Genomic DNA, 115,343 nt, shown 5'->3' on the forward strand with positions numbered 1-115,343 from the left:
CATGTTGCCGCCGACCGAGTCACCGGCGACCGCGATCCGGGTGGCGTCCAGGCCCTTGGCGGTGCCCTGCTCGACGATCCACTTCGCGACGGCCCAGTTCTGCTCGATGGCGACCGGGTAGCGGGCTTCGGGGGAGAGGTCGTACTCGGGGAAGACGAGGGCGGCGTTCGCGCCGACGGCGAGTTCGCGGACCAGGCGGTCGTGGGTGTGGGCGTTGCCGAAGACCCAGCCGGCGCCGTGGATGTAGATGATGACCGGCAGGGTGCCGGTGGCGCCGGCCGGCTTGACGACGCGCGCCCGGACGGTACCCGTGGGGCCGCCCTCGACGGTCACCCACTCCTCGTCGATCGCCGGCTTGGCGATCTCGCCGGACTGCACGTCGTCGACGGCCTTGCGGCCGTCCGCCGGGGCGAGGTCGAAGAGGTAGGGCGGGTTGGCGGTGGCCTCGGCGAAGGCCTGGGCGGCGGGCTCCAGCACGGGGCGGGCGGGCGTGGCGTCGGTCATGGCGGTCTCCTCGGTTCGGGTGCCGCGCACAGGGCGGCCGGCGGTCTTCGCCGGGGTGGCGGCACGAGAAGAAGAGTAGCGCGCGATTAAGTCGTGCGCTACTTGTTTTTTGTCGATCTATTTGTGTCCGATATGATCGGGTGCGAAGTGTTTGGGCTCCATAGGGTCGAGAGGACCGGAAAGCTAAGGTGGTGAACGGCTGTGAACACCGCAGGAACCACCGGAACCAGGAGTCGCCCCGTGGACCGCACCGCCGCCGAGCCGGCCGAGGGCTCGCTGCTCCTCGACGACCAGCTCTGCTTCGCGCTGTACGCCGCCTCCCGCGCGGTGACCGCGCGCTACCGGCCGCTCCTGGACGAACTGGGGCTGACCTATCCGCAGTACCTGGTGATGCTCCTCCTCTGGGACCAGGACTCGGTCTCCGTGCGCGAGCTCGGCGCCGCGCTGCAGCTGGAGTCGAGCACGCTCTCCCCGCTGCTGAAACGCCTGGAGGCGAGTGGACTGGTCACCCGGGAACGGCGCCCCGACGACGAACGGTCCGTCGCCGTCCGGCTGACCGAGGACGGCGCCTGGCTCCGGGACCGAGCCCGGTCCGTCCCCGTCGCCATCGGGGACGCCATGGGCCTGACGCCCGAGCAGGACGCCACGGCGAAGCAGTTGCTGCGCCTGCTCACCACGAACGTCTCCGAAGGCTGACTGCCCCTCTCGCCGGGCCCGGCGCCCTACGAGGGCCCGAACCCGTCCCTCGTCCGGCCGCCGTACAGTGCCGGTGATCCTCACCCACCGCACGACGACCAGGAGTCGCGACGATGACGCGAGCGACCGGCAGCCCCGGTGCCCCGATGTACGGCTTCGTCGGGCTCGGGGTGATGGGGCAGCCCATGGCACTCAACCTCGCCCGGTCCGGCACCCCGCTCATCGTGTGGAACCGGACGCCCGGACGTGCGGAGGCGCTGCGGGCGGTCGGGGCGCGGGTGGCGGCGAGCGTCGAGGAGGTCTTCGCCCACGCGCGGGTCGTGATCGTCATGCTGCTCGACGAGACGGTGACGGACACGGTCCTCGGCCGGGGCGGCCCGGAGTTCGCGAAACTGGTCGCCGACCGGGTGGTCCTGTCGATGGGCTCGACGGCACCCGGGTACGCGCGGGGGCTCGCCGCCGACGTCGAGGCCGCCGGCGGCCGCTTCGTCGAGGCGCCGGTCTCCGGGTCGCGCAAGCCGGCCGAGGCGGGCGAACTGGTCGCGATGCTCGGCGGCGCCCCGGACACGGTCGCGGAGGTACGGCCGCTGCTCGCCCCGATGTGCCGGGAGACCGTCTACTGCGGTCCGGCCGGGTCCGGGGTCCTGATGAAGCTGGCCGTCAACCTCTACCTGGACACGACGCTCGCGGCACTGGCCGAGGCCGTGCACTTCGCCCAGCGGCAGGGCCTGGACCTGGAGACCTTCCGCGCCGTCGTCGACTCCGGCCAGCTGGGCAGCGGCATCACCCGGGTCAAGGTCCCGATGCTCGCGGCCCACGACTTCACGGTGCAGGCCGCCACCGCCGACGCCTACGCCAACACCCGGCTCATCGCCGACGCGGCCCGCGCGGCCGGGATCGCCACGCCCATGCTCGACCTCAGCAGCGAGCTCTACGGCGAGAGCGTACGGCTGGGCAACGCCCGCCTCGACATGTCCTCGGTCCTCACCGCCATCGAGGCCCGCACGGACACCGCGCCGCCGACGTCCACCGACTAGGCTCCGGGGCATGCGGATCTCCGTCTCCTCCGACATGGACGAACCCGTCGCCCGCCTCCTCGTCGAGGAGCTGCGCCGCCGCGGCCACGAGGTGCGCACGTACGGCGCGCTGGAACCCGGCGCCGACCCGCAGTGGGCCGTCTCCTCGGAGGCGGCCGCCCGAGACGTCGCCGCCGGCGCCGCGGACCAGGCGGTGGTGTGCTGCTGGACCGGCACCGGCGCCTCGATCGCCGCCAACAAGGTGCCCGGCGTCCGCGCCGCCCTCTGCGCCGACGCCTACACCGCCGACGGCGCCCGCCGCTGGAACGACGCCAACGTCCTCGCCCTCGGCCTGCGCCTGACCTCGCAGCCGGTGCTCAAGGAGATCCTCGACGCCTGGTTCACGGCCACGCCGAGCCAGGACGCCGAGGACCTCGGGAACGTGGCCCACGTCGGGCGGCTCGACGCGGGCCGGGGGTCTGTCCAGGGACTGACCGGAGGGCGGTGCGGTGGGCTGCCCGGGGGTCAGTGAGCGCCGAGCCCGCCACCGCCGAACGAGCCGCTGGAGCCCTGACTCCACCGCGGCCGGTCCTTCGACGCGCTCGGCCTGGTCTGCTGGTTGCTGAGTTCGTACGGGGTGAGCGGACGGCCGCCCTTGGGCATCACCGGGATCTCCTCCGACTCCCGGTTCTCCCGGACCTCGCGCACCGCGCCCTCCGGTGGCAGTTTCGGCTGCTCCTCGGGGCGTGGCCGGGGCGACTCGCGGTACTTGACCCGGTTGCCCAGCCAGAAGCCCCCGGCGAGCATCGCCAGCACGGCCACGGCCACGACGAAGAGCGCGAGACTCAAAAGGCCGCTGGGAGCGGCCAGCTGCATCGGTTCCGTACTCATAGCAAAGGGATACCCCACCCAGAACGGTATGAACCGGACGCACTTGGTGACTGATCGTACACAGCGGGCGACAGCGGGAGGCCGCAGCGAAGGCGGAGGCGGCGGCCGGGGCAGTCGGCCGCGCGTCGTCAGTGCTGATCGTCGCGTACGGAGACCGGGCAGAGGCGGCAGTGCACGTCGACCACGCCCTCCACGGCGCGGGTCAGCCGTTCGGCGACCGGTGCCGGTTCCGGGCTGTCGATCCAGCCGGTCAGGGTGACGACCCCCTCGGTGACCTCGACCCGGATGTGGTCGGCGGAGAGCGGGAACAGGCGGTCGACGACCTGCCGGCGCACCTCCTCGGTCAGTTCCTCGTCCGCACGCAGGAACACCTTCAGCAGGTCCGCCCGGCTGACGATGCCCTTGAGCACGCCCTCGCTGTCGACGACGGGCAGCCGCCTGACCCCGCGCCGGGTCATGATGCGCTCGGCCTCCGCCAGGGTGGCGTCGGCGTGCACGGTCACCGCGGGCGCGTTCATCAGCTCCCCGGCGGTCACCCCGACGGCCTTGGCCACGTCGGCCGGCCGTGCCTGCTCGACGAACCGGCCCGGGGCCCGGTCCCGGAACTCCTCCTTGAACAGCAGGTCGGCCTCGGACACGACGCCGACCACCCTGCCCCCGCCCTCCAGCACGGGGAGGGCACCGACCTTCCACCGGTCCATCAGCGCGACGACGTCCTTGAACGGGGTGTCACGGCCGACGGAGACGGGGTTGCGGGTCATCACGTCGCCGACGGTGTGCGGGCTGCCGTGCATGGTTGCCTCCTCGGATCCCGCCGATCACGAGAGGGCGGGAAGGACGCCATCCACTTCTCGCGGATCCTGATTGCGCGGTGCGCGATCGTGGCCGACCGCTTCTCCGCGTCACTGCGGGTCCTTCCCGTCACCTCCAGCACACCACGGGAACGCCCGCTCCACTAGGGCCGACCGGCCCGGAAATTCACCGGGCCCCGCAAGCGCGGCGGCCGGCGGGCCGTGTCATGCCGCCGGCCGCACTTCTCTGGCGGTGCGGCCGCCGGTCGCGCAGCGTGGAGGAGGGGGCCGGCCGAACGCCCGATGAGAGGTGCAACGCATGGACAGGGATGTCACCGAGCGACGGGTCGTGGTCGGCGTCGACGGGTCGCCGTCCTCCTATGCGGCCCTGCGCTGGGCCCTGCGGTACGCCGGTCTCGTCGACGGCGTGGTGGAGGCGGTCGCCGTGTGGGAGCTGCCGGGGCTGTACGGATGGTCGGGGCCCGCCGTGGACATGGACGTCGACGCGGAGGAGGCCCGGGACCGGATGCGGCAGGAACTGACCGACGTGCTCGGCGCGGACCAGGCGGACTCGGTCCGTTCCCACCTGGTGCACGGCAACACCACCGACGTACTGCTGCGGGCCGCGGAGGGCGCCGAGGCCCTGGTCGTCGGCAGCCGCGGGCGGGGCGGGTTCGCCCGCGCCCTGCTCGGTTCCGTCAGCCAGCAGGTGTCCCAGCACGCCACCTGCCCGGTCGTGATCATCCGCGCGGAACAGGACTGATCCGCGGCCCGTGCGCGCGGTGTTTGCCGGCGCCGCGTGCTGGTTACCCGGGCCGCATGACTTGGACGTCTTCGCAGCAGGACGTGTACCGGTTCCTCGAGGACCGGTTCGCGTGCGCCCAGGCCTGCGCGGAGTGCGCCCGGATGTGCGTGCTGCGGGCCGGCGTGCTGGATCCGGGCGGGACCGCCGCGGCGGAACGGTACCGCCGCACCGGCATCATGTGCGCCGAGGTGTGCGACGCCACCTGCCGGGCGCTGACCGAGGAGACCGGCCAGGACGCGGCCGCTCTGCGCGTCCAGCTGGAGTGGTGCCGTACGGTCTGCCTCGACTGCGCGCGGGCCTTCGACGCCAGGCCCGGCGCCGAGCCGAGCGCGGCCGCCTGCCGGGCGTGCGCCGCGGCCTGCACGGACTTCACGGCGGCGCTCGGCTGACACCGGGGGGCCCGAAAGCTGACACCAGGGGCCCGAAAGCTGACACCGGGAGGCCCGGAACCGGCGATGCCGCCGCCCGGTCCGGCGCGGGCGGCACCGAGGCGCCACCGGCGGTCCCGGACAGCCGATGAGCGACCGGCAGTCCCCGAGCAGCGGACCGGGCCTGCCCCAGGAACGGGGGACTGCCCAGTGATCCACGGCCGGAACTACCGTCGGAGCGCGCGCAGGTGGCCGTTCTCCGGCGGTCGTCGGCCGCCACCTGAGTCGGCCGGGTGCCCGGTGATCACCGCACTCCTTGCCGTGGTCGCGGCGGTGGAGTGGGGAGCCGCGGACCACTGCGGCGCCCGCGCGACCGGCGGGACGATGGTCGCCGACCTCGCGGCATCAGCTGCCGGTCTCCGACGCCCCGCCCACCGGCACCACCCCGTTGAGACGCGCCCTCGCCCAACTCAACCCCGAAGCGGGCGACTTGGCCGGCAACGCGACGGCCCGGTCCGGCGGGAACCGCCGACCCGATGCCTGGCATCGCCGATGCGCATTTCCGCCGCACCGCCGGGCTGCCTAGCGTGACAGCAGTACCGTCCCGTCCCCAGCCTCCCGCGTGCCAGAAAGAGGAGCGCCGCCATGAGCCAGCCGCCCCGCCGGATCGTCACCGGTCACGACGAGACGGGCACCTCCGTGTTCCTCTCCGACGGCGAGCCGCCCGTCATCCGCACCGCTCCGGACGGCGCCGCCTTCTACGAGATGTGGAACACCGACTCCGTACCGGCACCCCTCGCGGCGGACGAGTCCGAGCCCACGGAGCGCGACCTGACCGTGCCGCCGGCCCCCGGCGGTACCAAGATCCGCGTCAACGAGTTCCCGCCGGGCTGCGTCTCCCCGACGCACCGGACCCAGACCGTGGACTACGGCATCGTCCTGGACGGCGAGGTCGTCCTCGTCCTGGACGACTCAGAGCGGGTGCTGCGCGCCGGGGACGTGGTGATCCAGCGCGGCACGGACCACCGCTGGGAGAACCGCACGGACACGGCGGCCCGGATGGCTTTCGTCCTCGTGGACGGTGTCTTCACCGAGCCGTTGCTGAAGGTCCTGGGCCCCGAGGTGCTCGGCTCCCTGCACGGCAGTCCGCTGGCGCCCGGCCTGTCCTGACACCGGTCGCGGTGGGCCGCCGCCATTCCCTATTTCTGGAACACGTTCTACGGTGTGCGCCGTCAGGACCGCCCTTGGGGAGCCTGGAGGCGCCGTGCACCTCGACCACACGCCCGAGCAGCAGCGGCTGCGCACCGAACTGCGCGCCTACTTCGCCGGCCTGGTGCCGGAGAACGCCTACGCCCGCTACGCCGACCCGGCCGCGCAGAAACGCTTCTACCGGGAGACCGTCCGCCGGCTGGGCACCGACGGCTGGCTCGGGGTCGGGTGGCCGAAGGAGTACGGCGGGCGCGGCCTGACCGCGATGGAACAGTTCATCTTCTTCGACGAGGCCGCCCAGGCCGGCGTACCGCTCCCGCTGATGGCGCTGAACACCGTCGGCCCGACGATCATGCGGTACGGCACCGACGAGCAGAAGTCGTACTTCCTGCCCCGCATCCTCTCCGGGGAGATCGACTTCGCCATCGGCTACAGCGAGCCCGACGCCGGCACCGACCTCGCCGCCCTGAAGACGAGGGCCGTGCGGGACGGCGACGAGTACGTCGTCAACGGGCAGAAGATCTGGACCACGAACGGCGACACGGCCGACTGGGTCTGGCTCGCCACCCGCACCGACCCCGGGGCCCCGCCCCACAAGGGCATCACCATGCTCCTGGTGCCGACCACCGACCCCGGCTACTCCTGCACCGTCATCAACACCCTCGCCTCGCACGACACCACGGCCAGCTACTACGAGAACATCCGCGTCCCCGTCTCCCGCCGGGTCGGCGAGGAGAACCACGGCTGGCGGCTGATCACCAACCAGCTCAACCACGAGCGCGTCACCCTCGCCGCCCACGGCACCATGGCCATCCGCGCCCTGCACGACGTGCAGCACTGGGCCATGGAGACCAAGCTCGCCGACGGCCGCCGGGTGATCGACCTGCCCTGGGTCCGCCGCCGCCTCGCGCAGACCCACGCCCGCCTGGACGCCATGAAGCTCCTCAACTGGCAGATGGTGACCGCCGTCCAGGAGGGCACCCTCACCCCGCAGGACGCCTCCGCCGTCAAGGTCTACGGCTCCGAGGCACGCCGCGACGCCTACGCCCGGCTGATGGAGGTCGCCGGCGCGGCCGGACCGCTCAAGGAGGGCTCGGCGGGCGCGGTCCTGCACGGCGACCTGGAACGCGGCTACCGCTCGGCGGTCATCTTCACCTTCGGCGGCGGCAACAACGAGATCCAGCGGGAGATCATCTCGTGGATCGGACTGGGGATGCCACGGGTACGGCGTTAGCCTGCCGGTATGGACGGTGATGCCGGGCTCTTCACCCCCGACTCCGTGACCTGGCACCTGCACGGTGACCCCGTCATGTGGATCGCCGGTATCCGGGCGCTCTACCTCCAGGCACTGCACCCGCGCGCGGTGCGCGGCGTCATGGAGAACTCCGACTTCCGCAGCGACGCCTGGGGCCGCCTGATGCGGACCGCGAAGTACGTGCGCACCACCATCTACGGCACCACCGAGGAGGCCGAGCGGGCCGGGGCCCGGGTGCGGAAGATCCACAGCATGCTGGGCGCCACCGACCCCGACACCGGCGAACGGTACGGCGTGGACGAACCCGGCCTGCTGCTGTGGGTGCACTGCGCCGAGATCGACTCGTACCTGCACGTCGCCCGCCGCTCCGGCATCCCGCTCACCGACGCACAGGCCGACCGGTACATCGCCGAACAACGCGCCCGCGCCCGCCTGGTGGGCCTCGACGCGGACGCGGACGCGGACGCCGACGCCGTACCCGGCGACCGGGCGGCGCTGGCCGCGTACTTCGAGTCCGTACGGCCGGTACTCGCCGTCGGAGCCGACGCACGCGCGGTGGACGAGTTCCTGCTCCGCCCGTCCACGCACCCCCTCCTGATACCGGCGCGCGAGGTGCTGTGGCGGCGCGTGGCCCACCTCGCGTACGCCTCTCTGCCGCCGTACGCCCACGCGCTGTACGGCAGACCGGCCCCGGATCCCGCCGTCGTCACCCGCCGACTGCGCGCCACCGGCACCCTGCTGCGCTGTGTTCCCGCACGTCTGCGCTGGCAACTCCCGCCGAAACACATCCTGGACGCCATCGCGAGGCTCGGCCCGGACGCACGCCCTGCACCGTACAAAGTCGGGCGATAGACAGCCATACTGGGCGAGCAGGGGGGCGTCACGGACCGCGACGGGGGGCGACGGCGCGCGATGGCTGACAGCAGGCTGGTCCAGGGGAGGTACCGGCTGCTCGACCTGATCGGGCGGGGCGGGATGGGCGAGGTGTGGCGGGCCCGCGACGAGTCACTGGGCCGGCAGGTCGCCGTGAAGTGCCTCAAACCGCTCGGCCCGCACCACGACCAGGCGTTCACCCGCGTCCTGCGGGAGCGGTTCCGGCGCGAGGCGAGAATGGCCGCCGGGCTCTCGCACCGCGGGGTCACCGTCGTCCACGACTTCGGCGAGCACGACGGCATCCTCTACCTGGTGATGGAACTGCTGGACGGCCGCAACCTCAGCCAGCTCATGGAAGACAACAAACACCACCCGCTGCCCGTCGGCGACGTCGTCGACATCGCCGAACAGGTCGCCGCCGCCCTCGCCTACACCCACCAGCAGGGCATCGTGCACCGGGACCTGAAACCGGCGAACATCATGCGGCTCACCGACGGCACCGCGAAACTCTGCGACTTCGGCATCGCCCGCCTCGGCCACGACATCGGCTTCACCTCCCGCCTCACCGGCACCGGCATCGCCATGGGCACCCCGCACTACATGTCCCCGGAGCAGATCGGCGGCACCGAGGTGGACCAGCGCAGCGACCTGTACTCACTGGGCTGCGTGCTCTACGAGATCGCCACCGGGGCACCGCCGTTCGACCTCGAGGACGCCTGGGCGATCCTCGTCGGCCACCGCGACACCCCGCCCGCCCCGCCGCGCAGCCACCGCCCCGAGCTTCCCGGCTGGTTCGAGAAGGTCGTCCTCGACCTGCTGGCCAAACGGCCGGAGCAACGACCGTACGACGCCCGGGAGCTGGGCCGCCGGATCACCTCCGGACGGACGACACCCACGTACGTCCCGACCGTCGTCACCGCGCAGCCCCGGTTCCGGCCCCCCGAACCGGCCGCCCGCGAGCCCCGGCTGCCGTCCTGGACCCGGGGCATGACCACCGGACACAAGGCGACCGGCGCCGCCCTGCGCACCACCCCGCCCGACCCCGGGGCCGGACTCACCGGCGAGTGGATCGCCCGCCCGGTCACCGGCGTCGCGGAACCGCTCCCGGCGGTCCCCGCCCCCTCCCCGGAGGCCCTCGCCGCCCTCGCCGGCCGGCACAACGCCGGGCTCAGCCTGGGACGGCTCGGCCGCTGGGCCGAGGCGGGCGAGGTGCACCGCGCCGTCGCCGCCGAACGCACCCACCTCCTCGGCCCCGACCACCCCGACACCCTCGCCAGCCGCTACGAGATCGCCTTCACCCTCAGCCGCACCGGCCGCGCCGCCGACGCGCTGCGCGAGTACACCGAGGTCGCCGCCGCCCGGGAGCGCGTGCTGGGCGCCGACCACCCGGACACCCTCGCCGCCCGCCAGGAAACGGCCTACGTGCTGGGCCAGTTGGGCCGCCACTTCGACGCCCACCAGGTGTACACGGCGGTCCTCGCCGCCCGGCAGCGGCTGACCGGCCCCGACCACCCGGACACCCTGCGCTGCCGCCACAACCTCGCCTTCAACCTCAGCAGGCTGGGCCGCCTCGAGGACTCGTACCGGATGGCCCACGACGTGGCCGCGGCCCGCGCCCGGGTGCTCGGCCCGCAGCACCCCGACACCCTGGTCACCCGCTACGAAGTCGCCTACGCGCTCGGTCAGTTGGGCCGCTGGGAGGAGGCCCTGCAGACCTACCGAGAGGTCGCCGACGCCCGCGCCGGCGCCCTCGGCCCCGACCACCCCGACACCCTCGCCGCCCGCTACGAGGTCGGCATCAGCCTCGGCCGCCTGGGCCGCAGCGCCGACGCGCTCACCCTCTACCGCGCCCTGATCGACGACCGCACCCGCGTCCAGGGTCCCGCCCATCCCGAGACCCTGCGCGCCCGCCACGGACTCGGCGTCAACCTCGGCCGCCTCGGCCGCTGGGAGGAGGCCCTGGCGGAATCACGTGACGTGTGCGCCATCCGCGAGCGGATCCTCGGCGCGGACCACCTCGACACCCTGGTCAGCCGCCGCGAGGTGGCGGTGAGCCTGGGGTGGCTGGGCCGGTGGGCGGACGCGCTGGCCGAGTACCGGCGCGTCGCCGCCGCCAGGGAACGCGTCCTCGGCTCCGACCACCCGGACACCCTGGCCAGCCGCAACGACGAGGCGCACTGTCTGGAGCAGTTGGGGCGGGGAGCCGAGGCGGTGGAGCTGTACCGGAGGGTGGCGGTCCTCCGCCAACAGCGCGCATCGGGCGGACGGCTCTGAAACGCGCCCCACAACGCGCCCCAAAGGGGCGCGGGGAACTGCGCGACCAGCCACACACGACCCGCAGACGCGACCCGCAGACGCCCCGCACACCGAAAGCGGCCCCTCCCCAGCGGAGCGCCCGGCATGGCTCTTACCTACCTAGATCATCATGTGTTACGAAGAACCATGCCCGCTGCCACCGAACCCGCCCGCGCCTACGACGTGATCATCGTCGGCGGCGGCCACAACGGCCTCGTCGCGGCCGCCTACCTCGCCCGGGCCGGCCGCACCGTACTGGTGCTGGAGCGGCTCGGCCGCACCGGCGGCGCCGCCGTCTCCACCCGCCCCTTCGCCGGTGTCGACGCGCGGCTGTCCCGCTACTCCTACCTGGTCAGCCTGCTGCCCAGGAAGATCGTCCGCGACCTCGGCCTGGACTTCCGCGTCCGCGGCCGGACCGTCTCCTCGTACACGCCCGTGGAACGCGACGGGCGGCCGACCGGACTGCTGGTCGGCGGCGGCGAGCGGCGGATCCGCGAGGCGTTCGAGCGGCTGACCGGGGGCAAGACGGAGTACCAGGCCTGGCGGCGGTTCTACGCCATGACCGGCAAGGTCGCCGAACGCGTCTTCCCGACGCTCACCGAACCGCTGCCCGCGCGCGAGGAACTGCGCCGCCGCATCGACGACGAGGCGGCCTGGCGGGCGCTGTTCGAGGAGCCGATCGGGGTGGCGATCGAGGAGAACTTCACGGACGACCTGGTGCGCGGGGTCGTCCTCACGGACGCGCTGATCGGCACCTTCGCCGACGCCCACGACGCCTCGCTGCGCCAGAACCGCTGCTTCCTCTACCACGTCATCGGCGGCGGCACCGGCGCCTGGGACGTGCCGGTCGGCGGCATGGGCGCCCTCACCGACGCGCTGGCCGCCGCCGCGCGCTCGGCGGGCGCGGTCCTCGCCACCGGGCACGAGGCGGTACGGATCGAGACGGACGGCAGGGCCGCCGAGGTCGCCTACCGCACCGCCGACGGGGAGGGCGTCGCCGCCGCCCGGCACGTCCTGGTGGGCGCCTCCCCGCAGGAGCTCGCCGCCCTCACCGGCGACCCGGCCCCGGAGCCCGCCGAGGGCGCCCAGCTCAAGGTCAACATGCTGCTCAAGCGGCTGCCCAGGCTGCGCGACACCGCCGTCGACCCGCGCGAGGCGTTCTCCGGCACCTTCCACATCGCCGAGGGCTACGGGCAACTGGCCACCGCCCACGCCCAGGCGGCGGCCGGCCGGCTCCCCGCCGCCCCGCCCTCGGAGATCTACTGCCACTCCCTGACCGACCCCACCATCCTCGGCCGTGACCTGGCCGAACGCGGCTACCAGACGCTCACCCTCTTCGGTCTGCACACCCCGGCCCGGCTCTTCACCGCCGACAACGACGCCGTACGCGACGAACTCCTCAAGGCCACCCTCGCCCAGCTCGACACCCACCTCGCGGAGCCGATCACCGACTGCCTGGCCCTGGACGCCGACGGCCGCCCCTGCATCGAGGCGAAGACCCCCCTGGACCTCGAACGCGACCTCCGCCTCCCCGGCGGCAACATCTTCCACCGCGACCTCTCCTGGCCCTACGCCCAGGACGGCACCGGCCGCTGGGGCGTGGAGACCCGGCACGCCAACGTCCTGCTGTGCGGGGCGGGCGCGGTGCGCGGCGGAGGGGTGAGCGGGGTGCCGGGGCACAACGCGGCGATGGCGCTGCTGGAACAGCGGGACGACTGACCCCGGGCGTCAGCGCATGTGCACCCCGCCGTTGATGTCGAACGTGGCACCGGTGACGTATCCGGCTTCCGCCACCGCGGGCGTCTCGACGGCCGCGGGCGCGACCGCGTCGACGATCGCCCTGTACGGCGCCAGCTCGTGCTGTCACGTGATCGTCGGAGACATTGCCGGTTGGGGCCGGACGGAGGGCCGAAAGGGTGCGGGCGCCGGACGAGGGCGTGCGGAGAGGACCGGCTGGGAATCGGTCGGGGAATCTGACGGAGCATCAGAAAACCTCTTCCGTCGGCCGCACGACTGCGGCATCCTGCGCCCATGCAGACGGAGCTGAGCAAGACCCTGGGAGTCGAGCACGCCGTCTTCGGCTTCACGCCGTTTCCCGCCGTGGCCGCGGCCATCAGCCGGGCCGGCGGCTTCGGAGTGCTCGGCGCGGTCCGCTACACCGCCCCCGACGACCTCAAACGCGACCTCGACTGGATCGAGGCACATGTCGACGGGAAGCCGTACGGGCTCGATGTCGTCATGCCCGCCAAGAAGGTGGAGGGCGTCACCGAGGCCGAGGTCGAGGCGATGATCCCGGAGGGGCACCGGCAGTTCGTCAAGGACACCCTCGCCAAGTACGGCGTGCCCGAGCTGGCCGAGGGGGAGGCGTCCGGCTGGCGCATCACCGGATGGATGGAACAGGTCGCCCGGACCCAGCTCGACGTCGCCTTCGACTACCCGATCCGGCTGCTGGCCAACGCCCTCGGCTCCCCGCCCGCCGACGTCGTCGACCGCGCCCACGAACAGGACGTGCTCGTCGCCGCGCTCGCCGGCAGCGCCCGGCACGCCGTGAAGCACCGGGACGCGGGCATCGACATCGTCGTGGCCCAGGGCTACGAGGCCGGCGGCCACACCGGCGAGATCGCCACCATGGTGCTCACCCCCGAGGTCGTCGACGCCGTCGCCCCGCTGCCCGTACTGGCGGCCGGCGGAATCGGCAGCGGGCAGCAGGTGGCCGCCGCCCTCAGCCTCGGCGCTCAGGGAGTGTGGCTGGGCTCCATGTGGCTGACCACCACAGAAGCCGACCTCTCCTCTCCCGCCGTGACCCGCAAACTGCTCGCCGCCGGCTCCGGCGACACCGTCCGCTCCCGCGCCCTGACCGGCAAACCGGCCCGCCAGCTGCGCACCGAGTGGACCGACGCCTGGGACGACCCGAGCGGCCCCGGCACCCTGCCCATGCCCCTCCAGGGCCTGCTCGTCGCCGAGGCCCTCACCCGCATCCAGAAGTACGAGGTCGCGCCCCTGCTCGGCACCCCCGTGGGCCAGATCGTCGGCCGGATGACCAGCGAGCGCAGCGTCCAGGCCGTCTTCGACGACCTCACCCGGGGCTTCGAACAGGCCGTCGACCGCATCAACCGCATCGCCGGAAGGAGCGGCACGTGACCAGTACGCCCCCCGCCGGATTCTGGGCCCAGGCCACCCGGGACCCCGACCGCACGGTCCTCGTCGCACCCGACGGAGAGGAATGGACCGCAGGCCGTCTGCACACGGCCACCAACCGGCTCGTCCACGGACTCCGGGCCGCGGGCCTGGAACGCGGGGACGCCTTCGCGGTCGTCCTGCCCAACGGGCCCGAGTTCCTCACCGCCTACCTGGCCGCCACCCAGGCCGGCCTCTACCTCGTCCCGGTCAACCACCACTTCGTCGCCCCGGAGATCGCCTGGATCGTCGCCGACTCCGGCGCCAAGGTGCTCCTCACCCACGAGCGGTTCGCCGGCCCGGCCCGCCATGCCGCCGACGAGGCCGGCCTCCCGGCCACCCACCGGTACGCGGTCGGCGCGGTCGAGGGCTTCCGGCCCTACGCCGAACTCCTCGACGGACAGCCGGAGTCGGCACCCGCGGACCGCGAACTGGGCTGGGTCATGAACTACACCTCGGGTACGACGGGCCGCCCCCGCGGCATCCGCCGCCCGCTGCCCGGCAGACTCCCCGAAGAGGCCTACCTCGGCGGCTTCCTCGGCATCTTCGGCATCCGCCCCTTCGACGACAACGCCCACCTGGTCTGCTCGCCGCTGTACCACACGGCGGTGCTCCAGTTCGCGGGCGCGTCCCTCCACATAGGCCACCGTCTGGTCCTCATGGACAAGTGGACCCCCGAGGAGATGCTCCGCCTGATCGACACACACAGGTGCACCCACACCCATATGGTCCCGACCCAGTTCCACCGCCTGCTCGCCCTCCCCGAGGATGTGCGCGCACGCTATGACGTCTCCTCCATGCGGCACGCCATCCACGGCGCCGCCCCCTGCCCGGACCACGTCAAGCGCGCCATGCTCGACTGGTGGGGCCCGAGCGTGGAGGAGTACTACGCGGCCAGTGAGGGCGGCGGCGCCTTCGCCACCGCCGAGGACTGGCTGAAGAAACCCGGCACGGTCGGCAAGGCCTGGCCCATCAGCGAACTCGCGGTCTTCGACGACGACGGCAACCGGCTGCCGCCCGGCGAACTCGGCACCGTCTACATGAAGATGAACACCGGCGGCTTCGCCTACCACAAGGACGAGGCCAAGACGAAGAAGAACCGCATCGGCGACTTCTTCACCGTCGGCGACCTCGGCTACCTGGACGAGGACGGCTACCTGTTCCTCCGCGACCGCAAGATAGACATGATCATCTCGGGCGGGGTCAACATCTACCCCGCCGAGATCGAGTCCGTGCTCCTCTCCCACCCTGCCGTCGCCGACGCCGCCGCCTTCGGCATCCCGCACGACGACTGGGGGGAGGAGGTCAAGGCCGTCGTCGAACCCGCCCCCGGACAGGAGCCGGGCCCGGAACTCGCCGCCGCCCTGCTCGCCCACTGCGCCGGACAACTCGCCGGCTACAAGTGCCCCAAGACCGTCGACTTCATCGCCGAGATGCCCCGCGACCCCAACGGCAAGCTGTACAAGCGGCGGCTGCGGGACCCGTACTGGGAGGGGCGCACCCGGCCGGTGTGACCAGGGCCCGGTGCCTCAGGGCTTCAGGGCCTCAGGGGCGGGGGCGGTGCCGGGCCTCCAGGAACCCGGCGAGGCCCGCGGCGTCGGTGCCGAGCTTGCGGTAGACGCGGGACAGCAGCTGCCGCACGCCCTGCTCGGTGAGGCGCAGCTCCTTGGCGACCACGGCCACCGGGTGTCCCTGGACGGTCAGTTCGGCGGTGCGCAGTTCCTGCGCGGTCAGCGTGTCCGCCTGCGGGTAGCGCAACGGCAGGGGCCGCATCCCGGCCGCCGAGAGCTCCTCCCTGGCCCGCGCGGCGAGCGCCTCGGCCCCGCAGTGGACGGCTCCTTCCAGCCCCTGGTAGAGCCGGTCGGCGGCCTCCTGGAGCCGGCCGTTGCGGGACAGCGCGGCGCCGTGGCCGATCTGGGCGCGGGCGAGTTCGTAGGCGGCGGGCGACTGCTCCAGGTGGTCGACGGCCTGCGCGTACAGGTCGACCGCCGCCGGCCCGCCGGTCACCTCGGCGAGGGTGTGCAGAGCCTGCCCGACGGCGGAGGCGGCACCGAACTCCCGGGCCCGGCGCACGGCTTCCTCGGCGTGGCCGACCGCCTCCTCGGGGGCGGAGGGGGCGAGCGCGGACGCGAGCCGCAGCTGCCACGGGCACCAGGCCGGATTGCGCCAGCCCCGCGCGTCCAGCCAGTCCCCGACCGTGGACAGCAGCCGCGCCGCCTCGGCGTGCCGCCCCTCGGCGAGGAGCAGTTCGGCGTAGACGGTGCGGGGGTCGGGGTAGATGACGGCGTTGACCGGTGTCTCGCCGAAGTGGTGCCCGTCGGCGATCGCGCGCGCGTCGGAGACGCGCCCGCGGGCCAGCAGGGTCTTGATCAGAATGCTCACGCCGAACCACTGGGCGGCCACGACCCCGTCCACCTTGCCGGCGATCCGCAATCCCTCCCGTACGGTGTTCTCGGCTTCGGCCAGGCAACCGCGCCGGTAGCGGATGTATCCGGCGATGGTCTGGCCGAACGCCAGGTGGGAGCCGTGCCAGCCCTTGGCCAGGCATTCGGCGATCCCCTTGCCGAACAGTTCCTCCGCCCGTCGTGGCTGGTCGCCGTACATGAACACCAGGGCGACGGAGAGGGGTACCTCGAACCCCCGGTTCTCGTCGGTCCAGCTCATGCCGCCGCGCAGGGCCTTGTCCGCGTACGCGAGGGAGGTCTCTCTCGGTTCGCCGCGCATGGCCGCGTCCCAGGCCCGCAGTCCCAGGATGTAGCGTTCCTCCAGGCTGCGGCCGGGCAGTTGCTCGGCCAGGCGCGCCAGTGTCCGGGAGCGGGTGGGTGAGTCACGGTCGTCCGGGCGCACCATGCTCCAGACGAACTGATCGGCCTGCATACGCAGTTTGACGCGCGGATTGGTGGCCTGCCGTGCCTCCTCGGCGGCCACGTTCACGGCCTCGGCCAGCTGATCGGTGTGGGCCATGGCCGTGGTCAGCCGATAGACGATGGAGGCGCGCAGATCGGGGTCGACGTCGGGCTGGGCCAGCGCCTGGCGCAGGTGCCGCACCGTGGCGGTGGGCTCGATCAGGAACGTGGCGCAGGCGAGTTCGTGCAGGACGGCGGCCCGGTCCTCGGGCAGGGGCGGTTCCTGCAGCGCGCGGGTCAACAGGCGCCGGGCCGCCTCGGTGGCTCCGGCGCGGAGGTACTCGCGGGCGGCCTCGCGCAGACACGCGACGGTCTCGGGGCGGTCTTCGCAGGGGACTTCCAGCAGATGTCGGGCGGCTTTGGTGGGGCCGTATCCCGCGGCGAGGACGGCCTGCGCCGCGGTGTTGTGCAGACCGGTTCTGAAGCCCGTGCGGATGGACCGGTAGATCGTCGTGGCGATCAGCGGGTGAACGAACTCGAGCTCGCCCTCGTGGCCGTGGCCGTCGGCCAGGATCCGGGCCGTGCGCAACTTCTCGATCGCCTCGCCGGCGGCCTCGTCGCCGAGCACGGCGATGGTCGCGGCGAGCTCCGGCGAGAAGGGCGAACCCAGTACGGCCGCGGTCTGCGCGAAGCGCATGGTCGTCGTGCCCAGCCGTTCCAGACGTTCGATCAGTCCCGGGCCCTTGATCGCCGCCGCCAGCTCACGCATCGCGGGCAGGTCGTCGTCGGTGCCGCCCAGGTTCCGCTCCGCGAGTCCGATGGCGAGTTCCACCGCCTCGAAGGGACTCCCGCCGGTGGCCGACCAGCACTCCTTGCAGAACCCGTCCTCGGCCGCCTCCCCGACCTCGCTCCTGACGATCTGCGTCACGCCCTCAGGAGTGAGCACCACCAGGTTGTGGGGGCGGTTCCCGTGGTCTCCCACGAGCGTGCGGAGTTCGCCGGCCTCGGCCGGCAGCTCGTCGGGCCGGTAGGCGACGACGATCAGCAGGGGGAGGTCGTCGACCCGTGGCGCGAAGGAGGTGAGCCAGCTCAGCGACTCGGTGTCGGTCCAGTGGAGGTCGTCCAGGAGCAGGACGATGGGAGCCTTCCTGACCGCGAGGCGCGTCATGACCCAGTCGAGACCTTCGCGGACTCCGGTCGGGTCCGGCGCGGGGGCGGGTCCGGTCGCTTCGAGACCGAGTACGGCGGCGACGGTGTCGTACCAGCTGCCCAGGAAGACGCGGAGTTCCGCCTCGTCCATCCTCGCCAGCGAGGGCTGCATCAACTGGCGTACCACCCGGAACGCCGAGCCCTGTTCCGTCTCGCTGCCTCTGCCCGACAGCACGGTGAACTTGTGTGCCATGGCCCGGGCGCGTGCCTCCGTGAGGAGTGCCGTCTTGCCCAGTCCGGCCGGCCCGGTGAAGGCGAGCAGCCCTTTGCGTCGTGCTCGTGGCACACCGCCCGTGGTGCGCCGCAACTCCCGGAACGCCGCGTCGAGGGCCTGAAGTTCCCGTCGGCGTTCGATCAGGTTCTCCTGGTCCGTGACCGGTTGCCGCGGCTCCGTCGCCATATGCCGTACCGCTTTCTTTCGTTCGGCTTCTTTCGTTCGGCCCGGGGAGAGCCGAGCGTACGCCTTGTCGCGGTGGGGGCAGGCCGGACTGAGTACTATCGGGTGAATCATGAACTGCAGAAGGGATAATGTCCGCGCTCCGGGTAGGAGGCCCTGATAGCCACCACCCGGGAGCGCGGTCGCCGGGGTTCATCGAGCGCCTACGGCACGGCGGGAACCGACGCCACGTCCGCATACCGCGGCACGGTTCGGGACCAGTGGTAACACCCGCGGATCCAGCCGATCATGCCCTCCACGTATTCGACGCCCGCGGGGCTCAACTCCGGTTCGACCTCCGCGTGGAGCCGCTGGAACTCGCGGATCGTGCTGTTGATCTGCTGGATGGCCAGGACGACGGCGGCCTGCAGGGAGCAGTGGTGTTCGCGCTGCCGGGCCAGGGCCAGGTTGATCACCTCGCCCGCGCGCTGTTCTTTCACGGCGGAGAACAGGTCGGCTGTCCAGACCGCCGCGTCGGCCGAGAGCCGGCTGAGTTGCCTTACGGCCGGATGATGGAGTTCCGCGGGGGACAGTTCGTCCGATGCCGCGGCCTCGTACAGCGGGTAGAACGGCTCGACGCCCGCGGTCAGCGACCGTATCGAGGTGCAGTCGGCGGTGCGCAGGGTGACGGGGTGCGCCTGGGCCACCGCTTCGTACAACAGTCCGTGCACGTATTCGCGGCTCTGCGAGGCCCATCGTGCGGCCTGTCCGGGTGTGCACCGTTCCCGGACCTGCCGGTAGAGGTCGGTCAGTGCCGCTCCGAGCGGTGTGCTGGGCGCCCGGCCGTCCCGCAGGATCGCGATGCTCTCGCAGAGCATGGGCACGAGCCCGGCCGGGGAGCGTCGGCCGACGACTTCCGCCCGGTCGTCGAAGACGAACTGGTAGGCGATCTGGTGGGCGACGATGCGCAGGAGCCCGGGATCCACGGCGGGGCTGGTGAAGGACGCGAGCTGGGCGGGGCGAGTACGGGCGATCATCGCCGCCACACCCGGTTCGGCGGTCAGCCCCCACGTACTCAGCCATGACTCCACACTGGCCGAGGCCTCGGTTTCATGGGGGTTGCGCCGGAACGGAAAGGGCATGTGCAGACGGATGTCGATGAGGTCCTTGAGACTGGCTGCGGTCTGTCCGCCCGGTACGCCGAACCTGATTTCCTCATGCGTTGTCGACACTGGGGTCACCTGCCGATCGGGATTCCGGTGCCTGTCGGGTGCATACCGCGCGGCGGGGGAGCGGAGCGCGGGACGATGACGCGTCTGACGGCCCGTGCGAACGTGTCTCACAGGCCATGACCAGCGACCGCGGCCCCAGGGTGATCGCGGGGCGCGGTGTCCGTGCGACGTACCCGGGCAGATGGCGCAGGCGCACGCGGCCGGCGATGGTCGCGAGCGCCACGGTGACCTCCACCATGGCGAACTCGTCGCCGAGGCATTTGCGGTTGCCCGCGGAGAACGGCATCATCGCGCGCCGCTGTCCGGCGGAGGGCCGCCCCGGCAGCCAGCGGTCGGGGTCGAAACGTTCGGGGTCGGGGAACGACGACGGGTCGTGGTGCAGGAGGTAGGGGCTGTAGAGCACGGTGGCTCCCGCGGGCAGCCGGCGTCCGGCGAGTTCCGTCTCCCGGGTGGTGACGCGGGTGAAGAGCCAGCCGGGGGACGAGTGGCGCAGCGTCTCGGAGACGACGCACCGGGTCCGGACGAGGTCCGGCAGATCGCCGGGGCCGGGCCGTCGGCCGCCCGGGAGGACGGTGTCGAGCTCGGCGTGCAGGTTCTGCTCGGCCTCCGGATGGCGGGCCAGCAGGCTGAAGGCCGCGGCCAGGGAGAGGGCCGAGGTCTCGGCGCCCGTGAGGAGCAGTGTGATCAGGTGGTCGTGGATCTCCTGGTCGCTGAGGGCCGCCGCCCCGTCGTCGCGGGTGGCCGCCAGCAGACTGCCCAGGACGTCGTCACGGGCGGGGCCCCGGCGGCGCTCCGCGATCACCGTGTCGATGACGGCGTGCAGACGGGCGAGTGCGCGCCGGTAGCGGCGGTTGGCGGGGGCCGGCAGCCGGAACAGGGCGTCGACCGGTACGACCGTGCGGACGAACAGGCCGCGGACCACGTCGGCGAGACAGCCCCGCACCTGGGCGGAGGCCGTGTCGTCCAGTGAGCCGGAGAGCAGGACCCGGCTGATCACGCGGGTCGTGAGGGTCATCGCCGCCTCGGTGACGGGAACCGTCCGACCGGCCTGCCACCCCTCGCACACCGACTCGGCCTCCTCTGCGACGAGTTCCGTGTACGCGGCGGCGTGCGACGGCCGGAAAGCGGGCTGCAGCAGCCTGCGCTTGTCCCGGTGCGCGGGCTGACGGCAGGTCACCAGTCCGTCCCCCATCAGCTTCCCCAGCCGGTCGTAGAGCGGGCCCCCTTTGTCGAAGGTGTGCGGGTCCATGAGCACCTCGTGGGCCAGCTCCGGGTGGCACACCATCCAGGCGCGCTGGGGGCCCAGCCGTATCTCGACCAGATCCCCGTACGCGGGCAAAGAATTCAGAAACGCCAGCGGCCGACGGTATAGGGAGATAGCGTGACCGAGGAGTGGGAATATGCCGGGAGCAGTACCTGTCGTCCACGTTCGTTTTTGTTCAGGCACGGCACCGTTCATGGAAATCTCCTGTCCAGTACGACGCGTGAAATGAGCGAACCTGTCCAGGGTCTGACAACCCGAGACAAGTCCTGCCCAGTTCAACCGTGCCCGGGTTTCCGGAAACCTTTCCCCAAAGGGGCGCACGGGGGCACGCTGAAGCAAAAAGCGCCGGGGATGAACGCCTCTTGATGCATGATGCATCGATTGTGATTCCATTGGTCACTCCAGTGCGCTCCCGCCCCGTCCGGCCGTCGCACCGCGAGCGATGTGAGGGAGGAGGCGGCCGAGCGGACCCATGGGTTTTCGGCGCTCGCCGCCCCGGTCGCTTGACCTGTCCCGGCGACGGGCCGAGGATCATGAGTCATGACGCAGGGACAGGGCAGCACGGTGGACGGGGTGCTGCGGCGCAGCGCCCGGCGCACTCCCGCGCGGGTGGCGGTGCGGTACGGCGAGCGGCGGTGGACGTACGAGGAACTCGACGACGCCGTCTCGCGCGCGGCGAGCGTACTGCTCGGCCAGGGCCTCGACCGCGGTGACCGGGTCGGCACCTACGGAAACAACTCCGACGCCTACCTGATCGCCTTCCTCGCCTGCGCCCGCGCCGGCCTGGTCCACGTCCCGGTCAACCAGAGCCTCACCGGCGACGACCTCGCGTACATCGTCGGCCAGTCGGGCAGCTCCCTGGTCCTCGCCGACCCCGACCTCGCCGGCCGGCTCCCCGACGGCGTACGGGCGCTGCCGCTGCGGGACGCCGACGGCTCGCTGCTCGCCCGGCTCGCGGACGCGGCGCCGTACGACGGGCCCGAACCCCGTACCGAGGACCTGGTGCAGCTGCTGTACACCTCCGGGACCACGGCGCTGCCCAAGGGCGCGATGATGACCCACCGGGCGCTGGTGCACGAGTACCTGAGCGCGATCGCCGCCCTCGACCTGAGCGCCGGGGACCGGCCCGCGCACGCGCTGCCCCTCTACCACTCCGCCCAGATGCACGTGTTCCTGCTGCCCTACCTGGCGGTGGGCGCGACCAACGTCATCCTCGACGGGCCGGACGGCGACACCCTCTTCGACCTGGTCGAGGCCGGGGACGTGGACAGCCTGTTCGCGCCGCCCACCGTGTGGATCGGACTCTCCAACCGGCCCGACTTCGCCACCCGCGACCTCGGCGGACTGCGCAAGGCCTACTACGGCGCGTCGATCATGCCGGTGCCCGTCCTGGAGCGGCTGCGCGAACGGCTGCCGAAACTCGCCCTGTTCAACTGCTTCGGACAGAGCGAGATCGGGCCGCTCGCCACCGTGCTCGCCCCCGAGGAGCACAAGGGGCGGCTGGACTCCTGCGGCCGCACCGTCCTGTTCGTGGAGGCACGCGTGGTCGGCGAGGACGGCAAGGACGTGCCCGACGGCACGCCCGGCGAGATCGTCTACCGCTCACCGCAGCTGTGCGAGGGCTACTGGGAGAAGCCCGAGGAGACCGAAGAGGCCTTCCGGGACGGCTGGTTCCACTCCGGCGACCTCGCGGTGCGCGACGCCGACGGCTACTACACGATCGTCGACCGGGTGAAGGACGTCATCAACTCCGGTGGTGTGCTGGTCGCTTCGCGGCAGGTCGAGGACGCCCTCTACAGTCACGCGGCGGTCGCCGAGGCCGCCGTGATCGGCCTGCCCGACGAGCGGTGGATCGAGGCGGTCACGGCGGTCGTCGTACCGCGCGGCGAGATCGACGAGGCCGGGCTGATCGCCCATGTGAAGGAGAAGCTGCCCGCCTTCAAGGCACCCAAGCGGGTCCTGTTCGTGGACGCGCTGCCCCGCAACGCCAGCGGGAAGATCCTGAAGCGGGAACTGCGGGACCGGTTCGGCCCCGCCACGTGAGGACCCGGGAGGCGGATCTCGCGAGGCCCCGGGACGTGAGCGTCGGCACAACGCCCGCCTAGGACCCAAGAAGTCTGGTTCCATACCGTGTGCGGCTTCCGACACCTCGTCCGCCGTTCACCGCCGGCGTGCACATCACAGACATGTCCTGCTGCCTCCCCGTCCCCCTCGGCCCACTCGCGGGCATCCCCGGCCCCCGCGAGATGCTGCGCTCCGGCCTCCTCCTCGCACCCGCCCTGCTCCGGTCCGCCACCGCACCCCGCCCCCGGCACCCCGGCCCGCTCGCCGCCGTCCACCTGGAACTGGTCACCCTCACCGAGGACCGTGCCGTCATCACCTGGCACACCGCCCTGCCCGGCACCGACGACGGCACCGGCCGGATGCTGCCCGCCGTCACCGAGGGCGAGGTCGTCTACGGCACCCACCCGGCCCGCCTCAACCGCACCGCGGGCGAGGACCGTCCCACCGCACACCACCACGTCGAACTCACCGGCCTGGAACCCGGGCAGACGTACTACTACCAGGCCCGCTCCCAAGGCGTGCCCGCCATCCCCACCGCGCTGCACCTGGTGCGCGGCAACGCGGCCGGCACCTCCCGCCACGGCCTCGGCACACCCGGCGGCCCCTACTCCTTCACCACCCCGCAGCCCCCGCCCGGCCCCCACCTGCTCTCCCTCGCCCTCTGCAACGACCTCCACATCGGCGAGACCGTCGCCGGCCTGGTCGCCGGAGTCCCCTTTCTGCGCGGAGTGGCGCAGCGGACGGGACAGACCCCGTACCCGGAGCTCATGAGCCGGGCCGTGGTGGACGAGGCCCGCCGCCGCGGGGCCCAGCTGCTGCTGGCCGCCGGTGACATCTCCGCCGGCGGCGGACCGCGCGACCTGGCGGAGGCCAGACGGATCCTGGACGGCTTCGGCACCCACCGCCGGGACTACTTCGTGGTCCGGGGCAACCACGACCGCGGCGCGGGCGAGGGCGCGGGCGCCGCCTTCCACCGGGTGTTCGGCGGACCCGACCGGCCCGGCTGGTTCGAGCACGACGTGGGCGGACTGCGGATCATCGGCCTCGACACCTACGACAAGCGCGGGAACGGCGGTGACGCGGGCGGCCTCGGAGCCGAGCAGCTGTCCTGGTTCCGGCGCCGGTTGCGGGCCCACAGGGAACAGCCCACCCTCGTCTTCGGCCACCATCCGCTGACCGTACGGGAGGCCCTCTTCCCGGTGAGCCCGGCGCAGCGCCTCGGCCGCCGCCAGGCCCGCGCGATCCTCCGGGCCTACGCCGCCGCCCCCGGTGTGTTCCTCCACCATGTGGGCCACACCCACCGCAACAAGCGCACCCATGTGCCCCTCGCCCCGCAGGTGACGCTGCAGGAGGTCGGTGCCGCCAAGGAGTACCCCGGCGGATTCTTCCTGCTGAGGATCCACAGCGGCGGCTACGCGCTCAACTTCTTCCGGGCGCGCGCCGCCGAGGCCCTGGAGTGGAACGAGCGCAGCCGCCGGCAGGCCGGGGGACTGTGGCCCCACCACGCGCTCGGCCGTTCGGTCGCCGACCGCAACAGCGTGGCCGTCCGCGACCTGTCCGGCATCGGCCGGCTGCTGCCGCCGTCCGCGCAGCCGCATTCCTCCCAAGGGATGACGGCCGTCCCGAACCCCCGCCCGGATGTGGCCCGGAGAGGGACGCCTCCGTAACGTGGGGACATGTCGACCCTGTGGGAACTCATGCAGGACTGCATCCCTGACGACCACGCTCGCCAGGTCACCTCCCGCTACTACCTCGACGAAGCCATGCGCTCGCCGCGGGCACCGGACCGGGTGGTGGACCTCGGCTGCGGGCGGGGTACGTCGGCCGAGCTCTTCCGCAAGCACGACTCCCGAGTCCGCTGGGTGGGCGTCGACATCCGCGATTCGCCGGAGGCCGCCCAGCGCACGCCGGGTGGTGACAGCGTGGTGTACTTCGACGGCGTCAACCTGCCCTTCCGCTCCGACGCCGTGCCGCTCGTCTACTCGCACCAGGTCTTCGAACACGTCGCCAGGCCGAGGGAACTGCTCGCGGAGGTGAGCAGAGTGCTGCGTCCGGGCGGGCTGTTCATCGGCAGCACCTCCCAGTTCGAGCCGTACCACTCCTTCAGCCTCTGGAACTACACGCCCTACGGATTCCGGGTGCTGGTCGAGGAGGCCGGGCTCGCCCTGGAGGAGATCCGGCCCTCGCTCGACGGCGTGACACTGATCATGCGCACGTACCACGGCTCGCGGAAGAAGGAGTACGGCCGCTTCTGGCAGACGGAGTCGCCGCTCAACACGGAGATCGACGCCTGGGCCCGCAAGAGCAAGCGGGACACGGCCCTGGTGAACCTCCGCAAGCTCACGTTCTGCGGGCAGTTCGCGTTCCGGGTGAGCAAGCCGGCCCAGCGCGTCTGACGCCCCGGATCCTCCCGGTGCGTTCACCGGCTCACTTGCTGACCGGTGCGGGTGGCCCGACCTCGGCCAGTGTGCCGGGAGCGCAGATCACCTCGGACCAGAGTTCGACCGACCTGGTTGAACTGGTGTTCAGGCCTGCGACGTTCCACCCCTGGGTCGTCGGCGAGTTCGTCCTGACCATGATGCTGATACTGCCCGCGTCGAAGCCGTTGTAGCCGCCGCCCGTGGGCACCTGCCCGGCCGGGCACAGCGCCTCGGTGCTGCGGGCCTGGCCGGGCGGCACCACGACATGCGGGCCGTGCACCCACGTGTACACCTCCGCCTGTGCCGCGGCGGACTTCACCACGGGTGGCCGGCCGGTCTTCTTCCCGTCCGGCTGATCGGCTGTGTCGCGAGTGACGGCGATGGCCGTTCCGCTCGCGGCGAGAACCGCCGCGGTGACCAGGACGCCGATCGGGAAACGTTTCATCTCGAACCTTTCGTGCCGCGTGAGGGGGGCATGCAGTCTCTGCATGCCCCCTGCGAGCACAGCGCTTGCTCCCTGCCACACGTTCGGCGCACGCCGGGCCGATGCACGGCGCCGGTCGCGCCGGTCATTTGCGACGCCGCGCCACCGTCCCCGAAGATCAGCGTCATGCCCACGTTCACCGCCGCCGACGGCACCCGTCTCGCCTACCACGTCAGAGGCGAGGGCGAACCCCTCGTCGTGCTCCCGGGCGGCCCCATGCGGGCCTCCGCCTACCTCGGGGACCTGGGCGGGCTGGCCGCCCGCCGCCGGCTGGTCCTGCTCGACCTGCGGGGGACCGGCGACTCCGCCACGCCCGCCGACCCGGCGTCGTACCGCTGCGACCGACTGGTCGACGACGTGGAGATGTTGCGCGCCCACATGGGGCTCGACCACATGGACGTACTGGCGCACTCGGCCGGTGCGAGCCTGGCGATCCTGTACGCGGCGGCCCATCCGCAGCGGGTGCGGCGGCTGGCGCTGATCACCGGCAACCCCGCGGCCCTCGGCCTGCGGGCCACCCCCGAGGACCGGCTGGCGGCGGCCCGGCTGCGGATGGGGGAGCCCTGGTTCGAGGGGGCGTTCCCCGCGCTGGAGGCGTGGCTGACCGGCTCCGGGGACTTCGACGAGGCATTCATGCCGTTCTTCTACGGCCGCTGGGACGACGCCGCCCGCGCGCACGACGCGGCCGCCGAGGAGCAGTCCAACGACGAGGCCGGCGACCGGTACTTCGGCGAGGGCGCCTTCACCCCGGACGCCACCCGGACCGCCCTGCGCGCCCTGGCCGCCCCCGTCCTGGTGTACGCCGGTGAGCTCGACGGCGGCCCCAGCCCGGCCCTGGCCCGGCGCGCCGCCGAGGCCTTCCCGACCGCCGAGGTCGCCGTGCAGCCCGGCGCCGGACACTACCCCTGGCTCGACGACCCCGAGTGGTTCGTCCGCCGTACCGTCGACTTCCTGGACAACTGAGCCGGACTTCGGCCCTGTGGCCCGAACGCCTCCAGGAAACGGTCGCGGAACTGGTTCATCGCCCAGATCGGCGCGTCTGCGGCGGGCTTGAGGCCCGGTGTCCAGCCCCACCCGGCGACCCCGTCCAGGACCGCCGGGTCATGGGCGACGATCGTGACGGGGACGTCCCGGCGCGGGCTGCCGGCGACGACCTCCGGGCGGGGCTGGTGGTCGCCGAGGAAGACCAGGACCGTGTCCTGGCGGGCGTGGCGCCGCATGAACCCGAACAGGCTGCGCAGCGAGTACTCGATCGAGGCGCGGTACTCGGTGCGTACGCTCTCCGTGTCTTTCCACACCTCTGCCGGGTCCTTGCCCGCCTTCTGGATCGGCCCGAACACCGAGCCGTCACCGAGGTCCTTCCAGCCGATCATGCGGGGGAGCGGCGCCCAGGGCTGGTGGCTGGAGGCGAGAACGATCTCCGCCATCAGCGGACGCCGGTTCTTCCTCCCGTACTCCAGGCGGTCGAAGGCCTCCAGCGTGAACTGGTCGGGGACCGGCGTCCAGCTGAAGTACGGGCCGTGGTAGCCGAGGTGCGTGGAGTCGTAGGCGCGGTCGAGGCCGAAGAACCGGGCCTCGGGCCAGGTGCGGCGGACGCCCGGAACGACACCGACCGTGCGCCACGCGCCGGTCCTTCGGAAGTACTGGTTGAGGGTCATCCGGTCACCGGAGACCAGATTGCGGTAACGCTGCTGGTTGTTGATCCACAGTCCGGACAGCAGCGTGGCGTGGCACATCCAGCTGCCCGCTCCGAGGACCGGGGAGCGCAGCCAGCCGCTGCGGGCGTCGAAACCGGCCGCCTTGAGCGAGGCGGTTCCCTCCTGGAGGACCGCGCCGACCTGCCGCGCCATCGCCGGGTCCTCGATCGCCGTACGGCCGTAGCTCTCGACGAACGTGAACAGCACGTCCTTGCCGCGCAGGCCCGTCAGCAGCCGGTCCGGCGGAGTCCTCTCGAAGGCGTCGACGGCGGCCTCCGCCGCGAAGACCCGCGCGTCCGCCAGACCGGCCCGGACCGCCTGCACCCGGTCGTCCACCAACTGGGCGTCGAGCGTGGCGGCGACGGGCGCGCCGCCGGTCCGCAGGCCGAAGGTGGCACAGGTGACCCAGGCGACGGCCAGGACCAGAGCGGCACGCCCCGCGGGCGGACGCCGGCGTGCCATCCGCTCGGCGAGCCGCACCAGCGCGAGAACGGTCACCACGGGCACGGTCACGGCGAGCAGCAGGGCCCCGGCGATCGCGAGCACCTCACTGGTCCGGCCGAACGACTCCCGTACGTAGTCCGCCGCGTCGTCCAGCAGGATCCAGTCGAGCACCAGGTCGAACGGGCGTTGTAACGCCCAGTAGAAGCCCATGTCCAGGCACTTCACCAGCGTCAGCACCCCCAGCGCCGCGCCCGCCAGCACCGCCGTGACCCGCCGCGCCCAGGTGGGCAGCACCAGCAGGACGGCGACGAGCACGATCCCCTCGCCGGGGAGGCGCAGGACCGCCGGCGGCGCGAGCAGGTCGAGCCGGTTGGGCAGCAGCAGCACGGCCAGCAGCAGGGCGGCGGACCCGGCGGTCGTCCCCACCGAGATGCCCCGGGCGGTCCGCGGATGCCTCCGCCGCCAGCCTTCGCCCGTGCCGGGACCGGCCGGTGACGGCACGGTCTCCGGCGGCCGGGCGGGCGTGGGGTGCAACACCGGAGGTCCTTCCGTGCAGCCGTCGTGACTCTGTGTGCATGATCGACGTCAGATCGTGCGCACAGAGTACGACCCCGGGACCGCCCTGCGACGGTGGCACACCCGTGCGTCCTGCCGGTGGGGAGGCGGGAAGAAGGTGATCCCGGTCCCGCCCCGGACACCTGGGCCGAGCTCAGCTCTGCGGCCCGAACGCCTTCATGAAGCGGTTCCGGAACTGGTCCATGGCCCACTCCGGTGCGTTGCCCGCGGGCTTGAGCCCGTCCGTCCAGCCCCACCCGGAGACCCGGTCCAGGACCTTCGGGTCGCGGGCGACGATGGTGACCGGTACGTCCCGGCTGGTGCTGCCGGCTGTGACCGTCGGGACCGGCTGGTGGTCGCCGAGGAAGACGAGGACGGTGTTGTCGTCGCCGTAGCGCTGCATCCACTGGGTCAGGCTGTCCAGGGAGTACTGGATCGCCTTGCGGTACTCGGTCCGCACGCTCTTCGCGCTCTTCCAGACCTCCGTGGGGTTCGTGCCCTCCTTCTTGATCTTGTAGAAGATCTTGCCGTTCCCGAGGTCCTTCCAGTCGATGATGTGAGCGATGGGGGACCAGGGGTTGTGGCTGGAGGCCAGGATGATCTCCGCCATGATCGGGTCGCGGTTCTTCTTCCCGTGCTCCAGCTTCTGGAAGGCCTCCAGGCTGAACTGGTCCGGCACCGGGGTCCAGCTGAAGTACGGACCGTAGTAACCGAGGTGCGTGGAGTCGTAGATGTGGTCGAGGCCGAAGTACTTGCCCTCGGGCCAGGCCTTGCGCACGCCCGGCACGATGCCGACCGTGCGCCAGGCCCCGGTCTTCTGGAAGTAGCTGGTGAGGGTCGCGTGGTCGCCGGTGGTCAGGGTCCGGTACCGCTGCTGGTTGTTGATCCACAGGCCGGACAGGAACGTCGAGTGGGCGAGCCAGCTGCCGGCGCCCGTCACGGGTGACCTGAGCCAGCCGCTCTTCGCCGCGAAACCGGCTGACTTGAGCCGGGCGTTCCCCTCGTTCAGCGTCGCGTCGATCTCCGGAGCCATCGCCGGATCGTCGATCGCCACCCGGCCGTAGCTCTCGATGAAGGTGAACAGCACGTCCTTGCCGCGCAGTCCGGTCAGCAGCTGGTCGGACGGGGTGTTGGCGTAGGCGTCGACGGCGAGTTGCTTCTTGAAGACGTCGGCGTCCCCCAGTCCGTCGCGGACGTACTGCACCCGGTTGGCGAGGAACTGGCTGTAGCCCTTGGCGGCGAACGGGATGCCGGCGAACTGCACGCCCAGCGAGAAACAGGTGATCCACACGGTGCCGAGGACGAGCGTGGTGGTCACGGCCGCGGGGCGGTGCCGGTCCAGGACGTTCGCCAGCCGCACCATCGCGAGCGCGCTCAGCACGAGCACGGCGACGAGCAGCACGATCACCCCGATCACCGCGAGCACCTCGCCCGTGTGACCGAACGAGTCCTTCACCCAGTCCGCCGCGTCGGTCAGCAGAATCCAGTCGAAGACCAGGTCGAACGGTCGGGCCAGGGTCTGGTAGAAGCCCATGTCGAGGCACTTCAGGACGGTGGACAGGCCGAGGAGCGTCCCCGTGACGACGGCCGCGATCCGTCGTGCCTTCGACGGCAGTGCGAGCAGGATGACCGAGAGGTACACCGCTTCGACGGGGAGGCGGAGGAAGGTCTGGAAGGAGAACCGGTCGAGGCGGTCCGGCACGAGGATCGCGCCGAGCACGAACGCACCCGCCAGGACACTCGTCCCCACCCGCACACCGGTTGCGATGCGGGGGTGGCGGCGGAACCGGCCGAACCAGCCGGGGCGGTCGGAGTCGGGGGCCTGGCAGGCGGGTTCGGTCTCGTCCCCGGCCGTGGCGAGGCCGGTGTGCGGCTCGGCGCCCTCGGAAGCGCGTTCGTCGTCGGCGGCGGGAGGGAGCGAGTCAGTGGTCTCCCCGGCCGCTTCGCCGCGCTCCTCGTCGCTGGTTGCTTCGCCGCGCTCCTCGTCGCCGGTTGCCTCGTCCTCCTGCTCCTCCTGCTCCTCCGCTCCGGGGCTCGTGTCCGCGTCGGCCTCTTCGACCGCCTCGGGATCCCCGCCCGGCTCGCTCGCCTCAGCCCGAGTGCCGGCTTCGGCCTCGGCCCCGTCATCCGTCGGGTGTACGCCCGACGGGGCGTCCGGCTCGGCCCCGGCTTCCGCCGGCGCGGCCGGTGTTCCCGCCGCCGGGTCCGGTGCCGACGCGTCCGCGTCCAGCAGTTGGCGAGGGGGCGTGAGGTGCGACACCCGTAAGTCCTTCCGTGCGAAGCCCGGTGATGGCACGGCGGGACCGGGCCCGCAGGTCAGGAACCGCCAACCTCGCGTACGGCCTGACGTAACCCGGTGTTCAAACGTCCGGGTCAACCGCGTGCAAAGAGCGCGCCCGGCGGGTCCTGCCCCGCTGCCCGCACGGCCTACCGGTCGGCGGCCACGGCCACCTCCCGCGCCCACCGGTAGTCCGCCTTGCCGCTCGGCGACCGCTGGATGGCCTCGGCGATCACCAGCTGACGGGGGACCTTGTACCCGGCCAGCCGGTTACGGCAGTGGGTCTGGATGTCCGTGAGGGAGGGCGGCTCGGCGCCCTCGCGCAGCTGCACCACGGCCGCCACATGGTTGCCCCACGTGGTGTCCGGCACCCCGGCGACGAGCGCGTCGTACACGTCCGGATGCGACTTGAGCGCCTGTTCGACCTCCTCCGGATACACCTTCTCGCCCCCGGTGTTGATGCACTGCGAGCCCCGGCCGAGCACGGTGACGACACCGTCCGCGTCGACCGTCGCCATGTCGCCGAGGAGCACCCACCTCCGGCCGTCCTTCTCGAAGAACGTCTCGGCGGTCTTCACCGGGTCGTTGTAGTAGCCGAGCGGCACGTGCCCGCTCTGCGCGACCCGGCCGATCTCGCCGACCGCCACCGGCTCGTGGCCGGCCGGATCGACCACCTGGGTGCGGGAGTTGACACGGACCCGGAAGCCGCTGCCGGCCCCGGAGTCCTCGGTCGCGGTGCCGTTGAAGCCGGACTCGGAGGACCCGAAGTTGTTCAGCAGCATGGCGTTCGGGACGAGTTCGCTGAACTGCCGGCGCACGGTCTCGGAGAGGATCGCGCCGGAGGAGGAGACGCTGAACATGGCGGAGCAGTCGGTGCCCTTCATCGGTCCGTTGAGGGCGTCGATCAGCGGGCGCAGCATCGCGTCGCCGACCAGCGACATGCTGGTGACCTTCTCCTTCTCGACGGTCCGCAGCACCTCCTCGGGCACGAACTTGCGGTGGATCACGACCCGCTGCCCGAAGTTGAAGCCGATGAAGGTGGTGAGCGTGGACGTGCCGTGCATCAGCGGGGGAGTGGGGAAGAAGGTGATGCCCGCCCCGCCCGCCGCGACTCGTTCGGCCAGCTCCTCCGGTCGCTTCACCGGCTCACCGGTCGGCGCTCCGCCGCCCAGCCCGGCGAAGAACAGGTCCTCCTGACGCCACATCACACCCTTGGGCATCCCGGTCGTGCCGCCGGTGTAGATGATGAACTGGTCGTCCGCCGAGCGCGCGGGGAACCCCCGCCCGGGCGACCCGGCGGCCTCGGCCTCCGCGAACGCGAGGGCCTCGAGCCCCGCGTCCACCGGCTCACCCACCCGCATCAGGTGCCGCAGCCTCGGCGTCCGGGGCAGCGCCGCCGCCACCCGGTCGTCGAACTCCGCGTCGAAGACCAGCGCGACGAGATCCGCGTCCCGGTAGAGGTACACCAACTCCTCTTCGACGTACCGGTAGTTGACATTGACCGGTACGACCCGCGCCTTCAGGCAGCCGAGCACCGTCTGCAGGTACTCGACCCCGTTGTAGAGGTGCAGGCCGAGATGCTCGCCGGGGCGGATGCCGCTGTCGATCAGATGGTGGCCGATGCGGTTGGCGGCGGCGTCCAACTCGGCGTAGGTCAGCCGGCGTTCCGCGCCCGTTCCGGGGTGGTCGAGGTACACGAGCGCCTCGCGGTCCGCAGCCACGTCGACGACCGACTCGAACAGATCGGCAAGGTTGTACTCCACCGCTCCTCCTGACCCCGGCGACCGTGACGAAGAAAGGCGCACCTGTCCGTTCGCGGTCATCAGAGCAAAGGGCGCGGCAAGTGTGAAGGGTTCGCGCGAAGAAATCTGACTGTCTGTCAGAAAACCCTTGAAGTGCCTCCCCGGCTACTGCAACCTGTTCTCGTTCTGGTGGAGGGGAGACGATCCTCTCGGAGGGGAGACGGTCCATGGGTGGGACGGAACACCTCACCGTGCGGCGCGAGGGCGCCACACTCGTGCTCACGCTCAACCGGCCCGAGGCGAGGAACGCGCTCTCGATCTCCATGCTCGTCGGCCTGTACGACGGCTGGATCGAGGCCGACGAGGACGACGGCGTCCGCTCGATCGTGCTCACCGGGGCCGGGGGCGCCTTCTGTGCCGGGATGGATCTCAAGGCGCTGGCCGGACAGGGCATGGCCGGGGAGCATCTGCGCGACCGGCTGAAGGCCGACCCCGACCTGCACTGGAAGGCGATGCTCCGCCATCATCGCCCGCGCAAACCGGTGATCGCCGCCGTCGAGGGCCACTGCGTCGCGGGCGGCACCGAGATCCTCCAGGGCACCGACATCCGGGTCGCGGGCGAGTCCGCGACGTTCGGTCTCTTCGAGGTCCGGCGGGGACTCTTTCCGATCGGTGGGTCCACGGTGCGGCTGCAGCGGCAGATTCCGCGCACGCACGCCCTGGAGATGCTGCTCACCGGGCGGCCGTACACCGCCAGGGAGGCGGCCGGCATCGGGCTCGTCGGCCATGTCGTGCCGGACGGCTCGGCACTGGAGAAGGCGCTGGAGATCGCCGAACAGATCAACGCGTGCGGGCCGCTGGCGGTCGAGGCGGTCAAGGCGTCGGTGTACGAGACCGCGGAGCTGACCGAGACCGACGGGCTGGCTGCGGAGCTGAAGCGCGGGTGGCCGATCTTCGACACGGCCGATGCGAAGGAGGGCGCTCGCGCCTTCGCGGAGAAGCGACCGGCCGTCTACAAGCGCGAGTGATGCCTGGGGTGCGTCGGACGCTGCGGGCCGTATGTGGCTGGTCGCGCAGTTCCCCGCGCCCCTAAAAGACGGGGCGTCACCCGCACCGACCTTAAGGAGGCAAGCCCCCGATGCCCGAAGTCCTCAAAGCCCCCCTCGTCGTCGAGTTCCCCTTCACCCGGTCCCTCGGCCCGGTCCAGAGCGCCTTCCTCACCGGCCTGCGGGAACGCGTCGTCCTCGGTGTGAAAACCGGCGACGGCCGCGTCCTCGTGCCGCCCGTCGAGTACGACCCTGTCACCGCCGAGGAGATCCGCGACCTGGTCGAAGTCGCCCCCACCGGTACCGTCACCACCTGGGCCTGGAACCACGAACCCCGCCGCGGCCAGCCCCTCGGCACCCCCTTCGCCTGGGTCCTGGTCCGGCTCGACGGTGCCGACACCGCCCTGCTGCACGCCCTCGACGCCGCCGGCCCCGACGCCGTCCACACCGGCATGCGGGTCCGGGTCCGCTGGGCCGAGGAACGGTCGGGTGCCATCACCGACATCGCCTGCTTCGAGCCGTACGAGGGCGAGGCAGCCGAACTCTCCGGGCACCGCGGTGAGTTCGAGGACGCCATCCACGGCATCGTCGCGCCCGCCCGGCTCGACTACACCTACTCGCCCGGCCGCGCCCAGTCCGCCTACATCGACGCGCTGTCGTCCCGGCGGACCTTCGGCGAGCGCTGTCCCTCCTGCCGGAAGGTGTACGTCCCGCCGAGGGGTGCGTGCCCCACATGTGGGGTGGCCACATCGGAACAGGTCGAGGTAGGTCCCGGCGGCACGGTCACCACCTTCTGCATCGTCAACATCAAGGCGAAGAACCTCGACATCGAGGTGCCGTACGTCTATGCCCACATCGCCCTCGACGGCGCCGGCCTCGCCCTGCACGGCCGGATCGGCGGGATCCCCTACGACCAGGTACGGATGGGACTCAGGGTCGAGCCGGTGTGGACCGAGGGGGCCCGCTTCCCCGACCACTACCGGCCCAACGGCGAACCCGACGCGGACTACGAGACGTACAAGGAGCTGCTGTGATGCGTGACATAGCACTGGTCGCCTTCGCACAGACCGACCACCGCCGCACCAGCGAGGAGCTCTCCGAGGTCGAGATGCTCATGCCGGTGCTGCACGACGTGCTCGGACAGACCGGCCTGAAGACCGCCGACATCGACTTCACCTGCTCCGGCTCCAGTGACTACCTGGCCGGCCGCGCCTTCTCCTTCACCCTCGCCCTCGACGGCGTCGGCGCCTGGCCGCCGATCTCCGAGTCGCACGTCGAGATGGACGGCGCCTGGGCCCTGTACGAGGCCTGGACCAAGCTGCTCACCGGGGACGCGGACACCGCGCTCGTCTACTCGTACGGCAAGTCCTCACCCGGCTCCGTGCGGGACGTGCTGACCCGGCAGCTCGACCCCTACTACGTGGCCCCCCTCTGGCCGGACTCCGTCGCCCTCGCCGCCCTCCAGGCCCAGGCCCTCATCGACGCGGGCGCGACCGACGAGCCCGCGCTGGCTGCCGTCGGCGCCCGTGGCAGGGCGGATGCGGACGCCAACTCCCATGCTCAGCTGCGGGGTTCGGTACCTCAGGGGGAGTACGTCGTACGGCCCCTGCGTACCGGTGACTGTCCGCCCATCGGAGACGGCGCCGCGGCCGTGATCCTCGCGGCGGGGGAGCGGGCCCGGGAGCTGTGTGCCCGGCCCGCCTGGATCCGGGGCATCGACCACCGCATCGAGGCGCACGGCCTGGGCGTCCGTGACCTGACCGACTCGCCGTCCGCGCGGCTCGCCGCCGAGCGGGCCGGTGCCTTCGAACGGCCCGTGGACACCGCCGAGTTGCACGCGCCGTTCAGCTCCCAGGAGGTCGTGCTGCGCAAGGCGCTGCGGCTCGGCGACGACGTACGCGTGAACCCGTCCGGCGGGGCACTCGCCGCCAACCCGATCATGGCCGCCGGACTGATCCGCATCGGTGAGGCCGCCGCCCGCATCCACCGCGGCGAGTCCGACCGCGCCCTCGCCCACGCCACCTCCGGGCCCTGTCTGCAGCAGAACCTGGTCGCCGTACTCGAAGGGGATCCGCGATGAGCAAGGAGCCGGTGGCCGTCGTAGGGATCGGCCAGACCAAGCACGTGGCGGCCCGGCGGGACGTGTCGATCGCCGGGCTGGTCCGGGAGGCCGCGATACGCGCCCTCGACGACGCCGAGTTGGGCTGGGGCGACATCGACGCCGTCGTCATCGGCAAGGCGCCCGACTTCTTCGAGGGCGTGATGATGCCCGAGCTGTACCTGGCGGACGCGCTGGGGGCGGTGGGCAAACCCATGTTGCGGGTCCACACGGCGGGCTCGGTGGGCGGCTCGACCGCGCTCGTCGCGGCCAACCTCGTCGCGGCCCGTGTCCACTCCACCGTGCTGACCCTCGCCTTCGAAAAGCAGTCCGAGTCCAACGCCATGTGGGGGCTGTCCCTGCCGATCCCCTTCCAGCAGCCGCTGCTGGCGGGCGCGGGCGGATTCTTCGCGCCCCATGTGCGGGCGTACATGCGGCGCAGCGGCGCCCCGGACACCGTCGGCTCGCTGGTCGCCTACAAGGACCGGCGCAACGCGCTCAAGAACCCCTACGCCCACCTCCACGAGCACGACATCACCCTGGAGAAGGTCCAGGCGTCCCCCATGTTGTGGGACCCCATCCGCTACTCGGAGACCTGCCCCTCCTCCGACGGTGCCTGCGCCATGGTCCTCACCGACCGCGCCGGAGCCGCCCGTTCCGCCAAGCCGCCGGCCTGGATGCTCGGCGGGGCCATGCGCAGCGAGCCCACCCTGTTCGCCGGCAAGGACGCGGTGTCGCCGCAGGCCGGGAAGGACTGCGCCGCCGACGTCTACCGGCAGGCGGGGATCGCCGACCCGCGCCGGGACATCGACGCCGTCGAGATGTACGTGCCGTTCTCCTGGTACGAGCCCATGTGGCTGGAGAACCTCGGTTTCGCCGAGGAGGGAGAGGGCTGGAAACTCACCGAATCGGGGGTGACCGAACTCGACGGTGACCTTCCCGTCAACATGTCGGGCGGCGTCCTCTCCACCAATCCGATCGGCGCCTCGGGGATGATCCGGTTCGCCGAAGCCGCCCTCCAGGTGCGCGGCCAGGCCGGAGAACACCAGGTGGACGGCGCCCGGAAGGTGCTCGGGCACGCCTACGGCGGCGGTTCCCAGTTCTTCTCCATGTGGCTCGTCGGCGCCGCGGCCCCCGACAGCTGAAAGGACCCGTTCACGTGGCCTGTTGAGTGCCGGAACCGAAAGCTAGGCTGGCCGCGGACGACGAATTCGGGAGGAGCACGGACGTGGCCGAGAGCACCATCCAGCAGCAGCCGGTACTGGGCTGGGACAAGCCGGAGCTGGACCTCAGCGGGGCCGATTGGCAGTCCAGCAGCCGGGGCCTGGGGGATGTCCAGATCGCCTTTGTCGAGGGATTCATCGCGATGCGCAACAGCGGCAGCCCGCAGAGCCCTTCCCTGATCTTCACCCCCGCCGAATGGGGCGCCTTCGTGTCGGGGGCCCGGGAGGGCGAGTTCGACCTCACCTGAGCGCCTCCCCCCGGTTCTGCTGCCGCGGCAGAGAGGTGAACCGGGGGGTGTTCCGCAAGGATTTCCGGACACGTGACCAGCAGCGCCCTTCCGGGGCCGCCGCCTGAGACAGGCTGGCCCCGGACGGGGAAGGTCGTATTCCGGAGGTGAGGAACGATGAGCACTGCGCCGGTCATCGCCGCGGCGGACGGTTCGGACGACAGCCTGCGCGCCCTGGACTGGGCCGTGGAGGCGGCCCGGCAACGGGGCGCACCGCTGCGGGTGGTGCACGTCCGCCAGTACGCCGCCTGGGGGCAGCCCGACGTGCTGGTCGCCGGGGAACCGGACGCGGCCGGCGACCCCGTGCTCGACGAGGTCCGCGACCGGTTGCGCGCCGGCGCCCCGGGACTCAGCGTCGAGTACGTCGCCCTGGAGGGCGCCCCGAGCGCACTGCTGCCCGAACTGGGGTCCGACGCCCAGCTGTTGGTGCTCGGCTCGCGCGGCCGTGGCGGCTTCGCCAGCCTGCTGCTCGGCTCCAACGGCATGGCCGCCGCCCGTGACGCCGAGTGCCCGGTGGTCGTCGTACCCCGGCCGGGGCGCGAGGTGCACGAGGAACTGCCCGCCGAGCCCGGGCCCCGCGTCGTCGTCGGCCTGGACGTGGACAGCCCCGACGACGCCACCCTCGCCTTCGCCTTCGCCGAGGCCGCCTGGCGCGGCGCCCGGCTCCAGGTGATCGCCGCCTACCCGTGGCCGCTGCAGAGCTGGGTCGCGGCCGGGGAGATCGTCCCGCCGGCCGTCGACCAGGACGAGGTCGAACAGGAGACCCGCACCCTCGCCGAGGGCTTCCTCGCCCCGCACCTCAAGGACCGCCCCGGCCTGCGCGCCGACGTCCTCGCGCTGCCCGGCGACGCGGCCGGCCTGCTGGTGTCCGCCTCGAAGGACGCCGCCCTGGTCGTCGTCGGCCGCCACCGCCGGCGGCTGCTCGCCCCGGCCCGGATGATCGGCTCGGTGTCCCAGGCCGTTCTGCTGCACGCGGCCGCCCCGATCGCGGTGGTCCCGCCTTTGCCGCCGCAGGAGTGATGTCAAGTCCCTTCGCTCAGTTACCGTCAGTAGGGAGCGGATCACCGTCGTCGGGCGTACGCTGAGCTGCCTGCAAGCCACGGTGCGCGCCCGCTCCCCGCGCTCGCGTACCACCGTGGCGGGGGGTGGTCATGGGACAGCGGGTCCTGCGCAACCGACGGACGCTCTACGAGCGCGACAGCGAGCTCGCCGCCGTCGACGAGGCGTTGGCCGAACTCACCGGCCTGGGCGCGGCCGGCGGGGCACCGGGTGACCGGCCGCTCGGCGCGCTCCTCGCCTTCGCCGGCCGGGCCGGAATAGGCAAGACCACCCTGCTCGCCGAGGTCCGCCGACGCGCCGCCGCCCAGGGCTGCACGGTGCTTTCCGCGCGTGGCGGCGACCAGGAACAGCGCGTCGCCTTCCACGTCGCCCGTCAGCTCCTGCAACCCCGGCTCGCCGGCGCACCGGAGGCCGAACTCCGCGCCTCGCTGGGCAGTTGGTACGACATCGTCGGCCCCGCCCTCGGCCTGTGCGCCCCGACCGAGGGCGCCCCGCCCGACCAGCAGGGCCTGCGCGACGGCCTCGACTGGGTGCTCACCCATCTCGCCGTGCGCCAGGCCCCGATGGTCCTCGTCCTCGACGACGCGCACTGGGCCGACCCCGAATCCCTGGGCTGGCTCGCCGCGTTCGCGCCGCGCGCCGAGCAACTCCCTCTGCTCGTCGTCGTCGCCTACCGGCCCGACGAACTCCCAGAGCACGCCGACGCGTTCCGCGGCCTGCCCGGACGGGCCGGCGGCCGCCCGCACGGCCTCGAACCGCTCAGTGCCGACGCCGTGGCCGACCTGGTCCGCGAGAGCCTCGGCGACCACGCCGACGACGCCTTCTGCCACGAGTGCTGGGCCGTCACCGCGGGCAACCCCTTCGAGGCCGTCGAACTGACCGCCAAGGTCTCCGACCGGGGCCTCGACCCCACCGAAGCCGGCGCACCCCTGCTGCGCGACCTCGCCGCCGCCGTCAAGGGCAGCGGGCTGATCGCCCGGCTGGAGCGCCTCGGCCCCTCCACCGTCCGGTTCGCCTGGGCCTGCGCCGTCCTCGGCACCGAGATCCATCCCGCGCTCGCCGCCGCCGTCGCCGGCCTCGGCCACGAGGAGGCCGCCGACGCCGCCGACGCCCTGCGCGGCGTCCGGGTCCTCACCGGCGCCGAGACCCTGGAGTTCGTCCACCCGCTGATCGCCACCGCCGTCTACCGGGCCATCCCGCCCGGTGTCCGCGTCGCCCTGCACGGACAGGCCGCCTGGTGCGTGACCGACGACGGCCAGGGCGCCACCGCCGCCGCCCGCCACCTCCTGGAGACCCACCCCGAAGGCGACACCTGGGTCGTCCGGCAACTGCGCGCCGCCGCCGGCGAGACCCTCCGGGCCGGCGCCCCGGACACGGCCCGCGCCTATCTCGCCCGCGCCCTGCGCGAACCCCCGCCCGCCAAGGAGCGCGCCGCCGTCCTCCACGAACTGGGCAGCGCCTCCCTGCTCACCGAACCCGCCACCACCGTCAACCACCTGCGCGCGGCCCTCCAGGAGCCCATCGCCGAGCCCGCCCTGCGCCACCACATCGTCTACCGCCTCTCCCAGGTCCTCGCCCACAGCGACCGCCTCGCCGAAGCCTCCGAGACCCTCGCCCGCGAGATCCCCGTGACCGGCGACGCCCGTGTCCGGCTCCGCATGCTCTCCGAACAGTTCATGTGGGACGCCTTCCGCGCCGACGAACCCGACCACCCCTCGCGCTCCCGCCGCCTGACCCGGCTCGCCGACCGGCTCCAGGGCCGCGACCTCACCGAGCGGTACGTCATCGGGCTGCGCACCTGGGACGCGATCCAGCGCGGCGAACCCGCCGACGTCGCCCTCCACCACGCCGAGCGCGCCCTGGCCGGCGGCCTCGGCTGGGCTGAGGCCGACCGCGGGTTCGAGGTCCCCGTCCTCGTCGCCCTCGCCTTCATGTACGCCGACCGGCCCGACCGCACGGAGGAGCTCTTCGCCGCCGGCATCGCCGACTTCGAACGCCAGGGCTGGCGCGGCGCCCACCTCTCCTTCGCCTACACCCTCCTGGGCTACGTCCGCTACCGGCGAGGCAGGCTCGCCGAGGCGGAGGACCTGGTCCGCTCCGGCCTGCGCCTCGCCGAACGCGTCGGCCCCGGCACCCCGGCCCACTGGTACGCCCTCGGCATCCTCATCCAGACCCTCATCGCCCGCGGCCGCGCCGAGGAGGCCGCCCGTCTCGCCGAGGACCACGCCTTCCGGGAGCCCTTCCCGGCGGCCGTGGTCTTCCCCGACGCCCAGACCGTCTACGGCGAACTGCTCCTCGCCCGCGGCCTCACCAAGGACGCGGCGGCCGAGCTCTCCGCGGCCGGCCGGCGCCTCGAACCCCGCGGCATCCGCAACCCCTCGTGGTGCCCCTGGCAGCTCCATCTGGCCCGCGCCGAAGCCCACGACGCCCCGGAACGCGCCCGTACCACGGCCCTGGACGCGGTCACCCGGGCCCGCCGCTTCGGCGCCCCGTCCGCGATCGGCCAGGCCCTGCGCACGGCGGCGGAGGTCTCGACGGGTGAGTCCCGACTGGCATACCTGCGCGAGTCGGTGGCCCACCTGGACCAATCCCCGGCGGCCTACGAGCTGGCATGCGCACTGGTGGCCCTGGGCACGGAGTGCCGCGACGCCGACCACCTGCGCAGGGGGCTCGCAACCGCCCTGCAGTGCGGGGCGGACGGCTTGGCGGACACGGCACGGGCCGAGTTGGCGGCGACGGAAAGGGCGCCTTTGTAGCGGGCGTCGACACCGACCACCCGGGACAACGGCGGCTTCGCAGCGGGCGTCGACAACGACATACCCAGGGGCGCGGGGAACTGCGCGAGAAGCCACGACGGTGCCGCACCCGCCGAACGACCGCCACTCACCACGGCGAACACCGCCCGGCACGGCACCGCCGAACACCACCGCCGTGGCTGAGCACCGTCGCGGCGGATCAAGGGTGCCGGGAGACCGGCAGTACCGGGAGAGCGAGGGAGTGCGGGGAGAGCCGGAGTGCTGGCCGACCAGGAGTGCCGCCGCATCCAGAGTCCTGGCCGACCAGGCGTGCCGGTAGAGGAGGAACGCCGGTAGAGGAGGAGGGGCGGCAGAGCGGGGCCGGCCGCAGAGCCCAGGCGCGTCGGCACCGCAGGGGTGGCCGGCAGAGCCCAGGCGCGCCGGCACAGCAGGAGTGGCCGTGCAGGAGGCGCGGCTGCGTGAAGGGAGCGGTGACACAGAAGGTACCGGCCCCCTGCAAAAGCGTCGGTCCCGCACCAAGGTCGGCCGACCCGCAGCCGGAACTGGTCCGCGTCCCACAACCCGGGCCCCGTACCATGGACCGCATGTCGTTCCTCCGTCGCCGCAGCGCCACTCCCGCCGGCCCCGACTTCGACGTTCTGGCCATGGACCCGGGCGACTGGCCCGGCAACCTCGGTGCCGGGCTGCTGCCCGCCCCCGACGGCACCTGCCAGGGCGTCTTCCTGCGCTACGACCTCTTCGGCGGCCGCGGCCCCGCGATGATCATCGGCAACCTCCCCGAGGGCTCCCCGGCCCGCGAGGTGGAGGAGGACGAGATCCCCTTCGAGGTCGGCCAGCTCCTCCTCGCACTGGAGAACGACGAGGACGTCACCGTCGTCGGCACCGAGGACATGCCGGTCCTGCAGGGTGACAACCTGCTGATCGTGCGCCGTCTCAAGCTCTCCGAGAGCCGGATCTCCTGTGTCCAGTTCGACCGCAGCGACGGCGTCCTCGTGACGATCGCCGCCTGGGACCGCCCGATCACCGACGACCTGTACGCCCTGCTGAAGCCGCTCCCGGCGGAGCTTTTCCAGCAGGGCTGAGGCAGACCGCCTTCCGTCGGCTACTTCCCGTGGCCGTGGTGCCGTCCGGTCTTCGCGGCCGGCACCACGTCCACGTCGGCCGCGTGGACGAACTCGACCCGGTGGCCGTACTGGATCTCGTAGTACAGGTCCTTGCCCACCACGACCTTGTGCGAGTCGGTGCTGAAGGTGACGGCGTAGTAGTACTCGCCCGGCACCTCGTCACCGGCCACGTACTCCTGGCCCGCAGGGATCGTGTACGGCAGCGGGGAGATCGACTGGGCAGGTACCCCCGAGGGGTACGCGGACGCTTCCGGATAGGCGCGGCCGTACACCGGGATGCTGGTCCGGCCCGCCTTCGGCGTGATCACCAGCCCGGTCGTGCCGACCGCCGTCGGCGCGCCCGGCGGGTTCTTGAACCACGCCTTCTGCCCGAGGTACCAGATCGCCGTCCAGTCGCCCCAGGTGTCCGCCACCGCGTACTGCTGGCCGGTGGCGGCCCGTGAGGAGAGGTCGTTGACGCCGGTCGTCGGTGTGGTGCCGAGGCCGATGTCCTTGATCAGGGCCGAGCTCTCGTCGTGGTCGGAGTACAGCCGTACCGCACTGGAACCGTGCGCGGCGCAGGGCTGGCCCTTGGTGACGCAGCCGGTGTACGTCGGCTGGTTCGTGGCGTAGTCCGGCAGGATCGTCACCACACCACCCGTCACCACCCGGTGCTTCTTGCCCGCCTTCTGCTTGAAGGGGTGGTCGAGGAGCTCGAAGTAGTGCCGCCAGTCCCAGTAGGGACCCGGGTCGGTGTGCATCCCGGGGATCGTGGACGTGGTCGGGCCCGGCACGGTGTCATGGCCGAGGATGTGCTGCCGGTCCAGCGGGATGCCGTACTGCTCGGAGAGGTACTTCACCAGCCGGGCCGAGGAGCGGTACATCGCCTCCGTGTACCAGGCGTCCGGCGAGGCGAGGAAGCCCTCGTGCTCGATGCCGATCGACTTGGCGTTGATGTACCAGTTGCCCGCGTGCCAGGCCACGTCCTTCGCCTTGACGTGCTGGGCGATCAGACCGTCGGTGGAGCGGATGGTGTAGTTCCAGGACACATAGGTCGGGTCCTGGACCAGGTTGATGGTGGTGTCCCAGGAGCCCTCGGTGTCATGGACGACGATGTACTTGATGCTCTGCGAGGCCGGCCGGTCGGCGAGGTCGTGGTTCCCGTAGTCGTTGTCCCCGAACTGTGCGTAGGGCGCCGGGATCCACTCGCACGACACCGTTGTCGGGCACTCCGTCTCGCCGTCCGCCGCCTCCGTGCGCAGCCCGGTCAGCTTCAGCTGCGCGGTGTCGGGCGTCAGGCCCGGCTGGGCGGCGAGGACGACGAACTGTCCCGCGTCGGTGGTGCGCTCCTCGCCCGTGTGGAGGACGTCGAACACGTCGTTGGCGTACGCCGCCGCGGTCGCCGTGTCGTCGGCGCCGGAGAAGCGGGCGATCGCGCCGTACCAGTCCGCCGGATCGGCGCTGAGCGGCTGGTGGAGGTCCTTCTGGGCGGCGGCGAGCAGGCCGGCGCCGCCTGCCACGTTGGCCGCCGCGTCGGTGCGCAGTTCGGCGGCCGGGATCCCGGTCAGCGCGGCGGCCTTCGCCAGGGTCTTGAGACGGGCCGGGAGCGCGGAGTTCTGCGGGACCTGCACGCTGGGGTGCAGGGCGGGGCGGGCGCTGTCGCCGCGGGCGTCCTCGGTGCCGTCGGCGAAGTGCTCGGTGGCCGTCGTCAGCGCGGTGTGCGCGTCGGTGAGGTGCATCGGGCCGTAGCCGCCGGTCACGCTGGGTGCGCCGGCGTGCGTGTCCCAGCGGGACTGGAGATAGGAGACGGCGAGCAGCACGTTCTGCGGCACGTGGTACTCGGCGGCGGCGGACGCGAATGCCCGCTGGAGCAGTCCGGCGGACGACTCGCCGGTGTTCGGTGGGGGTGCCGCGCCCAGCAACGGCAGCAGCAGGGCCGCGGCGGCGACGGCTCCGGCCGTCCTGCGCCTGCGTCTGCCGCTGTTCGGGGGTGTGGGCTCGGTGACTGATCCTCGCAATGCTGCCTCCTGGGGCGATGGGGCGCGACGGGGCGTGCGGGGCTGAGCGTGGCTCAGTGGTACCGGCTTGCCGACGATCCGTCAATCATGCCCAGAGAGGCAGGAATTCCCATGTCATACGATGATCGTGGGAGTTTCGCGGTGGTGGCCCGCAGGCCTGCGGGGCGTCAGTGGCGTACGCCAGTGGGCGTCCCCGATCCGTCCGGAGACACCCCCGGACATGCGAGGATCCGCGGTGCGCAGTTGCCCTGAGCGCACCGCGGATCCTCGTCCCCGTCAGCGAGTGCCGACCGCCGCGCGTACGGCCCGGCGGGCCAGCTGGCAGTCGTCGTGCAGCCGCCGGAGCAGCAGCCGCTGTTCCTCGCCGGTCGGCGCGGCGCCCGGGTGGGCCGTACCCGGTGCCGCCGGGGTCGCGTCGTGCATCGAACGCTGCACGGCGGTCTCGTAGGTCCGGATCTCCCTGGTGAGGACCAGCATCAGGTTCACCAGGAAGGCGTCCCTGGAGGCGGGCCCCGCCGACTGGGCGATCTGGCTGATCTGACGGCGCGCCACCGGGGCGTCGCCGAGGACCGACCAGAGCGTGGCCAGGTCGTACCCCGGCAGATACCAGCCCGCGTGCTCCCAGTCCACCAGCACTGGACCGGCCGGGGACAACAGGATGTTCGAGAGCAGGGCGTCGCCGTGACAGAACTGGCCCATCCCCTGGCGGCCCGCCGCGACCGCGATGCCGTGCAGCAGCTTCTGCAGGTCACCCATGTCCCGGTCGGTGAGCAGCCCCAGCTCGTGGTACCGGGCGATCCGGGCCGGGTAGTCCACCGGGGCGTCGAAGGTGCCCGCCGGGGGCCGCCACGCGTTCAGCCGGCAGATCGCGCCCAGCGCGGCCCGGATGTCCGCCCGGGGCGGAGCCTCCGCCGGGTGGCGCTGGACCGCCGCCACCCGGCCGGGCATCCGCTCGATCACCAGCGTGCAGTTGTCCGGGTCCGCCGCGATCAGCCTCGGCACCCGGATCGGCGGCCGGTGCCGGACGAACGAGCGGTATGCGGCTATTTCGTGGCGACTCCGCTCCGCCCAGGCGGGGGAGTGGTCCAGTAGACACTTCGCCACGGCGGTGCTGCGCCCCGTCGTCCCGACGAGGATCACGGACCGCCCGGAGCGGCGCAGCACCTGCACGGGAGCGAACTCCGGGCAGATCCGGTGCACCGACGCGATCGCGGTGCGCAGTTGCGCGCCCTGGGGGCCGGACAGGTCGAGTCTCCCGCTGAGGGGCTGGGTGCCGAGACCCGGGGCGCGCCGTTGCCGGCCCACGACCGGTACTGCGGCCCCTGGACGCGCGGGGTCGAGATACGGTCCGCCGCCCGCCGGGCGGGGGCGCAGCGACCGGGGCGGAGCGGACACGGAGGACGATGCTGCGTACATGGGCGATACAGATCCCTTCGTGTACCTGCGGTGCCTGCCTGAGAAGTCCTGTGAGGGGTTCTCGCGCCCAACCCGTCCCGGCCGCCCGGGCACACCCTGGGGAGTGTGCCCGTCGAGTGGCGACCGGGTCGGGGTGGCGCGTTCCTACCTGACACCCGATCGCCAGTGGCACACCATCTGGCGCACCCTGGCGCACCCTGGCGAATAGTCGCCCGGCAACCGGCACGGGGCTACTGTCAACTCAGCCGAGAACCTGGGGGCTTGACGTGACCGGAGAACCCAACACCCGCCTCTCGGACCTGTTCGGCCTGGCCGGCTGGTCCAAGGGCGAACTCGCGAGGCTGGTCAACCGGCAGGCGGCGGCCATGGGCCACCCCCAGCTGGCGACCGACACCTCCCGGGTGCGGCGGTGGATCGACACGGGAGAGATCCCGCGCGATCCCGTGCCGCGGGTGCTGGCGGCTCTGTTCACCGAGCGTCTCGGCCGTGTCGTGACCATCGAGGACCTCGGTCTGGTACGGCACGGGCGTACGGGAAAACGGCCGGACGACGGGAACGTGGAACATCCCGACGGCATGCCGTGGGCGCCCGAACGAACCGCCGCGGTCCTCACCGAATTCACGGGAATGGACCTCATGCTCAACCGACGCGGCTTGGTGGGTGCGGGTGCCGCGCTCACCGCGGGATCCGTACTCAGCAGCGCCATGTACGAGTGGCTGCACACCGACCCCACACTCAAGGCCGACGCCCCCGTCCTCGACGATCCTCTGCACGCCGACCCCGCTGGGTTCGACCGCTACGAGGCCGCCCCCATCGGGTCCGAGGAGATCGAGGAACTGGAGCGCTCCGTCGAGGTGTTCCGCGCCTGGGACGCGGCCCGCGGCGGCGGGCTCCAGCGCAAGGCCGTCGTGGGACAGCTCAACGAGGTGGGCGGCATGCTCGCCTACCGCCACCCCGAGCATCTCCAGCGGCGCCTGTGGGGCGTCGCCGCCAACCTCGCCGTCCTCGCGGGCTGGATGTCGCACGACGTCGGCCTGGAGCCCACGGCCCAGAAGTACTTCGTCATCGCCGCCCACGCGGCCCGTGAGGGCGGCGACCGGCCGCGTGCCGGGGAGGCGCTCTCCAGAGCGGCTCGCCAGATGGTGCACCTCGGCCGGCCCGACGACGCGCTCGACCTGATGAAGCTCGCCAAGTCCGGCTCGGGCGACGAGGTGCTGCCGCGCACCCGGGCGATGCTCTACACCATCGAGGCCTGGGCACAGGCGTCGATGGGCAAGGGCCAGGCGATGCGCCGCACCCTCGGCCAGGCGGAGGACCTCTTCGTCTCCGACCGGGGCGACGTGCCGCCGCCGAGCTGGATGCAGATGTTCAGGGAAGAGGACCTGTACGGCATGCAGGCCCTCGCCTACCGCACGCTGGCCGAGCACGACCCGGCCGCGGCCGTGCACGCCCAGCACTACGCGGAGAAGGCCCTGGCCCTGCGGATCGACGGCCGGCAGCGGTCGAAGATCTTCGACTTCCTCTCCATGGCCTCCGCCTGCTTCATCGCGGACGACCCCGAGCAGGCGGACCGGTACGCCCGGCTGGCCCTGATGTCGATGGGATCCAACTCCTCCCACCGCACCTGGGACCGGCTGCGCCAGATGTACCGGCTCACCGCCGAATACTCCAGCTATCCGAAGATCCAGGAACTGCGGGAGGAGATCAAGCTGGTCCTGCCCAGGGCCAGGAGCAAGGGGAACAGCAACAACGCACAGGCGTAGGGAGCCCGTGCGCTCGACAGGAGCCGGCTGATCTCTTCCTGCACGAGCCGGCTGGTCTCCTACTCACTCACCCTGGCGACGAGCACGCAGGCCTCGTCCTCGCGCTCGCTCTCGCCGAACTCCTCGACGACGGCCCTGACACAGTCCTGGGCGGTGCGCGCCGCCCCGAACCGGGGGGCCAGGCCGAGGAGTGCGCCCAGAGAGTCCGTTCCGCTGTGCCCGGGCACCACTCCGTCGGTGTGCAGCAGGAGCAGATCGCCCGGTTCCAGGGTCACTTCGGCCTGCCCGTAACCGGCTCCCGAGGTGACACCCAGCAGCACGCCGTCCGGCGCGCTGAGCGCACACCCCGTCCCGCCGCGGAACAGCAGCGGGGCGGGGTGTCCTGCCTGTGCCCAGGTCAGGGTGCGGGTGGCGGGCCGGTAGCGGCAGCAGACGGCGCTGCCCAGCGCGGGTTGCACGGTGGCGTCGAGTAACTGGTTGAGCAGGGACATGAGCTGCCCCGGCTGGGTGCCGGCCATCGCCATGCCGCGTACGGCGCCCAGCAGCATCGTCATGCCCGAGGCGACGGCGACGCCGTGCCCGGTGAGGTCGCCGACGCTCAGCAGGGTGTCGCCGTCGGACAGCTCCAGCGCGTCGTACCAGTCGCCGCCCAGCAGGGTACTGGCCCCGGACGGCAGGTGGCGGGCGGCGACTTCGAGCGTGCCCGGCCCCCGGCGCGGGAGCCGCAGCGCATCGCGTCCCGACGGCAGCACGGCCTCCTGGAGTTCGACGGCGAGCCGCTGTTCGGTCTCGGCCTGCCGACGGTGCCGCTGCATCGTGTCCCGGGTCTCGCGCACCGTCCGCTGGCTGCGCCGCAGTTCGCTGACGTCCCGCAGCACGACCCACATCGAGGCGGTGCTGCCGCTGCCGTCGAGCACGGGCTCACCCATCATGTGCACGGTCCGGACGTTTCCGTCGGGTCGCAGGACGCGGAACTCGCCGTCGATGGGCCGGGCGTCGACCAGGCAGTCGGTGACCATCGCGGTCAGCCGGGGCCGGTCCTCGTCCAGCACCAGAGAGGGCAGTTCGTCGAGGGTGAGTGCGGGCGTGGCCGGGTCGAGGCCGAGGATCCGGTAGAGCTCGCCGGACCAACTGGCCTCGTCCGTCAGGAGGTTCCACTCCGCGCTGCCGACCCGGCTGAGCAGCGAGCCCGGGGCGGGCGAGGAGCGGCGGGCGGGCGCCGCCTCCACCCCGGCCGGCAGGGGTGCCGGGCCGTCCCGCAGCTGGGCCAAGTGCTCGTCCAGGTCGTTGAGCTGATGGAGCGCCAGGTCGTACAGGGCGCGCTGCCAGCGCTCCTCGGGGTGCGAACCGGTGCTCTGGGTGTCCCGCCGTACCGCGTCCACGTCACCCTTGAGCCGCCGCGTCTGCGATATCAACGCCTCGACCGAGCCGCGCCCGGGCGGCTGGGCGGCGGGGCGGTCCGCGGAGACATGGGACGGCATGACGCACTCCGATGCGGGGACTGTACGGCCAGGGCGGACGGTGGGACCGGTTACGACTGTTGCACAGCCTGCGACGCCCTGTAAGGGATTTGGCAACACACGATACGGTGGTGCTTCTGGCATATGCCAGAGTCTTCACGGGCTGGTCGACCCCCATGAAAGGCGTACGCGAGCGGCTGCCGCAAGTCGTAGTCGGACTACGTGACTTGGCGGACTTCGCGGGGTCTCCGTGTCGCGCTCGGTCGGTTGTTCGTCGCCTCTGTGTTCGCAGTGTCGCGGTCTCGGCCAACCGCGGCAACTCTGTCCGGATTTCGTGTCATGCGAAGGGCCTTCCCGGAGTCCTACAGGCATGGACATCACCTTCGAGCAACCCGCCCGCGCCCGGCTGATCACCGCCGAGGACGAGGAGGTCCCGGTGCCCGCCACGCTCCGGTACACCTCCGGTGATCCACTGGCCGTGTTCGTCGACTTCCCGGCCGAGGTCACCCTCGGCGGTGAGGAGGTCACCTGGACTTTTGCCCGCTCGCTCCTCGACCAGGGGCTCACCGCCCCGGCCGGGCGCGGGGACGTCCACATCTGGCCCTGCGGCCCGGGCCGGACGGCCGTGGAGTTCCACTCGCCGCACGGCCTCGCCCTGCTCCAGTTCGACACCCAGGCGCTGTTCCGGTTCCTGCAGCGCACCCACGAGGTGGTGGCCCCGGGGCGGGAGGACGTCGAAGCGGTCGTGGAGCGGGGCCTGAGCACGCTCTTCGGAGGCGTGTGAGGCGCCAGAGGCGCTACCGACCCGTACTTTGACTTTTGTTCACTCCCGCCTCACCGATCCGGTCCGTACCCTGCCGACCGCCTCGTGCACCCTTGCGCGCGGTGTGCCGCCCGGGCGCACCGGTGACGAGGACGGGGCGAATGACACCGATCAGCCGAAGAGGCTTCGTGGGGCTGGGCGCTTCCGTGGCGGCGGGCATGGCGGTGGGCGCCGCCGGCCCACGGACCGCGGCCGCGGCCCAGAGCACGGCGACCGGCACGATCTCGGACGTCAAGCACGTGGTGATCCTCATGCAGGAGAACCGCAGCTTCGACCACTACTTCGGACGCCTCAAGGGCGTCCGCGGCTTCGCGGACCGCAGCGGCATCACCCTGAGCGGCGGCTATCCGGTCTTCAACCAGCCGAACGGCTCCGGCCGTCAGTACCCGTGGAAGCTCAGCGCCACCCCGGACGCGGGCGGCAAGGACGGCGAGACGCTCGCCCAGTGCAACGGCGACCTCCCGCACTCCTGGTCCTCCCAGCACTCCGCGTGGAACAAGGGCCGCCTCGACAACTGGGTCGCGGGCGTCGGCAACGTCCGCTCCCTCGGCTACCTGGACCGCGCCGACATCCCCTTCCACTACGCGCTCGCCGACAACTACACGATCTGCGACGCCTACTTCTGCTCCACCCTCAGCGCCACCGGCCCCAACCGCACCTTCCTGTGGAGCGGCAAGGTCGACTCCGCCAGCTACGACGGCGGCGACGAGTCCGGCCTGACCTGGCAGAACTACGCAGAGGCCCTGCAGAACGCCGGAGTGACCTGGAAGGTCTACCAGAACGCCCAGGACAACTACGGGGACAACGGCTGCGCCTACTTCAAGAACTTCGCGGGCGCCAAGGCGGGCAACCCCCTCTACGACCGGGGCATGTCCTCCGTCCCGGCGGTGACCGGCTCCACCCCCGACGACATCGCCGCCGCGATCAAGGCCGACGTCGTGGCCGGCGCCCTCCCGCAGGTCTCCTGGGTGGTCGCCAACCAGGCCTTCTCCGAGCACCCCTACGCCCCGCCCGGCGACGGCGCCCACTTCGTCAACCTGGTCTACCAGGCCCTCGCCGCCGACGCGGACGTCTTCGACTCGACCGTCCTGTTCCTCAACTACGACGAGAACGACGGCTACTTCGACCACGTCCCGCCCCCGGCCCCGCCCGCCGGCACGGCCGGCGAGTTCCTGAACGGCGTGCCGTACGGCTTCGGCTTCCGGGTCCCGATGATCGTCATCTCGCCCTGGACCCGCGGCGGCTGGGTCTCCTCGGAGGTCTTCGAGCACACCTCGGTACTGCGCTTCCTGGAGACCTGGACCGCCGCCCTCGGCAAGCCCGCGAACTGCCCCAACATCAGCACCTGGCGACGCAGTGTGAGCGGCGACCTGACCGGCGTCTTCGACTTCGCCAACCCGGTCCACGGCGCCGTCGACCTGCCCGCGACCAGTGTCATCGGCTACTCCACCTGCGGCCCGCTGCCCAACCCGGTGCCCACCACCAACGCCCTGCCCGCCCAGGAGTCCGGCACCCGCCCGGCCCGCGCGCTGCCCTACCAGCCGAACGGCTACCTGGACCACCTGGAGTTCGGGACCGGCGGCACGATCCGCGCCTGGTTCACCATGGCCAACCAGGGCACCCCGGCGACCCGGGCGGCCCACTTCTCCATCCACCCGAACGCCTACCGGGACACCACGCCCTGGCAGTACACGGTCGCCGCCGGGGGCACCGCCTCCGACTACTTCAACATCGGCACCGGAAACGGCGCCGGCAAGTACGACCTGACCATGACCGGCCCCAACCGCTTCCTGCGCCGCTTCCAGGGCGACGCCGCCCAGGCCGGCAAGTCCGCCGAGGTGAGCACCCGTTACGCCGTGGAGCCCGGCACCGGCAAGCTCGCCATCTGGTTCAAGATGGCCAACTCGGGCTCGTCGTCGGTGAAGTTCACCATCACCTCGAACAACTACCGCACCGACGGCCCCTGGACGTACACGGTCGCCGCCGGATCCTCCACCGAGGACTACTTCAACGCCGTCGCGTACCAGGGCGGCTGGTACGACTTCACGATCACGGTGGACTCCGACGCGACCTGGTCGCGCCGGTTCACCGGCCATCTGGAGACGGGCGCCGCGAGCGTCAGCGGCTGAGGTCCGCGTACAGGTCCGGGCGCGGGGCGAGTCCGACTGCCGTACGGCCGCCGCTCTCCAGCGCCCGGACCCCGGCCTCGGCGACCACGGAGGAGGCGTAGCCGTCCCAGGCGCTCGGTCCGGTGACCCGGCCCTGCCGGGTGGCGTCCACCCAGGCCTGCACCTCGCGGTCGTAGGCGTCGCCGAACCGCACCAGGTAGTCCTGGGCCACCTCCTCGCGGGCGCCGCCGGCCGAGGTGACCAGCATGGTGTGGTCCTCGCCGATCCGGGCGCTGCCCTTCTCGCAGACGGCCTCGCAGCGCACCTGGTAGCCGAAGCCGCAGTTGACGAAGACCTCGACGTCGACGACGGCGCCCCCGTCGGTCTCGAAGAGGACCAGCTGCGGGTCGAGCAGCCCCTCGGGGGCGTCCGAGGAGGGCCGCGGCCGCAGCACGGTCACCGCGGTCAGCTCCTGCCCGAGCAGCCAGCGGGCCGCGTCGATCTCGTGCGACACCGAGCTGTTTATCAGCATGGCGCTGGTGAAGCCGGGCGGCGAGGACACGTTGCGGTGGGTGCAGTGCAGCATCAGCGGCCGGCCCAGACCGCCGCCGTCGAGCAGCGACTTCAGGCGCCGGTACTCGGCGTCGTAGCGGCGCATGAACCCGATCTGCGCCAGCCTGCGCCCGAGCCCCGCTTCGGCCTCCACCACCCGCAGCGCGCCGGTGGAGTCCGGCACCATGGGCTTCTCGCACAGCACCGGGAGCCCGCGCTCGAAGGCGGCGAGCAGGGGCTCCTCGTGCGCCGGGCCGGGGGAGGCGATCAGCACGGCCGCCACACCCGGCGCGTCCAGGGCGGCCAGCGGATCCGCGTGGACGGTGACGCCGTCCAGCCCGGCCACCGCATCCTTGGCGCGGTCGAGGTCGGGGTCGGCGACCGCCGCCACCCGGGCACCGCTCACCACCTGGTCGAGCCGGCGTATGTGGTCGGCCCCCATGTGTCCGGCACCCAGTACCGCGACGCCCAGCAACTCAGCCACGCCCACACACTCCCTCTCGGCCGACGATCACGTTCCAGAGCCTACGTCGGCCGATTGAGGGGCCCGTCAGTAGCGCAGCACGCCGGCGATGCCGTTCTCGTCGCCCAGGGTGCCGTCCGGGACGAAGCGGACGTCGGCGCCGGTCTCCAGGCACTGCTCGACGATCTCGTCCACGATGTCGTCGCGGGCGTCGAGGTCACCGCTCGCGGCCGGGATCAGGTGGTCGCCGTCGTCGCGGACCGTGGTGCGGTAGTTCTCCTCGACGGCGAGCAGCCGCACGCGGCCCTCGCGGGCGTTCTGCCAGACCTCGTCGACACCGGCCGCGAACGTCTTGTGACCGCGCGCCGATTCGAGTTCGCGGGTCACCGAAGCGGTGCTCCTGCGGGACTCCGCCTGCAGAAGCGGAGTGATCGCCTGCCACACGGCCTCCGGGCCGGCGTGCGCCAGTCCGCCGTGCTGCACGGAGATGCTGTGCCTGGCCACGTTGCCGAGCTCGTCCCACAGGGAGAGGGCGGCCTGTTCGCCGGTGACGTAGAGCGGCCGCGGCTCGGTGCGCAGCAGCGCGGCCATCGCGGTGTCCGCGTCCCGCAGGAAGTGCTTGGTGCCCTCGTCGCGGAAGGTGCTGGGAGTGTCGCCTATCTGCTCCTGGCGCTCGGCGTCGAAGTTCACCGCGGGGCGGGTCAGCGGGAAGCCGCCGGTCCGGCTCTCGGTGACCCGGTCGATTCCGCCGTTCCAGAGCGTTATGCGGTCGGCCGAGACCGAGAGCACCCAGAACGGCCGCTCGGCGGCGTGCGCCGAGACCAGGTTGCGGGTCAGGAAGGTGTCCGAGAGCACCACGCGCTCGGGCACGCTGCGGGCCAGCGACCACACCTGGTGCTCACCCGGCGCGGCGAAGATCACCAGACCGTCCTCGGTGTATGTCAGGTCGACCTCGGCGAGAGCCTGTTCGAGCTGCCTGACGACGTCGGAGCGGCGGTCCCGGGTGATCGCGGGATCGGACTCCAGCTGCTTCTTCGCCTCGGCCACGACATTGCGCAGCCGGACGGAATCCTGGGCGTTGTCGGGCTCACGACGGTGTGTCGGCGTCAGCACGGAGACAGCGGGATAGGGGCGCGGGCGGCGCAGCTCGGCAAGGGTCGAAGGACTGAGTGCGTGCTCCATACCAGCACCATAGGACCGATTCGCCATTGCGGCATTTGGGGTAATTCCTCGGAGCCGCCGGGTTCGGGGCGCGCCGTGACCGGGTTGAGGCCCGCGGGCCGGTGACGGGGGGCGGGACGGCCGGTTACCGTACCCGGCAGTAACCGGATCACGCCCCAGGAGGCCCCCATGCCGCAGCTCGAAGTCGACGGAGCGGCACTGACGTACGACGACGAGGGTCCCCGTGACGGCGGCGCCGCACCCCTGGTGTTCATCCACGGCTGGACCGCGAACCGGCACCGCTGGGACCACCAGATGGCGCACTTCGCCGGGCACCGCCGGGTGATCCGGCTCGACCTGCGCGGCCACGGCGAGAGCACCGGGGCCGGGGTGCGGACGATCGCCGAGCTGGCACAGGACGTCACCGCTCTCCTCGACCACCTCGAGGTGGACCACTTCGTCCCCGTCGGTCACTCCATGGGCGGCATGATCTCCCAGACCCTGGCGCTGGCCCACCCCGCCCGGGTCGAGCGGATGGTCCTGGTCGACTCCATCGGCCGGATGACGTACAGCCGCGGCCGTGGACTGCTGATGGCGGCCTCGACCCTGGTGCCGTTCAAGCTGTTCGTCGCCGCCAACATCCAGCGCGCCTTCGCCCCCGGCTACCCGCGCGAGCAGATCCGGGAATACGTCCGCGCGTCCGCGGACACCCCGCGCGAGGTCGTCATGACGCTCTACGGCGCCATGCGGGCCTTCGACGTCCTGGACCGGGTCGGCGAGATCACCGCGCCCACCCTGATGGTGCACGGCTACCACGACATCCAGTTGCCGGTGGGGCAGATGCTGCGGATGGCCAAGGCCTACCCGGACGCCGAGGTCCGGATCATCGACGCGGGCCACGAGCTCCCGGTGGAGCGGCCGGCCGAGCTGACGGCGACGCTGGACCGTTTCCTGACCCCGGCCGCGTAGCGCGAGGCCGCGACAGCACCAGGTGACCGGCGCCCGGCGAAAGCCGCGGCGCCGACCCGTTTGGGGAACTTTTTGTGCTTGGCCGGTTCCGGGCGGACGGAGCCCGAAGTGGGGCGGGTTCGCGGCCCTCGCGCGGGCAAAGCGCGTCCGAAATCGAGGGTGCGGTACTCCGTTCGTGTTACGGCCAGGTTGACCGGCCGGAATCCCCGGCGCACGCTCGTTATATAGGTGCTGAATACAAGTGGTTCGCTCGGGCAATCGCCTCCATTGCGGAACCGCAGGTGGCGCGCGTTGTCCGGCTGACCGGCAGCAGGAGGTAGCGCATGTGTGGCATCACCGGCTGGGTCTCCTTCGACCGTGACCTCACCACCGAGACGCGCGCATTGGATGCAATGACGGAGACCATGGCCTGCCGCGGTCCCGACGACCGGGGCACCTGGAGCGAGGGCCCCGCCGCCCTGGGGCACCGCCGGCTCGCGATCATCGACCTGCCCGGCGGCCGTCAGCCGATGACCGTCCGCACCCCGGACGGTACCGTCGCGATGGTCTACTCCGGGGAGGCCTACAACTTCACCGAGCTGCGCCGTGAACTCGCCGCCCGGGGGCACGAGTTCACCACCGACTCGGACACCGAGGTCGTGCTCCGCGGCTATGTGGAGTGGGGCGACACCGTCGCCGAGCGGCTCAACGGCATGTACGCCTTCGCCGTCTGGGACGGCCGGCACGACAAACTCGTGATGATCCGCGACCGCATGGGCATCAAGCCCTTCTACCTGTACCCGACCCCGGACGGCGTCCTGTTCGGGTCCGAGCCCAAGGCGATCCTGGCCAACCCGCTGGTCCGCCCCCGGGTCGGCCTGGACGGGCTGCGCGAGCTCTTCACCATGGTCAAGACCCCCGGCCACGCCGTCTGGGAGGGCATGCGCGAGGTGGAGCCCGGCACCGTCGTCACCGTCGACCGCGACGGCCTGCGCACCCGGGCCTACTGGCGGCTGGAGACCCGCCCGCACCCCGACGACCGCGACACCACCGTCGCCACCGTCCGCGAACTCCTCGACGACATCGTGCGCCGCCAGCTGGTCGCCGACGTGCCCCGCTGCACCCTGCTCTCCGGCGGCCTCGACTCCTCCGCCATGACCGCCCTCGCCGCCCGGCAGCTCGCCGTGCACGGCGAGAAGGTCCGCAGCTTCGCCGTCGACTTCGTCGGCCGGACCGACAACTTCGTCGCCGACGAACTGCGCGGCACCCCCGACACGCCCTTCGTGCACGACGTGGCCCGGCTCGCCCGCACCGACCACCAGGACATCGTCCTCGACGTGGCCAGCCTCGCCGACCCCGCGGTCCGCGAACGGGTGATCCGGGCCCGCGACCTGCCGGCCGGGTTCGGCGACATGGACACCTCGCTCCTGCTGCTGTTCCGGGCCGTCCGCGACCAGTCCACCGTCGCCCTGTCCGGGGAGTCCGCCGACGAGGTGTTCGGCGGCTACCTGCAGTTCTTCGACGAAGGGGCCCGCACCGCCGACACCTTCCCCTGGCTCTTCCAGTTCGCCCGGCACTTCGGCGACGACGCCGACGTCCTGCGCGCGGACCTCGCGAAGTCCCTGGACCTGGAGCACTACGTCGCCGACGCCTACCACTCCGCCGTCACCGGCATCCAGCGCCTCGACGGCGAGAGCGACTTCGAGTACCGCATGCGCCGCATGAGCTATCTGCACCTCACCCGCTTCGTCCGCGCCCTGCTCGACCGCAAGGACCGGATGAGCATGGCCGTCGGCCTGGAGGTCCGGGTGCCGTTCTGCGACCACCGGCTCGTCGAGTACGTCTACAACGCGCCCTGGGCCCTCAAGTCCTTCGACGGCCGCGAGAAGACCCTGCTGCGCGAGGCCACCCGGGACGTCCTCCCGCAGTCCGTGTACGACCGGGTCAAGAGCCCCTACCCGTCCACCCAGGACCCGGAGTACGGCCGCGCCCTCCAGGACCAGGTCAAGGACCTGCTGGCCCGGCCCGACCACCGGGTCTTCGACCTCGTCGACCGCGAGAAGGCGGACCGGGCGGCCCACCGGACCGAACTGAGCACCCAGGCCGACCGGCGCGGCCTGGAACGCACCCTCGACCTGGCCCAGTGGCTCGACCTCTACGACCCGGAGCTCACCCTCGCCTGAGCCTCAGCCCGACGAGTCGGTGACGGTGCCGCCGTCACCGTCCGCCGGGCAGGAGCTGCCGTCGGCCGGCAGCGTGCCGTACAGCAGGAAGTCGTCCACCTTGCCGTGCACGCACGTGGACGACGTGTACCCGGTGTGGCCGTCGCCCCTGTTGTCCAGCACCACGGCCGACGGACCGAGCCGTTTCGCCGTCTCGACCGTCCAGCTGTACGGCGTCGCCGGGTCACCGCGAGTGCCCACAAGGAGCATCCGTGCCGAAGACACGTCCTTCACCTCGTCGCGGATGAAGTCCGTGCCGCGCGGCCGGCCGTAGCAGAGCAGCACCTGCGTCAGCCGGAACCGGCCGAACACCGGGGACGCCTGCTCGTAGGCCTTGCGCAGCCGGGCGATGTCCGAGGTGAGCTGCCGGTCGCTCGGCCGGTCCGGGTCGTCGGCGCAGTTGATCGCCATCAGCGCGGCCGACAGATTGTCCACGGGGATGTCCGAGCTGTTCACCAGCCCGCCGTTGGGCCCGTGCCCGGGCGGCGGCGCGTGGCCGCCGGCCGCGAGGTTCTGCACCCCCCGGGTGTCCCCGTCGTCGACCAGTGAGGACAGCGCCCGCTCCAGCTTCGGCCACAGTTCCTTGCCGTACAGGCCCTGCCCGATGGCGTCCACCAGGTCCTGACCGGAGAACGGGGCGCCGAAGTCGGAGGGCACCGGGTCCTCGTCGAGGGAGCGCACCAGCTTCACGACCGCCTCGCCGGCCTTGCGCCGGTCCTGACCGAACGGGCACCCCAGGTCGGTGACGCACCAGTCAAGGAAGTCGTCCAGCGCCGTCTGCTGCCCGCGGGCGCCGGCCACCCCCTGCTCGGCCAGCGACTCGGTCAGCGTGTCCACACCGTCCAGCGCCATCCGGCCCACGTTGTGCGGGAACTGCGCCGCGTACACCGCGCCGAGCCTGGTGCCGTAGGAGAAGCCGAGGTAGTTCAGCTTCCTGTCGCCGAGCACCTGGCGGATGACGTCCAGGTCCCGGGAGGCGTTCACGGTGCCTATATGGGGCAGCACGGGCCCGGAGTTCCTGGTGCAGCGCACCGTCAGCTGCTTCAGCGCCTTCATCAGGGCCTGCGGATGCGCGACGTCGGGGGGCTCGTCGGCGTTGGCGCCGTCCGAGGACTGGCCGGGGCCGTCGCCGCAGCTCACGGGGGAGGAGCGGCCGACCCCGCGTGGATCGAAGCCGACCACGTCGTAGCCGTTGGTCAGGCTCATGAAGTTCTTGCCGTCCAGTCCGAGCTGGCTGACGCCCGAGCCGCCGGGACCGCCGAAGTTCAGCAGCACCGAGCCCTGCGACTTTCCGGTCGCCCGGTAGCGGGACAGCGCCAGATCGAGGGTGCCCTTGGCCGGCCGCGCGTAGTCGAGGGGGACGGTGACCTTGGCGCACTGCATGTCCCTGGGCAGCTCGCCGTCCTTGCACGGCGTCCACCTGACCTTCTGCCGGTAGAACCGGGTCAGGTCCGGCTGCTTGCCACCCGCCGCCGCAGCCGTCGCCGCGGCCTCGCGCGCGGGCAGCCCGGCGCCCAGCAGGGCCAGCGCTACGGCGCCGGCGCCGGCGCAGCGCCGCAGGACGGGCCGGGTACGGGGCACGGCAGGCATCGAGGGCCTCCAGAGACGCTCCGTGGCGGACCGGGTACAGGGCTTTCGCTCACCATAAGCGGGCTCCGCGGAGCCCGCCTCCCGGCGAGCGGGGCGATCCGGGGCGCCGTATTCTCCGCGCGATCACCCGTTTCAATGCCCTTGCATACTTTTGCTGTCGGTTCGAGAGCAGTATCACTCGATAGGGTGAAAGGTAAATAAGCCATAACTCACATGGTTCGTATGCGTTTAACCGTTGCGGGCGAGCGCCCGCAATCATGTCTGGAAGGCAGGGAACCTATGAAACGGGTTACCCGAAACGGTGTGATCGCCGTCGCTGCCGCCTCCGGTGCGATGGCCGTGGCGGTGCCGGCCTGGGCCGACGCGGGCGCGGACGGAATCGCGGCCGGTTCGCCCGGGGTGATCTCCGGCAACGGCATCCAGTTGCCGGTGCACGTCCCGGTGAACGTGTGCGGGAACACCGTGAACGTGGTGGGGCTCTTGAACCCGGCGGCCGGCAACACCTGCGTGAACGAGGGCGGCGGCGACGCCGGGCACGGCGCTCCAGGCGGCTCGGCCACGTCCGGTGGCGCGTCCGCGCAGGGCGCCGAGAAGGGCTCGCCCGGGGTGATCTCCGGCAACGGTGTCCAGTTGCCGGTGGACGTCCCGGTGAGCGTGTGCGGGAACACCGTGAACGTGGTGGGGCTCTTGAACCCGGCGGCCGGCAACACCTGCGTGAACACCTCCGGCGACCACCCGAGCCCGCCGAAGCACCCCACCCCGGAGCCTCCCACCCCGGAGCCGCCCACCGTCAAGCCGCCGGCCGAGCCGCCCGCTCCCGAGCCGCCGGCCCCGGCGCCGCCGAAGACCCACGAGGTACCCAAGGCGCACCACCCCGCCGCGCCGCCGGCCGAGGCCACCCTCGCCCACACCGGCACGGACCTCACCGGCGCCGCAGTGGCGGGCAGCGCGGCGCTGCTCCTCGCCGGGACCGCCCTGCACCGGCGCTTCCGCCCGGGCCGGACGCGCTGACCGGCCGACGTGATACCAGCGCCGGTTGACGCGCCGCGCATCGGCAGGCCCCACCGGACCCGACCGGTGGGGCCTGCGCCGTGCGCGTGCCCGGCGGCCCCCGCGCCGCACGTCGCCTGCGGTGCCAGTCGCTCGTGGCGCATGTCAACGGCTTGATCCCGTCGTGGCGCGGGACCCGGTGATCGGGAAGGATGCTGCGGGCGCGCGGCGCCGGTCGCCGCGCGGTCGGACCCGCTACGGAATGGAGCGCATCGATGACCTCTCCGGCCCCCCAGGACCTCGTCGTCACCCGGGCCACCCCCGACGACTGGCCGGTGATCGTCGGCTGGGCGGCGGACGAGGGCTGGAATCCCGGGCTGTCCGACACCGCCGCCTTCTTCGCCCAGGACCCCGACGGGTTCTTCGTCGGCCGGGTCGACGGTGAACCGGTGTCGGCGATCTCCGTCGTCAACTACGGCGCCGACTACGCCTTCCTGGGCTGGTATCTGGTCCGCCCCGACCTGCGCGGCCAGGGCCACGGCCTCACCACCTGGAAGACCGCGCTCGCCCACGCCGGCAACCGCACCGTCGGACTGGACGGCGTGGTGGCCCAGCAGGACAACTACCGCCAGTCCGGCTTCGAACTCGCCCACCGCACCGCCCGGTTCGTGGGCGAGGCCGCCGCCGCCGAGACCCCCGCCGGCGTCCGGCCCGCCCGCGCCGCCGACCTGGCGGCCGTCACGGCGTACGACAGCGCCTGCTGCCCGGCCGACCGGCCGCGCTTCGTGGCGGCGTGGCTGACCGGCCCGGGGCACCGGGCGCTCGTCCGCCACGACGGCGACCGCCTCACCGGCTACGGCGTGCTCCGCCCCGGCCGCGACACCCTGCGCATCGGCCCGCTCTTCGCCGACACCGCCGAGGACGCCCGCGCCCTGTTCACCGCCCTCACCGCCGAGGCGGCGGGCAGCCAGGTCGCCATCGACGTACCCGAGACCAGCACGGCCGGCGTCGCCCTCGCCGAGGCGGCCGGCTTCACCCCTTCGTTCGAGACCGCTCGTATGTACACGGGCCCGGTCCGCGACCACGCCCGCGAGCGGGTTTTCGGCGTCACGACGCTCGAACTGGGCTGACCGTCACCCCGGGCGGCCGGCGGACACCCGGTAATGCAGTTGCCGCCGTCGCGCCCGGATGGTGGAGTGCCTGGATGGATCAGCAAACCGTGCTCGCACTGTACGACCGTGACATGCGGGAAGGCGCCCGGCCCGACGGGCCCGGCGCCCGGATCGAGCGCGTGGGCGCGGTGGTGCGCCAGGTGGCGGACACCGAGGGATGGAACGGCGTTCTCTGGTCGGGACTGGACGAGGCGACCGCGGACCGTGCGATCGCCGAGCAGGTCGACTTCTTCGCCGCCCTCGGGCGGGAGTTCGAGTGGAAGGTCTACGGCCACGACCTCCCGTCGGACCTCGGTGACCGGCTGACCGCGGCCGGGTTCACGCCGGAGCCGGTGGAGACGCTGATGGTCGGGGAGGTCGCCCGGCTGAGCCTCGACGCCGGACTGCCGGACGGAGTACGCGTGGTGCCCGCCACGGACCGGGCGGGCGTCGAGCTCGTCGTGGACGTACACGAGAAGGCCTTCGGCACGGACGGTTCGCGGCTGCGCCACCGGTTGCTGACGGGACTTGCCGAGCAGCCGGACAGCGTGGTCGCGCTGGTCGCGCTCGCCGGGGACGAGCCGGTCAGCGCCGCCCGGGTCGAGCTGGTACCGGGGGCGAGTTTCGCCGGACTGTGGGGCGGCGGCACGGTGGAAGGGTGGCGCGGGCGTGGTGTGTACCGTGCCCTCGTCGCCCACCGGGCCCGTGTCGCCGCCGCGCACGGTTGCCGGTACCTCCAGGTGGACGCACTGCCCACGAGCCGGCCCATCCTCGAGCGGCTGGGCTTCCACGCCCTGAGCACGACCACGCCGTACCTGTCTCCGCAGTGAGACCGGCAAGCGGTATCGCCCAGCGGTATCGGTAAGCCGTCAGCAGGCCGGCCGCGGCCGGGCGGTGTGCCCGCGCGGCGGGACCGCACCACTCGATGCGGTCCCGCCGCGCGCGAGGCGCGCTCCGGTCACCGGCGTGCCTTGGTGCGGTCCAGTGCCGCGATCCCCACCGCCGCCAGTGCGATCTGGATGAACCACTCGATCCAGTCGGGGCCCTTCGTGTCGGCCACGCCGAAGCCCGCCGCGATGGCCGAACCCAGCAGTGCGGCCACGATGCCGACGACGATGGTCCACAGGACACCGACGTGCTGGCGGCCGGGGACGACCAGGCGCCCCAGCACACCGATGATGAGTCCGATGACGATGGCGCTGATGATGCCCGAGATCTCCATGTCCGCCCCTCTTCGTCTGTACCCCGCTGCTGTCCAATCTGCCCGCTCAATCCGGAGGCAGTCCCGTCCGGTTGTTACGGCGGTTTTCTGTTCACCGACCCGACATGCCATGTACCTTTCAATGAGTCGACGCGTGTAGAAATCTCAAGCACGTTCTACGCGCGCAGAGTTGGCGCCCGCACCGCCTCTACCCCACCCCCTCATGGAGGTTCGCCGGATGCTTGGATCCAGCAGATCCCGCCACAGACTCACCACCGCCCTGGCCGGGTTCGGACTGCTCGTCACGGGAGCCGCCCTCCAGGTCGGCACGGCGGCCGCCCCCGCTCACGCGGCCACCACCTACCGCGTCCTGTTCGACGACGGCCACGCCGAGGAGGCCGGCAACGCGGACTGGATCATCTCCACCAGCAAGCCGGACCCGCTCTCCCAGGACTCCTCCCCGTCCTCGGAGACGGACTGGACCGGTGCGCTGTCCTCGTGGGGCGTCGCCCTTCAGAAGACCGGCAGCTACAGCATGAAGACCGCGACGAGCGCGCTCACCTACGGCGGTTCGTCGACGACCGACCTGTCGAACTTCGACGCGCTGGTGCTGCCCGAGCCGAACACGCTGTTCACGACCGCCGAGAAGACCGCGATCATGAACTTCGTGAAGGCCGGCGGCGGTCTCTTCATGATCTCCGACCACACGGGGGCCGACCGCAACAGCGACGGTGAGGACGCCGTCGAGATCCTCAACGACCTGATGACGAACAACAGCGTGGACTCGACCGACCCGTTCGGGTTCTCGATCGACTCGCTGGACATCAGCTCCGGCTACCCGGCCGCGATCAGCGACAGCAGCGACGTGGTGCTGAACGGCTCCTTCGGGACCGTCACCAAGAGCCTGATCGCCGACGGGACGACGGCGACGCTCAAGCCCTCCGACAACTCCGCCGTCAAGGGCCTGGTGTACCGCAGCGGCTACTCCGGCAACACCGGCGCCTTCTTCGCCACCAGCACCTTCGGCAGCGGCCGCGTCGCGTTCTGGGGCGACAGCTCGCCCATCGACGACGGCACCGGCCAGTCCGGCAACACGCTGTACGACGGCTGGAACGACACCGGCGCCACCAACGCCGCCCTCGCCCTCAACGCCACCGCCTGGCTGACCGGCGCGAGCAGCGGCACCGGAGGCGGAGGCGGTGGCGGCGGTGGCGGCGGCACCTGCACCTCCGCCCAGCTCCTCGGCAACCCCGGCTTCGAGTCCGGCAACACCACCTGGACCGCCAGCAGCGGGGTCATCACGACCTCCAGCAGCGAGGCGGCCCGCACCGGCTCCTACAAGGCCTGGCTCGACGGCTACGGGTCCGCCCACACCGACACGCTGTCCCAGTCGGTGACCATTCCGTCCGGCTGCTCCGCGACGCTCAGCTTCTATCTGCACGTGGACACCGCGGAGACCACCACCAGCACCGCCTACGACAAGCTGACGGTCACCGCCGGATCCACCACCCTGGCCACGTACTCCAATCTCAACGCGGCCTCCGGATACGTCCTCAAGAGCTTCGACGTCTCCTCCCTGGCCGGCACCACGGCCACCATCAAGTTCTCCGGTGTCGAGGGTTCGACCCTCCAGACGTCCTTCGTCATCGACGACACCGCGCTCAACGTGAGCTGAGCGGGACGGACGGTTCCGGCGGGCCCGCCGGAACCGTCCCCTCCACCGAGTTCCAGCCGGAGACCCGCACCCGGGGCGACGAACCGTGCAGATCGGCGGTCCGGTAGGTGGCCTTCAGGGTCGCCGACTCGCCCGGCCACAGGCTGACCTCGTTGTCCGACCAGCGCACCGGCAGCACCGGCCTGCCGTTCGCGTCGACCAGATGGACGTCCGTCAGCAGGGCCGGGGTCTTGCCCGTGCCCGTGTTGCGGACGGTGACCGTGGTGGTCGACGTGCCGTCGGCGTCCGTCGTCGACGCCGTCGCCGTGACCGGGACCTGGGCCATCGAGGACAGCCCCGTCAGGTCCGCGGAGCTGGTCGTCGGGGTGTGCCACCAGTCGGTCTTCGCCCAGTCGAGGGTGTCCGGCTTGGTGGAGAGCCAGTAGACGTTGCGGCTCACCTCCTTGCCGTCGGCGTCGGTCAGGACCAGCCGCGCCAGGTACGTGGACGACAGCCCGGTCACCGACGCCGGCAGCGTCAGCGCGGTGCTGTGCGCGCCGTCGCCCTGGACCGAGACACCGGTGACGGTCTTGTCGTACTTCTGGGTGCCGTCGGGGTTGAAGAGGGTGGCCCGCACCGTGAGTTGCGAGGCGGGGGCGTGCCGGTTGCCGACCACGACCACCGAGCGGTCGTCGTAGGAGTACTGGACGTGCAGGGGTTCGTTGGCCTTCTTGGCGCCGAAGTAGGCGCCGCCCTGGTCGAGGTAGCGGTCCATCAGCTGCCAGTGCAGGGACGTCCAGCCGCTGTTGAACATCCAGTACACGACCCCGGTGGACGGCTTCGAGGCGTCGGTCTGGTTGCGCCCGTACGCCTCGTACTGGGCGCGGACGTTCTCGTACTGGGCGAGCTGGGCCTTCCTGACGTAGTCGGCGAGGCTCTTCGGGGCGCCGTAACGGCCGGTGAGGGCCGCGTCGTAGATCTTCAGGGTGCCGAAGGTCGCGGACGGCGAGCGGTGGTACTGCTTGGCGTCCGGGTTCTTCCAGAGGGTGTCGAGTTCGGCCGGGGTCATCATCCGGCGCAGGGTGTCGAGGGTGGGGATGTCCGGGCCTGCGCTGGTCTCCGAGTTGAAGCCGGTGGCGCCGCCCTCGCGCTTGGCGTACCAGTAGCCCGGCGGGACCCAGTCGTAGGGGCCGGTCATCTTCATGCCCGAACTGCCCAGCTGGGGAGCCGACTTGTCCGAGGCGGCGGGAACCACCGGGACGGCCCAGTCGGCGGCGTCCAGGGAGTCCAGATAGCTCTTCTCGATCTTCGCGTCGGGCGCGGCGTCGCTGCCGATCAGGAAGGAGATCACGCTCGGGTGGTCGCGCAGCCGGGCGGCCTCGGCGGCCATCGAGGCCTGGGCGACCGGGTAGTCGGCGGCGGTCCACTTCTCGCCGCTCTCGCCGCTGTTGGTCTGCCCCTCCCACTTGTCGCAGCACTCCCAGCCGGGCAGGGTGAGGACGCCGAGGCGGTCGGCGAGGTCGAAGAACTCGTCGGGCTCGATGTGGCCTTCCAGCCGGATGGCGTTGAGGCCCAGGTCCACGGCGTACCTGAGGCGGTCCTCGGCATAGGTGCGGTCCCAGCGCAGGAACTCGTCCGGTGACCAGCCGCCGCCCTTGATCAGCAGGCGGCGGCCGTTGATCGAGTACTGGCGGGCGCCGTCGGAGTTCAGCGGGGCCCGGACGTCCCGGATGCCGAAGGTCTCGTGGGCGGTGTCCGAAGCCGTGCCGGCGACGGACGCGGTGAGGTCGAGGTCGTGGAGCGGCTGGCCGCCCATCCCCGCGGGCCACCACACCTTCGGGGAGGTCAGGTGCAGCCCCGGGGTGTCGGCGGGGGTGAAGGTGACGGTCCTGGTCTGATGGGCCGCGAGCTCGACCGACCTGGTGAGGGTCACCCCGGCGACGGTGCCGGAGACCTCGGTGGTGACCGGCGCGTCCGAGTCGTTGCGGGCCTGTGCCTTCACCGTCAGGTCGGCCGTCGCCAGGGACGGCACCGCGAGCTTCGTCACCACGTGCGCGTCGCGCAGCGCGACCGGGCCGCCGCGCCGGACCAGGACGTCACGGACGATGCCCATGTTCTGGTCGGGCGGGGGCTGGAGCCAGTCGAGCCAGCCCATGGTGAGGTTCTTGTTCGGGTTATTGGGCTGGATGCGGAAGGCGACCGTGTTCGTGCCGGCCGTCACCAGGGACGTGACGTCCAGTTCATGGTGGGTGTAGGCGCCGGAGACCTCGTCGGCCGTGGCGACCCGGTGGCCGTTGACGTACACGTCGGCCGCCGAGATCACCCCGCTGAAGTCCAGGTAGGTGCGGTGCGAGGGGTCCGTGACCGTGAAGTCGCTGCGGTACCACCAGGGGACCTGGAAGGGCGACTTGGGGATCTTCTGGAGGTTGGTGGAGACGAACGGGTCGGCGTAGACGCCGTCGGCGAGCAGTGCGGCCAGGACCGTGGAGCGCGGCCCCGCCGGATACCAGCCCTGCGTCGGGTAGCCGGGGGAGGAGACCGCCGCCGCGGAGTCGCCCACCTCGGCCGTCGACCGGATCGCGTAGCCCGACAGTGGGGTCTTCGACCCGGCGGCGGACGGCACACGGGTGATCCGGGCGGGCCCGTGGGCCGGGTCGCGGGCCCCGGCCCAGGCGCTGGTGTTCAGTGAGCAGAGCAGTCCCAGGGCCACGGCGGCCGCGGCGAGACGGTGTCCGGGGGCACGGCGAGGGAACACGATGGTCTCCAGGCTCGTAAAGTTAGGAAACTTTACTAACCCGGCTCAAGCTAGGGTGCCGTGGAGGCCGTGTCAATCACCGTGGCGCCCGCGCGAGTTGGTGGCGCTGTTCTCAGGACGCGCCCGACCTGCGCTCGAACACCAGGTCACGGGCGGTGCCCAGGGCCGTGGCCACCGCGCCGAGCAGCACCGCGTCCTCGCCGAGTCGGCTGGGCGCCAGCTTCGGGCGCAGCGGTGTGAGGGTGCGCAGATGCTCCCGCACGGGTCGCAGCAGCAGGTCGACGCTGTGGCCGACACCGCCGCCGAGCACCACCAGGTCGGGGTCGAGCACGGCCGCGGCCGCGGCCACCGTGTGCGCGATCCGCTCGCCCTCGAGACGTACCGCCTCCACCGCGGCCGGGTCGCCCTGGCGGGCCGCGTCGAACACGGACTTCGCCGTGAGCTGCCCGGTCATCCCCAGCCGCCGCGCCGTCTCCACCACGGCCACCCCCGACACCGCGTCCTCAAGGCGCTCGGCCCCCCGTTGCTGCCCCGGCCAGGGCAGGAAGCCGATCTCCCCGGCCAGCCCGTGCGCCCCGGTGAACAGCCGCCCCTCGCTGACGACACCCATCCCGAGGCCGGTGCCGATCATGATGTACGCGAACAGCCGGCTGCCCGCCCCGACGCCGTACGTGTACTCGCCGAGGGCCGCCAGATTGGCGTCGTTGTGCACCTCCAGCGGGACGCCCAGCTCCTCGCGCATCCGGTCGAACAGGCCCGCGCGCCCCCAGCCCGGCAGATGCATCGCGTACCGCACCCGCCGCTGCCGCTCGTCGTACACGCCCGGCGTGCCCACCACCCCGTGCACCACCTCGGCCGGGTCCACCCCCGAGTTGGCGACGACCTGCCGGGCGGTCGTGACCAGCAGGTCGGCCATCGCGCCCGAACCCCGGGCCCGGTTGCGCACGTCGGAGCGGGCGACCAGGGTGCCGTCGAGGTCGGCGACCGCCACCCGCAGCCAACTCCGGCCGACGTCGACGCCGAGCGCGTACCCGGCCGCCGGATCGGGGGCGTACAGCACGGCCGTGCGGCCGCGCTCCGGGGCGTGGGTGCCCACCTCGTGGACCAGTCCCGCCGACTCCAGCGCGGCCAGCGCGCTGGACACGGTCGGCTTCGACAGCCCTGTCTCGCGGGCGAGTTGGGCGCGCGAGGCAGAGCCGAGCGCGCGCAGCCGGTCCAGCAGCAGTCGCTCGTTGGTGCTGCGCAGTCGCTGCCGGCTCCAGGGCTGCTCCTGCTGCTCTTCGACGTCGCTGGCGGCCATCACACCATTCTCACCGATTCCCGACGCATACTTGACGCATCTAGTAAGGCTCCTTAACTTTATCGGCCATCCCGCCGAGTCGGCCTCCGCCTGTCGTACGCGCCTCGCCCGCTTCCCCGTGTCTCGCTCAGGAGCCCCCATGTCTGCTGGTCCCGGTAGTCCCGTCGTCTCGGGCAGTGCCCCGCCGACCGGCGGTTTCGTCCGCCGCGTCGGCCTGTTCCAGGCCACCGCCATCAACATGAGCCAGATGTGCGGCATCGGTCCGTTCGTGACCATCCCGCTGATGGTCGCCGCGTTCGGCGGCCCGCAGGCGGTGATCGGCTTCGTCGCGGGCGCGGTGCTCGCGCTCTGCGACGGCCTCGTCTGGGCCGAACTCGGCGCCGCGATGCCCGGCTCCGGCGGCAGTTACGTCTATCTGCGCCAGGCCTTCCAGTACCGCACCGGACGCCTGATGCCGTTCCTGTTCGTGTGGACGGCGATGCTCTTCATCCCGCTGATCATGTCCACCGGTGTGGTCGGCTTCGTCCAGTACCTGGGCTACCTCGCCCCGGGCCTCGGCCAGACCTCCGGCGACCTGATCGGGCTCGGCGTCATCGCCCTGGTGGTGCTCCTGCTGTGGCGCGGCATCGAGCACATCGCCAGGATCACCGCCGTCATGTGGACGGTGATGATCGCCTCGGTGCTGCTGGTGATCGTCGCCGCGGCGAGCGACTTCAGCCCGCACCTGGCCTTCACCTACCCGGCCCACGCCTTCGACCTGACCAGTGACCACTTCTGGCTCGGCTTCGCCGCGGGTCTGACCATCGGCATCTACGACTACCTCGGCTACAACACGACCGCGTACATGGGCGCCGAGATCAAGGACCCCGGCCGCGTGCTGCCGCGCTCCATCCTCTTCTCGATCCTCGGCATCATGGCGATCTACCTGCTGCTCCAGATCGGCACCCTCGGTGTCATCGACTGGCACCGCATGACGAACCCGGACGACATCGCCTCGACCTCGGTCGCCTCGGCGGTCCTGGAGAAGACCTGGGGCAAGGGGGCCGCCGACACGGTGACCGTGCTGATCCTGATCACGGCTTTCGCCTCGGTCTTCACCGGCCTGCTCGGCGGCTCGCGGGTGCCCTACGACGCCGCCCGCGACCGGGTTTTCTTCCGCCCCTACGAGAAGCTGCACCCGAAGCACCGCTTCCCGATGCTGGGTCTCGCGACCATGGGCGTGATCACCGCGATCGGCTTCCTGATCGGCCGTCACACCGACCTGGCGACCCTGATCCAGCTGCTCACCACCGTGATGGTGATCGTCCAGGCGCTGGCCCAGATCGTGGCGCTCACGGTGCTGCGCCGCCGGCAGCCGGCCCTGAAGCGGCCGTACCGCATGTGGCTCTACCCGCTGCCGAGCATCGTCGCCTTCGCCGGCTGGTGTGTGATCTACGGCTACGCCGACCGGAACTCCCCGGGCCGCCACCCCATCGAGTGGTCCCTGGCCTGGCTCGCCCTCGGCTGTGTGGCGTTCCTGATCTGGGCCCGGCTGGAGAAGGTGTGGCCGTTCGGGGCGAGGGAGATCAGCGAGGAGTATCTGACGCCCGACGAGGCGGTCGTGGTGTAGTCTCACCAGCACGCGTAAGCCTCACCCGGCGGTCAACTCCCGCCGGGTGAGGCTTTTTTCATGACCGATCTCAGTGAAGCGGGCGTTGTCGTCCGCCCTGCCGTCCCCGGGGACCGACCCGTCGTCGAGCGTCTGTGGCTGATGTTCCGCCACGACCTGTCCGAGTTCCGCGGGCTCCTGCCGAGGCCCGACGGCTCGTTCCGCGACGAGCGCGTCGAGGACGCCTTCTCCTCACCCGGCTGGGCGCCCTACCTCTTCGTGCGCGGCGAGCACCCGCTCGGCTTCGCGTTCGTCCGGGCGCTGGACGCCCCCGTGCGGGTGCTCAACAGCTTCTTCGTGGTGCGCGGCGCGCGGCGCACGGGCATCGGGCTGGCCGCCGTCCGCGAGGTCCTCACCCGGCATCCGGGCCGCTGGGAGATCGCGTTCCAGTACGAGAACCCGGGCGCCGTCGCCTTCTGGCGGCGGGTCGCGGCCGAGGCCGCGGGCGACGCCTGGACGGAGCGGCCCCGGCCGGTGCCGGGCCGGCCGGAGCTGCCGCCGGATGTGTGGATCTCGTTCGACACGGCTCCCTGAGCGCACGGCGCCGACCGTCGGTACCGGCGGTCGGCATTGACATGCAAGAAATTACCTGCATAACGTTGAGTGTGCGATCAGTGGACGACAGCGGGATGGACCAGGTCTTCAAGGCACTCGCGGACGACACCCGCAGGCGGCTGCTCGACCGGCTGCACGAGCAGAGCGGCCAGACTCTCGGCGAGCTGTGCGACCGCATCGCGATGACCCGGCAGTCGGTGACCCAGCACCTGGCCGTCCTGGAGGCCGCCAATCTGATCAGCACCGTGCGGCGGGGGCGGGAGAAGCTGCACTACCTCAACCCGGTGCCGCTCCACGAGATCCAGGAGCGGTGGATCGACAAGTTCGAGCGCCCGCGCCTGCGCGTGCTCGGCGACCTGAAGCGACGAGCCGAGGAAGCCATGAGCGACCGGCCCAGCCATGTCTACGTCACCTATATCGCCAGCACCCCCGAGAAGGTCTGGGACGCCCTCACGGACGCCGGCCTGACCGCCGTCTACTGGGGGCACTCCAACGTCTCCGACTGGCGGCCCGGCTCCCGCTGGGAGCACGTCCGCACCGACGGCTCCGGCATCGCCGACGTGGTCGGCACCGTCGTCGAGAGCGAGCGCCCGACCCGCCTGGTCGCCACCTGGGCCGCGCCCGAACACGAGGGGGAGCCGGACCGGCACTCCCGGGTCACCTTCGACATCCGGCCGCACGCCGACATCGTCAGGCTCACCGTCACCCACGAGGACCTGGGCGACGAGGACGAGCTGCGTGCCGTCTCGGCCGGCTGGCCGGCCGTGCTGTCCAACCTGAAGTCCCTCATCGAGACCGGCAGCCCGCTCCCGCAGGAGCCCTGGCTGGTCCCCGGTCACTGAGCGGACGTGCGGCGGGGCCGGTCCGCCGTCATCGGACCGGCCTCGCGTCCTCCCTTCCAGGGGATGCCGTTGGGCCTAGGTCATAGGCGTCCGCTTGGCCGCCGAAGCGGCGCACACCAGCCCGAGGCAGAGGGCCAGCGCGCCGATGATGACGTTGTTGATGATGACGCCCTTGTCAGGGCTGGTGCCGACCACCCAGGGGGCGATGATCATCCAGATGCCGATGGCGCACATGGCCCAGCTGAGGCCGTACATGCGCTCCGGTGCCCTGGTGAAGCCCAGTGCCAGCAGGCCTATCGCTATGCCCATGATCAGGTTGTGGGCCACGAGCGCGGGCTGGCTCGCCGTGTAGTGGAGGATCCACGGGGACGCCGCGCAGTACAGACCGAGCAGGAACACCGGTCCGTCCACGAGCGCCACATCGCGGCCGCCGAGCATGCGGGCGTAGCGCTCCCGCATCTCGGAGACATCAGGGTGGCTGGTTATGTCACTTCTGCCGTGCGAGACGTTGGCCATGACTCGTCTCCTTTGACTTGCAGGCCTGACCGCGTCTGGTGCGTGCGGTATACGCCGCTAGATAACATTCTGCTCTTATTTCTTCTTTATGTGTAGCTCGGCGGGTAGCTCAGCCGCGCTCCCGGGCCCGCCGGAAACGGGCGAGGCCGTCCGCCAGATCGACGATCGGCTCCGGGTAGTCGAACGCGGCCCGCTCCGGGCCGTCCAGCTTCCACGGCTCGTGCACCTTCGCCCCCGGCAGCCCCGCCAGCTCCGGCACCCAGCGCCGGACGTACGCGCCGTCGGGGTCGTAACGCCTCGCCTGGGCCACCGGATTGAGAACCCGGTTGGGGCGGGAGTCCGTGCCGGTGCCGGCCACCCACTGCCAGTTGAGCTGGTTGTTCGCCACGTCCCCGTCGACCAGCAGCTCCAGGAAGTGCCGGGCGCCCACGCGCCAGTCGACGTACAGCGTCTTGGCCAGGAAACTCGCCGTCAGCAGCCGGCCCCGGTTGTGCATCCAGCCCTCGTGGCGCAGCTGGCGCATCGCCGCGTCGACGATCGGGTAGCCGGTACGCCCCGCACGCCACGCCCCGGCGTCCTCGTCGGCGGCGGGCCCGGTGCGCCAACGGTCGTGTTTCGTACGGTAGTCGGCCGTGGCCGCCGCCGGCCGCGCGGCCAGCACCTGCCGGTGGAAGTCCCGCCATGCCAGCTGCCGCACGAACGCCTCGGCACCCGGGCCGCCCGCCTTGCGCGACCGGTGGACCAGCTCGACGGGGGAGAGCGTCCCGAAGTGGAGGTGCGGCGAGAGCCGGGACGTCGCGTCGCCGGCCAGGTCGTCGTGGCGGTCCCCGTACGACCCGATGCCCGCGCGCAGCCAGGCCGTGAGCCGCCTGCGGCCCTCCGTCTCGCCACCGGCGGCCAGGCCCGCCGACACGCCGGACAGCCGGTCGCGGCCCGGCAACGGCTCGGAACCGACCCCGTCCGGCACCCGGACCCGGCGTGGCGCGGCCACCGCCTGCCGCAGCGGCTGCCGCGACCACTGCCGGAAGTACGGCGTGAACACCGCGTAGTGGTCCGAGCCGGCCGGGGTCACCGCGCCGGGCGGGACCGCCGCGGTCACCGCGTCGTGGACGTGCAGCCGCCGGCCGTCCGCCTCCAGGGCACGGCGCAGCCGCTCCTCCCGGCGCTGCGCATGCCCGCTCACGTCGGCCGCCAGGTGCACCGCACCGGCGTCCGCCTCGGCCGCCACCTTGCGCACCTCCTCGACGAGGTCACCCGAACGGACCACCAGCCGGCCGCCGCGCTCGCGCAACCCCGCGTCCAGCTCGCGCAGGCAGTCGGCGAGGAACGCCAGCCGGTTGGGCACGGCGAAGCCGGCCCGGTCCACCGCGCGGTCCCGCACGAACAGCGGCACCACCTCGCGCGAGCCGTCCACGGCGGCCCGCAGCGGCAGATGGTCGTGCAGGCGCAGGTCGGCGGTGAACAGGACGGCCGAGACGTTCACGGGGCGGCTCCGGGGCGGTACGGCGGCAGGCTGCGAAGGCCCCACGCTCCCACTTCCCCGGGCCCCGGCGGCGCACCGGCCGCCGGCGTCCTTCCGGTGTTTCCGGCATGTCCGCGTCGATCCGGGGCAGCCGCACGAAGAGGCGGAACGATTCGGGAGGTGCAGGGTCGCCATGGACGCGAGGGTGCTGGAGCGATTTCCCGCCGGGGCTCCCCGGGGCTCGTGGCCGGCGGAGGAGTACGCGGCGAAGTGCCGGGCCGAGGGCGGGCGGGCGACCGTGGTGATGGACCTCGGCACGGACGCCTTCCTGGTCGTGGTGCCCGGCCCGGACGACGAGCGGCCGCCCTCGGCGGCGGGCGAGTCAGCCGGGAAGTGACTGCTCGGCCCAGATGGTCTTGCCCCGCTCTCCGTACCGCGTCCCCCAGTTCTGCGTGAGCTGGGTGATGAGATAGAGACCGCGACCGCCCTCGTCCGTGTCCTGGGCGCGCCGCACATGGGGCGAGGTGCTGCTGCCGTCCGACACCTCACAGATCAGGCTCCGGTCTCGGATCAGGCGCAGCGTGATCGGCGCACCGCCGTACCGCAGCGCGTTCGTCACCAGCTCGCTGACGATCAGCTCGGTGGTGAACGACTCCTCCGTCAGCCCCCACCGCGCCAGCTGGCACGCCGTCAGCTCCCGCGCCCGGCCGACCATCCTCTCCTGTGCCTCGATCTCCCAGGTGACATGGGAGTCCGGAGCCAGACCGCTCATCCGGGCCACCAGGACGGCCACGTCGTCCTGGTGGCCCGGCGGCAGCAGTTCACGGACCAGCGTGTCGCACACCTCCTGCGGTGCGGCCGACGCGGGCGTACGGGAGAGGGTGGTACGCATCCGGCGCAGCCCGGTGTCGAAGTCCTGGGTACGGGACTCCAGCAGCCCGTCGGTGTAGAGGACCAGGAGGTCCCCGTCGTCCAGGGCGATCTCGCGCTCCTCGAACACGACACCGCCGAGCCCCAGGGGCGGGCCACCGGGCAGGTCCACGAAGTCGACGGCGCCGTCCACCGAGACGAGCGCGGGCGGCGGATGACCGGCACGCGCCAGCTGGCACAGCCGCGACACCGGGTCGTACACCGCGTACAGGCAGGTCGCCCCCGTCACCAGGGACACCTCGTCGCCGCGCTCGTCGAGGAACCGGTTCATCTGTTCGTCCAGGTGGGCGAGGAGCTCCACCGGGGACAGGTCGAGATCCGCGAGGGTGCGTACGGCACCGCGCAGCCGGCCCATGGTCACCGCCGACTGCAGGCCGTGCCCGACCACATCGCCCACCACGAGCGCCACCCGTGCTCCGGACAGCGGGATCACGTCGAACCAGTCCCCGCCGAGGCCGGTGTGCTCGCTGGCCGGCAGATAGCGTGTCGCCGTCCGTACCGCCGACGGCGACGGCAGCCGCTGGGGGAGCAGGCTGCGCCGTAGGGTACGGGCCGTCGTCCGCTCCCGGTGGTAGCGGCTCGCGTTGTCGACGCACACCGCGGTGCGGGTCACGATCTGCTCGGCGAGCAGGACGTCCTCGGGTTCGAACCGACGGGGGCTGCGGGAGCGCATGAAGACGGCGGTGCCGAGGGCGACACCCCGGGCGAGCATGGGGACGAGCAGCCAGGAGTGGACTCCCGGGCCGGCGCCCGGTGGCAGTCGGGGGCCCGCGGTGCCGGGGCCGGGGCGCAGCTGCTCGTCCGCCAGGAGGACGGACTCGCCCTTCGCCAGGGCGCCGAGGAACGGCGAGCCGGGCGCCGTCGCCGCCGTGTCGAACTCGCCCACCCGCACCGCCGGGGCCCCGTCGGTGTCCGTGTCCTCGACGGCTCCCCCGTGGGCGGCCCGGCGGAGCACCAGGTGGTGCGGCCGTGCGTCGTCGGCGGGCTCCCGGTCGGAGAAGACGGAGTCCAGCAGGTCGACATGGCAGGCGTCGGCGAACCACGGCACCGAGACCTCGGCCAGCTCCCGGGCCGTCTGCCAGAGATCCAGGGTGGTCCCGATCCGGGTGCCGGCCTCGTTGGCCAGGACCAGCCGCTCACGCGAGCGGACCCGCTGGGTCACATCGGAGATCACATGGGCCAGCGCGATCACCGTCCCGGACGGGTTCCTGAGCGGCAGGATGGACTCCGACCACACGTAGTCGTTGGGCGAACCGGGTACGGGATGGCCGACCACCTCGGTGTCGAGCAGCGCCTCGCCGGTCTCCAGCACCCGCCGCTGCCGCTCCTCCAGGGCGTCGAAGTCCAGCAGACCGGGCGGGGCCATCTCACGCATCGTGTGCCCGGTGTACGCGGTCGCCCGGAACACCCCGGCGCGCCGCTGCGCGAGGTTCTGGGCGACGAACCGCAGCCGGGTGTCGAAGAGGTCGATGTGGAAGGGGATGTCGGTGAACAGCCCCTGCAGCAGGGCACGACCGAATTCGTACGTACGGTACGACTCGGCGCCCGCCCCCTGTACGAGCCACCGGTGCTCGCCGTCCGCGGAGGTGAGGGGGCGCGCCCAGACCTGGACGGCGACCGGTTCCCCGCCACTTTGCCGCAGCACCAGCGGTCCCTGGCGGACACCCTCCGCCCAGCGCCGGACGACGTGCGCGGCGTCGGCCGGGTCGTGGAGCAGCTCGTCCGCGGGCCGGCCGAGCACCTCCCGCGCCGGCCGGCCGAGCAGTTCCTCGGCGCCCTGGCCCCAGGCCACGACCCGGCCCTGCGCGTCGAGCAGGACCTCCGCCTCGCCCCCGGGCTCCGGGAGCTCGCCGCGGTCGTCGAAGGTGATGTCGCGCATCCTCACCTCGGGCACATCCGTGCCGGACTCGGGATGTGGTGATTTGTGGTGATTGCGCAATAGATGATACCTGCGCATGCGATGCCCGCCCCCGGCACGCCCGAACGCCGGCCGGCCGCACAGCGCCGTCCGGGGGTCGTCGGCCCGTCGTCCGGATCCTTGACCCCCGCTTCGGGCTCCGCGATGCTGTGTTGCGAAACACGAGATGCGTGCCGCATTGGGCAACATCTCGCCGCCTCTGTCAGTCGAGGAGTGGCCATGTCTCAGCAGGTCCGTGCCGTCGTCGCGCGGAGCAAGGGCGCCCCTGTCAGCCTGGAGACCATCGTGGTGCCCGACCCCGGTCCGGGCGAGGCGGTGGTCAGGATCGAGGCCTGCGGGGTCTGCCACACCGATCTCCACTACCGCGAGGGCGGGATCAGCGACGACTTCCCGTTCCTGCTGGGGCACGAGGCGGCGGGGGTCGTCGAGGCGGTCGGCGACGGGGTCACCGACGTGGCACCCGGCGACTTCGTGATCCTCAACTGGCGTGCCGTGTGCGGCCAGTGCCGGGCCTGTCTGCGCGGCCGGCCGTGGTACTGCTTCGCCACCCACAACGCCGAGCAGCGGATGACCCTCACCGACGGGACGGAACTCTCGCCCGCCCTCGGGATCGGCGCCTTCGCCGAGAAGACGCTGGTGGCGGCCGGACAGTGCACCAAGGTCGACCGGCGTGCGTCGGCCGCGGCCGCCGGACTGCTGGGCTGCGGCGTGATGGCGGGCATCGGCGCCGCCCTCAACACCGGCAGCGTCGGCCGCGGCGACAGTGTCGCCGTGATCGGCTGCGGAGGCGTCGGCGCCGCCGCGGTCCTCGGCTCGAACCTGGCCGGCGCGGCGCGCGTCATCGCCGTGGACATCGACGACCGCAAGCTGGACACCGCACGCAGGCTCGGCGCCACCCACACGGTCAACTCCAAGGAGAACGACGCCGTCGAAGCGGTGCGCGAACTGACCGGCGGCTTCGGCGCCGACGTCGTCATCGAGGCGGTGGGCCGCCCGGAGACGTACCGGCAGGCCTTCTACGCCCGTGACCTCGCCGGCACCGTCGTCCTGGTCGGTGTACCCACCCCGGAGATGAAGCTGGAGCTGCCGCTGCTGGACGTCTTCGGCCGCGGCGGGGCGCTCAAGTCGTCCTGGTACGGGGACTGTCTGCCCTCCCGCGACTTCCCCATGCTCATCGACCTGTACCTGCAGGGCCGCCTCGACCTGGACGCCTTCGTCACCGAGACCATCGCCCTGGACGAGGTGGAGAAGGCCTTCGAGCGGATGCACCACGGTGACGTCCTGCGCTCGGTGGTGCTCCTGTGACGGACGACCGCGGTCTCTGACCGCACTGCCGACGAAGCGGCCCTGCCCCGGTGACGGCACCGGGGCAGGGCCGTGGCCGCACTTCACGCGGGGCCTGTTCGCCCTGCTCACGCATGCTTTCGAGGGTGCTTCGGCGTGCCCGGCCGGCCGCCCTCGCGGCCCGGGTAAACCGGCGCGTGAACTCCTTGACAACGCTTCGCGGCGGCCCGCAGACTTGCGTTGCGCTCATCGCAATCCGTTTCGCTATACGCACCGAGGTGTCATGATGATTCCCGCGTGCCGTCTCGCGGATCTGCCGCGAGGCGAGGCCCACCGGCTCGACATCGAACCGCCCGTCTCGGTGTTCCACACCGATGACGGCGAGCTCTTCGCCATCGACGACACCTGCACCCACCAGGACGCCTCGCTCGCCGACGGCTGGCTGGAGGGCTGCGAGGTGGAATGCCCCCTGCACGCCTCCAAGTTCGACCTGCGCACCGGCGCCGTGGACGCACCCCCGGCCAAGCGCCCGGTCCGCACCCACGAGGTCGTCGTGGAGGACGGCACCATCTACGTCCGGCTCTCCGCCGAGACCCCCAACCTGCCGCCGTGCGTCAGCGCCCGCCTGGCCGGGGGCGCGGCGTGAGGACCGTGGCCGTGGTGGGCGCCTCGCTGGCCGGGCTGTCGGCGGCGCGTTCGCTGCGGCGGCGCGGGTACGACGGCCGGCTGGTCGTCGTCGGCGACGAGCCCCACCGCCCGTACGACAGACCGCCGTTGTCCAAGGAGTTCCTGGCCGGCACCCTCGGCGAGGCCGACCTGGCGCTGGAGCGCGACGACGAGGAACTCCACGCCGAGTGGCTGCTCGGGACCCGCGCCACCGGGCTCGACCGCACCGTGCGGGCCGTCCGGCTGGCCGACGGCCGCGAGGTCCGCGCCGACGGCGTGGTCATCGCGACCGGCGCCGCCGCCCGTACCCTGCCCGGTGCCGAGGGCCTCGCCGGGGTCCACACGCTGCGCACCCTCGACGACGCCCGCGCGCTGCGGGAAGACCTCGCAAGGGGCGGCCGCCTCGTGGTGATCGGCGGCGGGTTCGTCGGCGCCGAGGTCGCCTCCACGGCGTACGCCCTCGGTCTCGACGTCACCGTGATCGAGGCGGCCCCGACCCCGCTGGCCGGACCGCTGGGCGAGGCCATGGGCGCCGTCGTCTCCGCGCTCCACGCCGACCACGGGGTACGGCTGCTGTGCGGGGTGGGCGTCAAGGGGCTGAGCGGCGAGCGCCAGGTGGAGGCCGTGCTGCTGGAGGACGGCCGCAGCGTGCCCGCCGACACCGTCGTCGTCGGCGTGGGGGCGCGCCCCTGCGTCGAGTGGCTGGAGGGCTCCGGCGTCGTACTCGACAACGGCGTGAAGTGCGGCGCCGACGGGCGCACCAGCGTGGCCGGGGTGGTGGCGGTCGGCGACTGCGCCAACTGGTACGACCCGCACACCGGCGGCCACCGCAGGGTCGAGCACTGGACCGGCGCGCTGGAACGGCCGGACACCGCCGTCGCCACGCTGCTCGCGCACGGCGCGCGGGAACCGGGAGCGCCCCGGCCGCCGTACTTCTGGTCCGACCAGTACGGCGTGAAGATCCAGTTCGTCGGTCATGCCGCCGGGGCCGACAGCGTGACGGTCGAGGAGGGCTCGACCGACGACCGCAGCTTTCTCGCCGTGTACCGGCGGGAGGGCCGGCAGGTCGCCGTGCTCGGGATGAACCAGCCGCGGCTGTTCACCCGCGCCCGCAAGCAGTTCGGCACCGCCGCGTCCTGACCCGGCGTCCGCACCACCCCACCGATCCACGACGTTCTCCGAGGAGTGCACCGTGACCTCGACCAGCCTGCCGGACAGCCTGATCGCCACTCTCCCCGGCTCCGCCTACACCGATCCCGGGATCTTCGCCCAGGAACAGGAGCGCATCTTCGAGACGATGTGGTTCTGCGTGGCCCGCGCCGCGGACCTGCCCAAGCCCGGTGCGTTCCGCACCGTCGACGTGGGGCGCGAGAGCATCCTCGTCACCCGGGCCCGGGACCGGTCGATCCGCGCCTACTTCAACGTCTGCCGGCACCGCGGCGCCAAGCTGTGCACCGAGGAGACCGGTGAGGTCGCACGCGCCTTCCAGTGCCCGTACCACGCCTGGACCTACGGCCTCGACGGCAAGCTGGTAGCCGCGCCCAACCTCACCAAGATGCCCGACGTCGGCCGCACCGAGTACGGCCTGGTGAACGTGGCCGTCCGGGAATGGCTCGGCTATGTGTGGGTGTGCCTCGCGGAGAACCCGCCGTCCTTCGAGGAGGACGTGATCGGGGCGGCGGTCGAGCGGCTGGGCGACGTCGAGTCGATCGAACGCTACGGCGTCGAGGACCTCTCCGTCGGCCGGCGGATCGTCTACGACGTCAAGGCGAACTGGAAGCTCATCATCGAGAACTTCATGGAGTGCTACCACTGCGCCACCATCCACCCCGAACTCACCGAGGTGCTGCCCGAGTTCGCCGACGGCTACGCGGCGCAGTACTACGTGGGCCACGGCGCCGAGTTCGGCGCGGACGTCGAGGGATTCACCGTGGACGGCTCCGAGGGGCTCGACCGCATTCCCGGGGTCTCGGCGGACCAGGACCGGCGGTACTACGCGATCACCGTCAAGCCGCAGGTGTTCATCAACCTGGTGCCGGACCATGTGATATTCCACCGGATGTACCCGGTGGCCGTCGACCGCACGATCGTCGAGTGCGACTGGCTCTACCTCCCGCACGTCGTGGAGAGCGGCAAGGACGTCAGCCGGTCCGTCGAGCTCTTCGACCGGGTCAACCGCCAGGACTTCGAGGCCTGCGAGCGCACGCAGCCCGGCATGAGCTCCCGGCTGTACGCCAAGGGCGGGGTGCTGGTGCCCAGCGAACACCACATCGGCGCCTTCCACGACTGGGTCAACGAGCGGCTCGGTACCGGGCGGCAGCCGGAGTGACGGCCGTGGCCCGCGCCGGCCGGGGGTGCGCGCGGGCCCTACGGCGGTTCTCGTCCAGCGGGCGCTCAGCCCAGGTACCCCATGCGGTGGCTGATCTCCTCCGCGCCCTTGACCAGTACCGGGGCCAGCTCGTGCATGCGCTCCTCGGTGAACCGGTAGGAGGGCCCGGAGGCGCTGATCGAGGCGATGACCACCCCGTCCCGGTCCCGGATCGGCGCGGCCATGGCGTGCAGCCCGATCTCCAGCTCCTCCAGCGTCCAGGCGTAACCGCGCTCCCGGGCGTCGGCGAGGTTCTTCTCCAGCTTCGCCTTCGAGGAGATGGTGTGCGGGGTCAGCTTCTTCAGGCCGCCCTCCGCGATCAGCGCGGCGCGCTCCTGGGCGGGCACATGCGCCAGCATGATCTTGCCGCTGGAGGTGGCGTGCAGCGGGGTCAGCTGGCCGACCCAGTTGTGCGCGGTGACGGCGGCCGTGCCGCGCACCTGGTAGAGGTTGATCGCGTAGTGCTCCTGAAGCACCGCGATGTTGACCGTCTCGCCGATCTCGTCGGCCAGCCGCTCGCACACCGCCCGGCCCTGCTGGGTGACGTCGATGCGTCCCGTCACGGCCCCGGCCAGGCGTACGATGCCGAAGCCGAGCGAGTACTTGCCCCGCTCGCCCGACTGCTCCACGAGACCGCGCGCCTCCAGGGCGCCGAGCAGCCGGAACGCGGTCGACTTGTGAACATCGATCTCGGCGGCCACCTCGCTCACCCCCGCCTCGCCGCGCTGGGCCAGGATCTCCAGGACGCTGATGGCGCGGTCGACGGACTGCACGCCGCCAGAAGATGAGCCGTTCGTTTCGGTATCCGGACTGAAGTTGCTCATAGCGAAACTATACGCGCAGTAAACAACACACTCCAAGTAACGCGATGTGAACAAAGATCTTACAAGTTGCGTGGTTCGCAACCTGGTGCGTATAGCGATACCCGTACTAGCATTCCGCGCAATCGACGGCGCGAGCGAGACGAGGCACCATGGCTCCCTTGCAGTACGACTTCGTCATCGTCGGCGGCGGCTCGGCCGGCAGCGCACTGGCGAACCGGCTCTCGGCCGACCCCGGCAACCGGGTGCTCGTCCTGGAGGCAGGCCGCCCCGACTACCCCTGGGACGTCTTCATCCACATGCCGGCGGCGCTGACCTATCCCATCGGCAGCCGCTTCTACGACTGGAAGTACGAGTCCGAGCCCGAGCCCCACATGGGCGGCCGCCGCATCTACCACGCCCGCGGCAAGGTGCTCGGCGGCTCCAGCAGCATCAACGGCATGATCTTCCAGCGCGGCAACCCCCTCGACTACGAGCGCTGGGCCGCCGATCCCGGCATGGGCACCTGGGACTACGCGCACTGCCTGCCGTACTTCCGCCGGATGGAGAACTGCCTGGCCGCCGACCCGGACGACGAGTTCCGCGGCCACGACGGCCCCCTCGTGCTGGAGCGCGGCCCGGCCACCAACCCGCTCTTCTCCGCCTTCCTGAAGGCCACCGAGGAGGCGGGCTACGCGCCCACCGACGACGTCAACGGCTACCGGCAGGAGGGCTTCGCCAAGTTCGACCGCAACGTCCACCGCGGCCGGCGCCTGTCCGCGTCCAAGGCGTACCTCAAGCCCGCCAGGAAGCGGCCCAACCTCACCGTGAAGACCCGCGCCCTGGTCACCCGCGTCCTCTTCGAGGGCAAGAAGGCCGTAGGCGTCGAGTACCGGCGCGGCAAGGGCGCCCTCCAGGAGGTCCGCGCCAAGGAGGTCATCCTCTGCGGCGGCGCGATCAACTCCCCGCAGCTGCTCCAGCTCTCCGGCGTCGGCAACGCGGAGGAACTCACCGCCCTCGGCATCGACGTCGTCCACGACCTGCCGGGCGTCGGCGAGAACCTCCAGGACCACCTGGAGGTGTACATCCAGTACGCCTGCAAGCAGCCCGTCTCCGTACAGCCGTACCTGGCGAAGTGGCGGGCCCCCTTCATCGGCCTGCAGTGGCTCTTCCGGAAGGGCCCGGCGGCGACGAACCACTTCGAGGCCGGCGGCTTCGCCCGCAGCAACGACGACGTGGACTACCCCAACCTGATGTTCCACTTCCTGCCCATCGCGGTCCGCTACGACGGCTCGGTGCCCGCCGGCGGCCACGGCTACCAGGTCCACGTCGGCCCCATGTACTCCGACGCCCTGGGCTCGGTGAAGATCAAGAGCAAGGACCCCCGCGAACACCCGGCCCTGCGCTTCAACTACCTCTCCACCGAGCAGGACCGCCGCGAGTGGGTCGAGGCGATCAGAGTCGCCCGCAACCTGCTCAACCAGCCGGCGCTCGCCCCCTACAACGACGGGGAGATCTCACCCGGCCCGTCCGTGGCGACGGACGAGGAGATCCTCGCCTGGGTGGCCAAGGACGGCGAGACCGCCCTCCACCCGTCCTGCACCTGCAGGATGGGCACGGACGAGATGTCCGTCGTCGACCCGACGAGCATGCGGGTGCACGGCGTGGAGGGCCTGCGGGTGGTGGACGCCTCGGTGATGCCGTACGTCACCAACGGCAACATCTACGCCCCGGTGATGATGATCGCCGAGAAGGCGGCCGACCTCATCCTCGGGAAAGAGCCGCTGCCGCCGTCGGAGGCCGTGTACTACCGGCACCGCGACGCCCAGAAGCAGGCCGGGTAGACCATGGCCGCAGAGGCGCTGCGGGCGCTGCTCGCCCGCGTCCGCTACGAGGTGCTGCCGGCGCGGGCGACCGAGGAGAAGGTCCTCGCCCACGTGCCCCGCGACGTCGTGGTCACGGTCACGGCGTCGCCGGTCAAGGGCCTGGAACCGACCCTCGCCCTCACCGAGCGGCTCACGGCGCACGGCTACCGCGTCGTCCCGCACGTGCCCGCACGCCTGCTCCGCGACGACACCCACCTGAAGGACGTCACGGAGCGGCTGCGCGCCACGGGCGTCGACGACCTCTTCGTCCCGGCGGGCGACGCCGATCCGCCCGCCGGGACGTACGAGGGAGCGCTGCCGGTGCTGCGCCGGCTGACCGAACTGGGCAGACCCTTCGCGGAGACAGGGATCACCGGCTATCCGGAGAGTCATCCCCTCATCCACGACGACCTCACCATCCAGGCGATGTGGGACAAGCGGGCGCACGCCACCTACATCGTCAGCAACCTCTGCTTCGACGCACGCGTGCTCGGCGACTGGCTCTCCCGTATCCGGCGCCGTGACGTCACCCTGCCCGTGTACCTAGGTGTCGCCGGGCCCGTCCAGCGGGCCAAGCTGCTGTCCATGGCGACGAAGATCGGAGTGGGGGAGTCGACCCGCTTCCTCACCAAGCACGCCTCCTGGTTCCTGCGCTTCGCCACACCCGGCGGATACGACCCGGAGCGGCTGCTGGCCCGCGGCGAGGAGGCGTTCACCGCGCCTTCGGCGGGCGTGGCGGGCCTTCATCTGTTCACCTTCAACCAGGTTGCCGAGACGGAGCGGTGGCGCCGTGCGCTGCTGGACCGGCTGGGCGGCTGACCCGCCCGAGGGGCGCCGCTTTCGCGGCCGAATCGGGATACGCGGAGCCCTTGACGGCTGTCAGTACATTCGGTCAGGGTGTTCCACCAAAAGCAATCCAATGCACAATGCGCAACGAATTCGGGCTCGAAGGGCGCGGCCGTGGCAGATCTGTATGTGGATGGTAAATGGCGCGCCGCGGTGGCCGGCGGCCAGCGCGAGATCCGCTGTCCCGCGGACGGCACGCTCGTCGCGACGGTCTCGGAGGCGACCCGCCCCGACACCGAGGCGGCGATCGGCGCGGCCCGGCGCGCGTTCGATGAGGGCCCCTGGCCGCACACCCCCGAGCGGGAGCGCGGCGCGCTGCTGCTGCGCACCGCCGACATCATCGAGCGCGACACCAAGGAGTTCGCCCGCGCGGAGTCCCTGGACACCGGCAAGCGCCTGGTGGAGAGCGAGTACGACATCGCCGACGTCGTCTCCTGCCTCCGCTTCTACGGCGGCATCGCCGGCACCGACGCCGGCCGGGTGATCGACACTGGACGTGAGGACGCCGTCAGCCGTGTCGTGTACGAGCCGGTCGGGGTGTGCGGTCTGATCACCCCCTGGAACTACCCGCTGCTGCAGGCCAGTTGGAAGGTCGCGCCCGCCCTCGTCGCGGGCAACACGTTCGTCCTGAAGCCCAGCGAGCTCACTCCCTCGACCTCGATCCTGCTGCTGAAGGCGCTGGAGGAGGCCGGACTCCCGGCCGGTGTCGGCAACCTCGTCCTCGGCGCCGGACCCGAGGCCGGCGCCGCGCTCTCCGAGGACCCCGCCGTCGACATGGTGTCCTTCACCGGCGGTCTGGAGACCGGCAAGCGGATCATGGCCACCGCCGCGGCGACCGTGAAGAAGGTCGCGCTGGAGCTGGGCGGCAAGAACCCCAACGTGGTCTTCGCCGACGCCGACTTCGACACCGCCGTCGACTTCGCGCTCACCGCCGTCTTCCTGCACTCCGGGCAGGTCTGCTCGGCCGGCGCCCGGCTGATCGTCGAGGACTCGATCCACGACGCCTTCGTCGACGAGGTCGTCCGCCGCGCCCGGCTCATCCGCCTCGGCGGCCCGTTCGACCCCGAGGCCGACACCGGGGCGCTGGTCTCCGCGCAGCACCGCGAGAAGGTCGAGGCGTACGTCGCGGCGGGGATCGCCGAGGGCGCCGTACTGCGCTGCGGCGGCACCCGCCCCGACGACCCCGCGCTGGCGAACGGCTTCTACTACCCGCCCACCGTCCTCGACGAGTGCCGGCAGGACATGCGCGTGGTGCACGAGGAGTCCTTCGGACCCGTACTCACCGTCGAGCGCTTCCAGGACGAGGACGACGCCGTCCGCATCGCCAACGACACGGAGTACGGCCTCGCCGGGGCCGTCTGGACGCAGGACGCGGGCAAGGCCCAGCGGGTCGCCCGCAGGCTGCGCCACGGCACCGTGTGGATCAACGACTACCACCCCTATGTGCCGCAGGCGGAATGGGGTGGCTTCGGGCACTCGGGCGTGGGCCGCGAGCTGGGACCGACCGGCCTGGACGAGTACCGAGAGCCCAAGCACGTCTGGCAGAACATCCAACCCCGGCCGCAGCACTGGTTCCGCGGCTGACGCCGAAGAGAGGTCCCCACCATGACCCCAGCCCAGACCGAGGTGTCGCGGCCGCGCGACACGTCCGAGGACCCCCGGGACGGCACCCCGGTCATCTCCGTGCGCCGGCTGTGGAAGGTGTTCGGGCCGAAGGCCGACGAGGTGCCGGGCTCCGAGGAGCTGTGCGGGCTCACCCGCCGCGAGCTGATGGACCGCACCGGCTGCACCGCCGCTGTCCGGGACGTCAACTTCGAGGTGTCGCCCGGCGAGGTCTTCGTCGTCATGGGCCTGTCCGGGTCCGGCAAGTCCACCCTGGTGCGATGTCTGACCCGGCTGATCGAACCCACCGCCGGCGAGATCGTCTTCGAGGGCGAGGACATCCGGGACGCCGACGCCCGGAGGCTGCGGGAACTGCGGCGCAGCAAGTTCTCGATGGTCTTCCAGCACTTCGGCCTGCTGCCGCACCGCAAGGTCGTCGACAACGTGGCGTTCGGCCTGGAGATCCGGGGCATGGGCAAGGCCGAGCGCATGAAGCGCGCGATGGAGACCGTCGAACTGGTCGGCCTCGCCGGCTACGAGAACTCCTACCCCGACCAGCTCTCCGGCGGTATGCAGCAGCGCGTCGGCCTCGCCCGCGCCCTCGCCGGCGACCCCGACGTCCTCTTCTTCGACGAACCGTTCTCCGCGCTGGACCCGCTGATCCGCCGCGACATGCAGAGCGAGGTCATCCGCCTGCACCACGAGGTCGGCAAGACCATGGTGTTCATCACCCACGACCTCTCCGAGGCCCTCAAGCTCGGCGACCGCATCCTCATCATGCGGGACGGCAAGATGGTCCAGTGCGGCACCGGCGACGAGCTGGTGGGCGCCCCGGCGGACGACTACGTACGGGACTTCGTCAAGGACGTGCCGCGCGGCGACGTCCTCACCCTGCGCTGGATCATGCGGCCCGCCGAGGCCGACGACGCCCTGGACGGACCGGAGCTGGGCCCGGACGTCGTCGTACGCGAGGCGACCCGGGCGGTGCTCGCCGCCGAGAAGCCGGTCAAGGTCGTCGAGAACGGCAAGCTGCTGGGCATCGTCGGCGACGAGGAGATCCTCTCCGTGGTCGCCGGGCAGGAGGGCGGCGCGTGATGGCCGCCGTAGCCGACGCGACCGCGCCGGTCGCGACGATACGCAGGAAGGTCAGCCGCCCCATGGTGGTGGCGGCGATCCTGGTCCTCTGGCTGGTGCTCTTCGCCGCGCTCCGCGGCCGGCAGACCCTGACCCTGGCCGCCGCCGACCTCACCGGTCTGCACCGCTGGCTGAACGACGTCAACGACAGCATCGGCGCCAACCGCAACTCCAACCCGCTCTTCCTGTACTTCTTCAACGAGATCCGGCTGGTCATCGACAACCTGGTGACCTTCGTCCAGTCGCTGATCTCGCAGCCCAGCGACGGCCGCCCGGTCCCGCAGATCGGCTGGCTCGGCGTCGTCGGAATCACCGGCTACGTCTCGTGGGCCGTGGGCAACTGGCGGGTCGCCCTGTTGGCCGTCGCCGGCTTCACCTTCTTCGGGCTCCAGGGCCTGTGGCAGGAGAGCATGGACACCCTGGCGCTGACCCTGTCGGCGGTCCTGGTGGCCCTGCTGATCGGCATCCCGCTCGGTGTGTGGGCGGGGCTCTCCGACCGGTTCAACCGGATCATGACGCCCTTCCTGGACTTCATGCAGACGATGCCGACCTTCGTCTACCTCGCCCCGCTGACCCTGATCTTCCTCATCGGCGGAGCCTCCGCCGTGATCACCACGGTGATCTACGCGGCCCCGCCCGCCATCCGCATCACCGCGCACGCCATCCGGTCCGTCCCCGAGACCACCGTCGAGGCGGCCGACTCGCTCGGCGCCACCCGCATGCAGCAACTGGTGAAGGTGCTGCTGCCGATGTCGAAGCGCACGGTCGTCATGGGCGTCAACCAGACCATCATGGCCGCCCTGGCCATGGTCACCATCGCCGCCCTGATCGACGCGCCCGGCCTCGGCAAGACCGTCATGCAGGCCCTCACGTCCCTCGACGTCGGCACCGCCTTCAACGCCGGCCTCGCCATCGTCGTGATGGCGATCGTGCTCGACCGGGTCACCACGGCGGCCGCCGCGCGCACCGAGGCCCGCCGCACGGACGGGTGGTTCCTGAAGTGGCGCCGCCCGCTGCTCGGGGCGGGCGGGGTCGCCGCCGCCGTTCTGGTCTACCTCTCCCACACCTACGTCTGGGCGGCCGAGTTCCCCGGTGACGGCACCGTCGGCAGCCACCTCGCGAGCGGGGCCGACACCGCGACCACCTGGATGCAGGACCACCTCTTCGGCCTCACCAACGCCCTGCGGGACGCCCTCACCAACGGCCTGCTCAACCCCTTCCAGACCCTGCTCACCGACTCCCCGTGGTGGCTGGTCGGCGCCGTCCTGGTCGCGCTCGGCGCGATCCTCGGCGGCTGGCGGGCCGGGGTCACGGCGGCCGTGTGCGTCGGGCTGCTGGTCGGCACCGGACTCTGGTCGGACAGCATGACCACCCTCGCCTCGACCGCCGTGGCCACCGTCCTGACGATGCTGGCCGGCGTTGTCTTCGGCGTGTGGATGGGCCGCAGCACCCTGGTGGACGGGCTGCTCCGGCCCACCCTGGACGCCGCGCAGGTCATGCCGCCCTTCGTCTATCTGGTGCCGTTCCTGGCGCTCTTCGGCGCCACTCGCTTCACGGCGATCATCGCGGGCGTCGTCTACGCGGCACCCGTCGCGATCAAGATCATCGCGGACGGGGTGCGGAACGTGCCCGAGTCCACCGTGGAGGCGGCCACCTCGGCCGGGTGCAACACCTGGCAGATCATCACCAAGGTCCAGCTGCCGATGGCACGCAGCGCCCTGACCCTCGCGACCAACCAGGGCCTGATCTACGTGCTGTCGATGGTTGTGTTGGGCGGCCTGGTAGGGGCGGGCGCCCTCGGCTACGACGTCGTGGCCGGTTTCTCGCAGAGCGAGCTGTACGGCAAGGGGCTGGCGGCAGGGCTCGCCATCGTACTGCTCGGAGTCATGTTCGACCGGATCACTCAGGCTGCGGCACGACGCACCAGGGCATAAGGAGCTCGACACCATGGCACAACACTGGCGAGCCGGCGCGGCCGGCCTGGCCGTCCTCGGCCTCACCCTCACCGCCTGCGGCGGGGCGAAGGTCGGCGACAGCAGTTCCGCAGGCTCGACGTCCTCGGGCGGCAAGTGCGGCACCTTCAACCTGGCCGTCAACCCCTGGGTGGGCTACGAGGCGGACGCGGCGGTCGTCGCGTACGTCGCACAGCACGACCTCGGCTGTACGGTCAACAAGAAGGACCTCAAGGAGGAGATCGCCTGGCAGGGCTTCGGGACCGGCGAGGTGGACGCCGTCCTGGAGAACTGGGGCCACGACGATCTGAAGAAGAAGTACATCACCGGGCAGAAGACGGCCGTCGAGGCCGGCTCGACCGGCAACAAGGGCCTCATCGGCTGGTACGTGCCGCCGTGGCTGGCCAAGGCGCACCCGGACATCACCAACTGGGAGAGCCTCAACAAGTACGCCGCCAACTTCAAGACCTCCGAGTCCGGCGGCAAGGGCCAGCTGCTCGACGGCGACCCGTCGTACGTCACCAACGACGCCGCCCTGGTGAAGAACCTGAAGCTGAACTTCAAGGTGGTGTACGCGGGCAGCGAGACCGCGCTCATCCAGGCCTTCAGAACGGCCGAGAAGAACAAGCAGTGGCTGATCGGCTACTTCTACGAACCGCAGTGGTTCCTGTCCGAGGTGCCGCTGGTCAAGGTGAACCTGCCCAAGTACACGACCGGTTGCGACGCCGACGCGGCGAAGGTCGCCTGCGACTACCCCGTCTACGACCTCGACAAGATCGTCAGCGCGAGCTTCGCCAAGTCGGGCAGCCCGGCCTACGACCTGGTGAAGAACTTCAACTGGACCAACGACGACCAGAACACCGTGGCCAAGTACATCGCGGTGGACAAGCTGTCGGACGACGCGGCGGCCAAGAAGTGGGTCGACGCCAACCCCGACAAGGTCAAGGCCTGGCTGAAGTAGCGAAGGCCGCGGGAGGAATCGTTCCGGGACGCCCGGCGGGCGGTGCGCAGCTGTGCGCGCCGCCCGCCGGGCGTTGCCGTTTTCCGGCCATGGCCGGGGCCGTTCCGCGGGCCGTCCTGCGGGCCGTTCCGCTAGGTCACCACCCTCTTGACACCCCTCCTTCCCGGCGGGCACATTGAGTTGCGCAGCCTGAATCATGTTGCGCACAAAGCAACTGCACCGGTCTCAAGTTCGGAGGTTGGGCGATGGCGGGACCCCGAGTGGTCATCATCGGAGCGGGCGTCGTGGGGGCGGCCCTCGCGGACGAGATCTCCGCGCGCGGCTGGACCGAGGTGACCGTGGTCGACCAGGGCCCCCTCCCGGCGACGGGGGGCTCTTCTTCGCACGCCCCGGGCCTGGTCTTCCAGACGAACCCCTCGAAGACCATGACGGAGCTGGCCCGCTACACCGTCGAGAAGTTCTGCTCCCTCGACGTCGACGGCCGGCCCTGCTTCCTCCAGGTCGGCGGCCTCGAAGTGGCCACCACCCCGGAGCGCCTCGCGGAACTCCACCGCCGGCACGGCTGGATCACCGCCTGGGGCATCGAGGCGCGCCTGCTGACCCCCGACGAGTGCGTCGCACAGCACCCGCTGGTCAACCGCGACCGGGTCCTCGGCGGCCTCCTCGTCCCCACCGACGGCCTCGCCAAGGCCGTCCTCGCCGTCGAGGCCCAGATCCGCCGGGCCACCGAACGCGGCGTCCGCTTCCTCGCCCGCCACGAGGTCCTGGACGTCCGGCAGAGCGAGGGCCGGGTCACCTCCGTGCTGACCGACCAGGGCGAACTCCCCGCCGACATCGTCGTCTGCTGCGCCGGCATCTGGGGCCCGAAGATCGCCCGCATGGTCGGCATGAACCTGCCGCTCACCCCGCTCGGCCACCAGCTCGCCTGGACCGGCCCGGTCCCCGCCCTGGCCGGCCAGACCGAGGAGGCGGTCCGCCCGATCCTGCGCCACCAGGACGCCGACCTCTACTACCGCGACCGCTTCGACACCCTCGGCATCGGCTACTACGGCCACCGCCCCCTGCCCATCTCCGCCGACGACATCCTCTCCGTCGACGAGGCCGACCAGATGCCCTCCGTCCTGAAGTTCACCGAGGAGGACTTCGAGGACGCCTGGACCGAGACCCGCTCCCTTCTGCCCGCCACCCGCGAGGCCAAGGTCGAGGAGGGCATCAACGGCCTCTTCTCCTTCACCACCGACGGCTACCCGCTGCTCGGCGAGTCCCCGGACGTCAAGGGCTTCTGGGTCGCCGAGGCCGTCTGGGTCACCCACTCCGCGGGCGTCGGCCGCGCGGTCGCCGAATGGCTGGTCGACGGCCACTGCTCGTCCTTCGACCTCCACGAGTGCGACGTCAACCGCTTCGAGCCGCACCAGCTCGCCCCGGAGTACGTCCTCGCCCGCGACTGCCAGAACTTCGTCGAGGTCTACGACATCCTCCACCCCCTCCAGCCGTCCGGGAAGCCGCGCCCGATCCGCACCAGCCCCTTCCACGCCCGCCAGCAGGAGCACGGCGCGTTCTTCCTGGAGGCGAACGGCTGGGAGCGCCCGCAGTGGTACGAGGCGAACGCGGACCTGCTCGAAGACCGTTCGATCCCCACCCCCAACGACTGGGCCGCGCGCTACTGGTCACCGATCGTCGGCGCCGAGGCCCAGGTCACCCGCGAGACCGTCGCCATGTACGACATGACGGCCCTCAAGCGCCTGGAGGTGAGCGGCCGGGGTGCCGCCGACTTCCTGGAGAGCCTGGTCACCGGCAAGGTCGCCAAGTCCGTCGGCTCGGTGACGTACACCCTGCTTCTCGACCACGACGGCGGCATCCGCAGCGACATCACCGTGGCCCGCCTCGCCCGCGACCTCTTCCAGGTCGGCGCCAACGGCAACCTCGACCTCGACTGGTTCACCCGCCACCTGCCCGCCGACGGGACGGTCCAGGTCCGCGACATCACCCCCGGCACCTGCTGCATCGGCCTGTGGGGCCCGCTCGCCCGCGAGGTCCTCCAGCCCCTGACCGACGAGGACTTCTCCAACGACGGCCTCAAGTACTTCCGCGCCAAGCGCGCCTACATCGGCTCGGTGCCGGTCACCGCGATGCGGCTGTCGTACGTCGGCGAACTCGGCTGGGAGCTGTACACCACCGCCGACCAGGGCCAGAAGCTCTGGGACACCCTCTGGCAGGCGGCCGAGCCGCTCGGCGGGATCATCGCCGGCCGCGGTGCCTTCAACAGCCTCCGCCTGGAGAAGGGCTACCGCTCCTTCGGCACCGACATGACCTACGAGCACGACCCCTACGAGGCCGGCGTCGGCTTCGCCGTCAAGCTCGACAAGGGCGACTTCGTCGGGAAGGCCGCGCTGGAGCGGCGCAAGGCGGACGTGCGGCGCCGGCTGAGCTGCCTCACCGTTGACGACCCGCGGGCCGTCGTCATGGGCAAGGAGCCGGTGTACGACGGTGACCGCGCCGTCGGCTACGTGACCAGCGCGGCCTACGGCTACACGGTCGGCAAGGGGATCGCGTACGCGTGGCTGCCGGTGGAGTTGGCGGAGCCCGGGACGACTGTGCACATCGGTTACTTCGACCAGCGGGTGGAGGCTGTGGTGGCCGAGGAGCCGTTGTTCGACCCGGCGATGAGTCGTCTCCGTGGGTGACAGATCCGGGTGGCGTCGTTGTTCGGCTGCGGGTACGTCGTGGCTGGTCGCGCAGTTCCCCGCGCCCCTTTGGGGCGCATCTCTCGCCAAGGTCGTTGAAAGGATCGGGAAACTCAAATGAACGCGCTGAACACGCCCTTGGCCGAGCTCGACCCCGAGGTCCACGCCGCGCTCCGTGCCGAGCTGAACCGGCAGCAGTCCACCTTGGAGATGATCGCCTCCGAGAACTTCGCGCCCACCGCCGTGATGGAGGCGCAGGGATCGGTCGCGACGAACAAGTACGCCGAGGGCTACCCCGGCCGCCGCTACTACGGCGGCTGCGAACACGTCGACGTCACCGAGCGGCTGGCGATCGAGCGGGTCAAGTCCCTCTTCGGGGCCGGGTTCGCCAACGTGCAGCCGCACTCGGGCGCCCAGGCCAACACCGCCGTCTTCTTCGCCCTGCTCCAGCCCGGCGACACCGTCCTCGGCCTTGACCTCGCGCACGGCGGCCACCTCACCCACGGCATGCGCCTCAACTACAGCGGCAAGATGCTCAATGTCGTGCCGTACCACGTCTCCGCGACCGACAACCTCGTGGACCTGGACGAGGTGGAGCGCCTCGCCAAGGAACACCGCCCGAAGATGATCATCGCGGGCTGGTCGGCGTACCCGAGGCAGCTGGACTTCGCGGCCTTCCGCCGGATCGCCGACGAGGTCGGTGCCCTGCTCATGGTCGACATGGCGCACTTCGCGGGCCTGGTGGCGGCGGGGCTGCACCCGAGCCCCGTCCCGCACGCCCACGTGGTCACCACCACCACGCACAAGACGCTCGGCGGACCGCGCGGCGGGGTCATCCTCACCAACGACGCCGACCTCGCCAAGAAGATCAACTCGGCGGTCTTCCCCGGGATGCAGGGCGGCCCGCTGGAACATGTCATCGCGGCGAAGGCCGTCTCCTTCAAGGTCGCCGCGTCACCCGGGTTCGCCGAGCGCCAGGCCCGCACCCTGGCCGGCGCCCGCATCCTCGCCGAGCGCCTGACCCGGCCCGACGCGGCCGCGGCCGGAGTGAAGGTGCTGACCGGCGGCACGGACGTCCACCTCGTCCTGGTCGACCTGCGGGAGTCCCCGCTGGACGGCCGACAGGCGGAGGACCTCCTCCACTCGATCGGCATCACCGTCAACCGCAATGCCGTCCCCTTCGACCCGCGCCCGCCCATGGTCACCTCCGGCCTGCGCATCGGCACCCCCGCGCTGGCCACCCGGGGCTTCACCGAGGAGGACTTCAACGAGGTCGCCGAGGTGATCGCGCTCGCCCTCCAGCCCGAGCCGGACATCGCCGCGCTGCGCGCCCGCACGGAGACACTCGCGGCCAAGCACCCGCTCTACCCGCACCTCTCGCACGACGGAGACGCCCGATGAGCCCCCGCACCCGCCCCCTACGCCCTGCGGGCGTGGGGGGACCCCCAGGCGCCGACCTCCCCGACCACCCGGAGTTCCTCTGGCGCACGCCCGAGCCCAGGCGTTCGTACGACGTCGTCATCGTCGGCGGCGGCGGACACGGCCTCGCCACCGCCCACTACCTGGCCAGGAACCACGGCATCACCAATGTGGCCGTCCTGGAGAAGGGCTGGCTCGCGGGCGGCAACATGGCCCGCAACACCACGATCATCCGCTCCAACTACCTGTGGGACGAGAGCGCGGGCATCTACGAACATGCGCTGAAACTCTGGGAGGGCCTGGAGGAGGAACTCGACTACCCGATCCTCTTCTCCCAGCGCGGCGTCCTGAACCTCGCCCACAGCCTCCAGGACGTCCGCGACAGCGTCCGCCGGGTCGAGGCCAACCGTCTCAACGGAGTCGACGCCGAGTGGCTCGACGCGGACGGGGTCAAAGAGGTCTGCCCGATCGTCAACACCTCACCCGACGTGCGCTACCCGGTCCTCGGCGGCACCTACCAGCCCCGCGCGGGCATCGCCAAGCACGACTACGTGGCCTGGGGCTTCGCCCGCTCCGCGGACGCGGCCGGCATCGACATCATCCAGAACTGCGAGGTCACCGGGCTGGACGTGGTGGGCGGCCGGGTCGTCGGCGTCCGGACGACCCTGGGCCCGATCGCGGCGGGCAAGGTGGCCCTGTGCTCGGCCGGCCACACCTCGGTCCTGGCCGCCATGGCGGGCATCGAACTCCCCCTCCAGAGCCACCCGCTCCAGGCCCTCGTCTCCGAACTCCTGGAGCCCGTCCACCCGACCGTGGTCATGTCCAACGCGGTGCACGTCTACGTCAGCCAGGCGCACAAGGGCGAGCTGGTGATGGGCGCGGGCATCGACGCGTACAACTCCTACACCCAGCGCGGCGCGTTCCACATCATCGAGGAGCAGATGGCGGCGGCCCTCGAACTCTTCCCGGTCTTCGCGCGCGCCCACGTGCTGCGCACCTGGGGAGGCATCGTCGACGTCAGCCCCGACGCCTCACCGATCGTGGGCCTCACCCCGGTGGACAACCTGTACCTCAACTGCGGCTGGGGAACCGGCGGTTTCAAGGCCACCCCGGGGGTCGGCTGGGTCTACGCCCACACCATCGCCCACGACACCCCTCACCACCTCAACGCCCCCTTCTCGCTCGACCGTTTCACCACCGGCGCGCTCGTCGACGAGCACGGCGCGGCCGCGGTGGCCCACTAGGGAGCCCAACCATGCTGCTCATCCCCTGCCCGTGGTGCGGGCCCCGCGACGAGACCGAGTTCCACTACGGCGGCCAGGCCCACGTGCCGTACCCGGAGGACCCGGCCGCCCTCACCGACGAGGAGTGGGCGCGGTTTCTGTTCTTCCGGGACAATCCCAAGGGCCCGTTCGCGGAGCGCTGGAGCCACGCGGCGGGCTGCCGCAGATGGTTCAACGCGGTCCGGGACACGTCGACGAACGAGATCCTGACGGTGTACCGGGCAGGCGAGCCGCGTCCACTCAATTCAGCCCGTCCGACGGGGCCTTCGCGGCCGACGCCTCTCCTCTCAGCCCGTCCGGCGTTTGAGGACGAGGCCGTTCAGGCCGAAGGGGGGTCCGGGGGCGCAGCCCCCGACGGGGTCGAAGGGGCAGCGCCCCTTCAGGACGGGACGGGTAGGGGCGGCGGGGGCGACCTTGCTCTCCGCACCCCCACCGGCGGCCGCATCGACCGCACCACCCCCCTCACCTTCACCTTCGACGGCACCCAGTACCAGGGCTACCGAGGCGACACCCTCGCCTCCGCCCTCCTCGCCAACGGCATCGTCCAGGCCGCCACCAGCATCAAGCTCGGCCGCCCCCGGGGCATCTTCTCCGCCGGCGTCGAGGAACCCAACGCGGTCGTCCAGATCGAGGCCCCCTTCCCCGAGCCGATGCTCCCCGCCACCACCATCGAGCTCCACGACGGCCTGGTCGCGACCAGCCTCCCGGGCCAGGGCCGCCTCGCCACCACCCCCGACCCGGCCCGCTACGACGCCGTACACGCCCACTGCGACCTCCTGGTCGTCGGCGCGGGCCCGGCCGGCCTCGCGGCAGCGGCGGCTGCAGCCACCAGCGGCGCCCGCGTCATCCTCGCCGACGACCAGCCCGAACCCGGCGGCAGCCTGCTCGGCACCGGCGAGCACCTCGACTGGGTCGCGGCCACCCGCACCCGCCTCGAAGCCGCCCCCGATGTACGCGTCCTGCCCCGCACCACCGTCTTCGGCCACTACGACGACAACCACCTCCTCGCCGTGGAGCGCCGCACCGGCCACCTCGGCGCCGACGCCCCGCAGCACGTCTCCCGCGAACGCGTCTGGCGGATCCGCGCCCGCCACGTCGTCCTCGCCACCGGCGCCCACGAACGCTCCCTCGCGTTCGGCGACAACGACCGCCCCGGCGTGATGCTGGCGACCTCGGCCCGCACCTACCTGCACCGGTACGCCGTGCTCCCCGGCCGGCAGGCCGTCGTCTTCACCACCAACGACAGCGCCTACGCGGCCGCTCTCGACCTCGCGGCGGCCGGAGTCGGCATCGCCGCGATCGTCGACACCCGGACCGAACCGGGCCAGTGGGCCGAGCGGGCGCGGTCCGCCGGGATCGAGGTGCTGCCCGGGCACGCGGTCACCGGCACGGCGGGCCGCGAGCGTCTCACCGCTGTGACCGTCGCCCCGTACGAAGGCACCGGCACACAGCGGGAGTTCGCCGCCGACCTGCTCCTCGTCTCCGGCGGCTGGAACCCGGTCGCGCACCTGTTCAGCCAGGCGGGCGGCAAGCTCCGCCACGACGAGGTGCTCGGCACGTTCGTGCCCGACAGCTGCCGTCAGGCGGTGGCGGTCGCGGGCGCCGCGAACGGGGCGTTCGACCTCGCCACGGCCCTCGTCCAGGGCACGGCGGCCGGCACCCGCGCGGTGCAGGCGGAGAGCTACACCGCCCAGACCCCCGCCCTCCCCGCCGTGGCCCCACAGCCGTACACCCCCCCCATGCAGGTCTTCACCGTCCCCGGCGAGGCTCCCCGGTTCGTCGACCTCCAGCGCGACGTCACGGTGGACGACCTCGCGCGGGCGACCGGCGCGGGCCTGCGCTCGGTGGAGCACACCAAGCGCTACACCACGGCCGGTACCGCCAACGACCAGGGCAGGACCGGTGGCGTGCTGGCGAGCGGGGTCGTCGCCGAACTCCTCGGCGTGGACGTCTCGGCGCTCGGCCTGCCCACCTTCCGGCCGCCGTACACCCCCGTCTCCTTCGCCGCCCTCGCCGGCCGCGACCGGGGCACGCTGCTCGACCCGGTCCGTACCACCGCCCTGCACGGCTGGCACGTGGAACACGGCGCGCTCTTCGAGAACGTCGGACAGTGGCACCGGCCCTGGTACTACCCGCAGGACGGCGAGGACATGGAGAGCGCCGTGCTGCGCGAGTGCCGCGCCGCCCGGGAGGGCGTGGCCTTCATGGACGCCTCCACCCTCGGCAAGATCGACGTCCAGGGCCCGGACGCGGCGCTCTTCCTCGACCGGCTCTACACGAACATGATGAGCAACCTGAAGGTCGGCATGATCCGCTACGGCGTGATGTGCCGCCTGGACGGGATGGTGTTCGACGACGGCACGGTCATCCGGCTCGCCCCCGACCGGTTCCTGGTCACCACCACGACCGGCAACGCGGCGGCCGTCCTGGACTGGATGGAGGAGTGGCTGCAGACCGAGTGGCCGGACCTGCGGGTGCACTGCACCTCGGTCACCGAGCACTGGGCGACCGTCGCCCTGGTCGGTCCCGAGTCCCGCGCGGTCCTCGGCTCGCTCGCGCCCGGACTGGCCGTGTCCAACGAGGACTTCCCGTTCATGGCCTGGCGGGAGACCACCGTCGCCGGCATCGACGCCCGTGTCTGCCGGATCAGCTTCTCCGGCGAACTCGCCTACGAGATCAACGTGTCGCCGTGGCAGGCGGTCGCGCTGTGGGAGGCGCTGTACGAGGCGGGTTCGCCGTACGGCATCACCCCGTACGGCACCGAGACCATGCACGTGCTGCGCGCCGAGAAGGGCTACCCGATCGTCGGCCAGGACACCGACGGCACGGTCACCCCGCAGGACCTCGGCATGGGCTGGGCGGTGTCGAAGAAGAAGCCCGACTTCATCGGGAAGCGCTCCTACGCCCGTGCCGACGCCGTGCGCCCCGACCGCAAGCACCTGGTCGCCCTGCTCACCGACGACCCCGGCGCCTTCCTCCCGGAGGGCACCCACCTGGTCGCCGACGGCGAACTGCCCGCCCCGCCCGTGCCGATGCTCGGCCACGTCACCTCCAGCTACCGCAGCGCCGCGCTCGGCCGGAACTTCGCGCTCGCCCTGGTCAAGGGCGGCCGGGACCGCATCGGCGAACGCCTCCACGCCCCCGTCGGCGACCGGCTGCTGCCGGTGACCGTCGCCGGTCCCGTCCTCTACGACCCCGAGGGAGCCCGCCGCGATGGCTGACACCGCCCCGACCGCACGGCCGCGCAGCCCCCTGGCCGACGCCGCGCCCCGCCTGGCCGCCGTGACCCGCTCCTCCAAGGGCGCGCTCCGCCTGGCCGAACTCCCGTTCCTGGCCCAGGTGAACGTCCGCCTCGACGCCAAGAGCCCGGCGGCGGACGCCGTGGCACTGGCCCTCGGACTCCAACTGCCCCTGGAACCCGACACCGTGGTGCACGCGGGCGAGGTGACCGCGGTGTGGCTCGGCCCCGACGAATGGCTGGTGGTGGGCCGGCCCGGCACCGAACGGGACCTGGAGAGCCGGATCCGCACGGCCGCCGGGGACGAACCGGTCGCCGTCACCGACGTGTCCGCCCAGCGCACCACCCTCCTGGTCGGCGGCCCGCGCGCCCGCGACCTGCTCGCCCACGGCTGCGCCCTGGACCTGCACCCCCGTGCCTTCGGCCCCGGCCGCTGCGCCCAGACCACGCTGGCCCGTGCCCAGGTCGTCCTGGTCGCGCGGGACGAGACCAGGGCCGGCTTCTGGGTGCTGGTGCGCTCGTCGTTCGCCGGCTACCTGGTGGACTGGCTGCTGGACGCGGCCGTGGAACACGTGTGAGGCACCACGAACGGCGGGCTGTCAGCGGAAGACGACCGTGCAGCGGCCGTTGACCAGCACCCGGCTCTCGCTGTGCCACCGCACGGCGCGGGCGAGTACCTGGGCCTCCACGTCACGGCCCAGTGCGACCAGCTCGTCCGGGGCGTGCGAGTGGCTCACCCGGACGACGTCCTGCTCGATGATCGGGCCCTCGTCCAGATCGGGCGTCACATAGTGCGCCGTGGCGCCGACGAGCTTGACGCCGCGCCGGTGCGCCTGGACGTACGGCCGGGCCCCCTTGAAGCTCGGCAGGAAGGAGTGGTGGATGTTGATGGCCCGGCCGTCGAGCTGCTTGCACAGGTCGTCGGAGAGGATCTGCATGTACCGGGCGAGCACCACCAGGTCGACGTCCAGTTCGCCGACCAGACGCAGCAGCCGGGCCTCCGCCTCGGCCTTGGTGTCGGGTGTCACCGGGATGTGGTGGAAGGGGATGCCGTAGGTACGGGCCAGCGGCTCGAAGTCGCGGTGGTTGGAGACGATCGCCGGGATCTCGATGTTCAGCGCGCCCGTGGACCTGCGGAACAGCAGGTCGTTCAGGCAGTGGCCGAACTTCGACACCATGATGAGGGTGCGGGTCGGGGTCGACGCGTCGTTCAGCCGCCAGGTGATCCGGTGCTCTTCGGCGACCGGGACGAAACCGGTGCGCAGCTCCTCCAGCGAGACCGCGCCGTCCGGGACGTCGAAGTGCACCCGCATGAAGAAGCGGTCCTCCAGCCGGTCGTCGAACTGCTGACTCTCCAGGATGTTGCCGCCGTGGCCGACCAGAAAGCCGGTGACGGCGTGGACCAGACCGGCCCGGTCGGGACAGGACAGGGTGAGGACGAACTCGCGGCCGGGCTGCGGTCGAGGAGACATGACATCCTCCCTGATGCGCATAGCGCAACTATGTGGGTTATACGCAACATCGTCCAGCCAAGGCGGTCGGCGGGTCAAGGGGTAGCGTTCTACTTGACGCACTACTCCGTGCGATACGCAACGCATTTCCCTGTCGGTGCCGTCAACGCCCGGAGTCGTGCCGCTCCGCGAGCCGCTTCAGATGCGCCGTGCGTGATTCGCTCGTCTGGCCCTGGACCAGCAGGAACAGGCCCTCCCTGGCGAGCCGTTGGGCGCGGTGGTCCAGGGACATCGCGCGGCCGCCGCCCGACACCAGGGCCGCCGTCGTGGCCGTGCGCAGCAGCGTGAACGCCTCCGCCCGCACCGCCAGCCGCTCCGCCGCGTGCTCGTAAGGCACCGGATGGTCGGCCAGCGCGTACGCCCGGCGGCGGATCTCCGCCAGGCGGCCCCGCAGCGCGGCCGCGTACTCCTCCTCCACCAGCGCCAGCGCCGCCTGCGCGATCCCGAAGACCGCCGGGTTGGCGTTACGGGTCTTCGGACGGTCCGCCGCCGCCCACCGCGGGTACGGCGTCCGGAGCGCGACCGCCTCCTCCGGGACACGCAGGCCGTCCAGGTCCAGGGACACCGTCCGGGACGCGGTGAGCGCCGCCAGGCGCATCGGCTCCGAGGGCCGCAGGCCCGGCTGCTCGCGTGCCTCCACGAAGGCGAACAGGGCCTCGTCGTCCTCGGTCACCCCGGCCAGCAGCAGCACGTCGTTCAGCCCCCAGCCGGTGTACCAGGGCACGGTGCCGGAGAAGCGCCACCCGCCCGCCTCCCGCCGTACCCGCACGGGGATCCGCGGGTACGACCGCAGATGCGCGTACGCCACCCCCGACAGCAACTCACCGCGCGCCAGCGGGCCCAGCAGGCGTTCCCGCACCGGCAGGGCGGTCCCCGCCAGGGTCAGTACCGGTGTCTGGTGCTGCGTCTGCACGAACCAGGTCGAGCAGCACGCCCCGGCCAGGATCTCCGCCGTCTCCCGCACCACGGACGCGGGCGCCGCCGAGCCGCCGTACGCCACCGGCGCGCTCACCCCCAGCAGACCCGAGCGCTTGACCGCCTCGATGTGGCCCGGGGGGACGCCCTCCTGGTCGACGCGCTCGGCGGCGGGGGAGAGCAGCCCGTCGGCGAGTTCCCGGGCGCGGGCGACGAGCGGATGCGCGGCGATGGTCATGGCGAAGATTCTTTCGGCTTCCCGGCGCGAGGTGTCGATCAGGCCGCCTGCCGTTCGTGTAGAAGGCGAGAACACCCCCGCGGAACACCTCACGACGTCCGAGGAGAACATCATGAAGCACTACCTGCTCAGCGTGGTCCAGCCGGCCGGGGCCACGCCGCCCTCGCCCGCCGCCCTCGCCGCGATCATGCGCGACGTCGAGGCGTTCAACGACGAGCTGCGCGCCGCCGGTGCCTGGGTCTTCGCGGGCGGACTGCACGGTCCGGAGACGGCCACGATGCTGCGGCCCGAGGGCGGGGACGTGCTGATCACCGACGGGCCCTACGCCGAGGGCAAGGAGTACCTGGGCGGGCTCTGCCTCATCCGTGCCGAGGACCTCGACGCCGCCCTGGAATGGGGCCGCAAGGCCGCTCTGGCCACCACCCTCCCCATCGAGGTACGGCCCTTCGTGGACCAGCACTGATGTCGCAGGCCGCCGACGTCGAGGCCGTCTTCCGAGCCGAGTACGGGCGCGCGGTCTCGGTCCTCGTCCGCTTCCTCGGCGACATCGACCTCGCCGAGGAAGCGGTTCAGGACGCCTTCACCACGGCGCTCGACGGCTGGCCGCGCACCGGGGTGCCGCCGAGCCCGGCCGGCTGGATCATCACCACCGCGCGCAACCGCGCGATCGACCGGCTGCGCCGCGAGTCCTCCCGGGACGCCCGGCACGCCGAGGCCGCCCGGCTGTACGCGCCCGCCCCACCGGCCGAGGAGGGCCCCGTGCGCGACGAACGACTCCGGCTGATCTTCACCTGCTGTCACCCCGCGCTCGCCCTCCAGTCCCGGGTCGCCCTGACCCTGCGCCTGCTCGGCGGGCTCAGCACGGCCCGGATCGCCCGCGCCTTCCTGGTCCCCGAGCCCACCCTCGCCCAGCGCCTGGTACGCGCCAAGGCGAAGATCCGCGACGCGGGGATCCCCTACCGGGTCCCGAGGGACGCCGACCTTCCCGACCGGCTGAACGGGGTACTGGCCGTCGTCTACCTCGTCTTCAACGAGGGCTACGGCGGCGATCCCGCACTGTGCGCCGAAGCCGTTCGCCTGGGACGGCTGCTGTACGAACTGATGCCGGACGAGCCCGAGGTCGCCGGGCTGCTCGCGCTGATGCTGCTGGTCGAGGCCCGGCGGCCGGCCCGGCAGTCGGCGGCGGGCGAGTTGGTGCCGCTGCCCGAGCAGGACCGCGGACGGTGGGACCGGGAGCTGATCGAGGAGGGGCAGGACCTCGTCCGGCGGTGCCTGCGCCGCAACCGTCCCGGGCCCTACCAGATCCAGGCTGCGATCAACGCCGTGCACAGCGACGCGCCGAGCGCCGGGGCCACCGACTGGGGGCAGATCCTGGCGCTGTACGACCAGCTCATGGCGGTCGCCCCGAGTCCGGTCGCGGCACTGAACCGGGCGGTCGCGGTCGCCGAGACGCAGGGCCCGGAGACGGCTCTGGAGCTGGTCGACGCGCTCGACCTGCCCGGATACCACGTACTGCACGCCGTCCGCGCCGACCTGTTGCGCCGGCTCGGCCGCGACCGCGAGGCGGTGGCGGAGTACGACGCGGCCATCGCGCTCACCGGCAGCCTGCCCGAACGGGTACACCTCGAACGGCGGCGGTGCGAACTCACCGGCTGAGCAGATGTGACCTTCGTCAAACCCAGTAGTTTCGGGCTGCCGGAATTTACTTCGGTCCATGAAAGGTTGCAATATGCATCTGATCGTCGAGACCCCGGTCGGGCCGTGCGGCCCGAGCGCATCACCAGCGAGGCATCCGTGAACCAGCCCACCCCCGAGCAGCCCGCCGACATCGTGGCCCGGCTGCGCGCCACCTTCCGCACCGGCCGCACCAAGCCCGTCGAGTGGCGCACCGGCCAGCTCCGCCGCCTGCGTGCCATGCTCACGGAGCGCGGCGACGACATCGCCGCCGCCCTCCACGCGGACCTGGGCAAGAGCACCCGCGAGGCCTACGGCTCGGAGATCGACTTCACCGTCCGGGAGATCGACCACACCCTCGACCACCTGGAGGGGTGGCTGCGCCCGGAGTCCGCGCCGGTCCCGAAGCACCTGGGCGGCGACGCGACCGCCTGGACGCAGTACGACCCGCTCGGCGTCGTCCTCGTCATCGCCCCGTGGAACTACCCGGCCCAGCTGCTGCTCGCCCCCGTGGCCGGCGCCCTCGCCGCCGGAAACGCGGTCGTCGCCAAGCCCAGCGAGCTGGCGCCCGCGACCTCGGCCGCACTGGCCCGGCTGCTCCCGGCCTACCTCGACACCGACGCGGTCGCCGTCGTCGAGGGCGGGATCCCGGAGACCACGGCCCTGCTCGCCGAACGCTTCGACCACATCTTCTACACCGGCAACGGAGTGGTCGGCCGGATCGTGATGCGCGCCGCGGCCGAGCACCTCACCCCGGTCGCCCTCGAACTCGGCGGCAAGTCCCCGGCGTTCGTCGACCGCGACACCGACCTCACCGTCGTCGCGGAGCGGCTGGCGCGCGGCAAGTTCCTCAACGCCGGGCAGACCTGTGTGGCCCCCGACTACGTCCTGACCGACCCGGAGACGGCCGCGGCCCTGGAGCCCGCCCTGGCCAAGGCCGTCGAGGGGCTGTTCGGCAGCGAGCCCAAGGAGTCCGGCGAGTACGGCCGGATCGTCAACGAGCGCCACTTCGACCGGCTCAGCGCACTGCTCGGCTCGGGCCGGGTGGCCGTCGGCGGCGACACCGACCGTGCGGCCAAGTACATCGCGCCCACGGTGCTCGCCGACGTCGACCCGAAGTCGCCCGTGATGCAGGAGGAGATCTTCGGCCCGATCCTGCCCATCGTGACGGTCCCGGACCTGGACGGCGCCATAGGCTTCATCAACGACCGCGACAAGCCCCTTGCGCTCTACGTGTTCAGCGAGTCCGACGGCACCCGGGACCGGTTCGCCGCCGAGACCTCTTCCGGCGCCCTCGGCCACGGCCTCCCGCTCGCCCACCTCACCGTCTCCGACCTGCCGTTCGGCGGGGTGGGGGAGAGCGGCATGGGCAGCTACCACGGCCGCTACTCCATGGAGACGTTCAGCCACCGCAAGGCGATCCTCGCGAAGCCCCTCGGCTGACACCCCACCTCTCTCCGGGCCCGACCGCACCGACGCGGCCGGGCCCGACCGCTGTCGCGCCGCGGTGGTTGGCCGGGTCTGCCCGGTGTGGTGCCACGGGGGCGTGGTCGGGTCCGCTGCTGCCATCGCGGTGTGGTGGTCGCGCCCGAGAGGTGCTGTGCCATGGCGAGTGGCTGGGGCCGGCCGTTGCTGCCGCGACGATGCGGCCGCGCCGGACCGCTGCCTGCCCCAGTCGGCTGCGGCGAATGCCCGACTCCCTTGTTTCCGGGCGCAGTTGCGGATGCCGTGGCCCGGGGGGCCGATGCCCGGTTGACTGGTCTACACCCTTGACTGGTACAGACCAAAGCAGTTGAGTGTGCCTCACACCCCCCACCGCGGCCGCACCCCCTCCGAGGGGCGCGGCCGTGCTCCGCGAAGGAGTTGATCCGTGTTGAGGCGCCGTATCGCCGCACTCCTGACCTCGCTCGCCATAGGCAGCTCCGTCCTGGTCCTCCAGGCGGCCCCCTCGGCCTCCGCCGCCGGGTTCGTCGTCAGCGAGGCGCAGTTCAACCAGATGTTCCCGAGCCGGAATTCCTTCTACAGCTACAGCGGTCTCACCGCCGCCCTCAGTGCCTACCCCGGCTTCGCCAACACCGGCAGCGACACCGTCAAGAAGCAGGAGGCCGCCGCCTTCCTCGCCAACGTCAGCCACGAGACCGGCGGACTGGTCTACATCGTCGAGCAGAACACCGCCAACTACCCGCACTACTGCGACTGGAGCCAGTCCTACGGCTGCCCCGCAGGCCAGTCCGCCTACTACGGGCGCGGCCCCATCCAGCTCAGCTGGAACTTCAACTACAAGGCCGCGGGCGACGCGCTCGGCATCGACCTGCTCAACAATCCCTGGCAGGTCCAGAACAACTCGGCCGTGGCCTGGAAGACCGGCCTGTGGTACTGGAACACCCAGAAGGGGCCCGGCACCATGACCGGCCACAACGCCATGGTCAACCAGGCCGGCTTCGGCCAGGCCATCCGCTCCATCAACGGTTCCCTGGAGTGCGACGGCAAGAACCCGGCACAGGTGCAGAGCCGGGTCAGCGCCTACCAGAAGTTCACCCAGATCCTGGGCGTCCCGACCGGCAGCAACCTCTACTGCTGACCCTCCCGTCAGGACCGTGTGCCAGACTCCGTCGATGACCTCCGAAACGATCACCGCGGACGCCTCCGGCACCTGGAAACTCGGCGACCTGCCCGTCCACCGCCTCGGCTTCGGCGCGATGCGGCTGACGGGCAACGTCACCTTCCCGCACGGCACCCCGAGCGACCGCGCCCGCTCGACCGCCGTCCTGCGCAAGGCCGTCGAACTCGGTGTGAACCACATCGACACGGCGGCCTTCTACTTCTCCACCCTGCGCTCCGCCAACGAACTCATCAACACCGCCCTGTCCCCCTACCCGAACGACCTGGTCGTCGTCACCAAGGTCGGCCCGTTCCGCGACTACTCCGGCGAGTGGGGCACCTCGGCCCGCCCCGACCAGCTGCGCGGGCACGTCGAGGAGAACCTCCGCCAGCTCGGCCGCGACCACCTCGACGTCGTCAACCTCCGCCGGATGGGCCAGGAGTCGATCGCCGAGCACTTCGGCGCCCTCGCCGAACTCCGCGAGGCGGGCCTGGTCCGGCACCTCGGGGTCTCGGCCGTCGAACCGCGCCATCTCGACGAGGCGCTGGCCATCGCCCCCGTGGTGTGCGTGCAGAACCGCTGGGGGCTCGACACCCGGGACCCGGAGACCGACGAACTGGTCCGCGTCTGCGGCGAACGCGGCATCGCCTTCGTGCCGTTCTTCGCCGTCGCGGGCGAGGCCGGGGCGGGCGGTGTCGCCGAGGCCCACGACGACGAGCTCCTCGCCGTCGCCCGCGCCCACGACGCCACCCCCGCGCAGATCCGCCTCGCCTGGACCCTGCACCAGGGCCCGCACGTCCTCGCGATTCCCGGTACCGGCAACCCGGACCACCTGGCCGAGAACGTGGCGGCCGGCGCCATCCGGCTCACCGACGACGAGCTGACCCGGCTGAACGCCCTGCACACCAGGGCCGGTTGACGGCCCGGCTCAGACCGCCCACACCCCGTCCCGCATCAGATGCCGGCCACGCAGCTCGTGCTCCTCGTGCCAGGCCTGCACCGCGTATGGCCGGATCCGGAAGAAGGCGTACGACGGGCTGTCCCCGCGCGGGTCCCAGCCCGTCTTCGCCCGCAGCGCCTCGACCGCCGGCCCGGGGACGTCGGCCGGGGAGAAGACGGTCACCTCCCCGTCGAGCAGCACGACGTCCCGTGTGTCGCCGAGCGCGAGCCGGGCCAGGCCGCCGTCCCGCAGATTGCGGCCGGTCGGGTTGGTGATCCGGGTGGACAGCCACACCGCGTCCGCGTGCCAGACGAACCAGAGCGGGACGAGACACGGCAGCCCGGCGTCGTCCGCCGTGGCCACCCAGATGTCCGTCTCCCGCTCCAGGCGGGCGAGTACGTCGTGCTTGCGCTGCTCGGCGGAACGGGCCGGGTTCGTGATCTTCATGCCGGCGAAGCTACCGGCCGGGCCCACCGCACGCCTCGGGCCCGCGTCCTAGGTCTCCGGTACCGCACACCCCGGAACGATCCCCTGGCCGGCGACGACGCCCCTTCCGCAACCGCCCCCCGCATAATGGATTCACGGGCGACGGGCGCCGCCGGGCTGACTACACTGCCGTAGACGGTCTGCGGACCGAGGACGAAGAAGGAGTGAGGAACCCTCCATGGCCGACGGGAAGGACGAGCGCCGGCCCGCCGGCGAACTGGAGGCGAGCGTCATGGCGGCTCTCTGGGCCGCCGGTGTGCCCCAGACCCCCGGACAGGTGCAGCGGGGCCTCGGCGCCGCCCTGGCCCGCACGACGGTGACGACGATCCTGACCCGGCTGCACGACAAGGGCGTGGTCGAACGGCACCGCCAGGGGCGCGGCTACGCCTACGTACCCGTCCAGGACGCGCAGGGCCTGACCGCGAAGCGGATGCACACCGAACTCGACCGGGATGCCGACCGGGAGACCGTGCTCGCCCGCTTCGTCGCCCAGCTCAGCCCCGACGACGAGCGCGTTCTGCGCGGCCTGCTCGAAGCCGACGAGCAATCCGGTGGATGATGATCGCACTACTGATCCTGCCGCTGCTGCTGCCGTTCGCCCTGCCGCCCCTGGCCCGGCGGGCCCTCGACCGGCTGGCCCCCGCCGTCGCGCTCCGGGCGATCACCGGCTCGGCCGTCGTCCTCGCGGGGTGCTCGCTCGCCGCGCTCGGCGCGTTCGTCCTCACCGGGCTGCTCAAGCTGCCGTTCTTCGCCGCGCTCGGCGACCTGATCCGGCCCCTGCACACCGCCTCCGACCGCTACGTGCTGCCGCTGGCCGCCGTGTCGGTGGGCGGCCTCGCCGTGTGTGCCTGGACGCTCGCACGGTCGGTGCTCCGGCAGGTCCGTGCCTTCCGTGCGGCCCGCACGGAGGCCGGCCGAGGCCCCGCGGCGGGTGATCTGTGCGTGGTCGACTCGCCGTGTGCGGACGCGTACGCGCTGCCCGGCAGGCCGCACCGGATCGTGGTCACCACCGGGATGCTGCGCAGCCTCGACGGGAGCGAGCGGGAGGCGCTGTTCGCGCACGAACGGGCGCACAACGCGGGCGGCCATCATTACTTTCTCGCCGTGGCCGAGGTCGCGGCGCACTGCCATCCGGCGCTGCGCGGCGTTCGGGACGTCATTCGGCTGGCCGTGGAGCGGGCCGCCGACGAGGCCGCGGCGAGCGCGGTGGGGGACCGGCGGCTGACGGCCCGCGCGATCGCCCGGGCCGCGCTGGCGGGGCAGGGCGGGGGCGTCGAGCGGCCGGCGTTCGTGCCGGGTGCCGCGACCGGGCCGGTTCCGCAGCGGGTGCAGGCGCTGCTGGCCGCTCCGCGGGTTCGGCGGCGGGCCGGGGCGTGGGCCGCGGTGCTGCTGGTGGCCTGCGCCGGGCTGTCGTGCGTCGCCTCTGCTACCGGGATGGTCGACTTTCACCACCGGGTGGAGGTCGCTCAGGGGGAAGCGGAGCGGTAGTCGGGGCGCCGTTTGGAAGGTGCGGGTCCGGTGTGGCTGGTCGCGCAGTTCCCCGCGCCCCTGACGGGGCGCTCCAGGCGTCGTCTCTGAAAAGTCGTCCCTCGGAAAAGGCGACTGGCATCCCCGGAGTTTTACGTATAACCTCTCCCGCTAACCGCCCCACCGAAAGGCCCCCATGCGACGCGTCGCCCTGGTCACCCTCGTCGTCGGCGACTACGACGAGGCGATCCGCTTCTACACCGAGGCCCTCGGGTTCCGGCTCGTCGAGGACACGCCGCGGCCCGACGGCTCCCGCTGGGTCGTCGTGGAACCCGGCACGCAGGGCCACGGCACCGGGCTGCTGCTGGCCCGCGCCAAGGACGAGGACCAGCGTGCCCGCGTCGGCGACCAGACGGGCGGCCGTGTCGGGTTCTTCCTGCACACCGACGACTTCGCCCGCGACCACGCCCGGATGACCGCCGCCGGTGTGGCCTTCCTGGAGGAGCCGCGGCACGAGCCGTACGGCAGCGTCGCCGTCTTCCAGGACCTCTACGGAAACCGCTGGGACCTGCTGCAGCCCACTGCCTGACCGATCACTCCGAACCACCTGCCGAGGAAAGCTCCACCATGACTGCTACGCGCGTAGACGCAGATGTGATCCGTCGCCTTCCCAAGGCCGTCCTCCACGACCACCTCGACGGCGGACTGCGCCCCGCCACCCTGGTCGAGCTCGCGGCCGAGGTCGGTCACACCCTGCCCACCACCGATCCGGACGAGCTGGCCGCCTGGTACTTCGAGGCCGCCAACTCCGGCGACCTGGTCCGCTACATAGCCACCTTCGAGCACACCCTCGCCGTGCTGCAGACCAAGGACGGGCTGCGGCGCGTCGCCGAGGAGTACGTCCTCGACCTCGCCGCCGACGGTGTGGTGTACGGCGAGGTGCGCTACGCGCCCGAGCTGAACGTCACGGGCGGGCTGACGCTGAACGAGGTCGTGGAGAGCGTGCAGGAGGGGCTCGCCGCCGGTATGGCGAAGGCCGCTGCCGCCGGCACGCCGGTCCGCGTCGGCACCCTGCTCTGCGGGATGCGGATGTTCGACCGGGTCCGCGAGGCCGCCGAGCTGGCCGTCGTCTACCGGGACGCCGGTGTCGTCGGCTTCGACATCGCCGGGGCCGAGGCCGGCTTCCCGGCGGCCGACCACCTGGACGCCTTCGAGCTGCTGCGCAGCGAGAGCGTGCCCTTCACGATCCACGCCGGTGAGGCCTTCGGCCTGCCCAGCATCCACCAGGCGATCCAGGCCTGCGGCGCTCAGCGCATCGGGCACGGTGTCCGCATCACCGAGGACATCGTCGACGGAAAGCTCGGCCGCCTCGCGAGCTGGGTGCGCGACCGCCGGATCGCCCTGGAGATGTGCCCCACCTCCAACCTCCAGACCGGCTGCGCCACCTCCATCGCCGAGCACCCGATCACCGCGCTGAAGGAGCTGGGCTTCCGGGTCACCCTCAACACCGACAACCGGCTGGTGTCGGGGACGACGATGACCCGGGAGGCGTCCCTGCTGGTCGAGGAGGCCGGCTGGACCGTCGAGGACCTGCGCACGGTCACGGTGAACGCAGTGAAGAGCGCGTTCATCCCGTTCGACGAGCGCAAGGCCCTCATCGAGGACGTCGTCCTGCCCGGTTACGCCGCCGCGCTCTGAAGCAGCCCTCGCAGGTAGGCCGCCTGTCCGACGTGCTGGAGGTCGTCGGACAGGACACTCACCAGCCGTACGCCCAGCGTGACCGGCGGATCCCAGCGGGTGTCGACGATCCGTTCGAGGTCCGTCGCCGGGAGCTCGCGCAGCACCCCCAGGGTCTGCTCGTGCACCGCGTCGTAGTAGCCGGTCAGCAGGTCGCCGGAGTCCACCGTGACCTTGGCGACCTGCGCGGGGGTGTGGCCGTATCCGTGGTCACGGGGCGGCAGGTCGAGGCCGAAACGCTTCTCCCACCCCTGGGCCAGCCACACCTGGTCCAGGTCGAAGGCGTCGGCGATGTGGTCGTCCTGGATCCGGGTGAGGTGCCAGACCAGCCAGGTGACGGAGTTGGCATCGGGGGCCGGGCGGGCGTTGAGGAGGTCCGGGTCGGCGCCGTCGAGGGCGGCATGGACTTCTTCCTGGATGCGGCCGAAGCCGTCGATGAGGATGTCCCTTGCATGCATACGACCACGATCGCGCATCGAAGGTCGTCATGCGTCCGGAATCCAGCTTCCGTGAAAGCCCAGCGGCACCCGGCCCGGCAGGTGCACCCGGGCCAGCGGCTCGCCCGTGAAGTCCTGCGCGGCGAGGATCAGCAGGTCGGCGGCGCCGCGGTCGGGGTTGTGGACGTAGGCGAGCGTGTACCCGTCGTCCTCCTGCACCGCGTTGTCGCGCGGCACGAACACCGCCTCGCCGGCCGCGGCGCCCCTCGGCAGCCGGTGCACCTGGGCCGTTCCGCGTGCGAGGTCGTGCTTGAACAGGGCGTTGGAGAAGGCCCGGTCCGGTGGGTTTCCGTCGCCGGCCAGATAGGCGACGGACATCTCGGCGGCCGCCGCCGAGTAGCCGTAGCGGTGCCGACGGGACACCAACTCCTCGTTGACGCGCGGGAATTCCTGCGGCCGGTCGTCCAGCGTACGCGTGCGGACCTGCCCGCGGCGCAGGTCGACGGTCCAGCGTTCCAGCTTCCCGGTGCCCACCGCGTGCGGTCCGTCCGTGTAGGTGCCCGCGACGTCGAACGGCGCCGGATACGTCGTCAGGTCGATCACCACGGAGGTCCCCTCGTCGTACGCGTTGAGGGTGTGCGAGTAGTAGACGGGGTCGACGCCGAACCACCGGACCGCGCCCCCGGACCGGGGCATCACGCCCACCCGCGCCGGGTGTTCACGGTTCCAGACGTACGGCACCAGGGCGCCCGCCTCGGCGGCCGCCGCGTCGAAGGTGACCGGGGTGTCGAAGACGACCACGTGCTTCTCGGTGAGCGCGAAGTCGTGCATCATCGGCGCGTCCCGCACCGGGATCCGGGTGGTGCGGGCGACCCGGCCGCCCGGGTCCACGACCAGGTGCCGGACGTGGTCCCAGGTCGGGTAGTAGGCGATCGCGTGCAACTCGCCCGCCTGCGCGTCGTACTTGGTGTGCGCGGTGAACGCGCCTTCCAGAGTGCCCCGGAAGTCGTAGGTGCCCACGGTGTTGAGTTCGCCGTCGAGTTCGTACGGCAGCGGGCCGCTCTCCTGGAGCGCGAGGATCCGTCCCCGGTAGGGGATGACATGGGTGTTGCAGGGGAAGTCGTCGGGCGGGACCGGGCCCGGATAGGACTCCCCGAGCTTCGCGGCCACTTGGGACGAGCGCACCCAGCGGTTGCGGTACCACTCGGCACGGCCGTCGCGCAGCCGTACCCCGTGCACCATGCCCTCGCCGAGCATCCAGTGGTGGAGGCGCGGGTCCTCCAGGCCCAGGACGTTCGGGCCGTTGCGCAGACAACGTCCGTTCAGCTCGCGTGGGATACGGCCGGTGACCGGCAGGTCGAAGGCCGTGAGTTCCTCGGTGACCGGGGCGAACGTTCCCTCCAGGAACGGATACTGACGATCCGCCGGTTCTGCCTCAGGACGCGCCGCCGCCGGTCCGGCCGCCGCCGTGCCCGTCAGCGCGCTCGCCGCCGCGAGGCCCGCCGCCCCGCGCAGCACCGTACGCCGAGTGTGTTCCGTCATCTCTGTACTCCCCGTCGTCGTGGTCGTCCACGAGTCTGTGCCGACGGGAGGCCGAGGTCAGGAGGGGCAGGCCCCGTCCGGGGGTGTTGCCAGACCCCCTGTTTCGAGGAGGGTGATCAGGGCGCGGGCCGCCGGGCTGGTGGCCGTCTCGGGCGGCAGCAGGGCGACCGTCTCGTACGCGGTCTCGTCCGTGTCCTTGAGCGCGAGCGCGGTCAGCGTGGGCCGCTTGTGGCGGAAGTGGCGGGGTACGACGGCGACGCCGAGGTTCTCGTCGACCAGGTCGAGAAGGCTGTGCACGTCGTTGACCTCAAGGGCGACCGTCCGCCGTACGCCCGCCGAGGCGAAGGCCGCGTCGGTCGTACGGCGCGGGCCCCAGTCCGGGTGGAAGTCGACGAACACCTCGCCGCCGAGGTCCTGCGGGGTCACGGCCACGCCGGCCGTCGCCAGCCGGTGGCTGGGATGGCACAGCACGGTCATCGGCTCGCCGGTCAGGGCCACCGAGCGCAGCTGGTCGGTGTCGTCCTGGGTGCGGTAGGCGAAGGCCAGGTCGAGCCGGCCCGCCGCCACCTCCTCGGCCAGCGCGCCCGAGCCGGCCTGCCGCAGCCGGATCTCGACGTCCGGGTGCCGGCGCCGGAACGCGGCGAGCAGCCCCGCCACATGCACCCCGGCGATGCACTGCTCGGTGCCCAGTGCCAGCGTCCCGCGCAGCACGCCCTGCACCGCGGCCACCGCCTCGTGCGCCGACCGCACCTGGGCGAGGATGCGCTCCGCCTCGCCGAGCAGCGCCCGGCCCGCCTCGGTCAGCGTGACGCGGCGGGTCGTCCGCACGAACAGCGGCGCCCGCAGCTCCCGCTCCAGGGCCCGGATCGACGCGGACAGACCCGACTGGGACACCATCAGCCGTTCGGCGGCCCGGGTGAAGTGCTGGTCCTCGGCGACGGCGACGAAGTGCTGAAGGTGGCGCAGTTCCATGATTGAGCAGCCTAGCCGCACAATTCCATCGGATTCTCCTGTTGGACCACTGCCCGCGGCTCGGGAAAGAGTGGAACCGGTAGATCCTGTGCCCACCCCTCTGGAGTCGCGTTGTACACCGCACACCCCGACCGCTACGCCGACATGCCGTACCGCCGCAGCGGCCGCAGCGGCCTGAAGCTCCCCGCGCTGTCGCTCGGCCTGTGGCACAACTTCGGGCCCGACCGGCCCGTGACGACCCAGCGCGCCATCCTGCGCCGCGCCTTCGACCTCGGCGTCACCCACTTCGACCTGGCCAACAACTACGGCCCGCCGCCCGGCGCCGCCGAGTCCGCGTTCGGCGAGGCCCTCAAGGCGGACTTCGCGGCCTACCGCGACGAGCTCGTCATCTCCACCAAGGCCGGCTACCTGATGTGGCCCGGGCCGTACGGCGAGTGGGGTTCGCGCAAGTACCTGCTGTCCTCGCTGGACCAGTCCCTGACCCGGATGGGCCTGGACTACGTCGACATCTTCTACTCGCACCGCCCGGACCCGGAGACTCCCCTGGAGGAGACGATGGGCGCCCTGCACTCGGCGGTCCAGCAGGGCAAGGCGCTCTACGTCGGCGTCTCCAACTACTCGGCGGAGCAGACCCGGGAGGCCGCCCGGATCCTCGGCGAGCTCGGCACCCCGCTCCTCATCCACCAGCCGCGCTACTCGATGCTCGACCGACGCCCGGAGACCGAGGGCCTCCTGGACGCCCTCGACGAGCTCCAGGTCGGCTCCATCGTCTTCTCCCCGCTGGAGCAGGGCCTGCTCACCGGCCGCTACCTCGACGGCATCCCCGAGGGGTCGCGGGCCGCGAGCGACAGCCCGTTCCTGAACTCGGACGCGGTCACCGAGGACCTGGTGGCTCAGCTGCGTGACCTCGACGAGGTCGCCAAGGGCCGCGGCCAGACGCTGGCCCAGCTCGCCCTGTCCTGGGTGCTGCGCGGCGGGCGGGTGACCTCGGCGCTGATCGGCGCGAGCAGCACGCAGCAGGTCGAGGACTGCGTCGGTGCCGCTCGCAACCTCGACTTCGACGCCGAGGAGCTGGCCCGGATCGACGCCATCATCAACCGGTGATCGGTGCGGTCGTCGACCGGTGATCGATGCGGTCGTCGACCGGTGGTCGATGTGGTCATCGGCCGGTGAGGCGTTCGGTGAGGCGGACGCACACCGTGTCCCCCTCACCCTTTCCGATCGCCTTGCGGACGTCGGCCCGCACGGGCAGCTTGTGCGTGCCGTCGCCCAGGGCCATGAACGAACTCCGGAAGGGGTGCCCGTCGACCGTGCCGCGGATCCTGACGAGCCCCCGGGTGCCGAAGAACACGGCGGACTCGGGCCAGACCACGTAGGTCCAGCCGCCCCGGGCGGGGCTGCGGCGCAGCACGGCGGTGAATTCCACGTCCAGATGTGCGGTCGTACTCATGACGGTCCTCCGCTCGCGGTGGTCTCTCTCGTTCGGGAGACCGCCGCGAGCGCGGGAACTCATCGCGGACGCCGGCTCACGCCCCGGCCGGAATCCGGTCCAGGAAGCCCAGTACCCGGAGGATCCGGCCGTCCTCACTGAGCGTGACCACGTCAAAACCGGCCACCGGAGCCGAGCCGTCCGCCTCGTTCACCAGCTCCCAGCCGAAGCGGGCCGTGTCGTGGTGGCCGTCGACCACCCCGAGCGGACGGAACACGAAACCCGGGAACTGCTCGTGCGCCGCCGCGATCACAGCCGTGATCTGCGCATGGCCGACGACATCCGCGAGCGGGTCGGTGTAGCCGCCCTCCGGGGCCCAGGCCTCGGCGACCGCCTTGCCCAGCGCCTCGGGCTCGGTGGCGTTCCAGGCCTCGAAGTAGCGGGCGGCGGCGGTCTGGTAACGGTCGGTGTTCACGGACATGGCGAATCAGCCTCCATCGAGGTCGTCACTGCTGGTCAGGGGGTGGATCGCGGCTTGCGGCGATCCGTTGGCACAACCATGCCCCGGTCCGCGTGACGGGTCGATTACCCCTCAGGTAATGAAGGCCGGCCGGTACAGCTCGCGCATTTCGGCCAATTCGCAGGGGGAATATGCCAAGAGACTGGCCGGAAAGGTGTGGTGACAGTGTTTCGAAAGTGAACATACTCGAATGTCAGGAGCACTTCACCGCACAGGAGCCGCACGGAAACCCGGCCGCGACGGCACACCGGCGAGCTACGGGGGAGTGATCGTGCACGACGAATTCCTCTGCCATGTCACGGCATACGGCATGTGCGGCGGGCAACGCATCGGCGTTCCGCTCGGCACTTACCGTGCCCCGACGCTGGCACTGGCGCTGTGGTGGTTACGGGACCGGGCGTCCTGGATCGCGGAACGGCTGGATCCGTTACCCGAGAATCCCAGGTTCCCGCGGGGGGCGCTGGTCCCGGTCGCCGACACCGTGTCCGACGTGCCCGGCCTGCTGCGTTCCTGGTGTGCCGACGTGGTCCGGCAGGAACTCGTCGCCGACGAACTGGCCGGCGGGCGCCTGGTGCGGATCGCCCTCCAGGACGACACCACCGAGTACGAACTGCTCGCCGAGTCCGTCGACGCCCTCCGGATGCAGCGCACCGTCCCGGCCCTCGTCGTCCCCGTGGCCTGACACGTGACAGCCGCCTCCCCGGCGGCCATGACCAGGCACACAAGTGGTCAGATCGGTAGAATTCTGGCCATGGCGGAGCGACCGGTCGCCTCGACGGCGCCCGAGCTCGTCCTGGAGACCGACACGGGATCCACGGTGATGAGCCCGGGCCGTGACTACCACGTCGGGCGTGACCCGTTGAGCGACATCGTCATCGACGATGCCCGGGTCTCGTGGCACCACGCGGTGCTGCGGCCCGTCGACGGCCACTGGACGCTGGAGGACGAGCAGAGCACCAACGGCACCTACGCCGACGGCCGCCGCATCCGGGAGTGGGAGGTCGGACCGGGCACGGTGATCCGCTTCGGCAGCCCCGCCGACGGCCCGTCCGCCGTCCTGAGCGGCCGCCCGGCGCCCGCCGCCGACCGTCCCTCCTCCGTCTCCATGCCCGCCCGGACCGGCACCTTCCGGCAGCCCTCCTCGGTGATGCGGCTCCCGACCCGCACGGTCCGCATCGGCCGCGCCACCGACAACGACATCGTCGTCGACGACCTGATCGTCTCCCGTCACCACGCCGAACTGCGCGTCCACCCCGACGGCA

The 115,343-nt window shown here is 71.8% G+C and carries 95 protein-coding genes (1 of these 95 running past the window's edge); 64 read left to right on the forward strand and 31 right to left on the reverse strand.

The features are described from left to right. A partial coding sequence (locus tag KVT45_RS28165; RefSeq protein WP_217551908.1) for an alpha/beta hydrolase occupies positions 1 to 504 on the reverse strand: 504 nt, incomplete at its 3' end. 240 nt (positions 505 to 744) lie between these two features. Between KVT45_RS28165 and KVT45_RS28170 the strand changes: the two genes are divergently transcribed. The 3 genes from KVT45_RS28170 to KVT45_RS28180 all read left to right on the forward strand — a co-directional run bounded on the left by KVT45_RS28170 (position 745) and on the right by KVT45_RS28180 (position 2,748). Continuing rightward, positions 745 to 1,200 carry a MarR family winged helix-turn-helix transcriptional regulator gene (locus tag KVT45_RS28170; protein ID WP_217551909.1) on the forward strand — a complete coding sequence of 152 codons (456 nt, stop codon included), beginning with the start codon at positions 745 to 747 and terminating at the stop codon, positions 1,198 to 1,200. 113 nt (positions 1,201 to 1,313) lie between these two features. Continuing rightward, positions 1,314 to 2,237, forward strand: a complete 924-nt coding sequence (locus KVT45_RS28175) for an NAD(P)-dependent oxidoreductase (protein ID WP_254647470.1) — start codon at positions 1,314 to 1,316, stop codon at positions 2,235 to 2,237. A gap of 10 nt (positions 2,238 to 2,247) precedes the next feature. After that, positions 2,248 to 2,748: an RpiB/LacA/LacB family sugar-phosphate isomerase gene (locus KVT45_RS28180; RefSeq protein ID WP_217551910.1), complete on the forward strand. Its 501-nt coding sequence runs from the start codon at positions 2,248 to 2,250 to the stop codon at positions 2,746 to 2,748. Here KVT45_RS28180 and KVT45_RS28185 read toward each other — a convergent pair. Together KVT45_RS28185 and KVT45_RS28190 are read right to left on the reverse strand one after the other, a co-directional pair. After that, positions 2,742 to 3,107, reverse strand: coding sequence for a DUF6479 family protein (locus KVT45_RS28185; RefSeq protein ID WP_217551911.1), 366 nt, complete (start codon positions 3,105 to 3,107; stop codon positions 2,742 to 2,744). The two genes, KVT45_RS28180 and KVT45_RS28185, sit on opposite strands and share 7 nt — an antisense overlap. 128 nt (positions 3,108 to 3,235) lie before the next feature. Beyond that, positions 3,236 to 3,901 (reverse strand): CBS domain-containing protein, encoded by a 666-nt coding sequence (locus tag KVT45_RS28190; protein ID WP_217551912.1) that lies wholly within the window; start codon positions 3,899 to 3,901, stop codon positions 3,236 to 3,238. A gap of 316 nt (positions 3,902 to 4,217) precedes the next feature. Between KVT45_RS28190 and KVT45_RS28195 the strand changes: the two genes are divergently transcribed. The 9 genes from KVT45_RS28195 (at position 4,218) to KVT45_RS28235 (ending at position 15,394) form a co-directional block, all read left to right on the forward strand. Beyond that, positions 4,218 to 4,661, forward strand: a complete 444-nt coding sequence (locus KVT45_RS28195; RefSeq protein ID WP_217551913.1) for a universal stress protein — start codon at positions 4,218 to 4,220, stop codon at positions 4,659 to 4,661. Between the two features lie 56 nt (positions 4,662 to 4,717). Continuing rightward, complete coding sequence (locus KVT45_RS28200) at positions 4,718 to 5,092, forward strand: ferredoxin (RefSeq protein ID WP_217551914.1); 375 nt, start codon at positions 4,718 to 4,720, stop codon at positions 5,090 to 5,092. 624 nt (positions 5,093 to 5,716) lie between these two features. After that, positions 5,717 to 6,241: a cupin domain-containing protein gene (locus KVT45_RS28205; RefSeq protein ID WP_217551915.1), complete on the forward strand. Its 525-nt coding sequence runs from the start codon at positions 5,717 to 5,719 to the stop codon at positions 6,239 to 6,241. A gap of 94 nt (positions 6,242 to 6,335) precedes the next feature. Next, positions 6,336 to 7,514: an acyl-CoA dehydrogenase family protein gene (locus tag KVT45_RS28210; RefSeq protein WP_217551916.1), complete on the forward strand. Its 1,179-nt coding sequence runs from the start codon at positions 6,336 to 6,338 to the stop codon at positions 7,512 to 7,514. A gap of 9 nt (positions 7,515 to 7,523) precedes the next feature. After that, positions 7,524 to 8,387: an oxygenase MpaB family protein gene (locus KVT45_RS28215; RefSeq protein WP_217551917.1), complete on the forward strand. Its 864-nt coding sequence runs from the start codon at positions 7,524 to 7,526 to the stop codon at positions 8,385 to 8,387. Between the two features lie 60 nt (positions 8,388 to 8,447). Next, on the forward strand, positions 8,448 to 10,682 hold the full coding sequence (locus tag KVT45_RS28220) for a serine/threonine-protein kinase (RefSeq protein ID WP_217551918.1): 2,235 nt from the start codon (positions 8,448 to 8,450) through the stop codon (positions 10,680 to 10,682). A 168-nt stretch (positions 10,683 to 10,850) separates the two neighbouring features. Then, the gene (locus KVT45_RS28225; protein ID WP_217551919.1) at positions 10,851 to 12,422 is read left to right on the forward strand and encodes an NAD(P)/FAD-dependent oxidoreductase; all 1,572 of its coding nucleotides are present in this window, start codon (positions 10,851 to 10,853) and stop codon (positions 12,420 to 12,422) included. 312 nt (positions 12,423 to 12,734) lie between these two features. Continuing rightward, a complete protein-coding gene (locus KVT45_RS28230; protein WP_217551920.1) occupies positions 12,735 to 13,844 on the forward strand; it encodes a nitronate monooxygenase family protein in 1,110 nt (369 codons plus the stop codon). Beyond that, positions 13,841 to 15,394 (forward strand): acyl-CoA synthetase, encoded by a 1,554-nt coding sequence (locus tag KVT45_RS28235; RefSeq protein WP_217551921.1) that lies wholly within the window; start codon positions 13,841 to 13,843, stop codon positions 15,392 to 15,394. Before KVT45_RS28230 ends, KVT45_RS28235 begins: the two co-directional genes overlap by 4 nt. A 31-nt stretch (positions 15,395 to 15,425) precedes the next feature. Here KVT45_RS28235 and KVT45_RS28240 read toward each other — a convergent pair whose 3' ends face one another. From KVT45_RS28240 to KVT45_RS28250, 3 genes are all read right to left on the reverse strand, one after another. Then, positions 15,426 to 18,335, reverse strand: a complete 2,910-nt coding sequence (locus KVT45_RS28240) for an AAA family ATPase (protein WP_217551922.1) — start codon at positions 18,333 to 18,335, stop codon at positions 15,426 to 15,428. 200 nt (positions 18,336 to 18,535) lie between these two features. Beyond that, on the reverse strand, positions 18,536 to 19,543 hold the full coding sequence (locus KVT45_RS28245; protein WP_308310883.1) for a (-)-alpha-amorphene synthase: 1,008 nt from the start codon (positions 19,541 to 19,543) through the stop codon (positions 18,536 to 18,538). Beyond that, a complete protein-coding gene (locus KVT45_RS28250; protein ID WP_217551923.1) occupies positions 19,527 to 21,002 on the reverse strand; it encodes a cytochrome P450 in 1,476 nt (491 codons plus the stop codon). Before KVT45_RS28250 ends, KVT45_RS28245 begins: the two co-directional genes overlap by 17 nt. A gap of 345 nt (positions 21,003 to 21,347) precedes the next feature. On the opposite strand from KVT45_RS28250, the gene KVT45_RS28255 reads away from it, so the two are divergent. The 3 genes from KVT45_RS28255 to KVT45_RS28265 all read left to right on the forward strand — a co-directional run bounded on the left by KVT45_RS28255 (position 21,348) and on the right by KVT45_RS28265 (position 25,267). After that, entirely contained in the window at positions 21,348 to 22,850 is a 1,503-nt protein-coding gene (locus tag KVT45_RS28255; protein WP_217551924.1) for an acyl-CoA synthetase, read from the forward strand. Positions 22,851 to 22,978: 128 nt separating this feature from the next. After that, the gene (locus tag KVT45_RS28260; RefSeq protein WP_308310884.1) at positions 22,979 to 24,538 is read left to right on the forward strand and encodes a metallophosphoesterase family protein; all 1,560 of its coding nucleotides are present in this window, start codon (positions 22,979 to 22,981) and stop codon (positions 24,536 to 24,538) included. Positions 24,539 to 24,547: 9 nt separating this feature from the next. Continuing rightward, positions 24,548 to 25,267 carry a class I SAM-dependent methyltransferase gene (locus KVT45_RS28265; RefSeq protein WP_217551925.1) on the forward strand — a complete coding sequence of 240 codons (720 nt, stop codon included), beginning with the start codon at positions 24,548 to 24,550 and terminating at the stop codon, positions 25,265 to 25,267. Positions 25,268 to 25,298: 31 nt separating this feature from the next. On the opposite strand, the gene KVT45_RS28270 is transcribed toward KVT45_RS28265, so the two are convergent. Continuing rightward, a complete protein-coding gene (locus KVT45_RS28270; RefSeq protein ID WP_217551926.1) occupies positions 25,299 to 25,736 on the reverse strand; it encodes a hypothetical protein in 438 nt (145 codons plus the stop codon). Between the two features lie 165 nt (positions 25,737 to 25,901). On the opposite strand from KVT45_RS28270, the gene KVT45_RS28275 reads away from it, so the two are divergent. Continuing rightward, positions 25,902 to 26,738, forward strand: a complete 837-nt coding sequence (locus tag KVT45_RS28275) for an alpha/beta fold hydrolase (RefSeq protein ID WP_217551927.1) — start codon at positions 25,902 to 25,904, stop codon at positions 26,736 to 26,738. Here the strand turns inward: KVT45_RS28275 and KVT45_RS28280 are convergent. The 3 genes from KVT45_RS28280 to KVT45_RS28290 all read right to left on the reverse strand — a co-directional run bounded on the left by KVT45_RS28280 (position 26,675) and on the right by KVT45_RS28290 (position 32,512). Beyond that, entirely contained in the window at positions 26,675 to 28,453 is a 1,779-nt protein-coding gene (locus KVT45_RS28280) for a sulfatase (RefSeq protein WP_217551928.1), read from the reverse strand. The two genes, KVT45_RS28275 and KVT45_RS28280, sit on opposite strands and share 64 nt — an antisense overlap. Before the next feature lie 172 nt (positions 28,454 to 28,625). Further along, positions 28,626 to 30,731: a sulfatase gene (locus KVT45_RS28285; protein WP_308310885.1), complete on the reverse strand. Its 2,106-nt coding sequence runs from the start codon at positions 30,729 to 30,731 to the stop codon at positions 28,626 to 28,628. A 167-nt stretch (positions 30,732 to 30,898) separates the two neighbouring features. Then, a complete protein-coding gene (locus KVT45_RS28290) occupies positions 30,899 to 32,512 on the reverse strand; it encodes an acyl-CoA synthetase (protein WP_217551929.1) in 1,614 nt (537 codons plus the stop codon). Positions 32,513 to 32,718: 206 nt separating this feature from the next. On the opposite strand from KVT45_RS28290, the gene KVT45_RS28295 reads away from it, so the two are divergent. From KVT45_RS28295 to KVT45_RS28330, 8 genes are all read left to right on the forward strand, one after another. Further along, positions 32,719 to 33,519, forward strand: a complete 801-nt coding sequence (locus tag KVT45_RS28295; protein WP_217551930.1) for a crotonase/enoyl-CoA hydratase family protein — start codon at positions 32,719 to 32,721, stop codon at positions 33,517 to 33,519. A 110-nt stretch (positions 33,520 to 33,629) separates the two neighbouring features. Continuing rightward, positions 33,630 to 34,571, forward strand: a complete 942-nt coding sequence (locus KVT45_RS28300) for a Zn-ribbon domain-containing OB-fold protein (protein WP_217551931.1) — start codon at positions 33,630 to 33,632, stop codon at positions 34,569 to 34,571. After that, a complete protein-coding gene (locus KVT45_RS28305) occupies positions 34,571 to 35,617 on the forward strand; it encodes a thiolase domain-containing protein (RefSeq protein WP_217551932.1) in 1,047 nt (348 codons plus the stop codon). Before KVT45_RS28300 ends, KVT45_RS28305 begins: the two co-directional genes overlap by 1 nt. Next, positions 35,614 to 36,780 carry a thiolase domain-containing protein gene (locus tag KVT45_RS28310; RefSeq protein WP_217551933.1) on the forward strand — a complete coding sequence of 389 codons (1,167 nt, stop codon included), beginning with the start codon at positions 35,614 to 35,616 and terminating at the stop codon, positions 36,778 to 36,780. Before KVT45_RS28305 ends, KVT45_RS28310 begins: the two co-directional genes overlap by 4 nt. A gap of 83 nt (positions 36,781 to 36,863) precedes the next feature. Beyond that, the gene (locus tag KVT45_RS28315) at positions 36,864 to 37,106 is read left to right on the forward strand and encodes a DUF397 domain-containing protein (protein ID WP_089102920.1); all 243 of its coding nucleotides are present in this window, start codon (positions 36,864 to 36,866) and stop codon (positions 37,104 to 37,106) included. Between the two features lie 156 nt (positions 37,107 to 37,262). After that, positions 37,263 to 38,165, forward strand: a complete 903-nt coding sequence (locus KVT45_RS28320; protein ID WP_217551934.1) for a universal stress protein — start codon at positions 37,263 to 37,265, stop codon at positions 38,163 to 38,165. Between the two features lie 131 nt (positions 38,166 to 38,296). Then, entirely contained in the window at positions 38,297 to 40,960 is a 2,664-nt protein-coding gene (locus tag KVT45_RS28325; protein WP_217551935.1) for an AAA family ATPase, read from the forward strand. A 584-nt stretch (positions 40,961 to 41,544) separates the two neighbouring features. Continuing rightward, on the forward strand, positions 41,545 to 42,042 hold the full coding sequence (locus tag KVT45_RS28330) for a hypothetical protein (RefSeq protein ID WP_217551936.1): 498 nt from the start codon (positions 41,545 to 41,547) through the stop codon (positions 42,040 to 42,042). Positions 42,043 to 42,062: 20 nt separating this feature from the next. Here KVT45_RS28330 and KVT45_RS28335 read toward each other — a convergent pair whose 3' ends face one another. Together KVT45_RS28335 and KVT45_RS28340 are read right to left on the reverse strand one after the other, a co-directional pair. Then, positions 42,063 to 44,081 (reverse strand): N-acetylmuramoyl-L-alanine amidase, encoded by a 2,019-nt coding sequence (locus tag KVT45_RS28335; RefSeq protein ID WP_217551937.1) that lies wholly within the window; start codon positions 44,079 to 44,081, stop codon positions 42,063 to 42,065. A 276-nt stretch (positions 44,082 to 44,357) separates the two neighbouring features. Continuing rightward, positions 44,358 to 45,497: an aminoglycoside phosphotransferase family protein gene (locus tag KVT45_RS28340; RefSeq protein ID WP_217551938.1), complete on the reverse strand. Its 1,140-nt coding sequence runs from the start codon at positions 45,495 to 45,497 to the stop codon at positions 44,358 to 44,360. Positions 45,498 to 45,763: 266 nt separating this feature from the next. Here KVT45_RS28340 and KVT45_RS28345 point away from each other — a divergent pair, with 266 nt between their 5' ends. Next, the gene (locus KVT45_RS28345) at positions 45,764 to 47,260 is read left to right on the forward strand and encodes a hypothetical protein (RefSeq protein WP_217551939.1); all 1,497 of its coding nucleotides are present in this window, start codon (positions 45,764 to 45,766) and stop codon (positions 47,258 to 47,260) included. A gap of 59 nt (positions 47,261 to 47,319) precedes the next feature. Here the strand turns inward: KVT45_RS28345 and KVT45_RS28350 are convergent, their stop codons facing one another. Beyond that, positions 47,320 to 48,741 (reverse strand): PP2C family protein-serine/threonine phosphatase, encoded by a 1,422-nt coding sequence (locus tag KVT45_RS28350; protein ID WP_217551940.1) that lies wholly within the window; start codon positions 48,739 to 48,741, stop codon positions 47,320 to 47,322. Positions 48,742 to 49,090: 349 nt separating this feature from the next. On the opposite strand from KVT45_RS28350, the gene KVT45_RS28355 reads away from it, so the two are divergent. Next, positions 49,091 to 49,504 (forward strand): SsgA family sporulation/cell division regulator, encoded by a 414-nt coding sequence (locus tag KVT45_RS28355; protein WP_089102768.1) that lies wholly within the window; start codon positions 49,091 to 49,093, stop codon positions 49,502 to 49,504. A gap of 140 nt (positions 49,505 to 49,644) precedes the next feature. Continuing rightward, positions 49,645 to 51,672 carry a phosphocholine-specific phospholipase C gene (locus tag KVT45_RS28360; protein ID WP_217551941.1) on the forward strand — a complete coding sequence of 676 codons (2,028 nt, stop codon included), beginning with the start codon at positions 49,645 to 49,647 and terminating at the stop codon, positions 51,670 to 51,672. Here the strand turns inward: KVT45_RS28360 and KVT45_RS28365 are convergent. Together KVT45_RS28365 and KVT45_RS28370 are read right to left on the reverse strand one after the other, a co-directional pair. Next, positions 51,662 to 52,687 carry a Gfo/Idh/MocA family protein gene (locus KVT45_RS28365; RefSeq protein WP_217551942.1) on the reverse strand — a complete coding sequence of 342 codons (1,026 nt, stop codon included), beginning with the start codon at positions 52,685 to 52,687 and terminating at the stop codon, positions 51,662 to 51,664. The two genes, KVT45_RS28360 and KVT45_RS28365, sit on opposite strands and share 11 nt — an antisense overlap. 66 nt (positions 52,688 to 52,753) lie before the next feature. Beyond that, positions 52,754 to 53,848 carry a chemotaxis protein gene (locus KVT45_RS28370; protein WP_217551943.1) on the reverse strand — a complete coding sequence of 365 codons (1,095 nt, stop codon included), beginning with the start codon at positions 53,846 to 53,848 and terminating at the stop codon, positions 52,754 to 52,756. A 168-nt stretch (positions 53,849 to 54,016) separates the two neighbouring features. Here KVT45_RS28370 and KVT45_RS28375 point away from each other — a divergent pair, with 168 nt between their 5' ends. Together KVT45_RS28375 and asnB are read left to right on the forward strand one after the other, a co-directional pair. Next, positions 54,017 to 54,796, forward strand: coding sequence for an alpha/beta fold hydrolase (locus KVT45_RS28375; protein ID WP_217551944.1), 780 nt, complete (start codon positions 54,017 to 54,019; stop codon positions 54,794 to 54,796). A 323-nt stretch (positions 54,797 to 55,119) separates the two neighbouring features. Further along, a complete protein-coding gene (asnB, locus tag KVT45_RS28380; protein ID WP_217551945.1) occupies positions 55,120 to 56,958 on the forward strand; it encodes an asparagine synthase (glutamine-hydrolyzing) in 1,839 nt (612 codons plus the stop codon). Positions 56,959 to 56,961: 3 nt separating this feature from the next. Here asnB and KVT45_RS28385 read toward each other — a convergent pair whose 3' ends face one another. Next, a complete protein-coding gene (locus KVT45_RS28385; RefSeq protein ID WP_217551946.1) occupies positions 56,962 to 58,587 on the reverse strand; it encodes an alpha/beta hydrolase in 1,626 nt (541 codons plus the stop codon). Between the two features lie 279 nt (positions 58,588 to 58,866). Here KVT45_RS28385 and KVT45_RS28390 point away from each other — a divergent pair, with 279 nt between their 5' ends. The 3 genes from KVT45_RS28390 to KVT45_RS28400 all read left to right on the forward strand — a co-directional run bounded on the left by KVT45_RS28390 (position 58,867) and on the right by KVT45_RS28400 (position 61,558). Further along, positions 58,867 to 59,598 carry a chaplin gene (locus tag KVT45_RS28390; RefSeq protein WP_217551947.1) on the forward strand — a complete coding sequence of 244 codons (732 nt, stop codon included), beginning with the start codon at positions 58,867 to 58,869 and terminating at the stop codon, positions 59,596 to 59,598. 254 nt (positions 59,599 to 59,852) lie between these two features. Continuing rightward, positions 59,853 to 60,707: a GNAT family N-acetyltransferase gene (locus tag KVT45_RS28395; RefSeq protein WP_217551948.1), complete on the forward strand. Its 855-nt coding sequence runs from the start codon at positions 59,853 to 59,855 to the stop codon at positions 60,705 to 60,707. A gap of 74 nt (positions 60,708 to 60,781) precedes the next feature. Further along, a complete protein-coding gene (locus KVT45_RS28400; RefSeq protein WP_217551949.1) occupies positions 60,782 to 61,558 on the forward strand; it encodes a GNAT family N-acetyltransferase in 777 nt (258 codons plus the stop codon). 128 nt (positions 61,559 to 61,686) lie between these two features. Here the strand turns inward: KVT45_RS28400 and KVT45_RS28405 are convergent, their stop codons facing one another. Further along, entirely contained in the window at positions 61,687 to 61,950 is a 264-nt protein-coding gene (locus KVT45_RS28405; RefSeq protein ID WP_217551950.1) for a GlsB/YeaQ/YmgE family stress response membrane protein, read from the reverse strand. 217 nt (positions 61,951 to 62,167) lie between these two features. Between KVT45_RS28405 and KVT45_RS28410 the strand changes: the two genes are divergently transcribed. Continuing rightward, the gene (locus KVT45_RS28410; RefSeq protein ID WP_217551951.1) at positions 62,168 to 63,604 is read left to right on the forward strand and encodes a hydrolase; all 1,437 of its coding nucleotides are present in this window, start codon (positions 62,168 to 62,170) and stop codon (positions 63,602 to 63,604) included. Here the strand turns inward: KVT45_RS28410 and KVT45_RS28415 are convergent. Together KVT45_RS28415 and KVT45_RS28420 are read right to left on the reverse strand one after the other, a co-directional pair. Further along, complete coding sequence (locus tag KVT45_RS28415) at positions 63,591 to 66,338, reverse strand: exo-beta-D-glucosaminidase (protein WP_217551952.1); 2,748 nt, start codon at positions 66,336 to 66,338, stop codon at positions 63,591 to 63,593. The genes KVT45_RS28410 and KVT45_RS28415 overlap by 14 nt on opposite strands. Before the next feature lie 112 nt (positions 66,339 to 66,450). After that, complete coding sequence (locus tag KVT45_RS28420; RefSeq protein ID WP_217551953.1) at positions 66,451 to 67,638, reverse strand: ROK family transcriptional regulator; 1,188 nt, start codon at positions 67,636 to 67,638, stop codon at positions 66,451 to 66,453. Positions 67,639 to 67,777: 139 nt separating this feature from the next. Between KVT45_RS28420 and KVT45_RS28425 the strand changes: the two genes are divergently transcribed. From KVT45_RS28425 to KVT45_RS28435, 3 genes are all read left to right on the forward strand, one after another. Further along, entirely contained in the window at positions 67,778 to 69,247 is a 1,470-nt protein-coding gene (locus KVT45_RS28425; RefSeq protein WP_217551954.1) for an APC family permease, read from the forward strand. Between the two features lie 60 nt (positions 69,248 to 69,307). Continuing rightward, positions 69,308 to 69,820: a GNAT family N-acetyltransferase gene (locus KVT45_RS28430; RefSeq protein WP_217551955.1), complete on the forward strand. Its 513-nt coding sequence runs from the start codon at positions 69,308 to 69,310 to the stop codon at positions 69,818 to 69,820. Positions 69,821 to 69,915: 95 nt separating this feature from the next. Then, on the forward strand, positions 69,916 to 70,683 hold the full coding sequence (locus KVT45_RS28435) for a metalloregulator ArsR/SmtB family transcription factor (protein ID WP_217552071.1): 768 nt from the start codon (positions 69,916 to 69,918) through the stop codon (positions 70,681 to 70,683). Positions 70,684 to 70,758: 75 nt separating this feature from the next. Here the strand turns inward: KVT45_RS28435 and KVT45_RS28440 are convergent, their stop codons facing one another. Beyond that, on the reverse strand, positions 70,759 to 71,199 hold the full coding sequence (locus tag KVT45_RS28440; RefSeq protein WP_217551956.1) for an SPW repeat protein: 441 nt from the start codon (positions 71,197 to 71,199) through the stop codon (positions 70,759 to 70,761). 109 nt (positions 71,200 to 71,308) lie between these two features. After that, entirely contained in the window at positions 71,309 to 72,682 is a 1,374-nt protein-coding gene (locus KVT45_RS28445) for a deoxyribodipyrimidine photo-lyase (protein ID WP_217551957.1), read from the reverse strand. A gap of 172 nt (positions 72,683 to 72,854) precedes the next feature. Here KVT45_RS28445 and KVT45_RS28450 point away from each other — a divergent pair, with 172 nt between their 5' ends. Next, complete coding sequence (locus KVT45_RS28450; RefSeq protein ID WP_217551958.1) at positions 72,855 to 73,058, forward strand: hypothetical protein; 204 nt, start codon at positions 72,855 to 72,857, stop codon at positions 73,056 to 73,058. Here KVT45_RS28450 and KVT45_RS28455 read toward each other — a convergent pair. Then, positions 73,044 to 75,470: a SpoIIE family protein phosphatase gene (locus KVT45_RS28455; protein WP_217551959.1), complete on the reverse strand. Its 2,427-nt coding sequence runs from the start codon at positions 75,468 to 75,470 to the stop codon at positions 73,044 to 73,046. The genes KVT45_RS28450 and KVT45_RS28455 overlap by 15 nt on opposite strands. A gap of 258 nt (positions 75,471 to 75,728) precedes the next feature. On the opposite strand from KVT45_RS28455, the gene KVT45_RS28460 reads away from it, so the two are divergent. The 4 genes from KVT45_RS28460 (at position 75,729) to KVT45_RS28475 (ending at position 79,788) form a co-directional block, all read left to right on the forward strand. Then, positions 75,729 to 76,814 carry an S-(hydroxymethyl)mycothiol dehydrogenase gene (locus KVT45_RS28460; RefSeq protein ID WP_217551960.1) on the forward strand — a complete coding sequence of 362 codons (1,086 nt, stop codon included), beginning with the start codon at positions 75,729 to 75,731 and terminating at the stop codon, positions 76,812 to 76,814. Positions 76,815 to 77,076: 262 nt separating this feature from the next. Next, entirely contained in the window at positions 77,077 to 77,439 is a 363-nt protein-coding gene (locus KVT45_RS28465) for a bifunctional 3-phenylpropionate/cinnamic acid dioxygenase ferredoxin subunit (RefSeq protein ID WP_089102746.1), read from the forward strand. Then, positions 77,436 to 78,599 carry an NAD(P)/FAD-dependent oxidoreductase gene (locus KVT45_RS28470; protein ID WP_089102745.1) on the forward strand — a complete coding sequence of 388 codons (1,164 nt, stop codon included), beginning with the start codon at positions 77,436 to 77,438 and terminating at the stop codon, positions 78,597 to 78,599. The genes KVT45_RS28465 and KVT45_RS28470 overlap by 4 nt, the downstream gene beginning before the upstream one ends. 52 nt (positions 78,600 to 78,651) lie before the next feature. Then, positions 78,652 to 79,788: an aromatic ring-hydroxylating dioxygenase subunit alpha gene (locus KVT45_RS28475; protein WP_217551961.1), complete on the forward strand. Its 1,137-nt coding sequence runs from the start codon at positions 78,652 to 78,654 to the stop codon at positions 79,786 to 79,788. 65 nt (positions 79,789 to 79,853) lie between these two features. On the opposite strand, the gene KVT45_RS28480 is transcribed toward KVT45_RS28475, so the two are convergent. Then, on the reverse strand, positions 79,854 to 80,651 hold the full coding sequence (locus KVT45_RS28480; protein ID WP_217551962.1) for an IclR family transcriptional regulator: 798 nt from the start codon (positions 80,649 to 80,651) through the stop codon (positions 79,854 to 79,856). A 149-nt stretch (positions 80,652 to 80,800) separates the two neighbouring features. Here KVT45_RS28480 and betA point away from each other — a divergent pair, with 149 nt between their 5' ends. From betA to KVT45_RS28535, 11 genes are all read left to right on the forward strand, one after another. After that, complete coding sequence (gene betA / locus KVT45_RS28485; protein WP_217551963.1) at positions 80,801 to 82,471, forward strand: choline dehydrogenase; 1,671 nt, start codon at positions 80,801 to 80,803, stop codon at positions 82,469 to 82,471. A gap of 3 nt (positions 82,472 to 82,474) precedes the next feature. Then, on the forward strand, positions 82,475 to 83,311 hold the full coding sequence (locus KVT45_RS28490; protein ID WP_217551964.1) for a 5,10-methylenetetrahydrofolate reductase: 837 nt from the start codon (positions 82,475 to 82,477) through the stop codon (positions 83,309 to 83,311). Between the two features lie 141 nt (positions 83,312 to 83,452). Beyond that, entirely contained in the window at positions 83,453 to 84,922 is a 1,470-nt protein-coding gene (locus KVT45_RS28495) for an aldehyde dehydrogenase family protein (RefSeq protein ID WP_217551965.1), read from the forward strand. A gap of 21 nt (positions 84,923 to 84,943) precedes the next feature. Beyond that, positions 84,944 to 86,035, forward strand: coding sequence for a glycine betaine/L-proline ABC transporter ATP-binding protein (locus KVT45_RS28500; protein WP_217551966.1), 1,092 nt, complete (start codon positions 84,944 to 84,946; stop codon positions 86,033 to 86,035). Then, positions 86,035 to 88,008 (forward strand): proline/glycine betaine ABC transporter permease, encoded by a 1,974-nt coding sequence (locus KVT45_RS28505; RefSeq protein ID WP_217551967.1) that lies wholly within the window; start codon positions 86,035 to 86,037, stop codon positions 88,006 to 88,008. The genes KVT45_RS28500 and KVT45_RS28505 overlap by 1 nt, the downstream gene beginning before the upstream one ends. Positions 88,009 to 88,021: 13 nt before the next feature. Continuing rightward, the gene (locus KVT45_RS28510; RefSeq protein WP_217551968.1) at positions 88,022 to 88,987 is read left to right on the forward strand and encodes an ABC transporter substrate-binding protein; all 966 of its coding nucleotides are present in this window, start codon (positions 88,022 to 88,024) and stop codon (positions 88,985 to 88,987) included. A gap of 245 nt (positions 88,988 to 89,232) precedes the next feature. Next, positions 89,233 to 91,671 (forward strand): FAD-dependent oxidoreductase, encoded by a 2,439-nt coding sequence (locus tag KVT45_RS28515; RefSeq protein ID WP_217551969.1) that lies wholly within the window; start codon positions 89,233 to 89,235, stop codon positions 91,669 to 91,671. Between the two features lie 117 nt (positions 91,672 to 91,788). After that, positions 91,789 to 93,072 (forward strand): serine hydroxymethyltransferase, encoded by a 1,284-nt coding sequence (gene glyA / locus KVT45_RS28520; RefSeq protein ID WP_217551970.1) that lies wholly within the window; start codon positions 91,789 to 91,791, stop codon positions 93,070 to 93,072. A 32-nt stretch (positions 93,073 to 93,104) separates the two neighbouring features. Beyond that, positions 93,105 to 94,334, forward strand: coding sequence for a sarcosine oxidase subunit beta family protein (locus KVT45_RS28525; protein WP_308310886.1), 1,230 nt, complete (start codon positions 93,105 to 93,107; stop codon positions 94,332 to 94,334). A gap of 11 nt (positions 94,335 to 94,345) precedes the next feature. Then, complete coding sequence (locus KVT45_RS28530) at positions 94,346 to 97,594, forward strand: sarcosine oxidase subunit alpha family protein (protein ID WP_217551972.1); 3,249 nt, start codon at positions 94,346 to 94,348, stop codon at positions 97,592 to 97,594. Then, positions 97,587 to 98,189: a sarcosine oxidase subunit gamma gene (locus KVT45_RS28535; protein WP_217551973.1), complete on the forward strand. Its 603-nt coding sequence runs from the start codon at positions 97,587 to 97,589 to the stop codon at positions 98,187 to 98,189. The genes KVT45_RS28530 and KVT45_RS28535 overlap by 8 nt, the downstream gene beginning before the upstream one ends. Positions 98,190 to 98,210: 21 nt before the next feature. Here KVT45_RS28535 and purU read toward each other — a convergent pair whose 3' ends face one another. Further along, entirely contained in the window at positions 98,211 to 99,083 is an 873-nt protein-coding gene (purU, locus tag KVT45_RS28540) for a formyltetrahydrofolate deformylase (protein ID WP_217551974.1), read from the reverse strand. A gap of 142 nt (positions 99,084 to 99,225) precedes the next feature. Beyond that, positions 99,226 to 100,275, reverse strand: a complete 1,050-nt coding sequence (locus KVT45_RS28545) for an acyl-CoA dehydrogenase family protein (protein ID WP_217551975.1) — start codon at positions 100,273 to 100,275, stop codon at positions 99,226 to 99,228. Between the two features lie 112 nt (positions 100,276 to 100,387). On the opposite strand from KVT45_RS28545, the gene KVT45_RS28550 reads away from it, so the two are divergent. The 5 genes from KVT45_RS28550 to KVT45_RS28570 all read left to right on the forward strand — a co-directional run bounded on the left by KVT45_RS28550 (position 100,388) and on the right by KVT45_RS28570 (position 105,470). Beyond that, entirely contained in the window at positions 100,388 to 100,738 is a 351-nt protein-coding gene (locus KVT45_RS28550) for a YciI family protein (protein ID WP_217551976.1), read from the forward strand. After that, positions 100,738 to 101,931 carry an RNA polymerase sigma factor gene (locus tag KVT45_RS28555; RefSeq protein ID WP_217551977.1) on the forward strand — a complete coding sequence of 398 codons (1,194 nt, stop codon included), beginning with the start codon at positions 100,738 to 100,740 and terminating at the stop codon, positions 101,929 to 101,931. Before KVT45_RS28550 ends, KVT45_RS28555 begins: the two co-directional genes overlap by 1 nt. 120 nt (positions 101,932 to 102,051) lie before the next feature. Beyond that, positions 102,052 to 103,392: an aldehyde dehydrogenase family protein gene (locus tag KVT45_RS28560; RefSeq protein WP_217552072.1), complete on the forward strand. Its 1,341-nt coding sequence runs from the start codon at positions 102,052 to 102,054 to the stop codon at positions 103,390 to 103,392. A 427-nt stretch (positions 103,393 to 103,819) separates the two neighbouring features. Further along, positions 103,820 to 104,530, forward strand: a complete 711-nt coding sequence (locus KVT45_RS28565) for a chitinase (protein ID WP_217551978.1) — start codon at positions 103,820 to 103,822, stop codon at positions 104,528 to 104,530. A 34-nt stretch (positions 104,531 to 104,564) separates the two neighbouring features. Next, positions 104,565 to 105,470 (forward strand): oxidoreductase, encoded by a 906-nt coding sequence (locus KVT45_RS28570; protein ID WP_217551979.1) that lies wholly within the window; start codon positions 104,565 to 104,567, stop codon positions 105,468 to 105,470. A 9-nt stretch (positions 105,471 to 105,479) separates the two neighbouring features. Here KVT45_RS28570 and KVT45_RS28575 read toward each other — a convergent pair whose 3' ends face one another. Beyond that, the gene (locus KVT45_RS28575) at positions 105,480 to 105,938 is read right to left on the reverse strand and encodes a pyridoxamine 5'-phosphate oxidase family protein (protein WP_217551980.1); all 459 of its coding nucleotides are present in this window, start codon (positions 105,936 to 105,938) and stop codon (positions 105,480 to 105,482) included. A gap of 217 nt (positions 105,939 to 106,155) precedes the next feature. On the opposite strand from KVT45_RS28575, the gene KVT45_RS28580 reads away from it, so the two are divergent. The 4 genes from KVT45_RS28580 (at position 106,156) to KVT45_RS28595 (ending at position 109,142) form a co-directional block, all read left to right on the forward strand. Beyond that, positions 106,156 to 106,536, forward strand: coding sequence for a BlaI/MecI/CopY family transcriptional regulator (locus KVT45_RS28580; protein WP_217551981.1), 381 nt, complete (start codon positions 106,156 to 106,158; stop codon positions 106,534 to 106,536). After that, positions 106,536 to 107,465: a M48 family metalloprotease gene (locus KVT45_RS28585; RefSeq protein WP_217552073.1), complete on the forward strand. Its 930-nt coding sequence runs from the start codon at positions 106,536 to 106,538 to the stop codon at positions 107,463 to 107,465. The genes KVT45_RS28580 and KVT45_RS28585 overlap by 1 nt, the downstream gene beginning before the upstream one ends. A gap of 175 nt (positions 107,466 to 107,640) precedes the next feature. Next, a complete protein-coding gene (locus KVT45_RS28590; protein WP_217551982.1) occupies positions 107,641 to 108,033 on the forward strand; it encodes a VOC family protein in 393 nt (130 codons plus the stop codon). 38 nt (positions 108,034 to 108,071) lie between these two features. Beyond that, positions 108,072 to 109,142, forward strand: coding sequence for an adenosine deaminase (locus tag KVT45_RS28595; protein ID WP_217551983.1), 1,071 nt, complete (start codon positions 108,072 to 108,074; stop codon positions 109,140 to 109,142). On the opposite strand, the gene KVT45_RS28600 is transcribed toward KVT45_RS28595, so the two are convergent. From KVT45_RS28600 to KVT45_RS28610, 3 genes are read right to left on the reverse strand one after another with little or no spacing between them, the layout of a single operon-like run. Next, on the reverse strand, positions 109,124 to 109,639 hold the full coding sequence (locus KVT45_RS28600) for a DinB family protein (RefSeq protein WP_217551984.1): 516 nt from the start codon (positions 109,637 to 109,639) through the stop codon (positions 109,124 to 109,126). The two genes, KVT45_RS28595 and KVT45_RS28600, sit on opposite strands and share 19 nt — an antisense overlap. Positions 109,640 to 109,666: 27 nt before the next feature. Further along, the gene (locus tag KVT45_RS28605; protein ID WP_217551985.1) at positions 109,667 to 111,160 is read right to left on the reverse strand and encodes a carotenoid oxygenase family protein; all 1,494 of its coding nucleotides are present in this window, start codon (positions 111,158 to 111,160) and stop codon (positions 109,667 to 109,669) included. Positions 111,161 to 111,217: 57 nt separating this feature from the next. Further along, the gene (locus KVT45_RS28610) at positions 111,218 to 112,132 is read right to left on the reverse strand and encodes a LysR substrate-binding domain-containing protein (protein WP_217551986.1); all 915 of its coding nucleotides are present in this window, start codon (positions 112,130 to 112,132) and stop codon (positions 111,218 to 111,220) included. A gap of 111 nt (positions 112,133 to 112,243) precedes the next feature. On the opposite strand from KVT45_RS28610, the gene mgrA reads away from it, so the two are divergent. Next, positions 112,244 to 113,236 (forward strand): L-glyceraldehyde 3-phosphate reductase, encoded by a 993-nt coding sequence (gene mgrA / locus KVT45_RS28615; RefSeq protein WP_217551987.1) that lies wholly within the window; start codon positions 112,244 to 112,246, stop codon positions 113,234 to 113,236. 55 nt (positions 113,237 to 113,291) lie between these two features. Here mgrA and KVT45_RS28620 read toward each other — a convergent pair whose 3' ends face one another. Further along, entirely contained in the window at positions 113,292 to 113,582 is a 291-nt protein-coding gene (locus tag KVT45_RS28620) for a DUF1905 domain-containing protein (protein ID WP_089102717.1), read from the reverse strand. A 76-nt stretch (positions 113,583 to 113,658) separates the two neighbouring features. Further along, a complete protein-coding gene (locus tag KVT45_RS28625; RefSeq protein ID WP_217551988.1) occupies positions 113,659 to 114,042 on the reverse strand; it encodes a nuclear transport factor 2 family protein in 384 nt (127 codons plus the stop codon). 310 nt (positions 114,043 to 114,352) lie between these two features. On the opposite strand from KVT45_RS28625, the gene KVT45_RS28630 reads away from it, so the two are divergent. Further along, positions 114,353 to 114,763, forward strand: a complete 411-nt coding sequence (locus tag KVT45_RS28630; protein ID WP_217551989.1) for a hypothetical protein — start codon at positions 114,353 to 114,355, stop codon at positions 114,761 to 114,763. Positions 114,764 to 114,832: 69 nt separating this feature from the next. After that, positions 114,833 to 115,343, forward strand: the beginning of a protein-coding gene (locus KVT45_RS28635; RefSeq protein ID WP_217551990.1) for an FHA domain-containing protein. 1,829 nt of this gene lie beyond the right edge of the window; only the first 511 of its 2,340 coding nucleotides appear in the window; it begins with the start codon at positions 114,833 to 114,835; its stop codon lies beyond the right edge, outside the window.

The sequence above is a fragment of the Streptomyces sp. GbtcB6 genome (genome assembly GCF_019091475.1).
GTDB classification, from domain to species: Bacteria; Actinomycetota; Actinomycetes; order Streptomycetales; family Streptomycetaceae; genus Streptomyces; species Streptomyces hyaluromycini.

Excerpts from the sequence above, each read along its gene's own strand:
- KVT45_RS28175 (WP_254647470.1), top strand. The coding sequence starts at position 1,314 with ATGACGCGAGCGACCGGCAGCCCCGGTGCCCCGATGTACGGCTTCGTC.
- KVT45_RS28180 (WP_217551910.1), top strand. The coding sequence starts at position 2,248 with ATGCGGATCTCCGTCTCCTCCGACATGGACGAACCCGTCGCCCGCCTC.
- KVT45_RS28185 (WP_217551911.1), bottom strand. The coding sequence starts at position 3,107 with ATGAGTACGGAACCGATGCAGCTGGCCGCTCCCAGCGGCCTTTTGAGT.
- KVT45_RS28190 (WP_217551912.1), bottom strand. The coding sequence starts at position 3,901 with ATGCACGGCAGCCCGCACACCGTCGGCGACGTGATGACCCGCAACCCC.
- KVT45_RS28195 (WP_217551913.1), top strand. The coding sequence starts at position 4,218 with ATGGACAGGGATGTCACCGAGCGACGGGTCGTGGTCGGCGTCGACGGG.
- KVT45_RS28200 (WP_217551914.1), top strand. The coding sequence starts at position 4,718 with ATGACTTGGACGTCTTCGCAGCAGGACGTGTACCGGTTCCTCGAGGAC.
- KVT45_RS28205 (WP_217551915.1), top strand. The coding sequence starts at position 5,717 with ATGAGCCAGCCGCCCCGCCGGATCGTCACCGGTCACGACGAGACGGGC.
- KVT45_RS28215 (WP_217551917.1), top strand. The coding sequence starts at position 7,524 with ATGGACGGTGATGCCGGGCTCTTCACCCCCGACTCCGTGACCTGGCAC.
- KVT45_RS28220 (WP_217551918.1), top strand. The coding sequence starts at position 8,448 with ATGGCTGACAGCAGGCTGGTCCAGGGGAGGTACCGGCTGCTCGACCTG.
- KVT45_RS28225 (WP_217551919.1), top strand. The coding sequence starts at position 10,851 with ATGCCCGCTGCCACCGAACCCGCCCGCGCCTACGACGTGATCATCGTC.
- KVT45_RS28230 (WP_217551920.1), top strand. The coding sequence starts at position 12,735 with ATGCAGACGGAGCTGAGCAAGACCCTGGGAGTCGAGCACGCCGTCTTC.
- KVT45_RS28240 (WP_217551922.1), bottom strand. The coding sequence starts at position 18,335 with ATGGCGACGGAGCCGCGGCAACCGGTCACGGACCAGGAGAACCTGATC.
- KVT45_RS28250 (WP_217551923.1), bottom strand. The coding sequence starts at position 21,002 with ATGAACGGTGCCGTGCCTGAACAAAAACGAACGTGGACGACAGGTACT.
- KVT45_RS28255 (WP_217551924.1), top strand. The coding sequence starts at position 21,348 with ATGACGCAGGGACAGGGCAGCACGGTGGACGGGGTGCTGCGGCGCAGC.
- KVT45_RS28265 (WP_217551925.1), top strand. The coding sequence starts at position 24,548 with ATGTCGACCCTGTGGGAACTCATGCAGGACTGCATCCCTGACGACCAC.
- KVT45_RS28270 (WP_217551926.1), bottom strand. The coding sequence starts at position 25,736 with ATGAAACGTTTCCCGATCGGCGTCCTGGTCACCGCGGCGGTTCTCGCC.
- KVT45_RS28275 (WP_217551927.1), top strand. The coding sequence starts at position 25,902 with ATGCCCACGTTCACCGCCGCCGACGGCACCCGTCTCGCCTACCACGTC.
- KVT45_RS28295 (WP_217551930.1), top strand. The coding sequence starts at position 32,719 with ATGGGTGGGACGGAACACCTCACCGTGCGGCGCGAGGGCGCCACACTC.
- KVT45_RS28300 (WP_217551931.1), top strand. The coding sequence starts at position 33,630 with ATGCCCGAAGTCCTCAAAGCCCCCCTCGTCGTCGAGTTCCCCTTCACC.
- KVT45_RS28305 (WP_217551932.1), top strand. The coding sequence starts at position 34,571 with ATGCGTGACATAGCACTGGTCGCCTTCGCACAGACCGACCACCGCCGC.
- KVT45_RS28310 (WP_217551933.1), top strand. The coding sequence starts at position 35,614 with ATGAGCAAGGAGCCGGTGGCCGTCGTAGGGATCGGCCAGACCAAGCAC.
- KVT45_RS28320 (WP_217551934.1), top strand. The coding sequence starts at position 37,263 with ATGAGCACTGCGCCGGTCATCGCCGCGGCGGACGGTTCGGACGACAGC.
- KVT45_RS28325 (WP_217551935.1), top strand. The coding sequence starts at position 38,297 with ATGGGACAGCGGGTCCTGCGCAACCGACGGACGCTCTACGAGCGCGAC.
- KVT45_RS28330 (WP_217551936.1), top strand. The coding sequence starts at position 41,545 with ATGTCGTTCCTCCGTCGCCGCAGCGCCACTCCCGCCGGCCCCGACTTC.
- KVT45_RS28340 (WP_217551938.1), bottom strand. The coding sequence starts at position 45,497 with ATGTACGCAGCATCGTCCTCCGTGTCCGCTCCGCCCCGGTCGCTGCGC.
- KVT45_RS28350 (WP_217551940.1), bottom strand. The coding sequence starts at position 48,741 with ATGCCGTCCCATGTCTCCGCGGACCGCCCCGCCGCCCAGCCGCCCGGG.
- KVT45_RS28355 (WP_089102768.1), top strand. The coding sequence starts at position 49,091 with ATGGACATCACCTTCGAGCAACCCGCCCGCGCCCGGCTGATCACCGCC.
- KVT45_RS28360 (WP_217551941.1), top strand. The coding sequence starts at position 49,645 with ATGACACCGATCAGCCGAAGAGGCTTCGTGGGGCTGGGCGCTTCCGTG.
- KVT45_RS28370 (WP_217551943.1), bottom strand. The coding sequence starts at position 53,848 with ATGGAGCACGCACTCAGTCCTTCGACCCTTGCCGAGCTGCGCCGCCCG.
- KVT45_RS28375 (WP_217551944.1), top strand. The coding sequence starts at position 54,017 with ATGCCGCAGCTCGAAGTCGACGGAGCGGCACTGACGTACGACGACGAG.
- asnB (WP_217551945.1), top strand. The coding sequence starts at position 55,120 with ATGTGTGGCATCACCGGCTGGGTCTCCTTCGACCGTGACCTCACCACC.
- KVT45_RS28385 (WP_217551946.1), bottom strand. The coding sequence starts at position 58,587 with ATGCCTGCCGTGCCCCGTACCCGGCCCGTCCTGCGGCGCTGCGCCGGC.
- KVT45_RS28390 (WP_217551947.1), top strand. The coding sequence starts at position 58,867 with ATGAAACGGGTTACCCGAAACGGTGTGATCGCCGTCGCTGCCGCCTCC.
- KVT45_RS28395 (WP_217551948.1), top strand. The coding sequence starts at position 59,853 with ATGACCTCTCCGGCCCCCCAGGACCTCGTCGTCACCCGGGCCACCCCC.
- KVT45_RS28400 (WP_217551949.1), top strand. The coding sequence starts at position 60,782 with ATGGATCAGCAAACCGTGCTCGCACTGTACGACCGTGACATGCGGGAA.
- KVT45_RS28405 (WP_217551950.1), bottom strand. The coding sequence starts at position 61,950 with ATGGAGATCTCGGGCATCATCAGCGCCATCGTCATCGGACTCATCATC.
- KVT45_RS28410 (WP_217551951.1), top strand. The coding sequence starts at position 62,168 with ATGCTTGGATCCAGCAGATCCCGCCACAGACTCACCACCGCCCTGGCC.
- KVT45_RS28420 (WP_217551953.1), bottom strand. The coding sequence starts at position 67,638 with ATGGCCGCCAGCGACGTCGAAGAGCAGCAGGAGCAGCCCTGGAGCCGG.
- KVT45_RS28425 (WP_217551954.1), top strand. The coding sequence starts at position 67,778 with ATGTCTGCTGGTCCCGGTAGTCCCGTCGTCTCGGGCAGTGCCCCGCCG.
- KVT45_RS28430 (WP_217551955.1), top strand. The coding sequence starts at position 69,308 with ATGACCGATCTCAGTGAAGCGGGCGTTGTCGTCCGCCCTGCCGTCCCC.
- KVT45_RS28435 (WP_217552071.1), top strand. The coding sequence starts at position 69,916 with ATGGACCAGGTCTTCAAGGCACTCGCGGACGACACCCGCAGGCGGCTG.
- KVT45_RS28440 (WP_217551956.1), bottom strand. The coding sequence starts at position 71,199 with ATGGCCAACGTCTCGCACGGCAGAAGTGACATAACCAGCCACCCTGAT.
- KVT45_RS28450 (WP_217551958.1), top strand. The coding sequence starts at position 72,855 with ATGGACGCGAGGGTGCTGGAGCGATTTCCCGCCGGGGCTCCCCGGGGC.
- KVT45_RS28455 (WP_217551959.1), bottom strand. The coding sequence starts at position 75,470 with ATGCGCGACATCACCTTCGACGACCGCGGCGAGCTCCCGGAGCCCGGG.
- KVT45_RS28460 (WP_217551960.1), top strand. The coding sequence starts at position 75,729 with ATGTCTCAGCAGGTCCGTGCCGTCGTCGCGCGGAGCAAGGGCGCCCCT.
- KVT45_RS28465 (WP_089102746.1), top strand. The coding sequence starts at position 77,077 with ATGATGATTCCCGCGTGCCGTCTCGCGGATCTGCCGCGAGGCGAGGCC.
- KVT45_RS28480 (WP_217551962.1), bottom strand. The coding sequence starts at position 80,651 with ATGAGCAACTTCAGTCCGGATACCGAAACGAACGGCTCATCTTCTGGC.
- betA (WP_217551963.1), top strand. The coding sequence starts at position 80,801 with ATGGCTCCCTTGCAGTACGACTTCGTCATCGTCGGCGGCGGCTCGGCC.
- KVT45_RS28490 (WP_217551964.1), top strand. The coding sequence starts at position 82,475 with ATGGCCGCAGAGGCGCTGCGGGCGCTGCTCGCCCGCGTCCGCTACGAG.
- KVT45_RS28500 (WP_217551966.1), top strand. The coding sequence starts at position 84,944 with ATGACCCCAGCCCAGACCGAGGTGTCGCGGCCGCGCGACACGTCCGAG.
- KVT45_RS28505 (WP_217551967.1), top strand. The coding sequence starts at position 86,035 with ATGGCCGCCGTAGCCGACGCGACCGCGCCGGTCGCGACGATACGCAGG.
- KVT45_RS28510 (WP_217551968.1), top strand. The coding sequence starts at position 88,022 with ATGGCACAACACTGGCGAGCCGGCGCGGCCGGCCTGGCCGTCCTCGGC.
- KVT45_RS28515 (WP_217551969.1), top strand. The coding sequence starts at position 89,233 with ATGGCGGGACCCCGAGTGGTCATCATCGGAGCGGGCGTCGTGGGGGCG.
- glyA (WP_217551970.1), top strand. The coding sequence starts at position 91,789 with ATGAACGCGCTGAACACGCCCTTGGCCGAGCTCGACCCCGAGGTCCAC.
- KVT45_RS28530 (WP_217551972.1), top strand. The coding sequence starts at position 94,346 with ATGCTGCTCATCCCCTGCCCGTGGTGCGGGCCCCGCGACGAGACCGAG.
- KVT45_RS28535 (WP_217551973.1), top strand. The coding sequence starts at position 97,587 with ATGGCTGACACCGCCCCGACCGCACGGCCGCGCAGCCCCCTGGCCGAC.
- purU (WP_217551974.1), bottom strand. The coding sequence starts at position 99,083 with ATGTCTCCTCGACCGCAGCCCGGCCGCGAGTTCGTCCTCACCCTGTCC.
- KVT45_RS28545 (WP_217551975.1), bottom strand. The coding sequence starts at position 100,275 with ATGACCATCGCCGCGCATCCGCTCGTCGCCCGCGCCCGGGAACTCGCC.
- KVT45_RS28550 (WP_217551976.1), top strand. The coding sequence starts at position 100,388 with ATGAAGCACTACCTGCTCAGCGTGGTCCAGCCGGCCGGGGCCACGCCG.
- KVT45_RS28555 (WP_217551977.1), top strand. The coding sequence starts at position 100,738 with ATGTCGCAGGCCGCCGACGTCGAGGCCGTCTTCCGAGCCGAGTACGGG.
- KVT45_RS28570 (WP_217551979.1), top strand. The coding sequence starts at position 104,565 with ATGACCTCCGAAACGATCACCGCGGACGCCTCCGGCACCTGGAAACTC.
- KVT45_RS28575 (WP_217551980.1), bottom strand. The coding sequence starts at position 105,938 with ATGAAGATCACGAACCCGGCCCGTTCCGCCGAGCAGCGCAAGCACGAC.
- KVT45_RS28580 (WP_217551981.1), top strand. The coding sequence starts at position 106,156 with ATGGCCGACGGGAAGGACGAGCGCCGGCCCGCCGGCGAACTGGAGGCG.
- KVT45_RS28585 (WP_217552073.1), top strand. The coding sequence starts at position 106,536 with ATGATCGCACTACTGATCCTGCCGCTGCTGCTGCCGTTCGCCCTGCCG.
- KVT45_RS28590 (WP_217551982.1), top strand. The coding sequence starts at position 107,641 with ATGCGACGCGTCGCCCTGGTCACCCTCGTCGTCGGCGACTACGACGAG.
- KVT45_RS28595 (WP_217551983.1), top strand. The coding sequence starts at position 108,072 with ATGACTGCTACGCGCGTAGACGCAGATGTGATCCGTCGCCTTCCCAAG.
- KVT45_RS28600 (WP_217551984.1), bottom strand. The coding sequence starts at position 109,639 with ATGCATGCAAGGGACATCCTCATCGACGGCTTCGGCCGCATCCAGGAA.
- KVT45_RS28605 (WP_217551985.1), bottom strand. The coding sequence starts at position 111,160 with ATGACGGAACACACTCGGCGTACGGTGCTGCGCGGGGCGGCGGGCCTC.
- KVT45_RS28610 (WP_217551986.1), bottom strand. The coding sequence starts at position 112,132 with ATGGAACTGCGCCACCTTCAGCACTTCGTCGCCGTCGCCGAGGACCAG.
- KVT45_RS28620 (WP_089102717.1), bottom strand. The coding sequence starts at position 113,582 with ATGAGTACGACCGCACATCTGGACGTGGAATTCACCGCCGTGCTGCGC.
- KVT45_RS28625 (WP_217551988.1), bottom strand. The coding sequence starts at position 114,042 with ATGTCCGTGAACACCGACCGTTACCAGACCGCCGCCGCCCGCTACTTC.